The organism is Rhodanobacter sp. ANJX3 (assembly GCF_014200755.1).
Taxonomy (GTDB): Bacteria; Pseudomonadota; Gammaproteobacteria; order Xanthomonadales; family Rhodanobacteraceae; genus Rhodanobacter.
Genome location: NZ_JACHCM010000004.1, coordinates 344456 through 459798, shown reverse-complemented (window position 1 = coordinate 459798; position 115343 = coordinate 344456). Strand labels below are relative to the sequence as shown.

General features: G+C 63.7%; 99 protein-coding genes, 3 tRNA genes and 3 rRNA genes (3 of these 105 only partly in view). 54 read left to right on the top strand and 51 right to left on the bottom strand.

Features of this window, described 5'->3' with window-relative positions:
* A protein-coding gene (gene pgi / locus HDE76_RS13750; RefSeq protein WP_184508359.1) for a glucose-6-phosphate isomerase crosses the window boundary here: on the bottom strand, positions 1-2 show a 2-nt sliver of it. 1711 nt of this gene lie to the left of the window's left edge; just 2 of its 1713 coding nucleotides fall inside the window; the start codon is cut by the window's left edge — 2 of its three bases fall inside, at positions 1-2; its stop codon lies beyond the left edge, outside the window.
* Positions 1-1102, bottom strand: partial view of a transaldolase gene (gene tal, locus HDE76_RS13745; protein ID WP_184508358.1) — the 5' portion only. Its footprint begins 2 nt before the window's first position; 1102 of the gene's 1104 nt are visible here — the first part of the coding sequence; the start codon lies at positions 1100-1102; only part of the stop codon is in view: it crosses the left edge, with 1 base visible at position 1. The genes pgi and tal overlap by 4 nt, the downstream gene beginning before the upstream one ends.
* Before the next feature lie 88 nt (positions 1103-1190).
* Positions 1191-1910: an HAD family hydrolase gene (locus HDE76_RS13740; RefSeq protein ID WP_184508355.1), complete on the bottom strand. Its 720-nt coding sequence runs from the start codon at positions 1908-1910 to the stop codon at positions 1191-1193.
* A complete protein-coding gene (zwf, locus tag HDE76_RS13735) occupies positions 1904-3310 on the bottom strand; it encodes a glucose-6-phosphate dehydrogenase (RefSeq protein ID WP_179482031.1) in 1407 nt (468 codons plus the stop codon). The genes HDE76_RS13740 and zwf overlap by 7 nt, the downstream gene beginning before the upstream one ends.
* 226 nt (positions 3311-3536) lie before the next feature.
* The gene (locus HDE76_RS13730) at positions 3537-12209 is read right to left on the bottom strand and encodes a glucoamylase family protein (protein ID WP_184508351.1); all 8673 of its coding nucleotides are present in this window, start codon (positions 12207-12209) and stop codon (positions 3537-3539) included.
* A gap of 196 nt (positions 12210-12405) precedes the next feature.
* On the opposite strand from HDE76_RS13730, the gene HDE76_RS13725 reads away from it, so the two are divergent.
* Positions 12406-12867 carry a GNAT family N-acetyltransferase gene (locus HDE76_RS13725; protein WP_184508514.1) on the top strand — a complete coding sequence of 154 codons (462 nt, stop codon included), beginning with the start codon at positions 12406-12408 and terminating at the stop codon, positions 12865-12867.
* Here HDE76_RS13725 and HDE76_RS13720 read toward each other — a convergent pair.
* Positions 12864-15332: an EAL domain-containing protein gene (locus HDE76_RS13720; protein ID WP_184508348.1), complete on the bottom strand. Its 2469-nt coding sequence runs from the start codon at positions 15330-15332 to the stop codon at positions 12864-12866. The two genes, HDE76_RS13725 and HDE76_RS13720, sit on opposite strands and share 4 nt — an antisense overlap.
* 69 nt (positions 15333-15401) lie before the next feature.
* Positions 15402-16556, bottom strand: coding sequence for a hypothetical protein (locus HDE76_RS13715; RefSeq protein WP_184508345.1), 1155 nt, complete (start codon positions 16554-16556; stop codon positions 15402-15404).
* A gap of 118 nt (positions 16557-16674) precedes the next feature.
* Between HDE76_RS13715 and HDE76_RS13710 the strand changes: the two genes are divergently transcribed.
* Positions 16675-17961: an acetyl-CoA C-acetyltransferase gene (locus HDE76_RS13710; protein WP_184508342.1), complete on the top strand. Its 1287-nt coding sequence runs from the start codon at positions 16675-16677 to the stop codon at positions 17959-17961.
* 12 nt (positions 17962-17973) lie between these two features.
* The gene (locus tag HDE76_RS13705) at positions 17974-18528 is read left to right on the top strand and encodes an energy transducer TonB (RefSeq protein WP_184508338.1); all 555 of its coding nucleotides are present in this window, start codon (positions 17974-17976) and stop codon (positions 18526-18528) included.
* A 41-nt stretch (positions 18529-18569) separates the two neighbouring features.
* On the opposite strand, the gene HDE76_RS13700 is transcribed toward HDE76_RS13705, so the two are convergent.
* The 5 genes from HDE76_RS13700 to HDE76_RS13680 all read right to left on the bottom strand — a co-directional run bounded on the left by HDE76_RS13700 (position 18570) and on the right by HDE76_RS13680 (position 23457).
* Entirely contained in the window at positions 18570-20543 is a 1974-nt protein-coding gene (locus HDE76_RS13700) for a phospholipase D family protein (protein ID WP_179482020.1), read from the bottom strand.
* Between the two features lie 27 nt (positions 20544-20570).
* Positions 20571-21155 (bottom strand): YceI family protein, encoded by a 585-nt coding sequence (locus HDE76_RS13695; RefSeq protein ID WP_179482018.1) that lies wholly within the window; start codon positions 21153-21155, stop codon positions 20571-20573.
* Entirely contained in the window at positions 21152-21625 is a 474-nt protein-coding gene (locus HDE76_RS13690; protein WP_179482016.1) for a histidine phosphatase family protein, read from the bottom strand. Before HDE76_RS13690 ends, HDE76_RS13695 begins: the two co-directional genes overlap by 4 nt.
* A gap of 82 nt (positions 21626-21707) precedes the next feature.
* Positions 21708-22340 (bottom strand): ParA family protein, encoded by a 633-nt coding sequence (locus HDE76_RS13685; protein ID WP_179482014.1) that lies wholly within the window; start codon positions 22338-22340, stop codon positions 21708-21710.
* A gap of 76 nt (positions 22341-22416) precedes the next feature.
* Positions 22417-23457 (bottom strand): hypothetical protein, encoded by a 1041-nt coding sequence (locus tag HDE76_RS13680; protein WP_343205711.1) that lies wholly within the window; start codon positions 23455-23457, stop codon positions 22417-22419.
* A gap of 193 nt (positions 23458-23650) precedes the next feature.
* On the opposite strand from HDE76_RS13680, the gene HDE76_RS13675 reads away from it, so the two are divergent.
* Positions 23651-23845: an antitermination protein NusB gene (locus HDE76_RS13675; protein WP_179482010.1), complete on the top strand. Its 195-nt coding sequence runs from the start codon at positions 23651-23653 to the stop codon at positions 23843-23845.
* Between the two features lie 62 nt (positions 23846-23907).
* On the opposite strand, the gene speE is transcribed toward HDE76_RS13675, so the two are convergent.
* Positions 23908-24777, bottom strand: coding sequence for a polyamine aminopropyltransferase (gene speE, locus HDE76_RS13670; protein WP_179482008.1), 870 nt, complete (start codon positions 24775-24777; stop codon positions 23908-23910).
* Between the two features lie 365 nt (positions 24778-25142).
* Here speE and speA point away from each other — a divergent pair, with 365 nt between their 5' ends.
* The 3 genes from speA to HDE76_RS13655 all read left to right on the top strand — a co-directional run bounded on the left by speA (position 25143) and on the right by HDE76_RS13655 (position 28867).
* The gene (speA, locus tag HDE76_RS13665) at positions 25143-27062 is read left to right on the top strand and encodes an arginine decarboxylase (protein ID WP_179482006.1); all 1920 of its coding nucleotides are present in this window, start codon (positions 25143-25145) and stop codon (positions 27060-27062) included.
* A 49-nt stretch (positions 27063-27111) separates the two neighbouring features.
* A complete protein-coding gene (locus HDE76_RS13660) occupies positions 27112-27912 on the top strand; it encodes a 3-hydroxybutyrate dehydrogenase (protein ID WP_184508332.1) in 801 nt (266 codons plus the stop codon).
* 91 nt (positions 27913-28003) lie between these two features.
* Positions 28004-28867 (top strand): NAD(P)-dependent oxidoreductase, encoded by an 864-nt coding sequence (locus HDE76_RS13655; RefSeq protein WP_179482002.1) that lies wholly within the window; start codon positions 28004-28006, stop codon positions 28865-28867.
* Positions 28868-28913: 46 nt separating this feature from the next.
* On the opposite strand, the gene HDE76_RS13650 is transcribed toward HDE76_RS13655, so the two are convergent.
* The 4 genes from HDE76_RS13650 to radC all read right to left on the bottom strand — a co-directional run bounded on the left by HDE76_RS13650 (position 28914) and on the right by radC (position 33103).
* Complete coding sequence (locus HDE76_RS13650; RefSeq protein ID WP_179482000.1) at positions 28914-29381, bottom strand: thioredoxin family protein; 468 nt, start codon at positions 29379-29381, stop codon at positions 28914-28916.
* A 129-nt stretch (positions 29382-29510) separates the two neighbouring features.
* Positions 29511-30218, bottom strand: a complete 708-nt coding sequence (locus HDE76_RS13645; protein ID WP_179481998.1) for an SPOR domain-containing protein — start codon at positions 30216-30218, stop codon at positions 29511-29513.
* A complete protein-coding gene (argS, locus tag HDE76_RS13640) occupies positions 30218-31906 on the bottom strand; it encodes an arginine--tRNA ligase (RefSeq protein WP_179481997.1) in 1689 nt (562 codons plus the stop codon). Before argS ends, HDE76_RS13645 begins: the two co-directional genes overlap by 1 nt.
* 525 nt (positions 31907-32431) lie before the next feature.
* A complete protein-coding gene (radC, locus tag HDE76_RS13635; protein ID WP_179481995.1) occupies positions 32432-33103 on the bottom strand; it encodes a DNA repair protein RadC in 672 nt (223 codons plus the stop codon).
* Between the two features lie 96 nt (positions 33104-33199).
* Here radC and coaBC point away from each other — a divergent pair, with 96 nt between their 5' ends.
* Genes coaBC through HDE76_RS13620 form a run of 3 tightly spaced genes read left to right on the top strand, consistent with a single transcriptional unit; the run spans position 33200 to position 37251 of the window.
* Positions 33200-34408: a bifunctional phosphopantothenoylcysteine decarboxylase/phosphopantothenate--cysteine ligase CoaBC gene (gene coaBC, locus HDE76_RS13630; RefSeq protein ID WP_179481993.1), complete on the top strand. Its 1209-nt coding sequence runs from the start codon at positions 33200-33202 to the stop codon at positions 34406-34408.
* 8 nt (positions 34409-34416) lie between these two features.
* Positions 34417-34872, top strand: coding sequence for a dUTP diphosphatase (gene dut / locus HDE76_RS13625; protein WP_179482144.1), 456 nt, complete (start codon positions 34417-34419; stop codon positions 34870-34872).
* A gap of 57 nt (positions 34873-34929) precedes the next feature.
* Complete coding sequence (locus tag HDE76_RS13620; protein WP_184508329.1) at positions 34930-37251, top strand: phosphomannomutase/phosphoglucomutase; 2322 nt, start codon at positions 34930-34932, stop codon at positions 37249-37251.
* Between the two features lie 101 nt (positions 37252-37352).
* Here HDE76_RS13620 and HDE76_RS13615 read toward each other — a convergent pair whose 3' ends face one another.
* Together HDE76_RS13615 and pyrE are read right to left on the bottom strand one after the other, a co-directional pair.
* Complete coding sequence (locus HDE76_RS13615; RefSeq protein WP_179481989.1) at positions 37353-38003, bottom strand: DUF4124 domain-containing protein; 651 nt, start codon at positions 38001-38003, stop codon at positions 37353-37355.
* A gap of 88 nt (positions 38004-38091) precedes the next feature.
* On the bottom strand, positions 38092-38739 hold the full coding sequence (gene pyrE, locus HDE76_RS13610; protein WP_179481988.1) for an orotate phosphoribosyltransferase: 648 nt from the start codon (positions 38737-38739) through the stop codon (positions 38092-38094).
* A gap of 158 nt (positions 38740-38897) precedes the next feature.
* Here pyrE and HDE76_RS13605 point away from each other — a divergent pair, with 158 nt between their 5' ends.
* The gene (locus HDE76_RS13605) at positions 38898-39668 is read left to right on the top strand and encodes an exodeoxyribonuclease III (RefSeq protein ID WP_179482142.1); all 771 of its coding nucleotides are present in this window, start codon (positions 38898-38900) and stop codon (positions 39666-39668) included.
* A gap of 88 nt (positions 39669-39756) precedes the next feature.
* Positions 39757-40986 carry an MFS transporter gene (locus HDE76_RS13600; RefSeq protein ID WP_184508326.1) on the top strand — a complete coding sequence of 410 codons (1230 nt, stop codon included), beginning with the start codon at positions 39757-39759 and terminating at the stop codon, positions 40984-40986.
* Here HDE76_RS13600 and HDE76_RS13595 read toward each other — a convergent pair.
* Both HDE76_RS13595 and HDE76_RS13590 read right to left on the bottom strand, forming a co-directional pair.
* Complete coding sequence (locus tag HDE76_RS13595) at positions 40953-42086, bottom strand: anhydro-N-acetylmuramic acid kinase (RefSeq protein WP_184508323.1); 1134 nt, start codon at positions 42084-42086, stop codon at positions 40953-40955. The genes HDE76_RS13600 and HDE76_RS13595 overlap by 34 nt on opposite strands.
* A gap of 13 nt (positions 42087-42099) precedes the next feature.
* Positions 42100-43542, bottom strand: a complete 1443-nt coding sequence (locus HDE76_RS13590; RefSeq protein WP_184508511.1) for a M23 family metallopeptidase — start codon at positions 43540-43542, stop codon at positions 42100-42102.
* Between the two features lie 184 nt (positions 43543-43726).
* On the opposite strand from HDE76_RS13590, the gene tyrS reads away from it, so the two are divergent.
* From tyrS to HDE76_RS13555, 7 genes are all read left to right on the top strand, one after another.
* Positions 43727-44938: a tyrosine--tRNA ligase gene (gene tyrS, locus HDE76_RS13585; RefSeq protein ID WP_179481982.1), complete on the top strand. Its 1212-nt coding sequence runs from the start codon at positions 43727-43729 to the stop codon at positions 44936-44938.
* A gap of 401 nt (positions 44939-45339) precedes the next feature.
* Positions 45340-46884: ribosomal RNA gene (locus HDE76_RS13580) — 16S ribosomal RNA — on the top strand.
* Positions 46885-46995: 111 nt separating this feature from the next.
* A tRNA-Ile gene (locus HDE76_RS13575) sits at positions 46996-47072 on the top strand.
* Positions 47073-47089: 17 nt separating this feature from the next.
* A tRNA-Ala gene (locus tag HDE76_RS13570) sits at positions 47090-47165 on the top strand.
* Positions 47166-47374: 209 nt separating this feature from the next.
* A 23S ribosomal RNA gene (locus HDE76_RS13565) occupies positions 47375-50256 on the top strand.
* A gap of 252 nt (positions 50257-50508) precedes the next feature.
* Positions 50509-50622: ribosomal RNA gene (gene rrf / locus HDE76_RS13560) — 5S ribosomal RNA — on the top strand.
* Together the 16S, 23S and 5S rRNA genes with 2 tRNA genes alongside form the textbook arrangement of a ribosomal RNA operon.
* A gap of 367 nt (positions 50623-50989) precedes the next feature.
* Entirely contained in the window at positions 50990-51673 is a 684-nt protein-coding gene (locus HDE76_RS13555) for a rhomboid family intramembrane serine protease (RefSeq protein WP_179480779.1), read from the top strand.
* Positions 51674-51687: 14 nt separating this feature from the next.
* On the opposite strand, the gene HDE76_RS13550 is transcribed toward HDE76_RS13555, so the two are convergent.
* Both HDE76_RS13550 and HDE76_RS13545 read right to left on the bottom strand, forming a co-directional pair.
* Entirely contained in the window at positions 51688-52416 is a 729-nt protein-coding gene (locus HDE76_RS13550) for a glutamine amidotransferase (RefSeq protein ID WP_179480781.1), read from the bottom strand.
* A gap of 33 nt (positions 52417-52449) precedes the next feature.
* Positions 52450-54285 carry a GspE/PulE family protein gene (locus HDE76_RS13545; RefSeq protein WP_179480783.1) on the bottom strand — a complete coding sequence of 612 codons (1836 nt, stop codon included), beginning with the start codon at positions 54283-54285 and terminating at the stop codon, positions 52450-52452.
* Between the two features lie 109 nt (positions 54286-54394).
* Between HDE76_RS13545 and glyQ the strand changes: the two genes are divergently transcribed.
* Together glyQ and glyS are read left to right on the top strand one after the other, a co-directional pair.
* Complete coding sequence (gene glyQ / locus HDE76_RS13540; RefSeq protein ID WP_179480784.1) at positions 54395-55303, top strand: glycine--tRNA ligase subunit alpha; 909 nt, start codon at positions 54395-54397, stop codon at positions 55301-55303.
* Positions 55300-57447: a glycine--tRNA ligase subunit beta gene (gene glyS, locus HDE76_RS13535; RefSeq protein WP_184508321.1), complete on the top strand. Its 2148-nt coding sequence runs from the start codon at positions 55300-55302 to the stop codon at positions 57445-57447. The genes glyQ and glyS overlap by 4 nt, the downstream gene beginning before the upstream one ends.
* An 83-nt stretch (positions 57448-57530) precedes the next feature.
* Here glyS and HDE76_RS13530 read toward each other — a convergent pair whose 3' ends face one another.
* Positions 57531-58115, bottom strand: a complete 585-nt coding sequence (locus tag HDE76_RS13530) for a helix-turn-helix transcriptional regulator (protein ID WP_255457835.1) — start codon at positions 58113-58115, stop codon at positions 57531-57533.
* A 340-nt stretch (positions 58116-58455) separates the two neighbouring features.
* Between HDE76_RS13530 and HDE76_RS13525 the strand changes: the two genes are divergently transcribed.
* Entirely contained in the window at positions 58456-60330 is a 1875-nt protein-coding gene (locus tag HDE76_RS13525) for an MFS transporter (protein ID WP_179480788.1), read from the top strand.
* Positions 60331-60351: 21 nt separating this feature from the next.
* Here the strand turns inward: HDE76_RS13525 and ampE are convergent, their stop codons facing one another.
* From ampE to HDE76_RS13485, 8 genes are all read right to left on the bottom strand, one after another.
* Entirely contained in the window at positions 60352-61221 is an 870-nt protein-coding gene (ampE, locus tag HDE76_RS13520; protein ID WP_179480789.1) for a regulatory signaling modulator protein AmpE, read from the bottom strand.
* A gap of 97 nt (positions 61222-61318) precedes the next feature.
* On the bottom strand, positions 61319-62287 hold the full coding sequence (gene nudC, locus HDE76_RS13515) for an NAD(+) diphosphatase (protein WP_184508317.1): 969 nt from the start codon (positions 62285-62287) through the stop codon (positions 61319-61321).
* A gap of 13 nt (positions 62288-62300) precedes the next feature.
* Positions 62301-62669: an iron-sulfur cluster insertion protein ErpA gene (gene erpA, locus HDE76_RS13510; RefSeq protein ID WP_179480793.1), complete on the bottom strand. Its 369-nt coding sequence runs from the start codon at positions 62667-62669 to the stop codon at positions 62301-62303.
* Between the two features lie 44 nt (positions 62670-62713).
* Positions 62714-63133: a polymer-forming cytoskeletal protein gene (locus tag HDE76_RS13505; protein ID WP_179480794.1), complete on the bottom strand. Its 420-nt coding sequence runs from the start codon at positions 63131-63133 to the stop codon at positions 62714-62716.
* Positions 63120-63872: a DUF6776 family protein gene (locus HDE76_RS13500; RefSeq protein WP_179480796.1), complete on the bottom strand. Its 753-nt coding sequence runs from the start codon at positions 63870-63872 to the stop codon at positions 63120-63122. Before HDE76_RS13500 ends, HDE76_RS13505 begins: the two co-directional genes overlap by 14 nt.
* Positions 63873-63990: 118 nt before the next feature.
* Positions 63991-64461, bottom strand: coding sequence for a bacterioferritin (gene bfr, locus HDE76_RS13495; protein WP_179480798.1), 471 nt, complete (start codon positions 64459-64461; stop codon positions 63991-63993).
* 166 nt (positions 64462-64627) lie between these two features.
* On the bottom strand, positions 64628-64828 hold the full coding sequence (locus tag HDE76_RS13490) for a (2Fe-2S)-binding protein (protein WP_179481087.1): 201 nt from the start codon (positions 64826-64828) through the stop codon (positions 64628-64630).
* 58 nt (positions 64829-64886) lie between these two features.
* Positions 64887-65447: an RNA pyrophosphohydrolase gene (locus HDE76_RS13485; protein ID WP_179480800.1), complete on the bottom strand. Its 561-nt coding sequence runs from the start codon at positions 65445-65447 to the stop codon at positions 64887-64889.
* A 179-nt stretch (positions 65448-65626) separates the two neighbouring features.
* On the opposite strand from HDE76_RS13485, the gene HDE76_RS13480 reads away from it, so the two are divergent.
* Positions 65627-65703: transfer RNA gene (locus HDE76_RS13480), tRNA-Met, on the top strand.
* 283 nt (positions 65704-65986) lie between these two features.
* On the opposite strand, the gene HDE76_RS13475 is transcribed toward HDE76_RS13480, so the two are convergent.
* Positions 65987-66487 carry a PepSY domain-containing protein gene (locus tag HDE76_RS13475; RefSeq protein ID WP_184508314.1) on the bottom strand — a complete coding sequence of 167 codons (501 nt, stop codon included), beginning with the start codon at positions 66485-66487 and terminating at the stop codon, positions 65987-65989.
* A 165-nt stretch (positions 66488-66652) separates the two neighbouring features.
* Here HDE76_RS13475 and queD point away from each other — a divergent pair, with 165 nt between their 5' ends.
* The 13 genes from queD to HDE76_RS13410 all read left to right on the top strand — a co-directional run bounded on the left by queD (position 66653) and on the right by HDE76_RS13410 (position 78297).
* Positions 66653-67009 carry a 6-carboxytetrahydropterin synthase QueD gene (queD, locus tag HDE76_RS13470; protein WP_184508311.1) on the top strand — a complete coding sequence of 119 codons (357 nt, stop codon included), beginning with the start codon at positions 66653-66655 and terminating at the stop codon, positions 67007-67009.
* 206 nt (positions 67010-67215) lie between these two features.
* A complete protein-coding gene (locus HDE76_RS13465) occupies positions 67216-67581 on the top strand; it encodes a hypothetical protein (RefSeq protein ID WP_179480940.1) in 366 nt (121 codons plus the stop codon).
* 5 nt (positions 67582-67586) lie between these two features.
* Positions 67587-68393 carry a F0F1 ATP synthase subunit A gene (gene atpB / locus HDE76_RS13460; protein ID WP_179480942.1) on the top strand — a complete coding sequence of 269 codons (807 nt, stop codon included), beginning with the start codon at positions 67587-67589 and terminating at the stop codon, positions 68391-68393.
* 64 nt (positions 68394-68457) lie between these two features.
* Entirely contained in the window at positions 68458-68736 is a 279-nt protein-coding gene (atpE, locus tag HDE76_RS13455) for a F0F1 ATP synthase subunit C (protein ID WP_179480944.1), read from the top strand.
* Positions 68737-68826: 90 nt separating this feature from the next.
* Complete coding sequence (locus HDE76_RS13450; RefSeq protein WP_184508308.1) at positions 68827-69297, top strand: F0F1 ATP synthase subunit B; 471 nt, start codon at positions 68827-68829, stop codon at positions 69295-69297.
* 3 nt (positions 69298-69300) lie between these two features.
* Positions 69301-69834, top strand: coding sequence for a F0F1 ATP synthase subunit delta (locus HDE76_RS13445; protein ID WP_184508305.1), 534 nt, complete (start codon positions 69301-69303; stop codon positions 69832-69834).
* A 158-nt stretch (positions 69835-69992) separates the two neighbouring features.
* Positions 69993-71543 carry a F0F1 ATP synthase subunit alpha gene (atpA, locus tag HDE76_RS13440; protein WP_184508302.1) on the top strand — a complete coding sequence of 517 codons (1551 nt, stop codon included), beginning with the start codon at positions 69993-69995 and terminating at the stop codon, positions 71541-71543.
* Positions 71544-71671: 128 nt separating this feature from the next.
* On the top strand, positions 71672-72565 hold the full coding sequence (gene atpG / locus HDE76_RS13435; protein WP_184508299.1) for a F0F1 ATP synthase subunit gamma: 894 nt from the start codon (positions 71672-71674) through the stop codon (positions 72563-72565).
* 181 nt (positions 72566-72746) lie between these two features.
* Positions 72747-74159 (top strand): F0F1 ATP synthase subunit beta, encoded by a 1413-nt coding sequence (gene atpD, locus HDE76_RS13430; protein ID WP_179480955.1) that lies wholly within the window; start codon positions 72747-72749, stop codon positions 74157-74159.
* Between the two features lie 151 nt (positions 74160-74310).
* Entirely contained in the window at positions 74311-74736 is a 426-nt protein-coding gene (locus HDE76_RS13425) for a F0F1 ATP synthase subunit epsilon (RefSeq protein WP_179480957.1), read from the top strand.
* Between the two features lie 220 nt (positions 74737-74956).
* The gene (locus HDE76_RS13420) at positions 74957-76030 is read left to right on the top strand and encodes a DUF748 domain-containing protein (protein WP_184508296.1); all 1074 of its coding nucleotides are present in this window, start codon (positions 74957-74959) and stop codon (positions 76028-76030) included.
* A 130-nt stretch (positions 76031-76160) separates the two neighbouring features.
* Positions 76161-77534, top strand: a complete 1374-nt coding sequence (gene glmU, locus HDE76_RS13415) for a bifunctional UDP-N-acetylglucosamine diphosphorylase/glucosamine-1-phosphate N-acetyltransferase GlmU (RefSeq protein ID WP_184508293.1) — start codon at positions 76161-76163, stop codon at positions 77532-77534.
* A 73-nt stretch (positions 77535-77607) separates the two neighbouring features.
* Positions 77608-78297: a hypothetical protein gene (locus HDE76_RS13410; RefSeq protein WP_184508290.1), complete on the top strand. Its 690-nt coding sequence runs from the start codon at positions 77608-77610 to the stop codon at positions 78295-78297.
* Positions 78298-78358: 61 nt separating this feature from the next.
* On the opposite strand, the gene HDE76_RS13405 is transcribed toward HDE76_RS13410, so the two are convergent.
* On the bottom strand, positions 78359-79351 hold the full coding sequence (locus tag HDE76_RS13405; RefSeq protein ID WP_184508287.1) for a pteridine-dependent deoxygenase: 993 nt from the start codon (positions 79349-79351) through the stop codon (positions 78359-78361).
* Between the two features lie 92 nt (positions 79352-79443).
* Here HDE76_RS13405 and HDE76_RS13400 point away from each other — a divergent pair, with 92 nt between their 5' ends.
* The 8 genes from HDE76_RS13400 to fabG all read left to right on the top strand — a co-directional run bounded on the left by HDE76_RS13400 (position 79444) and on the right by fabG (position 85880).
* Positions 79444-79716, top strand: coding sequence for a phosphopantetheine-binding protein (locus tag HDE76_RS13400; protein ID WP_179480965.1), 273 nt, complete (start codon positions 79444-79446; stop codon positions 79714-79716).
* A 50-nt stretch (positions 79717-79766) separates the two neighbouring features.
* Positions 79767-80501: a xanthomonadin biosynthesis protein gene (locus HDE76_RS13395; RefSeq protein WP_184508284.1), complete on the top strand. Its 735-nt coding sequence runs from the start codon at positions 79767-79769 to the stop codon at positions 80499-80501.
* A 71-nt stretch (positions 80502-80572) separates the two neighbouring features.
* A complete protein-coding gene (locus HDE76_RS13390; protein ID WP_179481101.1) occupies positions 80573-80842 on the top strand; it encodes a hydroxymyristoyl-ACP dehydratase in 270 nt (89 codons plus the stop codon).
* Positions 80839-81798, top strand: a complete 960-nt coding sequence (locus tag HDE76_RS13385) for an acyltransferase (protein ID WP_184508281.1) — start codon at positions 80839-80841, stop codon at positions 81796-81798. Before HDE76_RS13390 ends, HDE76_RS13385 begins: the two co-directional genes overlap by 4 nt.
* Positions 81761-82393 carry an outer membrane lipoprotein carrier protein LolA gene (locus HDE76_RS13380; RefSeq protein ID WP_255481591.1) on the top strand — a complete coding sequence of 211 codons (633 nt, stop codon included), beginning with the start codon at positions 81761-81763 and terminating at the stop codon, positions 82391-82393. Before HDE76_RS13385 ends, HDE76_RS13380 begins: the two co-directional genes overlap by 38 nt.
* A gap of 2 nt (positions 82394-82395) precedes the next feature.
* Positions 82396-84714: an MMPL family transporter gene (locus tag HDE76_RS13375; RefSeq protein ID WP_184508275.1), complete on the top strand. Its 2319-nt coding sequence runs from the start codon at positions 82396-82398 to the stop codon at positions 84712-84714.
* The gene (locus HDE76_RS13370) at positions 84698-85132 is read left to right on the top strand and encodes a phosphotransferase (protein WP_184508272.1); all 435 of its coding nucleotides are present in this window, start codon (positions 84698-84700) and stop codon (positions 85130-85132) included. The genes HDE76_RS13375 and HDE76_RS13370 overlap by 17 nt, the downstream gene beginning before the upstream one ends.
* Positions 85133-85142: 10 nt before the next feature.
* Positions 85143-85880: a 3-oxoacyl-ACP reductase FabG gene (fabG, locus tag HDE76_RS13365; RefSeq protein WP_184508269.1), complete on the top strand. Its 738-nt coding sequence runs from the start codon at positions 85143-85145 to the stop codon at positions 85878-85880.
* Between the two features lie 9 nt (positions 85881-85889).
* Here fabG and HDE76_RS13360 read toward each other — a convergent pair whose 3' ends face one another.
* The 4 genes from HDE76_RS13360 to HDE76_RS13345 form a co-directional block, all read right to left on the bottom strand.
* A complete protein-coding gene (locus HDE76_RS13360) occupies positions 85890-87482 on the bottom strand; it encodes a tryptophan 7-halogenase (RefSeq protein WP_184508266.1) in 1593 nt (530 codons plus the stop codon).
* Between the two features lie 130 nt (positions 87483-87612).
* Positions 87613-88401, bottom strand: a complete 789-nt coding sequence (locus HDE76_RS13355; RefSeq protein ID WP_184508263.1) for a glycosyltransferase family 2 protein — start codon at positions 88399-88401, stop codon at positions 87613-87615.
* Positions 88398-89240, bottom strand: coding sequence for a beta-ketoacyl synthase chain length factor (locus tag HDE76_RS13350; protein WP_184508260.1), 843 nt, complete (start codon positions 89238-89240; stop codon positions 88398-88400). Before HDE76_RS13350 ends, HDE76_RS13355 begins: the two co-directional genes overlap by 4 nt.
* Positions 89237-90442 (bottom strand): beta-ketoacyl-[acyl-carrier-protein] synthase family protein, encoded by a 1206-nt coding sequence (locus HDE76_RS13345; protein WP_184508258.1) that lies wholly within the window; start codon positions 90440-90442, stop codon positions 89237-89239. The genes HDE76_RS13350 and HDE76_RS13345 overlap by 4 nt, the downstream gene beginning before the upstream one ends.
* 161 nt (positions 90443-90603) lie before the next feature.
* Here HDE76_RS13345 and hemF point away from each other — a divergent pair, with 161 nt between their 5' ends.
* Positions 90604-91512: an oxygen-dependent coproporphyrinogen oxidase gene (gene hemF / locus HDE76_RS13340; RefSeq protein ID WP_184508255.1), complete on the top strand. Its 909-nt coding sequence runs from the start codon at positions 90604-90606 to the stop codon at positions 91510-91512.
* Positions 91513-91651: 139 nt separating this feature from the next.
* On the opposite strand, the gene HDE76_RS13335 is transcribed toward hemF, so the two are convergent.
* Positions 91652-92326, bottom strand: a complete 675-nt coding sequence (locus tag HDE76_RS13335) for a hypothetical protein (protein WP_184508252.1) — start codon at positions 92324-92326, stop codon at positions 91652-91654.
* A 139-nt stretch (positions 92327-92465) separates the two neighbouring features.
* Between HDE76_RS13335 and gpmA the strand changes: the two genes are divergently transcribed.
* The 3 genes from gpmA to HDE76_RS13320 all read left to right on the top strand — a co-directional run bounded on the left by gpmA (position 92466) and on the right by HDE76_RS13320 (position 94277).
* Positions 92466-93209, top strand: a complete 744-nt coding sequence (gene gpmA, locus HDE76_RS13330; protein WP_179480991.1) for a 2,3-diphosphoglycerate-dependent phosphoglycerate mutase — start codon at positions 92466-92468, stop codon at positions 93207-93209.
* A gap of 2 nt (positions 93210-93211) precedes the next feature.
* Entirely contained in the window at positions 93212-93586 is a 375-nt protein-coding gene (locus tag HDE76_RS13325; RefSeq protein WP_184508249.1) for a cupin domain-containing protein, read from the top strand.
* Positions 93587-93707: 121 nt separating this feature from the next.
* Positions 93708-94277 carry a DUF1453 domain-containing protein gene (locus tag HDE76_RS13320; protein WP_184508246.1) on the top strand — a complete coding sequence of 190 codons (570 nt, stop codon included), beginning with the start codon at positions 93708-93710 and terminating at the stop codon, positions 94275-94277.
* Positions 94278-94423: 146 nt separating this feature from the next.
* On the opposite strand, the gene HDE76_RS13315 is transcribed toward HDE76_RS13320, so the two are convergent.
* The 4 genes from HDE76_RS13315 to HDE76_RS13300 form a co-directional block, all read right to left on the bottom strand.
* A complete protein-coding gene (locus HDE76_RS13315; protein WP_184508243.1) occupies positions 94424-95290 on the bottom strand; it encodes a type 1 glutamine amidotransferase domain-containing protein in 867 nt (288 codons plus the stop codon).
* A 12-nt stretch (positions 95291-95302) separates the two neighbouring features.
* Entirely contained in the window at positions 95303-96613 is a 1311-nt protein-coding gene (locus HDE76_RS13310) for an amidohydrolase (RefSeq protein WP_179481003.1), read from the bottom strand.
* An 82-nt stretch (positions 96614-96695) separates the two neighbouring features.
* Complete coding sequence (locus tag HDE76_RS13305; protein ID WP_343205710.1) at positions 96696-98006, bottom strand: SGNH/GDSL hydrolase family protein; 1311 nt, start codon at positions 98004-98006, stop codon at positions 96696-96698.
* Positions 98007-98044: 38 nt separating this feature from the next.
* Positions 98045-99271 (bottom strand): MFS transporter, encoded by a 1227-nt coding sequence (locus tag HDE76_RS13300; protein WP_179481005.1) that lies wholly within the window; start codon positions 99269-99271, stop codon positions 98045-98047.
* 98 nt (positions 99272-99369) lie between these two features.
* On the opposite strand from HDE76_RS13300, the gene HDE76_RS13295 reads away from it, so the two are divergent.
* The 3 genes from HDE76_RS13295 (at position 99370) to HDE76_RS13285 (ending at position 102980) form a co-directional block, all read left to right on the top strand.
* Positions 99370-100305 (top strand): LysR family transcriptional regulator, encoded by a 936-nt coding sequence (locus HDE76_RS13295; RefSeq protein ID WP_184508240.1) that lies wholly within the window; start codon positions 99370-99372, stop codon positions 100303-100305.
* 145 nt (positions 100306-100450) lie between these two features.
* Positions 100451-101173 carry a sulfite exporter TauE/SafE family protein gene (locus HDE76_RS13290; protein WP_184508237.1) on the top strand — a complete coding sequence of 241 codons (723 nt, stop codon included), beginning with the start codon at positions 100451-100453 and terminating at the stop codon, positions 101171-101173.
* A 154-nt stretch (positions 101174-101327) separates the two neighbouring features.
* Complete coding sequence (locus HDE76_RS13285; RefSeq protein ID WP_184508234.1) at positions 101328-102980, top strand: methyl-accepting chemotaxis protein; 1653 nt, start codon at positions 101328-101330, stop codon at positions 102978-102980.
* Positions 102981-103175: 195 nt separating this feature from the next.
* Here the strand turns inward: HDE76_RS13285 and HDE76_RS13280 are convergent, their stop codons facing one another.
* Positions 103176-104297, bottom strand: a complete 1122-nt coding sequence (locus HDE76_RS13280; protein ID WP_343205709.1) for a hypothetical protein — start codon at positions 104295-104297, stop codon at positions 103176-103178.
* Positions 104298-104589: 292 nt separating this feature from the next.
* Between HDE76_RS13280 and HDE76_RS13275 the strand changes: the two genes are divergently transcribed.
* Positions 104590-106248, top strand: coding sequence for an FAD-binding dehydrogenase (locus HDE76_RS13275; RefSeq protein ID WP_184508231.1), 1659 nt, complete (start codon positions 104590-104592; stop codon positions 106246-106248).
* A complete protein-coding gene (locus HDE76_RS13270) occupies positions 106245-107252 on the top strand; it encodes a 2-dehydropantoate 2-reductase (protein ID WP_343205708.1) in 1008 nt (335 codons plus the stop codon). The genes HDE76_RS13275 and HDE76_RS13270 overlap by 4 nt, the downstream gene beginning before the upstream one ends.
* Before the next feature lie 97 nt (positions 107253-107349).
* On the opposite strand, the gene HDE76_RS13265 is transcribed toward HDE76_RS13270, so the two are convergent.
* From HDE76_RS13265 to HDE76_RS13240, 6 genes are all read right to left on the bottom strand, one after another.
* On the bottom strand, positions 107350-108144 hold the full coding sequence (locus HDE76_RS13265; protein WP_184508228.1) for a metallophosphoesterase family protein: 795 nt from the start codon (positions 108142-108144) through the stop codon (positions 107350-107352).
* Entirely contained in the window at positions 108141-109130 is a 990-nt protein-coding gene (locus HDE76_RS13260) for a diacylglycerol kinase family protein (protein ID WP_184508226.1), read from the bottom strand. Before HDE76_RS13260 ends, HDE76_RS13265 begins: the two co-directional genes overlap by 4 nt.
* 127 nt (positions 109131-109257) lie before the next feature.
* Positions 109258-110250, bottom strand: a complete 993-nt coding sequence (locus tag HDE76_RS13255) for a hypothetical protein (RefSeq protein WP_184508223.1) — start codon at positions 110248-110250, stop codon at positions 109258-109260.
* Positions 110251-110376: 126 nt separating this feature from the next.
* Complete coding sequence (locus HDE76_RS13250) at positions 110377-111666, bottom strand: MFS transporter (protein WP_184508220.1); 1290 nt, start codon at positions 111664-111666, stop codon at positions 110377-110379.
* Between the two features lie 132 nt (positions 111667-111798).
* A complete protein-coding gene (gene zapE / locus HDE76_RS13245; RefSeq protein WP_184508217.1) occupies positions 111799-112917 on the bottom strand; it encodes a cell division protein ZapE in 1119 nt (372 codons plus the stop codon).
* 61 nt (positions 112918-112978) lie between these two features.
* On the bottom strand, positions 112979-113662 hold the full coding sequence (locus tag HDE76_RS13240) for an alpha/beta family hydrolase (RefSeq protein ID WP_184508500.1): 684 nt from the start codon (positions 113660-113662) through the stop codon (positions 112979-112981).
* A 106-nt stretch (positions 113663-113768) separates the two neighbouring features.
* Here HDE76_RS13240 and HDE76_RS13235 point away from each other — a divergent pair, with 106 nt between their 5' ends.
* Entirely contained in the window at positions 113769-114359 is a 591-nt protein-coding gene (locus HDE76_RS13235; RefSeq protein WP_184508214.1) for a DNA-3-methyladenine glycosylase I, read from the top strand.
* Positions 114360-114405: 46 nt separating this feature from the next.
* Here the strand turns inward: HDE76_RS13235 and efeB are convergent, their stop codons facing one another.
* Positions 114406-115343 carry the 3' portion of an iron uptake transporter deferrochelatase/peroxidase subunit gene (gene efeB, locus HDE76_RS13230; RefSeq protein ID WP_184508211.1) on the bottom strand. 361 nt of this gene lie beyond the right edge of the window, so 938 of the gene's 1299 nt are visible here — the last part of the coding sequence; the start codon falls outside the window, past its right edge; the stop codon is at positions 114406-114408.

Genomic DNA, 115343 nt, shown 5'->3' with positions numbered 1-115343 from the left:
ATTTCTGGGCCGATCCTTTCGAGTCGTCCTCGAGCTTGCCGGTCTTGTCGACGATGCGCTTGAGCAGTTCTCCCCACGACTTGACGAACGACGCCGCGCCTTCGGTCTGCAACTGGGCCGCCAGCGCATCGATATCGACGCCGGCCTTGGTGATCTTCGCCAGCGTTTCTTCCGCCTCCTTGCCGTCGGTCGGCATCACGCCGTGCAGCTGGCCGTGTTCGGCAAAGGCCAGCAGGGTTTTTTCCGGCATCGTGTCGATGGTGTCCGGTGCGGCCAGCGCGCTGACGTACAACGTGTCGGAGGCAGCCGGATCCTTGGTGCCGGTGCTGGCCAGCAGCAGGCGCTGCGGTTTGGCGCCGGCGGCGGCGAGCTTCTTCCAGCGCGGCGATTCCAGCAGTTCGCGATAGGCGCAGTAGGTCTGCTGGCACACGGCGATGCCGAGCTTGTTGTGCAGTTCGTCGGGCAGCTGCTTGTTGCTGGCGACATCCCAGCGGCTGACGAATACCGACGCCACCGAGCCGACGTCCAGATGCTGACCGGCCGCATGACGACGCTCCAGGCCGCGGAGATACGCCTCGGCCGAGGCCAGGTAGTGCTCGCGCGAAAACAGCAGGGTCACGTTGATCGGAATGCCGAGGAAGATCGCTTCCTCGATCGCCGGAATACCCTCAGGCGTGCCGGGAATCTTCACGAACAGGTTCTCGCGCTGCGCCAGCGAGTGAATTTCCTTGGCTGCCGCGATGGTGCCTTCGGTATCCGCCGACAGCAGTGGCGACACTTCCATCGAGACCCAGCCGTCCACCTTGTGGGTGGACTTGAAGATCGGCGCGAACAGGTCGGCGGCGCGGCGCAGGTCTTCCAGCGCCAGCTCGTTGAACAGCTTTTCGCCGGACAGCCCGGCCTTGGCCTTTTCGCGGATGCCGGCATCGTAGGCATCGCCGCCGCCGATGGCCGCGTCGAAGATGCTGGGGTTGGAGGTGAGGCCGGTGACCGAATTCTCGGCGATATAGCGCGCCAGCGTGCCGTCGTCGAGCAGGGTACGGGTGATGTTGTCGAGCCAGAGGCTCTGGCCGAGATCATGCAGTTGCTGGGTCGCTTTCATGGTGGCTCCTGACTACGTATGGAAGATGGCGGTGTTGCGGATAGGTCGTGTTTTTGAAGATGGGGACGAAATAGCGGGGCGCTAGTGACTAATGCACGGCGCTATGACGGGCGGATGACGTGAGCGCAAAGTCCGCCAGCGTGTACCCGAGCAGATCGCCGATGCGATCGATCTTGATGTCCGGTGCGTTGCGCAGCTCGGCCGAGGCGTTGGCCGCGTATTGGCCCTGGCGCACGAACACCGTGGTGAGTCGATTGCCGAGCACGTTCTTCATGTCGGCGAGGATGTTCGGCTTGTCGTCGATCATCACGTAGTGTTTGGCCGGATAGCGCCGCTGCATCAGGTCGAGCTCGTGCTGCTTGTGCTCGTAGATCAGCACGTTGCCGCCGAAGGCGTCGAACACGCCAGAGTGCGCTACCTTACGCGGCTGGAACACCATGTCGCCGTCGGACAGTGCCGAGGCCGGCGCCAGCGTGCGCAGGTGCGCCACGACTTCCAGCGCGTGCGGATAGAGCAGATCGGCAAACGGAAAGTCGAGCAGGAACGGTGACATCTGCAGCAGCGCCGGATCGTTCTGCAGGCCGACGCGAAATTCCTGCATGGTGCCGAGATAATCCGATATGCCGTTCTCGGCCCAACGCTTTTTGTGCAGCGACCAGTAGCGCTCGCGCTCGGTCACGTTGAACGATGTTTCCAGGTGCGCGGACAGCTCGATTGCGAAACGGTCGTTGTCGAACAAGGTGTTGTCGACATCGACCAGGATGAACACCTCCGCCGGCGCGTCGCTGCTGGCAACCGCACTCAGCATGGAAAAGATTCCTCGGGCGTCGGGTCGTGCCAGCCTTCCTCGCCTTGGAATATTTTCGCGGCCTCGGTCGGGCCCCAGCTGCCGGGCTTGTACAGCACGACCGGCTTCTCGTGCGTCAGCACCTTATCGACCACGGCCCACGCCGCTTCCACGCTTTCATCGCTGGTGAACTGCGAATTGTCGCCGCGGATGGCATCGCCGAGCAGGCGCTCGTACGGCAATTTTTCCCGCTGCGGGTGGTGCCGTGCCACCAGCTCGACCGGCTCGCCACGCATCTTTTCGCCGGGCTTCTTGACCCGCGCGCCTTCGGCGATGATCACCTCGGGATTGAAGCGGAAGCGGAAGTAATTGGACTCTTTCTGGCCGATTTCGTCGAACAGCGACAGCGGCGGCGTCTTCATGTCGACGATCACCTCGGTGGCGGTGATCGGCAGGTTTTTGCCGGCGCGGATATAGAACGGCACGCCGTTCCAGCGCCAGTTGTCGATATGCAGACGCAGCGCCACGAAGGTTTCCACATTCGAGTCGGGCTTGACGCCTTCGACGTCGCGATAGCCCTTGTACTGGCCGCGCACTACGTCTTTAGGATCGACCGGTTTCATCGCGCGGAAGATGCGCAGCTTTTCGGCGCGCAGCGAGTCGGCGTCGCTGCCCACCGGCGCATCCATCGCCAGCATGGCGATCACCTGCAGCAAGTGGTTCTGCACCACGTCGCGGATCGCGCCGATGTCGTCGTAGAACGCGCCGCGGCCCTGTACGCCGAAGTCCTCGGCCATGGTGATCTGCACGCTTTCGACGTAGTTGCGGTTCCACACCGGCTCGAACAAGGTGTTGGCGAAGCGGAAATAGAGCAGGTTCTGAACCGGCTCCTTGCCCAGATAATGGTCAATGCGAAAGATCGACTGCTCGGGAAACACCTCGTGCAGCGTGGCGTTGAGCGCCTTGGCCGAGGCCAGGTCACGGCCGAACGGTTTCTCCACCACCACCCGGGCGTTTTCGGCGCAGCCCACCTTCTGAAGGCCCTGCGCCACGACGGCGAACAGGCTCGGTGGAATCGCCAGATAGTGCAGCGGCCGCTTGGCCTTGCCCAGCGCCTTCTTGATCGCGTCGAAGGTGGCCGGATCGTTGTAGTCGCCGTCGACGTAGTGCAGCAGCGCCGAGAGTTTGTCGAAACCCTCCTTGTCGAATTTGGCGCCCTTGTCCTTGGCTGCCTTGGTCAGGCTATCGCGAGCGCGAGCGCGCAGATCCTTGATGGTCCAATCGGAGTGGGCGACGCCGATGATGGGCAGGTCCAGCCCGTCATTGAGAATCATCGCTTGCAGTGCGGGGAAGATTTTCTTGTAAGCCAGGTCGCCAGTGGCGCCGAAAAAGACCAGGGCATCCGAACGAGGTGTCGGCATAGCGGTAACTCTCTCCATGTGGCTTGGATTGTACGGCGGCCATCGCGGCGACACCGGGGGAAACATTTTGCCGCGTCGGGGGCTTCGATGCCGGCGGCGCTTCGAATCGGCAGTGTAGCTTGCGCGCCGATGAGTGAAGTCTTCGCTAAGATCGCCCGCTTGGCGGTGACGACAGGAGCCGGATCGTAGCTTCCTGTCGTCACCGCCAAGCGGTTTCAAGGCATGTTCAGTGCGAGCGCGGATGCTGCAGTTGCACCCGATGCTCCTGGCCGTCGTTGATCAGCAGCACGCGGCCGTCTGCCATCGGCTCGCCGTCCAGCCGCAGCGTGCGCGGCGTATCCGCAGCAACTTGCGTCACCTCGATCTGATACCAGGTCTGGCGATAGCGATAGCGCATCGAAAAACCTTCCCAGTCGGCGGGCAGCACCGGCGCAAAGGTCAGATGGCCGGCGTCCATGTGCAGGCCGAGCAGCGATTCGACCACCAGTCGATACATCCAGCCGGCCGAGCCGGTGTACCAGCTCCAGCCGCCGCGGCCGACGTGCGGCTGTACCGCGTAGACGTCTGCACTGACCACATAGGGTTCGACCTTGTAGACGTCGATTTCGGCCGCGTCGCGCGTGTGGCTGAGTGGGTTGATCATGCGCAGCAGTTCCCACGCGCGGGCGCTGTCGCCGAGCTCGGCGAACGCCATCGTCGCCCAGATCGCCGCATGCGTGTACTGGCCGCCGTTCTCGCGTACGCCCGGCACGTAACCCTTGATGTAGCCCGGATCGAGCGGCGATTTGTCGAACGGTGGATCGAGCAGCTGCACCAGCCGAGCCTCGCGCTTGACCAGATGCTGATCGAGCGAATTCATCGCCTGCTGCTGGCGCGCCGGATCGGCGACGCCGGAGATTACCGACCAGCTCTGCGCGATCGAGTCGATGCGGCACTCATCGTTCGGCGCCGAGCCCAGCGGGGTGCCGTCGTCGTAGTAGGCGCGGCGATACCAGGCGCCGTCCCAGCCGTTCTGCTCCAGCGCGATCTTCAGCTTGGCCACTTCGCTTTCGCAGAGCAGGGCGAACGCTTCGTCGTCGTGCAGGCGCGCGACGTCGGCGAAGCGGTTCATCACTTCGCACGAGAACCAGCCAAGCCAGATGCTTTCGCCGCGGCCTGCTTCGCCGACCCGGTTCATGCCGTCGTTCCAGTCGCCGCAGCCGATCAGCGGCAGGCCGTGCACGCCGCGCACCAGACTATGTTCGATCGCCCGCACGCAGTGGCGGTAGAGCGTTTCGCGCAGGCTCGAGTGCTGCGGCAGGTCGTAATACGACTCTTCACCCGGATGCAGCGGCCGGCCCTCGATATAGCCGACGGTTTCGTCGAGCACCTGCCGATCGTCCGTGGCCAGCACGTAGCGCGCGGTGGCCAGCGGCAGCCACAGATAATCGTCGGAGCAGGCCGTGCGTACGCCGCGATCGAGCGGTGGATGCCACCAGTGCTGCACGTCGCCGTCGGGGAATTGGTGCGCGGCGCACAGCATGATCTGCCGCCGCGCGCTGTCCGGCGCGGCGTGAATCATCGCCATCGAATCCTGCAGCTGGTCGCGGAAACCGAACGCGCCGCCGGACTGGTAATAGCCGCTGCGCGCCCAGAACCGGCAGGCAATGGTCTGGTACAGCAGCCAGCCGTTGGCCAGCACATCGACGGCCGGATCAGGCGTTTTCACCTGCACCGCACCCAGCGTGCGCTGCCAGTGGCCGCGCACCTTGTTCAGGGCTTCGCCCGCGGCCGCAGCGCCGCGGAAGCGCTGTACCAGCGCACTCGCATCGGCGGTGTCGCGGCCCAGCCCCAGTCGGAACACCACGTCGCGTTTTTCGCTCTCGCCCAGCTCGATCGTCATCTGCAGTGCACCGCAGGGATCGAGGCCGGCGCCGAGGCGACCGGACAGATGCGTGCGGCCGAGCGCGGCCGGCGCGCGCGTGCTGCCGTTGCGGCCGAGGAACTCGCTGCGATCGCCGCCGATCGAGCGGCTCGGATCGTCGACGTCGAAGAACGCCACGCGGCCGGGGAACTCGGTGTTGTAGGCGTTGCGGGCGAACAGCGCACCACTGGCCGGATCCGATTCGGTGACCACGTGCATGGCGGTCTTTTCGCGCAAGTCGCCCAGCATCCACTCGACGTAGCCGGTGGCGCTGATCCGGCGCGCGCGGCCGGAATCGTTGCGCAATTTCAGCAGCGAGAACTTCACCGACGCATCCAGCGCCACATACACCCACAGCTCGGAATAAATGCCGTCTTCGGTGTGTTCGAACACGCTGTAGCCGAAGCCGTGACGGGTTACGTATTCGCCGGTACCGCGCGCGGGCAGCGGCGTCGGCGACCAGACCTGGCCGGTTTCCTCGTCGCGCAGATAGATCGCCTCGCCGCTGGTGTCGCCGACCGGGTCGTTGTGCCAGGGCGACAGGCGGAACTCGTGCGCGTTCTCGGCCCAGGTATAGGCGCCGCCGCTTTCGGAAATCACCGTGCCGAAATGCGGGTTGGCCAGCACGTTCGCCCATGGCGCCGGCGTGGCGTCGTTCGGGCCCAGCACGATGACGTACTCGCGCCCGTCGGCACTGAAGCCGCCGTACGGGTTGCTCAGCTGCAGGCCGCGTGCGACATGTCGGTCAACGTCCGCCACCGGCGGCGCCAGCAGCGCCGGCACGACGGCCGGCGCGCTGTGTCGCGGCTTGCTCGGCTCGAAGCGCGGCATGTGCGTTTCGACCCAGCGCCGGCTGACCTGTTCGGCCAGCGTGCCGCGGGTGTCGGCCAGGATGATGCGAGCGCTGGCCTGGACCAGGATGCGGTCTTCGCTGGACAGCTGCTGCGCCGGGCGCACGAAGATGCCGCCGGGACGATCGAGCAGGCTCGCTTCGCTGCCCGAGGCGATCAGGCCCATGATCTGGTCCTGCAGCTCCTGCCGGTAGCCGGCGCGATCCTCGTTCCAGATCACCAGATCCACCGCCAGACCCTTCAAACGCCAATACGCATGCGCCTGCACCAGCTGACGGACCAGTTCGATCCGCGCCGGGTCGGCGATCTGCAGCAACACGATGGGTAGATCGCCGGAAATCGACTGTCCCCACAGGCCCGACTGGCCGCGGTGGTTGGCCGCGATCATGCCCGGTTCGGCGCGCATATTGGAGCTGGGGTAGATGATCGAGGTGGCCATGTGCTCGTACAGCTGCGCATCGGCCAGCGACGCGTTGAGCTGGCGCAGCAGCACCTGGCTGTGCGTCCAGGCCAGGTCGAACACGCGGTCGGCCAGATGGCGGTCGCGGTATTTGCCGATCAGCTGCACGCAGGCGTCGCGGGTGTCGCCCATGCCGGTGACAAAATCCACCGTGACCGATTGCTCCGGCTCCAGCGTGATGCGGCAGCGAATCGATACGATCGGATCGAGCACCGAGCCCTCGCTGTTGGAGAGCCTTGGATGCGGGTCGCTCGGCGTGCCCATCGCCAGCGGCGCGGCGGCGCTGCGGCCGCGACCGATAAAGCGAGCACGGTCGGTCTCGTAGGAGATTTCGTCGATGTGCCCGTTGTGCACGGCCAGCAGGTGGCACATCCACGGCACGGCTTCGTCGTGCGCGCGCGGGCGGCGGGTGCAGACGATGGCCTGCAGCTCGGGCATCAGCTCGGTCTGCACGAACAGCTTGCTGAAAGCCGGGTGCATCGCGTCGGCGATCGGCGGCGCCAGCACCACTTCGGCGAAGCTGGTCAGCTCGATCGTGCGACGCGTACGGCTGCGGTTGGTGATGCGCGTGCGGCGCAGTTCGATGTCGTCTTCGGGCGACACCACGATTTCGGTATGCGCGTCGAACTCGCGCTCGCGCACGCGGAACTCGGCGCGGGCATCGGAGAAGATCGCTTCGAACAGTTCGGCCTTTTTCAGCGTCGGCTGGTGCGCGGTCGACCAGTACGCGCCGCTGGCCACATCGCGCAGGTAGCAGAACATGCCCCAGTTGTCGCTGGTGATGTCCTCGCGCCAGCGCGTCAGGGCCATATCGCGGCAGCGGCTGTAGCCGCCGCCGGCGCTGCTGACCATCACGTGATAGCGGCCGTTGGACAGCAGCTGCACGGCGGGGCGGGCGCGATCGGGCTCGGTGAAAACGCGCAGGCGCGCTTCGGCGGCGCGCGACTGGCCGTCCATTTCGGGGAAACCCGAGGCGTGCAGATATTCCGCGGCGGTCTTCGGTACGCGCTCCTGCAGCAGCAGGCTGGTGGCCTGGAACTGCGGATCGGATTCGAAGCGGCGCTGCATCGGCTTGTCCAGCAGCGCATAGTCCAGCGCCAGCAGGCTCATGCCCTGGTGGTGGACCATGTACGACTGCACCAGCGCCGAGGACTGGCCCAGCGGCAGGCGCGCGGGCGTGTAATCGATCGCTTCATAGAAACCCAGCCGCCCTTCCGCGCCTGCATCGACCAGGCGCTGCATGTTGCGGGTGGAGGCCGTGGGCGCCACCATCATCGCCATCACGGTGGCATACGGTGCGATCACCACGTCGTCGCCGAGCCCGCGTTTCAGGCCCAGGCCGGGCACGCCGAATGCGCGGTATTGATAGGTGAAGTGCGCATCGAGCGTGTTGTAGCCCGATTCGGAAACGCCCCACGGAATGTTGAGCTGGGTGCCGTATTCGATCTGGCGCGCCACCGCGGCACGGCAGGTCTGGTCGAGCAGGGTGCCTTCGTAGCTGGGCATCACCAGCATCGGCATCAGGTATTCGAACATCGAGCCGGTCCAGGACAGCAGCACCGGCTGGCCGCCGCTGGTGGTCAGCAATCGCCCCAGCGAGAACCAGTTGTCCTGCGGCAGCTGGCCCTGCGCGATGGCGACGAAGCTGGCCAGGCGCGCTTCGGAGGCCAGCAGATCGTAGAAGCCGGCGTCGAGGCGGCGCTCGTCGACGTTGTAGCCGATCGCCAGCAGATCGCGCGCGCTGTCGTACAGAAACCGGTAATCCATCAGCGCCAGTTCGCCGGTTTCCAGCGCCACCTGTTCGAGCGTGGCGATGCGTTCGCGCGCCCGTTCGCGCAGGGTTTCCGCATCGGCCTCGTCGGGCCAGATCAGCGGCTCGATGCGCGACAGCTGGCGCAAGGTCGGAATGCCCTTGAAGTTGGCGTCGTCATCGGGCGGCGGGTTGAGATGGAAGTGGCTGGTTTCATCGAGCAGGTCGCTGCACTGCTGCAACAGGGCGTCGAGCCAGAACTCGGCGTCGCTGTCGGGCTCGACCGGCAGCGAACGCGCCAGGGCATGCGCTTGATCCAGCAAGGTCTGCAGCAGTGCCACGGCCGCGCCGGTGGTCGCCGGCGGCGACACCAGCGCGGCCTCCAACGGACGCTGCAGCGGGCTCAGCGAAGTGGCGCTGGCGCCGGGCAGCGAGTTCTGCAGCACGGCCAGCGTATCGAGCAGCCCCTGCAGCGCGCGCGGCTGGAATACCGGTTCGTCAGCCAGCGCCAACAGGCCCGGGCGCAGGGTCAGCAGGTGCCCAGCGAGGTTGCCGCTGTCCACCGCCGAGATGTACAGCGGCGCCAGTGGCTGCAAGGTCAGCGTGTCGTACCAGTTGTAGAAATGCCCGCGATGGCGCGGCAGCAGGCGCATCGTCGCCAGCGTCTGTACGGTGCGGTCGAGCAGGCGGCCGGCGCTGAGAAAGCCGAAATCGTAGGCGGCCAGATTGGCCAGCAGGGCCAGTCCGATATTCGTCGGCGAGGTGCGGTGCGCGATTGCCGGGGCGGGCTGGATCTGCACATTGTCTGGCGGCAGCCAGTGATCGGCCGGGCCCACATGCGTGTCGAAAAACGCCCAGGTCTTGCGCGCCAGGGTGCGTAGAAACTGCATCTGCGCGGCGGTCGGCGAAAAAACCGGCGGCAGGTTCGGCTTGCTGATCCACCAGGCGATCGATGGCGAACACAGCCACAACAGGAGCAGCGGTGCGGCGACCAGCAGGGCCGAAGGTCGATGCCAGGCCAGTACGGCGGCCAGCACCACGGCCAGTGCCGGGCCGATCCACATAAGCCGCCACAGTGCGGCCGGCGCGTTGCTGCTGCGCTTCTCGACATCGCTGGAGGTTTGCCACTGCAGCAGCAGCCGACGACTGACCGTCATGCGCCACAGCGTGCGCAGGATCGCATCGACGCTGTACAGCACCTCATGCGGCAGCCACGCGAGGCCAAGCGCCATTCGCGCCAGGTGCTGGCCGGTGGAATGCATGGCCGCGCGCAGGTGCTGATCCATCTGCACTTCGGCCTGCTTCTGCACCAGATCGAGCATCGCCGACAGCACCGGCGGAATCAGCACCATCGCCAGTACGGCGAGCATCCAGGAAAACGCCGGCGACAGCAGCAACCAGCCGGTCAACAGCAGGGCCAGCAGCGATACCGGCACCAGGCTGCGGCGCAGGTTGTCGAGAATCTTCCAGCGCGACAGCGCGGTCAGCGCATTCTTGCGCCAGCCGTCGTGCGCGGTCGGCGCCCACGGCAGCAGCCACGGCAGCAGCTGCCAGTCGCCGCGGATCCAGCGATGCCGGCGCTTGACGTCGGCGCTGTAGCGCGCCGGGTATTCCTCGTACAGCTGCACGTCGCTGAGCAGGCCCGAGCGGGCGTGGCAGCCCTCGACCAGATCGTGGCTGAGGATGGCGTTGTCGGGGAAGCGGCCCTCGAGGCTGAGTTCGAATGCATCGATGGCGTAGATGCCCTTGCCGATGAACGAGCCTTCGTGGAACACGTCCTGATAGACGTCCGAGACCATCTGCGTATAGGGATCGATACCCGCGTCGCTGGCGTACAGCTGCGCATAGCGCGAGCGCGCCGTGCTGGGCAGGCTGATGCCCACGCGCGGTTGCAGCACGCCGTAACCGGACACCACGCGACGCAGTGCGGGGTCGTACACCGCGCGGTTGAGCGGATGGTCGATCGCGCCGACGAACTCGTATGCCGATTCGCGCGGCAGCTGCGTGTCGGTGTCCAGCGTGATGATGTATTGCACCGGCGGCAGCGTATCGATGTCGCCGACGATCAGCAGGTAGCGATCGCGCGCGCCGCCACGAAGCAGCGCATTCAGATCGCCCAGCTTGCCGCGCTTGCGTTCCTGCCCCATCCAGCTCTGCTCGGCGGCATTCCACTTTCGCGGCCGGTGGAACAGGAAAAACCGGTCCATTTCAGCGGTGGCGTATTTGTCGTTGAGCGCCTCGACGCGGCGTCGGGCCAGCCGCAGCAGCGCGTCGTCGCCGGGCAGCGTTTCGCTGGCTGCGTCGGGAAAGTCGGTAAGCAGGGCGAAATGCAGCTGCGGATCGCGGTTGCCGAGGAAGCGAACCTCCAGCGCTTCGACCAGTTCCTCGATGTCCTGCGCGCTGCCGAACAGGCTGGGCACCACGACCATGGTTCGCGCGCTTTCGGGGATGCCGGCCGAGTAGTCCATGCGCGGCAGCTGCCGCGGCGCCACGGTCAGCGTGGCGATCCAGTTGAGCAGGCTCATCGCCAGCTGGCTGGCCAGGATGACCGACGGAATGGCGATGGCGATCAGGCCCCACGTCGGCAGGTCGTTGTGCGAGGCGGATACCACCAGCGCGCGCGCCAGCGCGAAAGTCAGCAGCGCCAGCAGCCCTAGATAGATCGGCAGCGGCGCGCGGTCGAGCACCCGGCGCAGCGTCTCGGCCACGGTCAGCTTCACGCCGAGCCGCTGTTCCAGCGTGTTTCGCCCCTTGTCGATCAGATAGAAGCCGACGTGTCGCGCGACCGCGCTGGCGTCCGCGCCGGCACCCTCTCGACTGAGCGTCAGCGCGGCCTCGGCCACGTCCGGTTCGTTCAACTTGTGCCTGCGCGAGATCGACTCGATCACGTGGCGATAGTCGTCGCGCGTGGTGAAATCCATCGAGCTATAGATTCCGGCCGGGTCCTGACGCAGGAACTGGTCGACGATGCTGGTGTGTTCGACGAAGTCGCGCCAGTCGATCGCCGACAACGCACGCAGGCTGCCGATGCTGTTGCCGATCGACACCTGATCCGCGGCCTGCTGCTGCGCCTCGAGCTGTACCAGATGCTCGATGGTCTGGCCCGATTCCGACAGGCGCTGCTCGATCCAACTCAGCGGCAGCGCCAGCGCGGGGCTCTGACCTTGCAGGCGGCGTGCCATTTCGGCGACGAATGGGCCGGTCATCGGCGGCTTGGAGCGCGCCATGTCGGCGACCACCAGCACCACGCTTTTCGGATCGCTCTCGGCGGTGGCGGTGAGGTTGTCGGCCCAGCGTGCGGCCTTGCCGCGGTACTGCCAGTCGGCGATCACGCGCGCGGCGACGCGGCGCAGGTTTTCGATCAGCGCCAGCCGCAGCATGATCGGAATGGCCCACAGTTCGCCGAGCTTGAGCGGCGTCACCGTCTGATAGGCGTTGACGAAACGCGACAGGCTGGCCGTATCGACGCGGCCGTCGCCGTGCGAAATAATTTCCAGCGCGATGTCGTACACGCGCGGCAGTTCGGCCGAGGGGCCGCTCTCCAGTCGCGGCAGCTCCTTGCTGTAGCCCTTGGGCAAATGCCGCCGGGCGATGCGGATCTGCTCTTCTATCAAATAAAAATTGTCGAGCAGCCATTCGCCGGCCGGCGTGATGCGCCGGCGGTGGCGAGTGGCCGCCGTGAGACGTTCGCAGGTATGTGCGAGCACCGCTTCGTTGTCATCCAGGCGGGCCAGCAGCAGGTTGCTGGTTTCGTCCGGGCTCAGGCGATGTTGGCCGGCGAGTACCTGGCCGTGCCGTTCCATCTGGTCAGCGCTGAACAGCTCCGAGCGTAGCGCCGGCTCCTGCTCGGGCTTGGTGCGGGCGGCTGCGCGTTGACGACGGAAAGCGCGCAGTCGGCGCAGTTTGAGCAGATCGAGTGTGCGGACGATGTCCAATTCCAGCTTTCCTTCCGGGGGTTCAGGGTGACACAGCCGGCGTTGTGCCTCCACGCATCCTCACCACCCCGTGGCGAGTGATGACTGATGAAAGCATCCCCGGCACTCGGTCGGGGAAGGTACGCGCCACCGCGTGAAGATCACGCACGCTACGATAGTCCAACTAGCACCTTGCCGGAGTTGTCTTGTGCCTTCGTTGCTGATTCGCGCCGCCACGCCGGACGACACGTCTTCGCTGCTCGCCTGGAATGCGGCGATGGCGTGGGAAACCGAACACAAGCGGCTCGACCCGGCCGTGCTCGAACGCGGGATCGCCGGCATCTTCGAACGACCTCAGCGCGGTTTCTATCTGGTCGCCGAACGCGATGGCGTGGCGGTCGGCAGCCTGATGGTCACCTACGAATGGAGCGACTGGCGCTGCGGCGACTTCTGGTGGATTCAGAGCGTCTACGTCGCCCCCGAAGCGCGCCGCGGCGGCGTATTCCGCGCGTTGTACGCGGCCGTGGAGCAGCGTGCGGCGGCGGCCGGCGCGGTCGGTCTGCGGCTGTATGTGGAGACCGAGAACGCCAACGCGCAGGCGACCTATGTCGGCCTCGGCATGCAGCGCTGTCGTTACTTCATGTATGAAAGCGCGCTAGCCAGCGCCGACGAAAGCTAAACCAGCAGCGCCTCCAGCGCCGATGCCGGCATCGGCACCCCGTAAAGAAAGCCCTGCAGCTGCGAGCAGCCCGCGCGGCGCAGCAGGTCGCCCTGCTCCAGCGTTTCCACGCCTTCGGCGATCACGTCCTTATGCAGACTGCGCGCCATTGCGATGATGGCCTGCGTGATGGTGGCGGTATCGGCATCGGTAGTGATGTCGCGTACGAAAGTGCGATCGATCTTCAGCGCGTCGATCGGGAAATGCCTCAGATACGACAGGCTGCAATAGCCGGTGCCGAAATCATCCAGCGACAGCCGCACGCCGCGCTGCTTGATCCGCTGCAGCAGTTCGGTGGTGGCGTCGCCGCCGGACATCACCATGCGCTCGGTCAGCTCGAGCTCGAGCTGACCGGGCTCCAGCCCGCTTTCGTCCAGTACGGCGTCCAGCCAGGCGTAAAAATCGGCGTGCTGAAACTGCAGCGGCGAGACGTTGACGGACACCGGCAGATCGATCCCGATGTCGCGCCAGCGCTTGGCCTGCTGGCAGGCTTCGCGCAGTACCCAGGCGCCGATCGGCATGATCAGGCCGGTGTCCTCGGCGACCGGAATGAACTGGTCCGGCGCGTACAGCTGGCGGCCGTCGACCAGCAGCCGCAGCAGCGCTTCGGCACCGACGATGCGCCCGCTTTGGGCATCGACCTTGGGCTGGTAGTGCAGCGCCAGTTCCTGTCGCGCCAGCATGTGGCGCAGCGCGGTTTCGATCTTGCGCCTTGCCTGGGTGCGCTCGCTCATCGACGCGGTGAAAAAACGGTAGCCGTGCTGGCCCTGCGCCTTGGCCGCATACATCGCGGTTTCCGCCTGCTGCACCAGGGTTTCGGCCTCGGTCGCGTCGTCCGGAAAAAGGCTGATGCCCATGCTCACGCGCAGCGCCAGTTCGGGGATGTCCGGCACGCGGGTTTCCTGGCAGTAGGCAATCAAAATCTGGCAGCGGCTGGCCACCTCGCCCGCGCTGCCAAGATGCGGCAGCATCACCACGAATTCGTCGTCGCCGAAGCGGCTGATCAGCTCGCCGTTGGGCAGGCCCTTGCGCAGTTGGGCGCTGAGCGCGCGCAGCGCGCGATCGCCGTCGGCGTGGCCATACAGCTCGTTGATCTGCTTGAAGCGATCGACATCCAGATACAGCACCGCGGCGCGCTGCTGGCGCCGCGTCGCCGTGACCAGCGCGTGCGCGATATGCGCATGCAGCTGGCTGCGATTGGGTAGGCCGGTGAGCGTGTCGTGCTGGGTCAAATGGATCATCTTCAGCGCCAGCGCGCGGTTCTCGCTGACGTCGTGGAACACCAGCACGCCGCCGATCACGTTGCCGGCATGATCGTGGATGGGCGCGGAGGAATCTTCGACCGGGGTGTCGAAACCGTGTCGGTGGCGCAGCAGGATCCTGCCGACCAGATCGGCGATGATGTTGCGTTCCATGGCAGCGCGCAGCGGATTGGCCACGGCCTGGCCGGTCTGCGCGTCGAACAGCTGGAAAATTTCCTCGATCGGACGGCCCTGCGCCTCGGCACTGGTCCAGCCGGTCATCGCTTCGGCGATCGGGTTGAGCGAGGTCACGCGCAGTTCGGTATCGGTGGTGATCACCGCATCGCCGATCGAGCGCAGCGTCACTTCGGCCAGCTCGCGCTCGCGGTGGAGCGCCTCCTCGAACGCCTTGCGCTGGCTGATGTCCTGCGCCTGCGACACGAAATAGCGCGGCTGCCGATGCTCGTCGCGTACTACCGACACGCTCAGCTGCAGGTGCACTGCGTGGCCGTCCTTGTGGAAGTTGCGCTTCTCCAGTTGATAGGAGTCGCGCTGGCCGGACAGCAGCTGGCCGAGCAGTTCCACGTCGGTGTCGAGATCGTCCGGATGGGTGATGGCGGTGATGTCCAGCGCCAGCAGCTCGTCCTCGCGATAGCCGAGCATCTGGCACACCGCGGTATTGACGCGCAGGAAGCGGCCGTCCGGATGGATCAGGGCCATGCCGATCGCGGCGTGCTGAAACGCGCCGAAGAAACGCTGCTCGCTCTCTTGCAGCTTGAGCTCCAGCGTGCGCCGCTCGGTGATGTCGACGAACGCCGTGAACACGCCACGCACGGCGCCGCTCTCATCGACGTCCGGCTGAAAATTGCCGTGCACATAGCGACTCTGGTTGCCGCCGAACGCCTCGCCCTCGTAGCTGGCCATCTGCCCGGCAAACGCACGCTCCAGGGGCGGACCCATATTCAGATAATTGCGCCGGCCACCGACCTCGATCAGGGTGCGGCCGATCAGCTGTGCGGGGTCGACGCCCAGCCAGGTGCGATGGGTTTCGTTGGCGTAGACAAAGCACCGCGACGTGTCGATGTAAGAGAGCAGTGCGGGCGCGCCACGCAGCATCCGCGCGGACCATTCCTGCGCCTGGGTTTCAAGTGATGGCGACACCTCGGCAGGCTCTTTCGGCTGCATGGTCGTTCCGTCCCCCGGTTTGCCGCCATCATGCGCCGGCCAGCTGCCGTTTCACAGCGGCCTGTCGCCTCAGTGGAGGGTCGTGGCCGGCGCGCTCAGGGCGCCCCGCGGATCGAGCGTGATCGGCCCGTGGGCGCGCTGCTCCGCCGTGGTGCCGTAGCGCTCGGCCAGCAGGTTCAACAACGGGTTCAGCGCCTGCGGCTGCAGCGGATAAGCGTGCGCCAGCGCGCGGGCGCGGCCGCCCTCACCGCGCTGCACCACGGTGAGGGCGACCACGCCCAGGCCGGGCGCCTCGTGCGCGAACAATGTCGGCGGTTCGCTTGTATCGTCCACCGCCGCCAGCGTTTCGAGCAGATAACCGGCACTGGCTTCGACAGTGCGGTCGGCGCTTGGGCGCAGCCGCAGCGGCAGCCGATGGGCGTCGAGCAGCGCGGCGTATTGGCGCAACTCGAAGACGATGCCGGCGAGCGCGTGGCGGCGCGCAGCGTGGTCGTCGTTGTCCTTGGTCGGCTGCTCGATCAGCCACTGCGACGGCGACTGAGCGAACACCTTGCCTTCGGCATACTGCAGCGCCAGGCCACGCGCGGTTATCGCGGACTCTTCGCGGTACGGCGTCAGCAGCGCGGCTTCCAGCAAGGACCACAGCGCCGCAAGGTTGACGTGCTCGTACTGCACGCAGGTCAGCGCCAGGAGGTCGTTGCGGCTGAGATAGCGCACGTGCTCCAGCCGGATGCCGAGCGTACGCATCAACCAGTCGGCGGTCAGCGTTCCGGCTTCGCCGCGGCCGACCAGCTGCACTTCCAGCTGTTCCGACAGCTCCTCGGCCAGCGTCTCGGGCGCCAGCAGGCTCAGTGGCAGCAGGCGCATCGGGCCGTCGGCAAACGTCGGTGACGGTTCCAGCGGCTGTGCCGGCATATGGCCATCGTGGCTGCCGAAGGCGACCACATTCTCGATATGTCCGCGCGGCACGCGCCGGGCCAGTTCGTCCAGCGTCGACCACACCGGAAAGCCCGGCCGCAGCAGTTCGACCTGATCGAATAGCGCGCCGGCCAGTGCCAGCCGCGCCCGGTTAACCGGCGGCACCAGCGCGTGCAGATCGGCCGCCACGAACTGCGCCAGCTCCGCCGCTTCGTCGCGGTTGAAGGTCAGGCGCGGCACCGGCTGGCCTTCGGCCAACTCCAGTGCCAGTACCACCGGCAGGGCGAGCAGCGTTTGCGCTTCCACGAAAGCAGCTCCAAAACGTACGAACAAGAGGCGAATCGTACCATTCAGCGTTTTGGGCTTTCGCCGCACGGCATCGCGGGTTAGCCTTGGAGGCCTTGAGTTCCGGACTGTTCTGACCATGGAAAAAACGCAAAAACGCGTGGGGGTGATCGGCGGTGTCCGCATCCCGTTCTGCCGCAACAACACCGCCTACGCCGACGTCGGCAACTTCGGCATGTCGGTGAAGGTGCTCGGAGCCCTGGTTGAACGGTTCGGGCTGCACGGTGTGGAACTCGGCGAAGTGGCGATGGGCGCGGTGATCAAGCATTCGTCCGAATGGAACCTGGCGCGCGAGGCGCTGCTGAGCTCCGGCCTGGCGCCGACTACGCCTGGCATTACCACGGCGCGGGCCTGCGGCACCTCGTTGGACAATGCCATCATCATCGCCAACAAGATCGCCGCCGGCCAGATCGAAGCCGGCATCGCCGGCGGTTCGGATACCACCAGCGACGTTCCCATCGTGTATGGCGCGCGGCTGCGCAAGCGGCTGCTGGCCGTCAATCGCGCCAAGACGCCGATGGACAAGTTCAAGGCGGCGACCCGTGGATTCTCGCTGAGCGAATTGAAGCCTTCCTTCCCCGGCGTGGCCGAGCCGCGGACCGGTAAATCGATGGGCGATCACTGCGAGCTGATGGCCAAGGAATGGCATATCGGCCGGGTCGAGCAGGATCAGCTGGCGCTGGACAGCCACCGCAAGCTGGCCGCCGCGTACGAGTCGGGCTTCTTCGACGATCTGCTGGTGCCGTTCCGCGGGCTCAAGCGCGACGGTTTCCTGCGCCCCGACTCGACCATGGAGAAGCTGGCGTCGCTCAAGCCGGCGTTCGACAAGACCTCGGGCCAGGGCACACTGACCGCGGCCAATTCCACCGGCCTCTCCGACGGCGCCGCGGTCGTGCTGTTGGGCAGCGACGAGTGGGCGGCCAAACGCGGCCTCAGCATTCAGGCCTATTTACTGGACGCGGAAGTTTCCGCGGTGGATTTCGTCCACGGCGAAGGCCTGCTGATGGCGCCGACCGTCGCGGTACCGCGCATGCTGGCGCGCCACGGCCTGACCCTGCAGGATTTCGATTACTACGAAATCCACGAGGCCTTCGCCGCGCAGGTGCTGTGCACGCTGCGCGCGTGGGAAAGCGCCGACTACTGCAAGAATCGGCTCGGGCTCGACGCGCCGTTGGGCAGCATCGATCCGGCCAAGCTCAATGTGCACGGTTCCAGCCTCGCCGTCGGTCATCCATTCGCCGCGACGGGCGCGCGCGTGGTGGCGACGTTGGCCAAGTTGCTCGAACGCAAAGGCCGCGGCCGCGGTTTGATTTCGATCTGCACCGCCGGCGGCATGGGCGTCACGGCGATACTCGAACGGCCGTAAGCGGCTCACCCCATGTTGCGCCTGCGCACCACTGTCGTCCTTAGCCTGCTGGCACTGGCGGTCGGTGTGGCCGGCACGCACTGGCTCAGTCAGCGCAGCGCCGACGAACCGCTGGCCATGCCGCTGAAGCGGCATGGCTCCTCCAATCATTTCGCCGCTGCACGGCCAGCGACCTCACACCCGCCGGCACCGCTATCGATACGAAGCCATCGGCCGCGGCAGCCGCCCATCGATAGCCATATCGCCGGCCAAAGCACCGAAGCGCCTGCCGCGCTGCCGCCGGAGCTGGTGCCGCTGGACATGCCGGTGAATCGCGATGTGGCCTACGACAGGCTGCGTGGTCATCTGGACGGCCGTGTGATCATGCACATCAGCATCGATGGCAGCGGCCGCGTCACGGCGGCCAGCGTGCTCGAGTCGAGCGGGGATACAGTGCTTGATGCGCACGCCCTGCGCAGCGTCCGCGGCTGGCGTTTTGCCGTGCCGCCGGATCATCCCGATGGCCTGAGTGCAGACTTGCCGATGCGCTTTTCCTCGCACGACGATCCAGTCGCCAGCCTGCGCTGAACCGCGCGGACGCGAGGCAAGGGCAGAGCGTGAACAGGCGCCTAGAGGATGCCCGACACGCCGGCGCCGAACGCGGTAATGATCAGGGTGAAGAACATTTTCGGCGAGACCGCCACGTCGGGGAAATCGCCCACCGGCTCGTAGCAGGCGAAGAAGCCCGGGTCGCTGACGCGCATCGGCTGGCAGCCAGGCTTGAGCTGATAGCTGGTCGCGTAGCGGAACGGCCACAGGTCGAACAGCGGCAGCTGTTCGGAGACGCTGCCGATGGCGTTGTTGATATCCGTCAGTACCGGTACGCCCGTGCGCCGCGGCCCGATGACCCATGCGTTCTCCGGCTGCGTGTCGCGCAGAATGCTCTGGCGCAGCTGCGTGGCGAAACGCTGGTCGTAGATGATCACGCCGGCCTCGGTATTGTAGTGATCCGAGCGCGGGTCGAAATTGTGCGAGCCGACCATGGCGATGCCGTCGTCGATCACGATCGACTTGGCATGCAGGCCAAAGCGGCGGCCGCCGCTGATCAGCGGGGCCGGACGCCGACTGCTGCCATGGCTGCCCAGCAGTCCGCGGTTCTCAGTGTCCACAAAATGGCGCGAGGCTTCGTTGCTTTTGCTTTTGCCGCCGCCGTCTCTGGGAGCGCCTTCGCTGCCGGTCTGGCCATCGGCATTGGCGGTGCCGGTGCCGCCGGTCGTTTCGCCGCTGTCCATCGGCGGCGCACTTTCACTGGTCGATTCCATGCTGGCATAGGCATTGGCTTCGGCCGGCCCCGGCGCGTGCGGCTTCAGCTCGTAGATCTCGAAACCGTAGTCTTTCAGATAGCGTTTGCGGTGTTTGTAGGAGAGCGCATACACCGCGAAGGCGTCGGTCGAGGCCAGTGAGTTGGTCGCGACAATAATGCGTGGAGGCGGCGTCTGCTGGTGCAGTTTGTCGAAAATCTTGCGCGCGCGGCGGCTCATCACCAAGTACGGCGTCTGCAGAACCACTTCGCTTTTGGCGCTGGCCACCATCTGCATCACGTGGCGGGTGAACTCGCGCGCGCTCTTCTTGTTCGGCTTGTCGGTCTTGGCCGGCATATCGCTGAAGAATTCCACGTTGCCGGTGCGGATGCTGTCGGCCAGCACGTGCGCACGCAGCCAGTCGGGATCACTGGCTTCCTGCTGGGCTCGATAGGCGCGTTGCGGATGCGCGAAGGTCGGCGCGGGCCACTCCGGCGCAGCCGGATGCGCCACGATATAGCGATTGACGTCGCGCAGATGGGTCAACGGCACCGAGCGGCGATGGTTCCAGAACAGCAAGAAACTGTCGGCCATGGCCTTGGCAGCCGGTCCACCGACCAGTACGTCGCGGTCGACGTAGTCGAAGTCGTCGTCCCAGTCGAAGTAGCGATTTTCGTAATTGCGCCCGCCGGTAATGCCGGCGCTGTCGTCGACCAGCAGCACCTTGTTGTGCATGCGCTGGTTGAACTTGAAGAAGCAGCAGGCGATACCCGCAGCCCATTGCAGCGGCGAGGTATGCGCGTCGTGGAATGTCGGGTTGTACAGCCGCACCTGCAAATGGGGGCTGACCCGCGCCAGCCGGTTGAGCACGGCCATGTCGTCGAACGAGGAAAGCTGATCGGCCAGTATGCGCACCTGCACGCCGCGCCGCGCCGCCTGTACCAGCTCGTCGAGCACCAGCTGGCCGACATCGTCCTGCTCCCAGATATACGTCTGCACGTCGATCGAGTGGCGGGCGCCGCGGATCAGGCTGAGCCGCGCCACCATGGCGGCCTCGCTGTCGTTGAGCAGGCTGACGATATGCACGGGCCGCTGCAGTGTGGATGCGGCGACGGCATCGGTCGCGGCGTCCAGCAGCGGCGACGCCGCGGCGCAATGGTCCGGACGATCGCAGCTCGTGCGCGTGTCGACGGTGGCGGCGACGACCGCATCGGCACGGCGGATCTGCGTTTTCGACGCGACACAGCCCTGCAGCAGGGCTGCAGCGAACAGAGCCGGGAGAAAGATCGAGCGCGGAGACATGTGCCCGCATGATACGGGTTGTCGGTGTCAGTTCGGCGTATGTTCCAGCGCGATCAGCAGGCCCAACTGCACCTGGTCAGAGAGCGCGGTTCGATGCGAGGCCATGCCGAAGGCGGTGCGCGACAGCGAACCACGCGCTTCGATCAGGCAGGTCTGCCGTACGCTTGGCGTGCAATGGGCGGGCAGCAGTTCAAAGCGCATCGGCTGGGTGACGCCGCGCAGGGTCAGCTGGCCCTGCAGCACGCCGCCAGTGGTAAGCATGCTGAAGGTGATCGGCTGCGACAGAAAACGGATCGTGGGGTACTGCAGGGCGTCGAAAAAATCCGGCGCCATCACCCAGCGGCGCAGCCGGTCGGAGGCCATCTGGATGCTGCTGGCGGTGATGCGGGCATCGACCGTGGCCAGGCCGTGATCGTCGAGCTTTACCTCACCGGCGATCTGGGTGAAGCGTCCGGTGATGGTTTTCAGCCACAGCAGTCGGACGCCGAACTCAGCGTCCGAGCGGGCTGAGTTGATGCGGTAATCCATCGCGCGCGCCGTCGGCGCTGCCAGCACCAGCGCGGCGAAAAGCAGCGACGCCAGCAGCGACGCGGTGGCAACAGGCTGAGTCACGGCGACCAGAAAGCATCCAGCCTGGCGTTGCCCGGCTCCAGCGCGCCATTCAGATGCAGCACGGCCAGAGCGCCCGGCGGCATGCCGCGGTATTCGTCGGAGCGGCCCTCGACCAGCAGCGCCACCAGCCGTTCGATGCCTGGGTTGTGGCCCACCAGCATCACGGTGTCGGCGTCGCCGTGCTGGTCCAGCAGGGCCAGCAGTTCGCCGGGAGAGGCGTCATAGATTTCGCTGGCCAGCTGCGGTGCGGGCGCGTTATTGATGGCGGCCAGTGCAAGCCGGGCGGTTTCGTCGGTGCGGCGGCTGGGCGAACACAGCACGCGGTCGGGGTGGGCGCCGTGTCCAGCCAGCCAGCGCCCGGCGGCCTGGGCTTCCTGTTCGCCGCGCGCGCTGAGCGAGCGTTGCTGGTCGTCACCGGCCTTGTCTATGGGTACGGCCTCGGCATGTCGCAGCAGAATGAGTTCTTGCATGGTGGACTCCGTCAGGTGATAGCGCGCGAGCTGCCCCGAGTATCGATGCAGGCAGCGGAAGGCGAGATTGCTGGATGGACTTTCACTGCTGGCGCTTGATCCAGCGCAGCAGGGCTTTCCAATCCTGCTGGTGGTTGCGCACCTGCTCGGACTGGTAATCGAAGATGCCCTTGCCCAGCGCGCTCAGCAGCACATAGGCCTGACTGTCGCGCAGCTGTGCGGCGATCGGAAAGGGAGATTGCTCGGCGAGCTGGGCGACCGCGTCTTGGCTGGCATGGGTCCATGGCTTGAGCCGGTTGGCGACCAGCGCGACTGGCAGTTTGCCGCGGCGAATGCGGTTGATCTTCTGCAGCTCTTCGATGAAACCGAGCGTGGCGTGCAGATCGAACGAGGACGGCAGTACCGGCACCAGCAGCACGTCGGCCGATTCGATGTAGGGCTCAAGCTCGCGTTCACCCACGCCGGCCGGTGTGTCGATCAACAGCTGCTGCGTGTCGGCAGGCACCTTCTGCAGGGCTTTCTTGCCGCCTTCGAGCGCCAGTACGCCGGGTACATTGTCCGGCCGCAGGGCCGCCCAACGAAAGCTGGAGCCCTGGCGGTCGGCATCGATGATGGCGGTATGCTGACCCGCCTGCGCCCAGTGCGAGGCCAGCTGGGTTACCAGCGTGCTCTTGCCGCATCCACCTTTGCTGCTTGCCACCAGCGTCGTAAGCATCGACTCACCCCTGCCGCGGAAGGTGGCCCAAGCCTACACGGCTGCGGATGCGGCGCAAAGCTGCGCTGCGACGAGATCAGCCCTGCGGCTGTGACGCGGACGGCGGCTTCCAGTCGGCCGGCGCTTCGGTCGGGATGTTGTTGTCGCGCAGGGCGGTCAGCAGCAAGCTCATTTCGGTGCCGCCGCGGCGGGCGATGGTCACCAGATGCTGCGCGACAGCGGCGTCATTCTGCGCGCGACCGAGCAGACGGCTGAAGCTCTGCACCTGCCAGATCAGGCTCAGGCGCGCGTGCTTGGCATCTTCCTGCTGCGCCGGATCGTCGGCCAGCACTTCGCGCAGATGCAGCCCGAGCGAACGACCCAGCGGGCTGGAACCCCACTCGAGCACCTTGCCCAGTTTCAGACAGTCGGCCTTGATGGATGCATCGCCGGCGGCGCTCTCGCACAGCTTGGCGGTCACCTGCAGCACGGGCTGCGGCTGCGCGTTGGCCAGGCCGTAGACGAGCACGACCTGCACCCCGGCCGCACCGCTGGCGTTGGCGCTGTCGTACGTATCGGCCGGCGGCGGCAGTATGCCCACCGAGTTGGCCAGCGCCTTCAGGCTGGTGCCGGCGTAATCCTCATACAGCTTGGCGTTGGCCGCCTTGGCCAGATCGGCGCGCGCCGCGTCCTGCTTCATATTGCGGGTGTCTTCGCCGATCTTGAGCAGCCACACGGCGGCGTTGTCCGGCGCCTGCGTGGTGAGCTGTTCGAGCGCCGATGCATTGGGGCAGGCATCTGCCTTGCTGTCGCAATCGGCCAGCCGCGTCCAGCTGATGGCCGCCGCGATATCGGCGGCGCCATCGGCCTGCGCCGCGCGGTCGATCAGCCCGTGGAAATTGTTGAACTTGGGCAGGTCGGTCAAGGGCCGCGACAGGATGGCGGCGGCCAGCAGCGGCATGGCGTCGGCGCGTGGCGCCAGTACGCTGACCAGATCATGCTGGTAGGCCAGCAACGCCTTGTCGCGCGAGGGTGCGGCGACCGCGGGATCCGCGGGCTTGGCGGCGTCGGCGGCAAATGCAGGCGCGAAGGCGAGCGACAGGGCGCAGGTCAGGGCAAGGCGGTGCAGTCCACGCATCATCGGTTTCCGTCTACAGATTAAAGCGGTCAGCATACCCTGCGCCGATTAAGCCGGGCTGATCCAATCACCCCGGCGGACGGGCAGCCGCCGCGATGCTTGTTAGGATAGGACTCTCCATATGCATGGCTTGTGGAACTCATGGGCAGCTGGCGCGCCACCGCGACGGGCCCGAACTGGTTGGGAGAACGCATTGGATCATTATTTAACCTTCGCTACAGGCGCACCGTGGTTTGCGGGCTGGGGCACGCTGGCGCTGGTCAACGCGGCGCTGGCGCAGGGCAAGAACCGCAGCGGCCTGCTGTGGTTCTTGCTGTCGCTGTTGTTCGGGCCGATCGCTACGCTGCTGCTGGTGCTGCTGCCCAAGGTACGCAGCAAGCTGTTCTAGCCGACGCTCGGGCCACCCCCCGACGCGCGGCGTGCTCCGCCGCAGACAGGGCTCCGGCCGGATTACTCGCCCAGCGCCTCGCGCATGAATTCCGGCTGCGCCAGCGCGGCCTTGTGAATGTCGGCGTTGTAGTAGCGGGTGGGGAAATTTTTGCTCAGCGCGCCGCGTTCGCGGAAACCGGACAGGTCGCCGCCCTTGCGCACCATCGTGCAGCTCCACCAACCGGTGGGGTAGCACGGCTGCGGAAACGGCAGCGTGCGCACGGCAGAGAAACCCGAGGCGCGCATGGCCGAGCGCATCGATTTGATCAGGTCCAGATGGACCAGCGGCGATTCGCTCTGCTGTACCAGGATGCCGCCGTGGCGCAGCGCCTTGTAGCAGCTGGTGTAGAAAGCGGCATTGAACAGGCCTTCGGCCGGTCCGACCGGATCGGTCGAATCGACGATGATCAGGTCCAGCGATTCCGGCTCGGCGTCGGCCATATACTTGATGCCGTCGATAAACAGCAGCTCGGCGCGCGGATCGTGGTTGCTGTCGCACAGCTCAGGGAAATATTCCTCGGCCAGCCGCGTCACGCGCTCGTCGATTTCCACCTGCGTGGCTTTTTCCACTTCCTCGTGCTTGAGCACCTCGCGTAGCGTGCCGCAGTCGCCGCCCCCGATGATCACCACGCGCTTGGCGCGCGCATGGGTGAACAGCGCCGGGTGGGTCATCATCTCGTGGTAGAGAAAATTGTCGCGCGTGGTCAGCATGACGCAGCCGTCGATCACCATCAGGTTGCCCCAGTCGGTGGTCTTGTAGATCTCGATGGTCTGGAACGGCGTTTTCTCGGCGTGCAGCTGCTGCTCGGTGCGAAAACCGATGGAGGAGCCGGAGGCCTGGTGGGCTTCGGTGAACCAGCGGACTTCATTCGGCGTGTGCTGCTGCGACATGGCGGGAGTTCCTGACGTGCAAGGGAGAATGGGGCCGGCCATTGTAACTGCTGAAACGGCATCCTAAAGAAGCGCGGCGCAAAGGCGCAGTTCAACGGCCATACGCATATCGTCACAGGCGACCATTACAATAGCGGTTCGGTCGGCGGCGCAGCGCGTCGCGCGGCCGGCAAGTTCGACCGGCCCCGCGGCGTGCGAGGCTTCCGGCCGGTCGAACTTCGTGCCCGCTGACGTGCCGCCGCGAGCCGGCGGCCGGCCAACGGGCGATACCGTCAAGGCTCGCCGCTGCGACGCATTCGTGGGCTACATGCCGTTGATGCAGGGCCTGCGGCCGTCCAGATCTGGTCACTTGAGGAGATTCGCCGATGGCGAAGCAGTGGAACACATCCGATTGGAATACACCCGATTGGAGCACCGACGTCGCCCGCGACACCTACGCGATGGCGCACTGGGGTGATGGCTATGTCGATGCGGATGCCGGCGGCGACATCGTCATTCGCCCGCGAGGCCCGACGGGTCCCGCCCTGTCCTTGCCCGGCATCGTGGCGCGTGCGCGCGACGAAGGTCTGCGCCTGCCGCTGCTGGTGCGTTTTCCCGACATTCTCGCCGATCGCCTGTCCAAGTTGCAGGACGCCTTCGCCAAGGCGATCGGCGAATGGAATTATTCGGGCGGCTATACGGCTATCTACCCGATCAAGGTCAACCAGCAGCGCGGTGTGGCCGGCGAGCTGGTGGCCGCGGGCACGCATGGTTTCGGCCTGGAGGCCGGTTCCAAGCCCGAGCTGATGGCCGTGCTGGCGATGGCGCGCCCCGGTTCCATCGTGATCTGCAACGGCTACAAGGACCGCGAATATGTGCGTCTGGCGTTGATCGGGCTGAAGCTGGGGCTGCGCGTGCACATCGTGATCGAGAAGCTGTCCGAGCTCGAGCACGTGTTTGCCGAAGCCAGCGCGCTAGACGTCGAGCCCCTGCTCGGCGTGCGCGTGCGGCTGGCCTCCATCGGCGCCGGTAAATGGCAGAACACCGGTGGCGACAAGGGCAAGTTCGGCCTGTCGCCCGATCAGGTGCTCACGCTGACCCGGCGGCTCGATGCCGCCGGCCTTAAGCACACGCTGAAGCTGCAGCACTTTCACATGGGTTCGCAGATTTCCAATGTGCGCGACATCGCCAACGGCATGCGCGAGGCGACGCGTTACTTCGTCGAGCTGACCCGCATGGGTGTGCCGCTGGAGATCGTCGACGTCGGCGGCGGCCTCGGTGTGGACTACGAAGGCACGCGCTCGCGCAGCCACAACTCGATCAACTATTCGATCGAGCAGTACGCGTCGACGATCGTGCAGTCGCTGGCCGAGGCGGTGGAAGCCGAAGGGCTGAGCGCGCCGCACATCCTCACCGAAGCGGGCCGCGCCATGACTGCGCACCATGCCGTGATGGTGGTCAATGTCACCGAAGTGGAAGAAGTGCCGACCGGCGCGATTCCGCCACCGGACGCGGCCGAGGCGGCGGTGCTGCGGCGCTTGCGCGAAACCCACGAGGAGATCGACCGCCGTCCGCCGCTGGAGCTGTTCCACGAGGCCCAGCATCACCTCGCCGAGGGCCAGACCTTGTATGCGCTGGGCCAGCTCACGCTGACCGATCGCGCGCGGCTGGACGAGATGTACTACGCCATCGCCAATGCTGTGCGCACGCGGCTGCTGCCCGCCGAGCGATCGCACCGGCAGGCGCTGGACGAGCTGGACGAGAAGCTGGTCGACAAGTACTTCGTCAATTTCTCGGTGTTCGAATCGGTGCCGGACATCTGGGCGATCGGACAAATCTTTCCGATCGCACCGATCGCCCGGCTCGACGAACGGCCCACGCGCCGCGGCGTGATCGTCGACCTGACTTGCGATTCGGACGGCCGCATCGATCATTACGTCGATGCCGAGGGCGTCGACGTGAGTCTGCCGCTGCATGCGCTGAACGAAGGCGAGAGCTACCGGCTCGGCATTTTCATGGTGGGTGCCTATCAGGAAACGTTGGGCGACATCCACAACTTGTTCGGCGACACCGATGCCGTCAACGTGCGCGTCGATGGCGACGGCTACGTGTTTGCGCACAAGCGCAGCGGTGATACGACTGATCTGATGCTCGACTACGTCGGCTACGACCTGGCCGCGCTGCGGCAGAGCTATCGTGATCGCATCGCTGCCGCTGGCGTCACCGGCACACTGGCCGACCAGCTTTACACCACGCTCGACGGCGGTCTTACGGCGTATACCTATCTGGCCGAAGAAGGGCGCTGAAGCCTTTCCGCCCGATCATGGCTTTACGACATCAATCGAGGAATCACTGATGGCACGTCTGGATGGCAAGGTCGCGTTGATCACCGGTGCCGCCAGCGGTATCGGCAAGGCCATCGCCGAGCTGTACGCCCAGCACGGCGCCAGCGTGGCGATCGCCGATATCGATCGGTGCGCCGCCGACGCGGTCGCCGCGGCGATCAATGCGAGCGGCGGCCGGGCTGTCGGCATCGCGATGGACGTCACCGACGAAGCAGCGGTCGACGCGGGCACCGACACCGTGATCAAGGCGTTCGGACGTCTGGACGTCCTGATCTCGAACGCCGGCGTGCAGATCGTCAATCCGATCGACCAGTTCGCGTTTGCTGACTGGAAGAAGATGCTGGCCATTCATCTCGACGGCGCCTTTCTCACCACCAAGGCCGCGTTGCAGTACATGTATCGGGAAAATGCCGAAGGGCGTAGCCATGGCGGGATCGTCATCTACATGGGATCGGTCCATTCGCACGAGGCGTCGAAGCTGAAGTCGGCTTACGTCACCGCCAAGCACGGCCTGCTCGGCCTGGCACGCACGTTGGCCAAGGAAGGTGCCGCGCATGGCGTGCGCTCGCACGTCATCTGCCCGGGCTTTGTGCGCACGCCGCTGGTGGAGCGGCAGATTCCGGAGCAGTCCCGTGCGCTGGGCATCAGCGAGGACGCCGTGGTCAAGGACGTGATGCTGAAGGATACGGTGGACGGCGAATTCACCACCGTTGAAGACATCGCGCAGACGGCGCTCTATTTGGCGACGTTTCCGTCGGCGGCGTTGACCGGACAATCCATCGTGGTGACCCACGGCTGGCATATGCAATAGCCGCTGCGCTCGACTCGGTGCACTCTTGCGAGTGCGCCAGTGCTGTACCGGTGGTGCCGCGGCAAGAATCGACTATCCGCAAGGAATACATATGAGTATCAAGACAGGTTTCATCGGTTTGGGCGCAATGGGTGCGCCAATGGCGACCCACCTTCACGAACGCGGCCTGCTGGTCGCGGTAGCCAATCGCACGCAAGCGAAGGCAGCGGCACTGGCGGAAAAACTCGGCGTGAGCGCACCGGAGACACTGGCTGAACTGGCGGCGCAGTGTGACGTGATCGCGCTGTGCGTCACGGCGGATGCCGACGTGCTTTCCACGGTCGAGGCGTTGGCGCCGCACCTGAAGCCCGGTGCCATCGTCATTGATCATTCCACCGTGGCGCCGGACACGGCGCGCCGCGCCGCGCTGCGGCTCGGCGAGGTAGGCGCGCACTTTCTCGATGCGCCGGTGTCTGGCGGGGTGGAAGGTGCGAAGAACGGCAAGCTGTCGGTGATGGTGGGCGGCGAAGCGGACGTGCTGGAGCGCGCGCGCGCCGTGCTGGAGGCCTATGCCTTGAAGGTGACCCATCTCGGCGCGGTCGGCGCGGGTCAGGCGACCAAGGCGGTCAATCAGGTACTGGTGGCCGGCATCGCGCAGGCCGTGTGTTCCGGACTTGCCTTGGGCGAGGCGCTGGGCCTCGATCCGGAGCGCCTGATCCCCACGCTCGGCGCGGGTGCGGCGGGCAACTGGTTTCTGGAAAAGCGCGGCGCGACCATGTTGCGCGACGAATTCAGCGTGGGCTTCAAGTTGGCGTTGCTGCACAAGGACTTGGTCATCGTGCGCGGTATCGCCGAGCAGGCCGGTACCGACACGCGGGTCATCAAGCAATCGCTTGCCGATTACGCGGAGCTGATGAGCCAGGGTTATGGCGATGACGACATTTCAGCCTTGATCCGCCTGAAGCGCAAAAGCTGAGCGGTTCGCGCCGCCCGGCTTTTGCGTTGGCCGATCTTCGGCGGCTTTATTTCGCCTTGGATTGCGACGAGGCGATCGCCTGCTTGAAGAAACCGTAGACGCCATCGTCATTCATGCGGCGGGCGTTGGACAGCTCGCCGGCCTTGGTCGAGTAAAGAATCTTGTCGTCCGGCGACACGATCACCGCCGCCGGAATGCCGTTCTTGGTCGGATCGTCGTAGCGCTTGGTGATATCGAGGTTGTGGTCGAAGTTGCCCACGTCGATCTTCACGACCTGGAACTGCTGATGGATCAGCGCCGCATTTTTTTCGGTATTGAGCGCACGGTTCAGCGAGCGGCAGTCTTCACACCAGTTGGCGCCGAAGATCAACAGCACCGGCGTGCGCTTGGCTTTGGCTTGCGCCAGCGCATGGGCGATATCCGCGTTGGCATCGGCCGAGGTGTTGTAAGGAAGTTCGGCGGCAGCGACCTGGGCACCGACCAGCAGGGTAAGCAGCAATAGCAGACGTTTCATGGACGCGATCCGTGACGGGTACGAACGCCGAGCATAACCGTTTGCGTGCTTTGTGTGCTTTTGGCCGTCCAAATAAAAAAGGCGTGGCTTATGCCGTTTGGGCATAAGCCACGCCTAGTTCGAAGCGCCTTACTTGCCTTCTTTCAAGGCAATCGCATTGATGCCGGCGCTGGCCAGCCGCTGCTTGGTCGACTCCAGGTCGGTCGCCGAGCGGAACGGCCCCAGGCGCACGCGGTGATAGGCCTGCCCACCCACGTTGACGGATTGCACCGAGGCTATGAATCCTTGCATCGCCAGTTTCGCCTTCAGCGTTTCCGCATCGGACGGATTCGGGAACGCGCCGACCTGCAGCAGATAGCCGCTACCAGCGGCAGGACTCGCGGGTGCCGCAGCCGGCGCCGCGGTAATGCTCTCCTTGACTGCCGGCGGTGCAGTGTTGGTCGGCGTCGACGGCGTGGAAGCGGTTGGCGGCGCTGCCACCGGCTGGGCGGCCGCCTGCTTCTGCTGTTCGGCGCGCGCCTGTGCGCTGATCACCGCATCGGGAATGCGCACTTCTTTTTCCGACAGTACGGAATAGAAATCGAACTGCGGTTTCTTCGGCGCCGATTCGGCCGGCGGTGGCTGCGCTACGCCCGGATCGCTGCCGCTTTCGGCGGTGGCCTGCGGGTTGGCCTGCGGGCCGTCGGGTTTATGCAGACTGTCGAACAGCGAGCCGCGCATGACCACCGCCATCATGATCGCGCCGACCAGAATGCCGATGACGGCGTAACCCCAGCCGGGAAAACCGCCGCTGTTGTTACGCACGGCCTGCCGGCCTTTGCCCTTGCGTGGTGCCATTACATGCTCTCCGGGGCGCTCAGGCCCAACAAACCCAGACCATTCTTCAGGACTTGCCGGGTGGCTACCACCAGCGCAAGTCGCGCATTACGCAGCGCGTCGTCGTCGACCAGGAACTGGTGCGAGTTGTAGTAAGTATGAAACGCGTTGGCCAGCTCGCGCAGCCACGCGGCGAGAATATGCGGTTCCAGATTCGCCGCCGCGGCCTCGACCAGCTCCGGATACTTCGACAGCTCGGTCAGCAGGATCTGCTCGTGCTCGGTGTCGAGCCGTTTCAGATGGGCGAGGCCCTGCTGCAGATCGACAGTGAAACCCTTTTCAGGCGCCTGGCGCAGCACGCTGCACACGCGGGCGTGCGCGTACTGGATGTAATAGACCGGGTTGTCGTTGCTCTGCGAACGCGCCAGATCGATATCGAAAATCAGCTGCGAGTCGGTCTTGCGTGCGATCAGAAAATAGCGAGTGGCGTCCCGCCCGGCTTCGTCGATCAAGTCGCGCAGGGTGAGATAGCTGCCGGCACGTTTGGAAATTTTCACTTCTTCGCCGCCGCGCATCACGGTGATCATCTGGTACAGCACGTAATGCGGCCAATCCTTGGGGATACCGACATCGAGTGCCTGCAAGCCGGCTTTCACCCGTGCCAGCGTGCCGTGATGATCCGAGCCGAGCACGGTGACGGCGTTCTCGTAGCCTCGCTGCCATTTGCTCAGGTGGTAAGCCACGTCCGGCACGAAATAGGTGTAGGTGCCGTCGGACTTGCGCATCACGCGGTCCTTGTCGTCACCGTAGTCGGTCGTACGCAGCCACAGCGCGCCCTCGCTCTCGTAGGTGTGGCCGTGGTCGACCAGCCCCTTCACGGTTTCCTCGACCTTGCCGTCGCTGTAGAGCGACGACTCCAGGAAATACACGTCGAAGCCGACGCCGAACGCCTTCAGGTCGAGATCCTGCTCGCGGCGCAGGCTGGCCACGGCGAAACGACGGATCGCATCGAGATTGTCGACATCGCCCTCGCCCACCACGGTTTCGCCATCGGCAACGACCGACTCGCGATCCAGATAGGCGCGCGCCACGTCGGCGATGTAGTCGCCGCGGTAGCCGTTCTCCGGCCAGCCGCTGTCGTCCGGCAGGATGCCGCGCGCGCGCGCCTGCACCGAAATAGCCAGGTTGGCGATCTGCACGCCGGCGTCGTTGTAGTAAAACTCGCGCTTCACGTTCCAGCCGGTGGCATCGAACAGCCGGCTCAGGCAGTCGCCGATAACGGCATTGCGGCCGTGACCCACGTGCAGCGGGCCGGTCGGGTTGGCCGACACGAATTCCACGCCGACCGTCTTGCCGACGCCGCTTTCGCTGCGGCCGTAGGCATCGCCGCGGTCGAAGATCTGCCGTACCTCGGCGTGATAAGCGCCGGGCGACAGGTAAAAATTGATGAAGCCGGGACCGGCGATCTCGACTTTCTCTACCAGCGCGCTGGGGGGCAGTGCGGCGACCAGCTTTTCGGCCAGCTCACGCGGCTTGGCCCGCGCCGGCTTGGCCAGCAGCATGGCGATATTGCAGGCGAAATCGCCGTGCTCGCGGCTGCGCGCACGCTCGATCACAAAACCGGGCAAGGCCAAGTCCGCGGGCAGGATGGTGTCGTTTTGCAAAGACTTGATCGCCTGCAGAACCAGTTCGCGCAGCTGTGCTTTCACGGGTGAGATCGAATGCGGATGGAACCGCCGATCTTAACAGACCGGTTTGCGCCGGAGGCAGTAAATACCGCTGAGTCAGGGCGGCGCCTGGGGTTGGACCAAGCAAGCCGCGTGATGCGCCGCCGCGATAGGGCCTGTGGATAAGTCTGTGGGGAAAACCTGGAGCCTGCTGGGTATGTTGGGAGTTCGGCAGCCATTGGCGCCATATTTGGATAAAAAAAACAATAAATTCAAATATTTAAATTATCTATCTCGATGATGCGGCATGACCCGTCTCGCAAGCACTGTTCTCACCGTTTTGTGTATAAGTTTCGGCGACATGCGGCACTCCTTTCGAAACGCGCAAGTCATTCGGTTGTCATGCAGCATAGCCAAGATGCAACGGTGCCTGGCATGACTCCCCTCCATGACATGGCATCGGAGACGCCGCTCTCTCCCACAGTCAAATCGGCGCCGCGGCGTGGTTGATCCACGCCGCTTTTTTGTGGGCTGAAAGACGGTCGCAGCAGCCGGGTCGGCAGGCTCTTAGAGTAGGCCGCGCGCCGCCATGGATATCGGATCACCGCTGCCGATCACCAGATGATCGAGCACGCGCACGCCCACCAGTCGCAGGGCGTCACGCAATTCGTGTGTAATCGCATGATCGGCCGCGCTGGGCTCAGCCTCGCCCGACGGGTGGTTGTGCGCAAAAATCACCGCGCAGGCGTTGTGCTGCAGGCAGGCGCGTACCACCTCACGCGGATGCACGCTGGCGCTATCGACTGTGCCGCGGAACAGCTCCTCGAAGGCCAGCACGCGATGGCGGTTGTCCAGATATAGGCAGCCGAATACCTCGTAAGGCAGATGGCGCAGCTTGGCCCGCAGGTAGTCTCCGCTGTCGCGCGGATTGCCCAGACTCCGACGCTGCAGCAATTCCTCGGCCAGACTGCGCCGCGCCAGTTCGAGAGCCGCGACGATCCGCGCCCGCTTGACTGGCCCCAGTCCTCCCGCGCGGATCTGCCGCTCGGGGCGGCTCAGCAGTGCGCCGAGACTGCCGGCGTTGTCGAGCAGTTCGCGACCCAGCGCGATAGCGTCCTTGCCGCGGCTGCCGCTGCCCAAAAGCACGGCCAACAGCTCGGCATCGGACAGCGCCGCGCTGCCGCGGGCCAGTAGTTTTTCGCGGGGACGTTCGCCTTCGGGCCAGTCTCGTATGCTCATGCGAAGACAATGCCGGCTGGTGACTGGCGGATACAGCAGCTGAAACAAACGAATCCGGTAAGCTACGCGTCTGCCCGATTGTCAGGCCCGCCTTACATGAGTCTTGCCCAACGCCGCATCTTGCTGGGAGTGTCAGGCGGCATCGCCGCTTACAAGTCCTGCGAACTGGTCCGCCGCCTGCGCGACCTGGACGCCGACGTGCGCGTCGTGATGACCGAAAGCGCCACGCATTTCGTCAGCGCCACCACCTTCCAGGCGCTGTCGGGTCAAAGCGTGCGCGTGAGCCTGTGGGATGCGCAGGCCGAAGCGGCGATGGGCCATATCGAGCTGGCGCGCTGGGCGGAGCGCATTCTGATTGCACCGGCCAGCGCCGATATCCTCGCGCGGCTGGCGCACGGTCTGGCCGACGATTTGCTCACGACCCTGTGCCTGGCCAGCGCCGCGCCGCTGTATGTCGCGCCGGCGATGAATCAGCAGATGTGGGCGCATGCTTCGGTGCAGGTGAATGTCGACACATTGCGCCAGCGCGGCGTACACGTGCTCGGCCCCGCCTCGGGCGACCAGGCCTGCGGCGACGTCGGCAACGGGCGGATGCTCGAAGCGCACGAATTGCGGGACGCCCTGGCTGCGTCGTTTGGCGACGGCTCGCTGGCCGGTTTGCATGTCGTTGTCAGTGCCGGCCCCACGTACGAAGATATCGATCCGGTGCGTTTCATCGGCAACCGTAGCTCCGGCCGCATGGGCTTTGCGGTGGCGCAGGCGGCCGCGCTGGCCGGTGCGCAGGTGACCCTGGTCGCCGGTCCGGTGAGCCTGGCGACACCGGCCGGCGTGGCGCGCCGCATCGACGTGCGCAGCGCGACGCAGATGCATGCCGCAGTGCTTTCGGCGGCGGAGCAGTCGGATATCTACATCGGTGCAGCAGCCGTTGGCGACTTTCGTCCGAACGAGGTTTCCGTGCACAAATTGAAGAAATGCGATGGCACTGGCCTGTCGCTGCAGCTCAGCGAAAACCCGGACATTCTTGCGACCCTGTCGGCGCAACCGACGCATCCGTTTCTGGTCGGCTTTGCCGCCGAAACCCACGATGTGGCGAGCTACGCGCAGCAGAAGCTCAGCCGCAAGGGGCTGGACATGATTGCCGCCAATCAGGTCGGTGAAGGCCTGGGTTTCGAGGCGGCCGACAATGCGTTGAGCGTGTATTGGGCCGACGGATCGATCGATCTGCCGCGGGTCGCCAAGCCGGAACTGGCCCGTCAGCTGATTGCCCAGGTGGCGCAGCGTTATCGCGCGAGCCGCGCCGGATGAGTCGCCCGGTGATCGACGTCGCGATGAAGATTCTGGACGCGCGTCTTGGCAAAAGTATTCCCTTGCCGGAGACGGCCACCATCGGCAGTGCCGGTATGGATTTGCGCGCGGCGCTTGATCAACCGCAGACCCTGGCGCCCGGCGACAGCGTGCTGGTGCCCAGCGGCATCGCGATCCATATCGGCGATCCGGGCTGGTGTGCGCTGATCGTTCCGCGCTCGGGACTGGGTCACAAGCACGGGCTGGTGATGGGCAATCTGGTCGGCGTGATCGATGCGGACTATCAGGGCCCGCTGATGATTTCCTGCTGGAACCGCGGCACGCAGCCGTACACCATTGAGGTCGGCGACCGCATCGCGCAGCTGCTGCTGGTGCCGGTAGCGCAGGCGCGCTTGAACGTCGTGACGGAATTTGTCGCCAGCGAGCGCGGCGCCGGTGGCTTCGGCTCGACCGGTATCCGTTAGGATGGGGCTGGACGCGGTGCCGGTAGGCCGCGCATCCAGAACTCCCGGGGATGGACTATGGCGTTAAGCATGGCAAAGGTTCGCGCGCGACAGTCGCCGGTCGACTGGCGGCGCCAGCTGCCGCTGGCCGGCGGTACGTTGCTGCTTTTGCTGGGCCTGTTTTGCGCGTGGCAGACCTATCTGATTGCCGACGAATCCACTTCGATCGACCATGTCCACGCGGCGCAGGATCGGGCGCTGCGGGTGCTGGCCGCCGAGATAGCCGCGCAGCGTGGCAAGGTGCAAAGGGCCGTCCATTCCGTCGATCCCGCTACCGCAGTGGCCGATCCGGCAAAGACTCTGGATGCGCTGAAATTGCAGTTGCCACAGGCGAAGAAGGTCGAGCTTTACCGCGGCGATCTCAGCGAGGTGCTGCACGCGAATTACCACGACTTCGGCTATGCCAAGGCGGCGCAGCTGATGGCCGCGAAAGGCGCCGATGGCACTGTGCCGGTGCAAAGCGTGGCTGCCGGCAACGGCGACCGGCATCTCACCCTGATCACGCCGCTGGGAGCGCCGCAGGATCCGCTCGCCTGGGTGTGGGTCGAGCTGCCGTTTGCGCCGCTGCAGCAGCTGTTCGATTCGGTATCGCCGGCCGGCGGTAGGCTCGAGCTGCGCCAGGACGACGAGCACGGCGAGATGAGCCTTTCTTCACACGGTGCGGCTTCGGCAGTGGCGGAAGTGTCGGCCAAGCCGGTGCCCGGCAGCGCGTTCAGCGTCAACGCGGCGTTGCCGGACGCCTTTATTGTTCTTCCGCACGTCTGGCCATTGGCCGCGCTACTCACCCTGCTCGGCGTCGGCGGTGCGTTTTTCCTGTTGCGCCTGCGCCTGCGGCCAACGGCACCATTGATCGTTGATGAACCCGAGGATGTCCCTGTGCCTGAAAGAATCCGGCGAATCAGTCCGCCGAGCGACGCAGCAGCGGCTTCTTCTCCTGCATTGCCCAGCGTGCCGACGGTCAAGCTCGACTCGAGTATTTTTCGCGCTTACGACGTACGCGGCGTGGTGGGAAAAACCTTGAACGCGGAAGTCGCCCATGCGCTCGGCCAGTCGATCGGCACGCTGATGAGCGAGCAAGGCCTGCGCGAAATCGTGGTTGGCCGCGACGGTCGCTTGTCGGGGCCGGAGCTGGCAGGTGCGCTGTGCGACGGTCTGCGCGCGGCCGGCATCGATGTGATCGACCTCGGGGCGGTGCCGACGCCGGTGGTCTATTTCGCGGCCTTCCGCTACAACACCGGCTGCGGCGTTGCGGTGACCGGTAGTCACAATCCGCCAGACTACAACGGTTTCAAGATCGTGGTCGGTGGCGAAACCCTGGCGGAGGACGCTATCCAGAATCTTTACCAGCGCATCGCCACCGGCGCGCTGAAAAGCGATGGCCAGGGCGCGCTGCGCCAGGTCGACGTCGCCTCCGATTACATCGAGAAAATCGTCGGCGACGTGCAGGCCGAGCGTCTGCTCAAGATCGTAGTCGACTGCGGCAACGGGATTCCCGGAGCGCTGGCGCCGCAGGTGCTGGAGGGCGTCGGCTGCGAGGTGATTCCGCTGTACTGCGAGGTCGACGGCACCTTCCCCAACCATCATCCCGACCCGTCCGATCCGCACAATCTGGAAGACCTGATCGTCTCGGTCAAAAGCACCGGTGCGGATCTGGGTATCGCCTTCGACGGCGATGGCGATCGCCTGGGTGTAGTCACGCGCTCGGGCGAAATCATCTTTCCCGACCGCCTGCTGATGCTGTTCGCGCGCGATGTGCTGTCGCGTCAGCCCGGCGCCACCGTCATCTACGACGTCAAATGCACGGGCCATCTGAAAGGTCAGATTCTCGACGCCGGCGGCAGCCCGCTGATGTGGCGCACCGGTCACTCGCTGATCAAGTCGAAGATGCGCGAAACCGGGGCGGAGCTGGCCGGTGAGATGAGCGGCCACTTTTTCTTCAAAGAGCGCTGGTACGGTTTCGACGACGGCATATACGCCGCCGCGCGGCTGATGGAAATTCTTGGTGGCGACATGCAGGGGCGCTCGCCGGAAGAGATTTTCGCCACGCTGCCCAAGAGCGTCTCCACGCCCGAGTTGAAGATCGAGCTGGCCGAGGGCGAGCACTACACCTTCATGGATAAGTTTCGTCAGCAGGCCAGCTTTGGCGACGCCACGCTGATCACCATCGACGGTCTGCGGGCGGACTGGCCCGATGGGTGGGGGCTGGTACGCGCGTCCAACACCACGCCGGTGCTGGTATTGCGCTTCGAAGCCGACGATGCGCTGGCGCTAAAGCGCATCCAGCAGGTTTTCCGCAAGCAACTGCTGGCGGTCGACTTCACGCTGAAGATGCCGTTCTGAGCGAGGAGCCTTTGCTACGCCGAACCAAGAAAAAAGGCCAGCATCGCTGGCCTTTTTTATGTATGAGGTGATCGATCCGGCGAGTTGTCCGGGGCACCAGCTCACTGCGCCGGCTTTGCCTGCGCCGCCTTGATCTCGCGGTAGTGAGCCAGTTGCGCGGCTTGGTTCTGCAGCATCTGTGCACGCGCAGCCTGCTGGCGCTGCAGGGTGTTCTGCTGACCGGTAACCACCGCCCGCTGGCTGGCGATGCTGTCATTCATGAACTTCGGCACCGTCTTCTGCGTGCGTTCGATTTCCGCCGCGCGGCCGAGCAGATCGGTCAGCGCTTTTTCCTGCGTCTTCAGGTTGAGCTGGGTGGTGTGGATCTGCTGGTCCAGCGTATCGAGCGCCTGCTGTTGCGAGATCTTGTACATGTTCTCGTCCGGGTACGCCTCCAGCATCTGCGCATCGGCGTTAATGCGGTCCTGCTCGATACGCTGCTTTTTCGCCTGCTCGATGGCCAGTTGGCTGGCGGCGGCACGCTCTTCCGGCGTGAGCTGGCGGGTGACGTGCTGAATCACCAGGCCCTGATCGTTCACCGCGTCGTAGCCATATTTCATCGCTTCAGCATTGAGGCTGTCGCTGAAGTGGACCTTACCCTGGGCATCGTGCCACTTGTAGCGCAGGCCGCTGCCGGTCGAGGGCGTCTGAGCGACGATCGCCGTGCTGGTAAACAGCGTGACGGCGGTGAAGATCAATAAGCGCTTGTGCATGGACTCTCCCCTGTTGGCGTCAGTATAACCGTCGCTATCGCGATACCAGCTCTCCACGTCGGCAAAATCGTCGGTTGCCTCAGGGTGTTCAGCGCTGAACGCCGTAGCGTTCGCGGTAGGCCAGCAGGCGACGGTGGTCGTCGGCGAGCTGTGGTCGCTCGCCGGCATAGGCCAGCACGTCGTCGAGGCTGGTGATGGCGATGACGGGTATGCCGTAATCCGCCGCCACTTCCTGCGCGGCGGAACGTTCGCCCTGCCCGCGCTCCTGCCGATCCAGTGCGATCAGCACACCCGCCGCGGTGGCGCCTTGCGCCTGAATCAAGGCCAGCGATTCGCGCACGGCGGTGCCCGCGGTCATGACATCGTCGACAATCAGTACGCGGCCTTTCAGCGGCGCGCCAACCAGCGTGCCGCCTTCACCGTGATCCTTTGCCTCTTTGCGGTTGTAGGCCCAGGGCAGGTCGCGCTGATGCTGGTCGGCCAGCGCGATGGCCGTGGACGCCGCCAGCGCGATGCCCTTGTATGCAGGGCCGAACAGCATGTCGACCTGGATGCCGGAATCCACCACGGCGGCGGCATAGGCGCGACCGAGCTGCGCCAGCGCGGCACCGGAATCGATCCGGCCCATGTTGAAAAAGTAGGGGCTCAGACGCCCCGATTTCAGGGTGAACTCGCCGAAGCGCAGCACGTCGCGGCCGAGGGTGAGTTCGATGAAGTCGCGCTGGTAATCGTGCACAGATCGCCTCGCTTGCAATGACGTGAAAGAGAAAAGATTCGGCCGTATCGGCGGTTACTCGACGCTACGCGGCGCGACGTCGACCATGGTAACGCCGCTCACAGTCCGTGACGCCCGCTGAGGTTGTTATGATCGCGCATCACTTGCTGGAAAACTTCATGCGCATCATCAGCCTCAATGCCAATGGCATCCGTTCGGCCGCGACCAAGGGCGTATTCGACTGGCTGCGTACGCAGGATGCGGACGTGGTCTGCCTACAGGAGACCAAGGCGCAGGAGGATCAGCTCGGCGACCCGATGTTTCGTCCCGATGGACACCACTGTTTTTATCGCGATGCGACGAGCAAAAAGGGCTATAGCGGCGTCGCCATCTATGCCAAGCGCGAGCCCGATCAGGTGCTCACCGAGCTCGGCTGGGACGAATTCGACAATGAAGGCCGCTACATCGAGGCGCGCTTCGGCAACCTCTCGGTGGTGTCGTTGTACTTCCCTTCTGGATCGTCCGGCGATGAGCGCCAGCAGTTCAAGTTCAAGGCCATGGACTGGTTTACGCCGATTCTCGACGGCTGGCTGAAGAGTGGCCGCGACTACGTGATCTGTGGCGACTGGAACATCGTGCACACGAAAAACGATATCAAAAACTGGAGTTCGAATCAGAAGAACTCAGGCTGCCTGCCGGAAGAGCGCGCATGGCTGGATCTGCTCTTCCAGCAGCGCGGCTGGGTCGACAGCTTCCGCGCGCTCAAGCCCGATGCGGTGGAGTACACCTGGTGGTCCAACCGCGGTCAGGCGCGCGCCAACAACGTGGGTTGGCGCATCGACTATCAAGTAATCACGCCCTCGTTAAAGGATCGACTGAGGGACTGTTCGGTCTATCGCGATCAGCGCTTCTCCGATCACGCGCCTTATATCGTCGACTATGCCGACTGAGGCGGTCGGCCCAAATCGGTCGGTACAGGCCGCAAGGAGCGCCAGGCCATCGGTCTGGAAATCCTTTGCGCAGCCGGCGGCATGGACCATGCTGTTGTTCGGGTTTTCGTCGGGCTTGCCATTTCTGCTCGTGGCCGGAACCTTGGCGTACTGGCTGAAAGAAAACGGCATTTTGCTGAAAGACATCACGATGATCGCGAGCGCAGGCATGACCTATGCGCTGAAATTTCTGTGGGCGCCGCTGCTCGACCACTGGCGCATCCCCGGTTTTTCGCGCCTCGGTCGGCGGCGCGGTTGGCTGCTGTTTGCGCAGCTCGGCGTGGTGGCCGGTTTGCTGGCGATGGCCGTGCTGACACCCGTGCAGTTGGTGCCCTTTGTCGCGGCGACGTTGATCGTGGCGTTCTTTGGCGCCACGCAGGACATTGCGGTCGACGCCTATCGTATCGAGATTGCACCGGTCGATGCACAGGGTGCGCTGGTCGCCACGTATTCGCTGGGCTATCGCATTGCGTTGATCTTGGCCGGGGCGCTCGCATTGATTCTTGCCGACCATATAGAGTGGAGCTGGGTATATCTGGTGATGGCTATTGCCATGGGCGTGCCGATCGCTGCCACTCTGGCGGCACGGGAGCCCGACGTGCACTTCATCGCTCCACGTGGTTGGCGCGTTGCGATGCGCGAGAGCGTGGTCGATCCCTTTGCGGATTTCTTTCGTCGTTATGGCTGGCATATAGCCGGCGTGACGCTGCTGTTTATCCTGCTGTTCAAGATTCCCGAGCAGGCCACGATCGGCGGCGTGATGAGCCCTTTCTATCGTGACATGGGATTCTCCAAGACCGAGATCGGCAGCATCACCAAGATTTACGGTATCTGGATTGGCATCGTCGGCGTCTTTCTTGGCGGTGCCGCGGTAGCGCGCTGGGGCGCTTGGCGATCGCTGGGCGTCACCGTTGTGCTGTGTGGCTGCAGCAATCTGCTTTATCTGGCGCTGATCGCGCACCCGGGCAACCTGCTCGTGCTGACGATGGTGATTTCCGGCGAGAACCTCACGCTCGGCATGCTGGGGCCGCCGACGGTGGCGTTTCTTTCGTCACTGGTCAATCGCGAACACACAGCTACCCAGTACGCGCTGCTCAGTTCGATGGTGAATCTGCCGGGCAAGGTTCTCGGCTTCTTTGCCGGCGGGATCGCGGCGGCGACCGGCTACGGCGAATATTTCGTGATCACCGTGCTGTCGATCATTCCGGCCACGCTGTTGTTCTTCTATCTATGGCCGCGGTTTCGTCATGCCGACGCATCGGCGGCAGGGGCCGAGTAAATCGCGCCGAGTACGCGAGGTCCACGCGCACCGGTGACGGCCGGCAGATTGCCTGGCCGCCTCAGCAACCGCTGACGCGCCAGCCACGCAAAAGCGGTGGCTTCCAGAAAATCCGGGTCGATGCCGTGTGTTGCCGTGCTGCTGACCATGCGCGGCGCGAGCCGTTCGGCCAGCCTCTGCATCAGCCGTTGATTGTGCGTGCCGCCACCGCAGACTAGGACATCTGCCATCGGTGGTGTTTGCTGCGCGATGGCTTCGGAGACGCTGCGCGCCGTCAGCTCCAGCAAGGTGGCCTGCACGTCGGCAGGGCTGAGGTTGGCGAGGTGTGGATGCGCCGCCAGCCAGCCGAGATGGAAATGTTCGCGCCCCGTGCTCTTGGGCGGCGCCAGCGCGAAATAAGGGTCGGCCAGTAGTGCATCGAGCAGCGAGTTATCGACGGTGCCGCTGGCAGCGAACGCACCGTCGCGGTCAAAGGATTCGCCGCGATGACGTAGGCACCATGCGTCGAGCAGTCCGTTCGCCGGCCCGGTATCGAAACCCAGTACGGTGCCGTCGGCGTTCAGTACGGTGATGTTGGCAATCCCGCCCAGATTCAGTACCACGCGGCTGTGACCGTCGTGCGCCAGCAGCATGGCGTGCAGCGCCGGCAACAGCGGTGCGCCCTGCCCGCCGGCCGCAACATCGGCACGGCGAAAATCCGCAACCACATCGATGCGGCAACGCTCCGCAATCACGCTGGCATCGCCCAGTTGCAGAGTGAATGGATGGTCGCCGGTCGGCCGATGGCGTACGGTCTGGCCGTGAGAGCCGATGGCGCGCACCGATGTTGCCGGCGTGCCGCTTTGTTCCAACAGCCGCAGTGCGGCTTCGGCAAAGCAGCGCCCGATTTCGACGTCCAGACGTCCAAATGCATCGAGATCGAGCGCGACCTCGTCCTGCATGAGGGCGAGCATTCGTTCCCGAAGCACGGGTGGCCAGGGGTAAGCGTACGTGGCCTTAACTTGCGGCGCGCCGTCTGCAAAGCTGACCAGCGCCGCATCGATGCTGTCCGCGCTGGTGCCGGAAATCATTCCGAGATAGAGCGCCGAATCGTCAGTCACGCCGCCGCCGCAATCAGTTGTCGTTGTTGGCAGGAGCGTTGGTCTTGGCAAGCTTGATGCGTGCGTCAAGCTCGGTCAGACGCGCCAACTGCGGCTGCACCACCTGCGATTTGAATTTTGCCAATTGCGCGGCCGGCAAAAGCTCCGGCTTCGGCAAGGTCACGGTCTGCGGATTGCGTTGCGTGCCATTGACCCGGAACTCGTAATGCAGGTGCGGCCCGGTAGCCAGACCGGTCATGCCGACAAAGCCGATGACCTGCCCCTGGGTGACGTGCTGGCCGAGGCGCTCGCTGCCGAAGCGCGACATGTGGCCATAGGCGGTGCTGATGGTGCCGCTGTGCTGGATGATGACGAAATTGCCGTAGCCGTTCATCCATCCTTTGAACTTGATCACGCCATCGCCGGCGGCGTGGATCGGCGTACCGGTCGGTGCCGCGTAATCCACGCCCTTGTGCGCGCGCATCAGGCCGAGCACGGGATGCAGCCGCGCCGAGCTGAACGTCGACGAGATGCGGGTGAAATCCACCGGGATACGCAGAAACGATTTCTGGATCGGCCGGCCGTCTTCGCTGAACCAGCCATAGTCGCCACCAGCCTTCTTGAAGCGGTAGGCGGTATAGCGCTGGCCCTGATTGATGAATTCCGCCGCGACGATATTGCCTTCGCCATAACGGACACCGTCGCGATAGACGTCATCGTAAATCACCGTGAAGCTGTCGCCCTCGCGCAGGTCCTGTACGAAATCGACGTCGTACTTGAACAGGTCGGCCAGCTTGCCGACCATGGCGGCGTCGAGGCCGGCCTGATCGCCGGCGGCGTAAAGACTGCTGTGAATGACGCCATGGGCCACCTGTTCGCGCATGTCCATGTCGCGAGGCTGGATACTGACCGTCGGCTGGTCGCCGTCGAGACGGATCGTGGCGCGGTTGGCGTCGTCCTGATCGAAGCGCAGGCCTTTGAGGACGTGATTGCTACCCAATAGAAAATCGAATTCTTCGCCCGGATGGATGTGGTGCAGTGCCGTCTTGGCCGGGCCGGACGCATCCACGACCTTCTGTAGATCGGTCATGCTCAGGCCGCGGCCGGTAAAGATGTCCGAAAGGGTCTGCCCCGGCTGCACGCGCACAACCTGCCAGTCGTCCACGGCAGGCGCCGGTGCGCTGACCTCGGCGACTTTGGGCAAAGCCAGCTTCAGAACCGTATGCGCTTCGGGCACCGCCGCGGGTCGCATCGCGCTCGCCCATGCCGGCATGATGAAACCGGACAGCAGCGTGATCAGCATCGCCATACCGGCAAGCACCCAGCGCTCGCGATGCCAGTGGATAGGTTCAACGACATCCGACTGGTGAAACGACCAGTGGGCGAAACGCTCGTAAAAATGCGAGTGTTGCTGCTGCGCTTTGCGGCAAATGGCCTGTTTGCGCGCTTTGCGCGCTCCCTGCTTCTCTTCCGCCATTTCGACACGCCCCGCAAATACGTTCACAAACAGGTCGTACCATAGCGGCCGCGTCTAAACAGCGTCAACGTCCTTTTGCATCAAGGGTTTGCGCGATATTTTCGATTAACGCACAATTAACGTTTTGGCGCAGTCGGTTTACGTCGACCGTCAGTCCTCCACTTGCGATCTGAGGGAAACACGAATGAACGAGCTTGAGCAGGCGTTGGCCACGATCACCCGAGGCGCCGACGAAATCATCAAGCGCGAGGAGCTGATCGAGCGCCTGAAAAGCGGCCGGCCGCTGCGTATCAAGGCGGGCTTCGACCCGACCGCGCCCGATCTGCACTTGGGTCACACTGTATTGCTCAACAAGATGCGCCAGTTTCAGGATCTGGGGCATCAGGTGATTTTCCTGATCGGCGACTTCACCGGCATGATCGGTGATCCCACCGGCAAGAACGTTACCCGCAAGCCGCTCACCCGCGAGGATGTGCTGGCCAACGCCGAGACCTATGCCAGCCAGGTCTATAAGGTATTGGACAAGGAGCGCACCGAACTGCGCTTCAATTCTGAGTGGTTCGGTCAGATGTCGGCGGCCGATCTGATCAAGCTTGCGGCGCAGCACACGGTGGCGCGCATGCTGGAGCGCGACGACTTCGCCAAGCGCTATGCGGCGCAGCAGCCGATAGCTATTCACGAGTTCCTCTATCCGCTGGTACAGGGTTACGACTCGGTGGCATTGAAGTGCGACGTCGAACTCGGTGGTACGGATCAGAAATTCAATCTGCTGATGGGGCGTGCGCTGCAGGAGCATCACGGCCAGCCGCCGCAGATCGTGCTGACTATGCCGCTGCTGGAGGGGCTGGACGGCGTCAACAAGATGTCCAAGTCGCTCGGCAATTACATTGGCATCAACGAGCCGGCGATCGATATGGTCACCAAGACCATGAAGATCGGCGACGAACTGATGTGGCGCTGGTTCGAGCTGCTGAGCTTTGACGTATCCATGGACGAACTGGCGCAGATGAAACGCGCGATCGCGGACGGTTCGCTCAATCCTCGCGATACCAAGCTGCGCCTGGCACGCGAACTGGTCACGCGCTTCCACGATGCGGCCGCCGCCGACCAGGCCATTGCCGGCTGGCATGCCGTGGTGCGCGGTGAAGGAGATACGTCCTTGCTTCCGTTGAGCGACATCGCCGTTCCCGCCGAAGGCATCCGGCTCGCCGCCTTGCTTACCGCCGCGGGCATCACTGCCAGCAATTCAGAGGCAAGCCGCAAGTTGAAGGAGCGGGCCGTCCGCATCGATACCGAAGTTGTCGAGGATGCGCAGCGCGTTTTCAGCGCGGGGTTCGAAGGCGTGCTGCAGGTCGGCAAGCGCAACTTCGCCCGCGTGCGGCTCATCGTAGCTTGAAAATCGGCCGGCGAATGACGATGGCGCGCCGATTTTCAAATTAGTGCTTGTGCTTTTTTCTGTAGCTCGTATGATGCGCGGCCCGGAGTCGTCCACGCAGTTTTTGACGAGTCGCGGCATCTTCGAAAAAGTGAAATGAAGGTGTTGACGGCCACAAAAAACGATATAGAATGGGCGGCTCACCTAGGACGAAACGTCTTAGACGCAACACGAGAAATCGGTTGCAAGTGGTTGATCTTTGACAGTGTGCGCAGGTGAATTGTGTGGACGTCTTGCGATGGAGGGTTACGACCTGTCCAAGAAATGCAAGCGTCCAATGAAAGAAAAAGTCAGTAATGAGTTTTGATTTTGTTGGGACTAACGCTTCAGAAAGATAGATTGTCTTCGGACAGTCGAAAACTTAAGTGAAGAGTTTGATCCTGGCTCAGATTGAACGCTGGCGGCATGCCTAACACATGCAAGTCGAACGGCAGCACAGCAGAGCTTGCTCTGTGGGTGGCGAGTGGCGGACGGGTGAGTAATGCATCGGGATCTACCTCAACGTGGGGGATAACGTAGGGAAACTTACGCTAATACCGCATACGTCCTACGGGAGAAAGCAGGGGACCTTCGGGCCTTGCGCGGTGAGACGAACCGATGTTCGATTAGCTAGTTGGTGAGGTAATGGCTCACCAAGGCGACGATCGATAGCTGGTCTGAGAGGATGATCAGCCACACTGGAACTGAGACACGGTCCAGACTCCTACGGGAGGCAGCAGTGGGGAATATTGGACAATGGGCGCAAGCCTGATCCAGCAATGCCGCGTGTGTGAAGAAGGCCTTCGGGTTGTAAAGCACTTTTATCAGGAACGAAATACCACGGGTTAATACCCTATGGGGCTGACGGTACCTGAGGAATAAGCACCGGCTAACTTCGTGCCAGCAGCCGCGGTAATACGAAGGGTGCAAGCGTTAATCGGAATTACTGGGCGTAAAGGGTGCGTAGGCGGTTAGTTAAGTCTGTCGTGAAATCCCCGGGCTCAACCTGGGAATGGCGATGGATACTGGCTGGCTAGAGTGTGTCAGAGGATGGTGGAATTTCCGGTGTAGCGGTGAAATGCGTAGAGATCGGAAGGAACATCAGTGGCGAAGGCGGCCATCTGGGACAACACTGACGCTGAAGCACGAAAGCGTGGGGAGCAAACAGGATTAGATACCCTGGTAGTCCACGCCCTAAACGATGCGAACTGGATGTTGGTCTCAACTCGGAGATCAGTGTCGAAGCTAACGCGTTAAGTTCGCCGCCTGGGGAGTACGGTCGCAAGACTGAAACTCAAAGGAATTGACGGGGGCCCGCACAAGCGGTGGAGTATGTGGTTTAATTCGATGCAACGCGAAGAACCTTACCTGGCCTTGACATGTCTGGAATCCTGCAGAGATGCGGGAGTGCCTTCGGGAATCAGAACACAGGTGCTGCATGGCTGTCGTCAGCTCGTGTCGTGAGATGTTGGGTTAAGTCCCGCAACGAGCGCAACCCTTGTCCTTAGTTGCCAGCACGTAATGGTGGGAACTCTAAGGAGACTGCCGGTGACAAACCGGAGGAAGGTGGGGATGACGTCAAGTCATCATGGCCCTTACGGCCAGGGCTACACACGTACTACAATGGTCGGTACAGAGGGTTGCGATACCGCGAGGTGGAGCCAATCCCAGAAAGCCGATCCCAGTCCGGATCGAAGTCTGCAACTCGACTTCGTGAAGTCGGAATCGCTAGTAATCGCGGATCAGCTATGCCGCGGTGAATACGTTCCCGGGCCTTGTACACACCGCCCGTCACACCATGGGAGTGAGTTGCTCCAGAAGCCGTTAGTCTAACCGCAAGGGGGACGACGACCACGGAGTGGTTCATGACTGGGGTGAAGTCGTAACAAGGTAGCCGTATCGGAAGGTGCGGCTGGATCACCTCCTTTCAAGAAATGACGGTCGCGAGCTCTCTCGCGCAAGACGTCCACACAAGGCACCTGTATTTTACGAAGTTGTTCCAGGTCGCCTGGTCTAGGTTCTGGGGTTCAGTCATCACTGGGTCTGTAGCTCAGGTGGTTAGAGCGCACCCCTGATAAGGGTGAGGCCGGTGGTTCGAGTCCACCCAGACCCACCATATTCCAAGGGTTCCTTGGGGCCTTAGCTCAGCTGGGAGAGCACCTGCTTTGCAAGCAGGGGGTCATCGGTTCGATCCCGATAGGCTCCACCATGGAATGACCGGTTCGTAAAATATAAGCACACCTCAAGATTTTGAAGTCATCCGGCGTTGAGGCCGGCGTGACGTTCTTTGAAAAACTGTAAACGAGTGACAAGCGTCTTGGTTCGAAACCGAACCGAGATAAGTGTTAAGGCAACGAAACGAAGTAACTTGGCTGCACCTGATGAGGGTGCATGCCCCGAGGCGACTTGGGGTTATATGGTCAAGCGACTAAGCGTATACGGTGGATGCCTTGGCAGTCAGAGGCGATGAAGGACGTGGCAGCCTGCGAAAAGTGTCGGGGAGCTGGCAACAAGCTTTGATCCGGCAATGTCCGAATGGGGAAACCCACTGCGCAAGCAGTACTGCATAGTGAATACATAGCTATGCAGGGCGAACCCGGGGAACTGAAATATCTAAGTACCCGGAGGAAAAGAAATCAACCGAGATTCCCTGAGTAGCGACGAGCGAACGGGGACTAGCCCAAAAGCACATTATGTTTTAGTCAAACGGTTTGGAAAAGCCGGCCATAGATGGTGATAGCCCAGTCGACGAAAAGACATTTTGTGTGAAATTGAGTAAGGCGGGGCACGTGAAACCTTGTCTGAACATGGGGGGACCATCCTCCAAGGCTAAATACTACTGACTGACCGATAGCGAACTAGTACCGTGAGGGAAAGGCGAAAAGAACCCCGGAGAGGGGAGTGAAATAGACCCTGAAACCGTATACGTACAAGCAGTGGAAGCCCGCAAGGGTGACTGCGTACCTTTTGTATAATGGGTCAGCGACTTACTGTCTGTGGCAAGCTTAACCGTATAGGGGAGGCGAAGAGAAATCGAGTCTGAATAGGGCGCATAGTCTCAGGCAGTAGACCCGAAACCGAGTGATCTATCCTTGGCCAGGTTGAAGGTGCGGTAACACGCACTGGAGGACCGAACCCACATCTGTTGCAATAGATGGGGATGAGCTGAGGATAGGAGTGAAAGGCTAAACAAACTCGGAGATAGCTGGTTCTCCTCGAAAGCTATTTAGGTAGCGCCTCGTGCGAATACTGTTGGGGGTAGAGCACTGTTATGGCTAGGGGGTCATCGCGACTTACCAAACCATGGCAAACTCCGAATACCAACACGTACTACACGGGAGACACACGGCGGGTGCTAACGTCCGTCGTGAAAAGGGAAACAACCCAGACCCGCAGCTAAGGTCCCAAAGTCATGGCTAAGTGGAAAACGATGTGGAAAGGCATAGACAGCCAGGAGGTTGGCTTAGAAGCAGCCATCCTTTAAAGAAAGCGTAATAGCTCACTGGTCGAGTCGGTCTGCGCGGAAGATTTAACGGGGCTAAGCCATGCACCGAAGCTCGGGGTGTGCACATTTATGTGTACGCGGTAGAGGAGCGTTCTGTAAGCCTGTGAAGGTGGATTGTAAAGTCTGCTGGAGGTATCAGAAGTGCGAATGCTGACATGAGTAACGATAATGGGGGTGAAAAGCCCCCACGCCGAAAGCCCAAGGTTTCCTCGCGCAACGTTCATCGGCGCAGGGTGAGTCGGCCCCTAAGGCGAGGCAGAAATGCGTAGTCGATGGGAAGCAGGTTAATATTCCTGCACTTTTCTATAGTGCGATGTGGGGACGGAGAAGGTTAGGTCTACCGGGCGTTGGTTGTCCCGGGGAAAGGCGGTAGGCATGGGTCTTAGGCAAATCCGGGACCCTTTATGCCGAGCACCGAGACGAGCCCTATTGGGCGAAGTGACTGACACCACGCTTCCAGGAAAAGCCACTAAGCTTCAGCTATAGAAGAACCGTACCGCAAACCGACACTGGTAGGCAGGGTGAGAATCCCAAGGCGCTTGAGAGAACTCGGGTGAAGGAACTAGGCAAAATGGCACCGTAACTTCGGGAGAAGGTGCGCCCTTTAGCGTGGTCACATGCGTGACTGAGCGTTGAAGGGTCGCAGTAACCTGGCCGCTGCGACTGTTTATCAAAAACACAGCACTCTGCAAACACGAAAGTGGACGTATAGGGTGTGACGCCTGCCCGGTGCTGGAAGGTTAATTGATGGGGTCAGCCGCAAGGCGAAGCTCTTGATCGAAGCCCCAGTAAACGGCGGCCGTAACTATAACGGTCCTAAGGTAGCGAAATTCCTTGTCGGGTAAGTTCCGACCTGCACGAATGGCGTAACGACAGCGGCGCTGTCTCCACCCGAGACTCAGTGAAATTGAATTCGCTGTGAAGATGCAGCGTTCCCGCGGCAAGACGGAAAGACCCCGTGAACCTTTACTATAGCTTTACACTGAACGTTGAGTTCTTCTGTGTAGGATAGGTGGGAGGCTTTGAAGCGCAGACGCCAGTTTGCGTGGAGCCAACCTTGAAATACCACCCTGAAGTGCTTGACGTTCTAACCTAGGCCCGTAATCCGGGTCAGGGACCGTGTATGGTGGGTAGTTTGACTGGGGCGGTCTCCTCCCAAAGAGTAACGGAGGAGCACGAAGGTACGCTCAGCGCGGTCGGACATCGCGCACTGTGTGCAATGGCATAAGCGTGCTTGACTGCGAGATCGACGGATCAAGCAGGTACGAAAGTAGGTCATAGTGATCCGGTGGTTCTGTATGGAAGGGCCATCGCTCAACGGATAAAAGGTACTCCGGGGATAACAGGCTGATACCGCCCAAGAGTTCATATCGACGGCGGTGTTTGGCACCTCGATGTCGGCTCATCACATCCTGGGGCTGTAGCCGGTCCCAAGGGTATGGCTGTTCGCCATTTAAAGTGGTACGCGAGCTGGGTTCAGAACGTCGTGAGACAGTTCGGTCCCTATCTGTCGTGGGCGTTGGAGATTTGAGGGGGGCTGCTCCTAGTACGAGAGGACCGGAGTGGACGTTCCGCTGGTGTTCGGGTTGTCATGCCAATGGCATTGCCCGGTAGCTATGAACGGAAGTGATAACCGCTGAAAGCATCTAAGCGGGAAGCACGCCCCAAGATGAGATCTCCCGAGAGCTTGACTCTCCTTAAGGCACCATCAAGACTAGGTGGTTGATAGGTCAGGTGTGGAAGTGCAGCAATGCATGGAGCTAACTGATACTAATGAGCCGTGAGGCTTGGCCATATAACCCCAAGTGGCTTTAGTTCGTGTGCTTTCCCTGCACGAGAAAGCGGCCATACCATGGCCGCACTCTTCAGAAGAGCATGCCTTGAAGCTTGTCCCGTCCGATTTCACCTCGACGCTTGTCACTCGTTTACACCTCTATTTGACGCGAGTCCTTTTCGCGAAGAGCCAAGCCCGCCATCCGTGGCGGACTCTTCAAAAGGGCTCGACCCAGATTGAAGCCGGCGCGTCATGCGCTGCTTCAACCCCTTCCCTGGCGGCCATAGCGGCGTGGTACCACCTGATCCCATCCCGAACTCAGAAGTGAAACGCGCATGCGCCGATGGTAGTGTGGCTTTGCCATGCAAGAGTAGGTCACCGCCAGGGGCCTTATACTGATCAACCCTCACCGGACACGGTGGGGGTTTTTCTTTTTAGCGATGTCGGCGCGCGCAGCGCCCGGGCCTGTAACCGCTCTACGCCAGCGCCCTTATACCCAAACCCTCGCCGGTGACGGTGGGGGGTTTTGCTTGGGCGACTCCTCGGTACTCGCACAGTCCAAACCGCAACGGCATGCGCGGCGCTGCATACCTCGGACCGCCTTGATCAGAATGATCGGAAGGGTGCTTTACGGCATTAGAGAACTGCGTAACTGGTGGCATGCAGCAGCGCGATCGATCGCGCTGACGTGAGTGTCTGAGGGACTTATGATGGTCGGGCCAACCTATTTCGGATTGGTGCCGAAGGACTGAATGTGTTTATCCACGTCGAAACACGCCGCCGCCCCCGCTGGCACTGGGCGACCTTGCTGATGGTGAGCCTGTGCGTCGTGTGCTTTCTGGCTCTGGCGCTGACACCAGAGCCCCAGCGCGGGCTGTTGCTGCTGGAGTGGGGCACGGTGCCGGCGAATATCTTCAACTCGCATGAGCCTCTCCTGCCGCAGCTGGCTGATCCGGCGCTGTTGCGCCTGTTTACCGCACTGTTTATCCACGTCACCTGGCTGCACTTGCTAAGCAATGTTCTCTTCTTGGCGATTTTTGGATTACCGGGCGAACGTGCGCTGGGGTCGTTTAGGTTTCTGCTGCTGTTTGTGTTGGGCGGCATGGTGGCTAATCTCATAGGCGCGCTGTCACTTGCCGGTGTGCGATTGCCAATTATCGGATGCAGTGGCGCGGTGTCGGCCGTCGTCGGAACCTACGTAGCGTTATTTCCCCGTGCAAAGCTTGGGCTCGTCTTGCCTCTGGGACTCTATCTCGAGTTCGTCAAGGTGCCGGCGTTTCTACTGATCGGGTTATGGGCGCTGCTGCAGCTGCTCTTCAGCTACATAGGACCGAGCTATGGTGCCTATGTCTGGTGGGCGCACATCGGAGGGTTCATGTTTGGGGTCGTGTTCGCGCTTTTTTCGCGCGACTCGATCGCTCGACGGTTACGCGGTTGAGCCATTACAAGGCATCAGTCCAGCACATCGACCCAGCCATGGATGCGCGAAAAGTGGCGAAGTAACCCCCGCGCTATCGGTGTCGCCGCCACCGCCTTATAGATGCTGCGAGGGTCGGCTCCTTCGCGACGGATATCGGCATGTTTGCGCCGGACATAGTCGCGCATGACCTCCGCGTTGAACTCGGGGTGGAATTGTGTGCTGATCGCTTTGACGCCGTACCGCAGCAGTTGGTGCGGATCGCGCTGCGATCTTGCGAGTACGATTGCGCTCTTCGGCGGTTCGATGACGCTCTGTTCGTGAGTCGTATGAACGCGAAAACTCGCTGGAAGGCTCGAGGTCAGTTCGTCGCGCCGCGCTTCATGAAGAAGTTCGATCGGCTGTGTGCCGATCTCGCGCCCGCCGGGAAGATAGTCCACCCTACCACCCAGGGCATGCGCCATCAGCTGGTGGCCATAGCAGACGCCGAAGAGCGGTACCTCCGTTTCCATGGCATGACGGATCCAGCCGGCAGTGCGCTCGCTCCACTCGGCTCGCTCGGTCACCATGGCGGCCGAGCCCGTAATAATCGCTCCGGCCACCTCCCGCGGTGCCGGCAAGGATTCACCGGCGCTCACATTCACCGTTCTCAGCCGATGGAACGCTAGCCTTGTGCTGATCCGAAACCAATGCGGAAAATCGCCGTGGCGGCCACGTATGGGGTCTGGCGCGCGGCCAGTTTGAATAATCAGTACAGGCTTCATGCAGTGTCGGGTCGATGGTGATTTCGGACGTCTTTACGGCTGAAGTTCTTCGGTAATCGTGTCATCGAAATTTTCCACCGGAGGCAGTACGGACAAAATTTCCTGCACGGTAGTAAGGCCAGCCGCGACCTGATCGGCTGCGGATATCCGCAGCGGCCGCATGCCCTCCAATAGCGCCGCCTTGCCGAAATTGCCCAAATCCAACTCGGAGGAAATAAGGCTGCGCAGCCGTGGCGATAGCCTCATCATTTCGTAGATGCCGGTACGTCCGAGAAAGCCGGTGTTGCGGCATTCCAGACAGCCTAGCGGTTCGAAGACCCGTTCCGGAACCGGAATGTCCCAACCGTGGGTGAGTACATTCCAGGCCTGCGGGTCCTGCGTCGTGGGCTGCTTGCAGTGCGGGCACAGCGTGCGGACCAGGCGCTGGGCCACCACGCCGGTCAAGGTGGACTGGATCAGGTAGTGCGGTACACCCAGATCCAGCAGTCGCGTCACAGCACTTGGCGAATCGTTGGTATGCAGGGTCGACAACACCAGGTGACCGGTCAGAGACGCCTGCACCGCCATCTGCGCCGTCTCCAGGTCGCGGATTTCGCCGACCATGATGATGTCCGGATCCTGCCGCAGCAGGGTGCGCACGCCGGCCGCAAAATCCAGATCGATCGCGGCATGCACCTGCATCTGGTTGAATTCCGGCGAGACCATTTCGATCGGATCTTCCACCGTGCAGACGTTGAGCTCGGGTGTCGCCAGATGCCGCAGGGTCGAATACAGCGTGGTGGTCTTGCCCGAACCGGTGGGGCCGGTGACCAGCACAATGCCGTGTGGCCGCTCGACCATGCTGCGCCAGAGCACGCCCTCGCCCGGAGAGAAGCCGAGTTGGGCGAAATCCTTGACGACAAGATCCGGATCAAAGATACGCATCACGACTTTCTCGCCGAAAGCCGTCGGCATATTGGAAATGCGTAGCTCGACCTCGCGACCGGACGCCGAGCGAGTCTTGATGCGGCCATCCTGCGGACGGCGCTTCTCGGCCACATCCATGCGCGCGAGGATCTTGATGCGCGCCGTTACGGCTGTCATCACCGGCGAGGGCAACTCGAAGACTTTGTGCATGCGCCCGTCGATGCGGAAACGGATCATGCCCACTTCGCGCCGTGGCTCCAGATGGATGTCCGAGGCGCGCTGTTCAAAGGCGTACTGCAGCAGCCAGTCGACGATATGCACGACGTGACGATCGTCGGCACCGACTTCGCCCGTTTTGCCCAGCTCGACCAACTGCTCGAAGTTGAGTATGGCCGACGAGGTCTGGCTGGTGCCTTTGGCATCGTGCGCCAGCTGGATCGAGCGCTGGACGCCATAGAATTCCTGCAGATAGCGGTTGATGTCGATCGGGCTGGACACCACCCGCTTCACATCACGGCGCAGCATTTGCGCCAGATCGGTAGACCATGCGGAATCGAACGGCTCACTGGTGGCAAACGTGACTTCGCCGGGAGACACCGCGACCGGCAAAATACGATGTCGCTGCGCGTAGGCGTGGCTGACCACCTGTGTCACCGAGCTGGCGTTGATCTTCATCGGATCGATTTTCAGATAGGGCAGCCCAGCGTGTCCGGCCAGCCATTCGGTCAGCGTCTCCAGGCGCAGCGGTCGGCCGGGATCGCGCTGGTTGACCATTTTGGCGTTGGCGATCAATACCAGCGGATGCAGTTCCACCGTGGCGCGCCCGGCGCGTGCGCCCATGCGCACCTGCTTGGCGTCATCGGCGAGCAGGTAGCCGTCGACCACCAGCGCGGCCAGCATCTCATCCAATTCGAGGCGGCCGCGACGGCCGAGCAGGGATGCGATTTGCGGTGATACGGCCATCGCGCGTGACTCCGATAGTGTCCCGGTTGACGCGCATTCCAGTGAAAGCGCCCGGTGAAAAAGCAGCTGCAGCTATACTAATACGCTTTATCCACGGTCACGGAAAACCATGTCCGCGCGCACTTTTCAGGACGTCATTCAGACGCTCAACCGCTACTGGGCGGCGCAGGGTTGCGTGCTGCTGCAGCCGCTCGATCTCGAAGTCGGCGCCGGCACATTTCACCCGGCCACGTTTTTGCGCTCGCTCGGCCCCGAGCCCTGGGCGGCGGCCTATGTGCAGCCGTGCCGTCGGCCGACCGACGGACGCTATGGCGACAACCCCAATCGTCTGCAGCACTACTACCAGTACCAGGTCATGCTCAAGCCGAATCCGGAAAATATTCTGGAGCTGTATATCGGCTCGCTGAAGGAACTGGGCATCGACCCGCTGGTGCACGACCTGCGTTTTGTCGAAGACAACTGGGAGTCGCCGACGCTGGGCGCCTGGGGGCTGGGCTGGGAAGTCTGGCTCAACGGCATGGAAGTCACCCAGTTCACCTATTTCCAGCAGGCCGGTGGACTCGAGTGCCGGCCGGTGACGGGCGAAATCACCTACGGCCTCGAACGCCTGGTGATGTATCTGCAGAATGTGGACAGCATCTACGACATCGTCTGGACGCACGCGCCCCATGGCGTCGTGACCTATGGCGATGTGTTCCATCAGAACGAAGTCGAGCAGAGCACTTACAACTTCGAACAGGCCGATGTGGCCGAGCTGCTGCACTGGTTCGACGTCTGCGAAGCCAGCGCCAATCAGCTGATCGCCGCCAATCTGCCGCTGCCGGCCTACGAGCAGGTAATGAAAGCCAGCCATACCTTCAATCTGCTCGACGCGCGCCGCGCGATCAGCGTCACCGAACGCCAGCGTTATATCCTGCGGGTGCGTACGCTGTCGCGTAGCGTGGCAGAAACCTACGTGGCGCAGCGCGAAAAGCTCGGCTTTCCCGGCCTGAAACACTCGAAGGAGCAGGCCGCATGAGCGCCACGAAATCGCTTCTGATCGAACTGGGGACCGAAGAGCTGCCGCCGAAGGCGCTGGATGAGCTGTCGGCGGCGTTCTTGCGCGGTATCAGCGACGGTCTGGCCAAGCGCGGTATCGCCGGCGATCTCGATCAGGCCGCGGCGTATGCGTCGCCGCGCCGTCTGGCTGTCCATATTCCCAACGTCGCTGGGGGGCAGCCGGAGCAATCCGTCGAGCGCCGAGGTCCTGCGCTCGGCGCCGCGCTCGATAAGGACGGTCAGCCGTCAAAGGCGCTGCTGGGTTTTGCGCAGTCCTGCGGCGTCGATGTGGCGCAGCTCGAAAAACTCGAAACTGACAAGGGCGGTTGGTATGTCTGGCGCACGCTCAAGCCGGCCCAGCCACTGTCGGCGCTGCTGCCGGAGATTGTCGACGAGGCGCTGAAAGGCCTGCCGATTCCGCGGCCGATGCGCTGGGCCAGCCACGACTACAGCTTCGTGCGTCCGGCGCACTGGCTGGTGATGCTGCACGGTGCCGACGTTATCAACGGCGACATTCTGGGCCTGACGAGCGGGCGTGCATCGCGTGGTCACCGCTTCATGCATCCGAGCGCGGTCCAAGTGGCGGATGCCGATAGCTGGCTCGATGCCATGCGTGCGGCCAAGGTGCTGGCTGATCCTGCAGAACGTCGTCAACGCATTCGCGACGAAATTGCGGCGGTGACGGCGCAGACTGGCGGCGTGCCGCGCGTGACGGATGAGCTCTTGAACGAGATCGCCAACCTCACCGAATGGCCGGTCGCTATTGCCTGCACCTTCGAGCGCGAATTTCTCGCGGTACCGCCCGAGGCGCTGGTGACGACGATGGAGACGAACCAGAAGTTCGTTCCGGTGTTCAATGCTGCGGGTAAGCTGACCGAGCATTTCATCGGCATCGCCAACATCCAGAGCAGCGATCCGGCGGAGATTCGTAAAGGCTACGAGAGGGTGATCCGTCCGCGCTTCGCCGACGCCAAGTTTTTCTGGGACGAGGATCTGAAAACGCCGCTCGCTTCGCAGATGGAGCCGCTGAAGACGGTCACCTATCAGCAGTCGCTCGGGAGCGTGTGGGACAAATCCGTCCGCGTGGCCGAGCTGGCGCGGATCATTGCCAATCGCGTCGGCGTCGACGCCGGTCTGGCGACGCGCGCAGCGGCGCTGAGCAAATGCGACCTGCTGACGCGCATGGTCGGTGAGTTTCCCGAATTGCAGGGCATCATGGGTCGCTACTACGCCCGCCACGATGGTGAAACGCCCGAGGTCGCCGAAGCGCTGGACAGTTTTTACCAGCCGCGCTTTGGCGGCGACGCGATCGCGGCTGACGCGGTGGGCCGGGTGTTGGCCGTGGCGGAAAGGCTGGACACGCTGGCCGGCATTTTTGCCGTCGGCATGAAGCCCAGCGGCAACAAGGATCCGTTTGCGCTGCGCCGCGCCGCGCTCGGCATGGCACGTACGCTGATCGAAGGCGGGCTCGAGATCGACCTGCGCAGCAGCTTTGTCGAAGCGCTGGAATTGCTGCCCGATGCTGCACTCGCCGCCGGCATCAAGCCGGGTAAAGACGGCGCCGCGCCCACGTTGAATGCCGGCCAGCGTCGGGCGGCGCTGGCCGGAGAGCTCTACGACTTCGTGATGGACCGTTTACGCGGCTACTACGCGGACCAGGGCTTCCTCAGTGCGCCCTTCGAAGCGGTGCTGGTCGTGCAGCCGGGTAGCCTGCCGGATTTCGATCGGCGCCTGCGTGCCGTGGCCGAGTTTGGTTTGCGGCCGGAAGCCGCCAGTCTGGCGGCGGCCAACAAGCGCGTGGGTAATATTCTGCGCAAGCAGGCCGAAGAGCCCGGTGCAATAGCCATCTCTCGCACGGTCGATTCGGCGTATTTCGAATCCGCGGCGGAACGCGACCTGGCCGAGGCGCTTGCCTCAGCGCAACGCGATACGGCGCCGTTTCTTCAAACCGGCAACTACACCGCTGTTCTGGACCGACTGTCCCGGCTGCAGGGTCCGGTGGACCTGTTTTTCGAGAGCGTCCTCGTGAACGCGGAAGACCCGGCCGTGCGAGCCAATCGGCTGGCCCTGCTAGGCCAGTTGAAAGCGCAGTTCGGTGCCATCGCGGATATATCGCTGCTCTGAGTACCTCGGCAACAGCCCATAAAAAAAGCAGCCGTGAAGCTGCTTTTTTTATGGGCTGCAGGTGTGAGCGATTGAACGATGTCTCAAGCCACCGTATTGCTTCGACCTTGACGGATCCGCTTGGCTAAGCGGTGATTGAACGTCACCATCGCCGTGGTATCGACGTTGATGCCGCCCGGGCCGAGGATTTCATAAAGATCGGCCAGCATGTCCGTATTGTCGGCCAGCGTCAGCGGGCTGTCCGCCAGCTCCAGCTCGGACTGCAGAATCTTCATGGCCGTGTTGAGTCGCTGCGAGTCCACGCCGTTGTCGTGCGCCGGCAGCATGCTGACCGAAGCGCCTCCCAGCCGAAGCTTCGGTCGCTGCGTCGATACCACCTCGGAGCTGTATTGATCGTCCGGCGTCGTGGTCGATGGGTCGGTCTGAATGGCGCCCTCGCCGGCCACCAGCCACACCAGCGATATGCCCAGCGTGCGCGCTAGCGTCACACAGCGTGCTCGGGACGGATCGGTGTTGCCGTCGCGCCAGCTGCGCACCACGCCTTCGGAAAAGCCGCACATGCGGGCTATTTCGGTAGCGCTGCCGACCCTTTGGATCAGCAGCTTGATGCGGTCCGAAAAGGTGCCTCCTGGGGAGGGTGTAGGCGTATACGAAGGCTGCATATTCATGATGATGGTGGCCGTGGCAGATGGTGCAAAAAATTACGACGCTGGGGCCGGACAATCCGGCTCGAAACATTGAACCGTGGCGTTACGTAGATTTTGTGCCGTTTTTAACGGGAGATGTGCGCACATTATGCCTTTATCGCAAATATTTACACATCTTTACTTCATTGACTGTGCTGGCAATTATCGACGATCACAGCTTCAAACCTTGACCTATTGGCGTTTCCTGAACTGTCGATTCAACCTACGCGCAGTTTCTTTCTTGGGCGTTTCGTAAGCTAACCTTCGGCAACGCGCCAGCGTGAGCGCGGTTGACAGCCTTCGGGCTATCCCAAGGAAAGAGATGAGCCAATTCACCCTGCTGGGCAATCGCCGGTTTGCGCCCTTCTTCTGGACCCAGGCACTGGGTGCGTTCAACGACAACGTGTTTCGCAACGCCCTGGTGATGCTGGTGGCCTTCCAGATGGGGCTGGACGATCACACCGTGTCGCTCTACACCAACCTGGCGCCGGCGCTGTTCATCATTCCGTTTTTCCTTTTTTCGGCTACGGCGGGGCAGTTGGCCGAGAAGTTCGAGAAGACCCGAATCGTCCGCTACGTCAAACTGTTTGAAATCGCTGCGATGGTGTTGGCGGCCGTAGGTTTCTACACGCACAACACGATGCTGCTGCTGGTTGTGCTTTTTCTGATGGGCATGCACTCGACCACCTTCGGGCCGATCAAGTACGCCATTCTCCCGCAGGCGCTGAAGCCCGGCGAACTGGTGGGCGGCAATGGCCTGATCGAGATGGGCACGCAGCTGGCCGTATTGATCGGACTTATTGTCGGCAGCTCGCTGATGCAGATCCCGCATCTAGGGCCGGTGCTTGCCGGTGCAGCCACGATTGCGGTGGCAATCGTCGGCTACCTGGCCAGTCGCCGCATTCCCGCCGCTCCGGCCACAGCCCCGGAACTGAAATTCAACTGGAATCCGTTCACCGAGACGGCGCGCGTGTTGCGCATCACCAAACAGGATCGCGGCGTGTTCAACGCCGTGCTGGGTATTTCCTGGTTCTGGTTTTTCGGCACCGTGCTGGTCGCTCAGCTGCCGAATTACACCAAGCTCAATCTTGGCGGTGACGGGTCGGTCAATATTCTGGGCCTTACGCTATTTTCGATCGGTACCGGCATCGGTTCGTTACTGTGCGAAAGAATGTCTGGTCGCCGCGTCGAAGTAGGTTTGGTGCCGCTGGGCGCGTTCGGACTCACGGCGTTCGGTATCGACCTGTTTTTCGCCCGCTCGGGTCTGGCGCCGACGCAAGGGCTGAACTGGCTGGCTTTTTTGCGTGCCGCCGGCAGCTGGCGCATCGCGATGGATTTGACTTTGATCGGCGTTTTCGCGGGCTTTTACGTGGTTCCGCTATTTGCCTTCATCCAGAGCCGCACGCCGCGCGACCGGCTGTCGCGGGTGATCGCCGGCAACAACATCCTCAACGCGCTGTTTATCGTTTGCGCTGCCGGTTTCGGTCTGGGCCTGGGCGCGCTGGGCTTCGGCATACCGCACATCTTTCTCGCCATCGCGATTTTGAACGCGCTGGTGGCACTGTACATTTTCACCCTGGTGCCCGAGTTCGTGATGCGCTTTATCACCTGGGTATTGGTGAACACCTTGTATCGGGTGCGCGTGGATGGTACGCAGAACATTCCTGAAGAAGGCGCCGTTCTGCTGGTGTGCAACCACGTCAGTTTTATGGATCCGCTGTTGCTCATGGCCAACCTGCGACGGCCGGCGCGCTTCGTCATGTACTACAAGATTTTCAATATTCCATTGCTGCGCTTTGTGTTCCGCACGGCAAAAGCCATTCCGATTGCCGGCCATAAGGAAGACCCTGCGCTGTTGCAGAAAGCTTACGACGCGATCGACGAAGCGCTGGCCGACGGCGAAGTGGTCTGCATTTTCCCGGAAGGCGCGCTGACGCGCGACGGCCAGATCGCCACATTCCGCACCGGCGTGGAAAAAATCCTGGCGCGTCGCCCGGTGCCGGTAGTGCCGATGGCCTTGCGCGGACTGTGGGGCAGCGTCTGGAGCAAGCGCGATTCGATGCTGCACCGTTCGCGTTTGCCGCGGCGATTCCGTGCGCGCGTGGAGCTGGTCATCGATCAGGCTATCGCGCCGGCCAATGTGACGGCGGCTTCGCTGGAACAGCGTGTGGGTGAACTGCGAGGAACGATGGCCTGACGCGCCGTGGTTCCATGTCCGTCAGCTGAGCCAGCCACCAATGACGATCAAGGCCACCGCGCTCAGCCATGCCAGCAGCGCGCGCAGCAAGGCGCCGCGCAATCGCAGCAGCTCGATCAGCGGTTCGCTGCGCTCTTCGAAATAGCCGTCGCCGGCTTCGATATCGCTGAGGATATCGGCCTGTGCCGCGGCGCCGAGAAAGCCAGGCTCTGCGCTGTACCAGCTGGTGGGTGCGGCCTGGCTGTGCCAGCGACGCCACGCACCGATCACCGCTTCCCAATGCCCGACTACGGCAAGCGTGAACGTCAGCAGCTGCGCAGGCAGCCAGTCCAGCGCGTTGGCGAGATAACGCGCTGCCGTGCAGCTGCTCGCATCGAGCGCAAGCGACTCCTCACGCGCCAGCGTCTGCGTCAAGCGATAAAGCAGTGCGCCAAACGGACCGAGCAGAAAAAACCAAAGCAGCACGGCAAACCGGCGACGAAGCGCAGCGTAAGCCACTGCTTCGCCCAGCGCGGGCGCGGTCCAGATCACCGCGCCACCGTTGTCGACCAGCTGCTGTGCGGCAGCCTGCCGACTGGCGCCGTCAGGGGCTTTCAGAATCGCCTCAATGTCTACTTCGAACTCGCGCGGCCCAAAGCAGAACAACAGCACGACCAGAGAAAACAGCAGGCCCAGCAGCTCGCCCAGCGGCGGATGATCGAACAGCCACGACAGCAGCAGACAAATCGCCAGCGGTGGCAGCAGCGCCAACGCCACGCGGCCGCTGCCGCTGGTGTCAGCCAGCTGTGCGACCCAGCGTCGAAACAGCCCATCGCGACGCCAGCGCGCCAGTTGCGGCATAACGTGCAGCAGGCCAAGAGCAATAAGAGCGGTAAGCAGTCGGATAGCCATGAAGACAGACTCGCGAAGCGAGTGCGCATTGTATGCGAGTGGTCAGGCGTCAGCGATCAGCTGCGGCGGAATAACCGTTGGTACCTCATCGAGGCAATCAGCGGGCGTTAGCGACAAGCACGTCCAGATCGAGCCCCGCACGCTGCTTCAGCCAATACGCCAGCAGCTGGTAGGACACCGACAGCGCCATCGAGGGGAGAAAGCTGCCGTCGGCCAGGCCGTCGACGATTTGCTGCGGCGTGAACCAGCGCGCGTCTTCCAGCTCGCGGTCGCGCAAAGTGATGTGTGGCGACGAGGCGGTGGCGATAAATCCCACCATCAGCGAGGCCGGCATCGGCCACGGTTGCGACGAGTGGTAGTGAATGTCGTTGACGATGACGCCGGATTCCTCCGCCACTTCGCGGCGCACCGCATCTTCCAACGATTCGCCGGGTTCTACAAAACCGGCCAGCGTCGAATAGCGCCCCGGCGGCCAGCCCACTTGGCGGCCGAGCAAACATGCGCCCTCGTACTCCACCAGCATGATGACGGCGGCATCGGTGCGCGGGAAATGCATGTGGGCGCCGTCCGGGTTGGTACAGCGCGCGCGGTGTCCGGCGGCGACCAGCTCTAGCGGTGCGGCGCAGCGATGGCAGTAGCGCATCTCGCGCTGCCAGTGCGCCAGACCTTTGGCATAGGCGAACAAACCGGCTTCGTCGGCTGCCAGCTGCAGGCCGACCGAGCGCAGGCTCATGCGACGCGCGTCGAGCACCTCTTCGAGCTGATCGACCGACGCGGTCTCCTCAAGCACCAGCAGAAAATGCGGCGTTATTTCGATCAGGCCGAGAAAGCTGGCCGGTATGCCGAGGCCCAGGCTTTCGTACTCGCGCTGGTCGAGCCAGCGCAGCGCTTCTCGATGGCGATGCATGAACGCTTCGCCCGCGGCATCCAGCAATAGGTACCGAGCATCCGGCGCGCCGGCCTGTGCCGCGATCCATTCGCCATCGTCGCGCCGCTCGGCCGCCCGGTTGAGTACCAGGCTCAGTCCAGCAAACGTGTTCTGGTGCGGCGGTGTGTCCCGGTCCATCAAGACAATCCGTTCAAGTGGAGAACGATGAGCCGCAGCCGCAGGTGGTCTTGGCGTTCGGGTTGCTGATGACGAACTGCGAGCCGCTGAGGTTTTCGGCGTAGTCGATCTGCGCGCCGGTCAGGTATTGCAGCGAGAGCGGATCGCACAACAGCGTGACGCCTTCGCGCTCCAGCGCAAAATCGTCTTCGGCCTGCGCTTCGTCGAAAGTGAAGCCGTACTGGAAACCCGAGCATCCACCACCGGTGATGTAGACGCGCAGTTTCAACGCCGGATTGCCTTCTTCGGCGATCAGTTCGTGCACCTTGTGCGCGGCGGCGGCGGTGAACAGCAGCGGTTCGCCGCTGCTGCGATAGTCGGGGATGGTGAGCAAGGTTTCCATGGTCTTTCAATGGGGGCCGTGGCGGACGGGTGCAAGCATACGCCCTATGCCGTTACACCTTCATTCAATGCGCTGGGCGAGGGCAGCTCGCGCGGCGCCTCGTCGGCCTGGCGCGCGATGCGCCCGTTGACCTGGGCGCCGGCGGCCATTTCCATCGTGTGGTAACGCAGATCGCCATCGATGCGCGCCTGCGCCGCCAGTTCCAGCCGCGCGCTGACGTAAACGTCGCCGGTGACATGGCCGTTGATCACCGCATGCGGCACCCGGATTTCGCCCTGCACGTGGCCATGCTCGCTGAGGGTGAAAACGGCATCGTCGCCTTCGCCGAGCACGGCGCCCTCGATGCGGCCGTCCAGATGCAGCGCGCCGCTGAAGCGCAGGTCGCCGCGGATGACCGTGCCGTGCGCGATCAGGCTGGTGTCCTGGCTGGTCGGGCTGCGTTCGTTGCGTTTACGGTTGAGCATCGTGATCCCCCTGAGCCGTGATGATATTGCCACTGAGCGCGTCTTCCCAGGACACGGTTTGCATTACGGACGCTTCGCCTGCCGACTGAATGCCGATGTGCAGACGCATCGGACGAAAATTCGCCGGCAGCACGATCGTGCCGTGCAGCTGCTCAAAGTACATCAGGCGGAACGGCAGGCCATCCTTTTCCGCCACATTGCCAAGCGCGGCCCAGTCCAGCTGCACCACCTTATTGTCGCGCAGGCCTTCCACGCTCACCGTGACAGTGCCGGTGATTTCGTCGTTACGCTTGGCCGCTTGCATAAGGCTCAGCATCAGATTCCAGCCGTGCGAGCCGGAGATCGGCTCCAGCTTGGCTTCCTGCAGCTTCAGGCCCTGGTGCTGCGTATCGCCGCCGACCAGCCGCGAGTAGAAGCCGAGATTGGCGCGCAGGCCGCTGATTTCCTCTTCGCGCTGGGTCAGCGTGACGCGCAGCGACTTGGTGGCCACATCGTTGACCTGCGCATCGCGCTGCGCGTTTGCCAGCTGCTGCTTGAGATTCTCGATTTGCGCATTCAGCGCGCGCTGCTGGCGGTGATCCACGGCAACCGGGTCGGCGTGGTGGCTCAGCAGTCCCACCAAAAGGCCCGTCACCAGCAGGCTGCCGATCCAGGCGGCGGCCAACCAGAGCTGGAGCCGCTTCGCACTGACGTCGTCGTGCCGGCGCACCACGAAACGCGGCGGGGGTCGTGACACCATGCGGGTCGTTCCGAGGAAAACCCAAGGTATAGCCCCGGCGCGAGGAGGGCGTCAAGAAACGCGCGCCCTCTGGCAGCGATCGCGGGGCGCGCGTTACTGATGCTCCCCGCGGCGAGCCTCAGCTCTTGGCTTTGTTCTGCAGGTAGCGCTCGGCGCCGATGTCCTTGATCAGGCTGAACTGGGTTTCAAGCCAGTCGATGTGCTCTTCCTCGTCGTGCAGGATGGCCTTGAACATGTCGCGGCTGACGTAATCGGCCACGCCTTCGCTGTAGCCGATGGCCTCGCGCAGATCCTTCACCGCGTCGATCTCCAGGTCCAAGTCGCCCTGGATGCACTCCAGCACGTTCTCGCCGATGCGCAGCTTGCCCAGATGCTGCAGATTGGGCAGGCCGTCGAGGAAAAGAATGCGCTCGATCATGCGATCGGCATGCCTCATTTCCTCGATCGATTCCTTGTACTCGTGGTCGGCAAGCTCGGTATAGCCCCAGTCCTTGAACATGCGGTAATGCAGAAAATACTGGTTGATCGCGGTCAACTCGTTGTAGAGCACCTTGTTGAGGTACTCGATAACCTTGGCATCACCTTTCATTGGGAGTCTCCGACTGGCCTTTCAAAACGTGCCGACACTATACAAACGCCAACGGCCGGGCGGTTGAATGGGAATGGCTATGGTTTGCTTGCGCGATAGCCGACTCTGCGTGGGGCGTCGGCGAGTGCATCGATCGGCAGCACGCTGACGTGCCGCAAGCTTGGAATCAGGCGGCGACGCCCGGCCACTGCACCAGCGTGTGCTGCTCGATAGCCTTGGCCAGCGTGGCCCGGGCCATCGACTCGCAGCATCCGCAGCAGTCCGAACAGCCCGTGCGCGCCTGCAGTTCGCTGAAAGACTGCACGCCATCGGCCGCCTCGCGGCGGATGTCATGGTCGGTCACGGCGTTGCACAGGCAGATATACATGCTGCGCATGAGAACGCGAATGCGAACGATTGTCAACAATCCTCGAGAAGGCGAGGCTTTATGCGGCTTCGCAGCCCTTGCGCGGACCGCCGCTCGACGGGTCGTCGTTATTCCGGGGCGGGAGCGTGCCCAGCTGCAGGCTGCACAGCCCCTCGACGTGCGGCGCAAAGTGGCGCAGCGCGCGCTCGTACACTTCCCGCTTGAAATTCACCACGTGCGCGGCCGGATACCAGAAATCCACCCAGCGCCACAGATCGAATTCCGGCTTGTCGCAGGCGTCGAGCTTCAACGCCTCTTCGCCGCCGACCAGCTTCAGCAGAAACCACACCTGCTTCTGTCCGATGCACGTCGGGCGCTGGTGATGCCGCACATAGCGATTGGGCAGCCGGTAACGCAGCCAGCCGTGGGTGGCCGCAACTACTTCGACGTGCTGCGGCGCCAGGCCGGTTTCTTCTTCCAGCTCGCGGTACATCGCTTCCAGCGGGGTTTCATCGGTGCGCATGCCGCCCTGCGGAAACTGCCAACCGTCGCGGTTGACCCGGCGCGCCCAAAACAGCTGCCCCTGGGCATTCAAAATCACAATGCCTACGTTCGGACGGTATCCATCAATGTCGATCATCGGGCCTCCTGGTGCCATGCCGCGCAGTGCCTGCGCGCATCGCCTAGCCGCTTCCATGCCCGATTCAACCACAGCCCATCGACCAGCAGCAAGCGCCGCACTTGTACCGCCAGGCGGCCGCCATTACACTTTCGCGCCCCGCCGAGGTCGCCCGGATCCGGTATAGTGGGCAATCCCATGGCTATGTAGCTCAGCCGGTTAGAGCACAGCACTCATAATGCTGGGGTCGGTGGTTCGAGTCCACCCATAGCCACCACGTCCTTGGCGGATCAAGCCGCTGGATGATGTGAGATAACCCCGCTTAATGGCGGGGTTTTTTGTGCCTTCAGCCTCGCCGGGCCTTGGTTGTTGCTCAGGGAGACGAGGTTGGCCAACCTCGGTTCGATGCTCTTGAGCCGAATAAACCGCGTAATCGGCTCACACAATGAGCTCATCATGAAGGTTATCGCTTTATATTCTGGGACAGAGCATCGTCGGCAGCACTGACTCAGAGAGGCGGCCAATATAGCCGCGTGTCTTACGTCAGTCGGTTGGAACCATCAATCGCGCGACTGCGCCACGACGCTGCCGTCGGTCGGATCGACCAGCAGGTGAATGTCGCTGCCTTGCGGCGATTTGGCGGCGACGCTCCACAGGCCGGCATCGAATTTGACGTCGGTGGGGTTTTGGTACCCGGCCGTTGTGAGTTTGGCTTTGACTTCGTCCGCATTGAGGGCGGACGGCGCATCGGCTGGATAGACTCGGCCGGTGACCGGGCCGACCGCCAGCTTCGACCATTGTTTGTTGCCGCCGCGGGCTTTGGTGCGCCACACGCCGTCTTTGAACGCGAGGCCTTCCACTTCTTTATAACCGGCGTTGGCGATCGATGTTTCGATGGCGTCCTGGCTGAGTGCGCCGCTGATCGGTGTTGCCCAGGTCACAGTGGTGGTCGTCATCTGGGTAGCGGCGGCTGGCGCGGGTGCGTTCGTCGGTGCGTTCTGTGCCATGGCGGCACTGCAAACTGACAAACCCAGCAAGAGGGGAAGCATGCGCTTGTTCATGGTGAAGTCCTTCTGTGTCGACGAAGTGTGGAGGGCCAGCTTGCGCAGGTGCCCCGCAAACCGGCGTGAACGGGCGAATGCCGTTTAGTCGCGACTCAGGCCGCCGTAGCGAGGCGTCGTTGGGCCTGAGCGGTCTCAACGGCGGGCGGGCGCTACAATGCGCGCATGGATATCTTTAAGATCTTTACCCTCGAGGCGGCGCATCGCCTGCCCAACGTGCCTCCGGGCCACAAGTGCGCGCGCCTGCACGGCCATTCGTTCCGGGTGGAGATTCATCTTCGGGGCGAGTTAGGCGACGAAACCGGCTGGGTCATGGATTTTTCCGACGTAAAGACGGCTTTTCAGCCACTTTACGACCAGCTGGACCACCACTACCTCAACGACATCGAGGGTCTGGAGAATCCGACCAGCGAGCGGCTGTCGATCTGGATATGGGATCGCCTCAAGCCTGTGCTTCCTCTGCTTTCCGAGGTTGTGGTCCATGAGACCTGCACCTCCGGCTGTCGTTACCGGGGCATGTAAGTTCGGCGGCGATTTCGATGCAAGAGCGGATCGCATCAGTGGCTAACATATTGCGTCGCGACATGTTTTTCTTTGCGAAATCCATTGCTATCCGCCAGTAACTCGGTTGTCGTGCCGCTGGGCCGGCTGGTATACTTTTCGGGATTGGGATCGTGGCCCGTGGCTGTAGCGGTGCCGCCTGGTGTAAACCGTGCGGGGACCTTTACATGCTCAATAGTCTTGCCTCCGGTCGACGTCTAGCCTTGCGCACCGTGTTGCTGCAGCTTGCTGTAGCCGTGCTGGCCGGCCTCGTTTTTTTGACGCTGGGGCGTCGTGAAGCGGTGTCTGCTGCCATGAGTGCGTCATTAGTGGCGCTGGGCACCATGCTGTTCTCTATGCGATTTTTTAGCGGATTGAACGGCGCGGGTATGGCTTTTAGCCGTTTGATTGCGGGCGTGATTCTGAAGTGGTTCGTGATCGTCGGGGGGCTGCTATTGATCCTGGCTAAATTTAAGTTGCCGCCGCTAGCTGCCATAACGGGGCTGGTGGCTGCTCTCGCGGTTTATCTGTTGGCGTTCCGATTCAAGGGTTGAGACACATGGCAAGCGAGCCGCAGGGCGGACTAACCGAATACATTCAGCATCACCTTACCCATCTCACCCCGCATGCGAACAGCGGTGGCTTTTGGGCAGTGCATCTTGATTCTGTTTCCGTGTCGCTGGCGCTCGGCGTGATCTTTTGCCTGCTGTTCTGGCTTAAGGCGCGCAAGGCGACTTCGGGCGTGCCCGGTCGTGGCCAGGCATTTGTCGAGCTTGTACTCGAATTTGTCGACGGTCAGGTGAAAGATGTTTTTCACGGTGACCGGCGTGTACTCGGTCCAATGGCGCTGACCGTGTTTGTCTGGGTTTTCCTGATGAACGCAATGGATCTGCTGCCGGTGGATTTGTTGCCCTGGATCACTGAAAAATTCGGCCTTGGTCACTTCCGTGCTGTGCCTACAGCCGATATCAATATGACCTTTGCGATGTCGCTGACCGTATTCGTGTTAATCATTTTTTACAGCTTCAAAGCCAAAGGCTTTGGTGGCTACATGCATGAGCTGTTCACAGCGCCCTTTGGAGCGAACCCGCTGCTGTGGATTCCGAATTTCTTGCTGAATGTGGTCGAGCTGCTATCCAAGCCGGTTAGCCTGGCGATGCGACTATTCGGCAATATGTATGCTGGCGAGCTGGTTTTCATGTTGATCGCCGGATTGTTCAGCGCCGGTAGCTGGCTGCTTTACGGCATGGGCATCATCGGTTACACGGTGTGGGGCATTTTCCACATCCTGATCATCGGCATTCAGGCGTTTATTTTCATGGTGCTGACCATCGTTTACATTTCGATGGCGCACGATCACCACTGATTCTTTTGAATCATCCCTTTTCAACTGCTCAAATTTTTTAGTTTCAATTTCTCAGGAGACCGTCGTGGAATTAGTCGCTCACATTGCTCAAGTCCAGTCCTTCACCGCTATCGCGCTGGGTCTGATCATCGGCCTCGGTGCACTCGGTGCTTGTATCGGTATCGGCGTCATGGGTTCGAAGTTTCTTGAAGCCGCCGCCCGCCAGCCGGAGCTGGTGCCGCTGCTTCAGGGTCGCATGTTCCTGCTGGCCGGCCTGATCGATGCAGCGTTCCTGATCGGCGTGGCGCTGGCGATGTACTTCGCCGTGGCTAACCCGCTGCTCTCGAAGCTCGCCGCGGGCTAAGTTGTTCGACGGCGCTAAGGCGCCGTTTAGCTCGGCATGGATAAGTAATGCCCATGCTGGTTTTATTCCGTATCTACAGGTAACGCAGCGATGGATTTCAACGCGACCTTGATTGGCGAAATGCTTTCGTTCGCCATCTTGATCTGGTTCTGCGTCCAGTTCATCTGGCCGCACATCAATAAGGCTATCGAAGATCGTCAGATCAAGATCGCCGAAGGCCTCAATGCGGCCGAGCGCGCGCACGCAGAATTGCGTGAGGCTGACACGAAGGTCGCAGCCGAGATCAAGGTGGCTCGTCAGCAGGCTGGCGAAATCATCGACAAGGCTCAGCAGCAGGCCAATCAGATCATCGAAAAGGCGCGTGCCGAAGCGGTGGTCGAGATCAACCGGCTGAAGGCTTCGGCGCAGGAAGACATCGCCTCGATGGCGCAGCGCGCCCGTGACCAGCTGCGAGAGCAGGTGGGTGCGTTGGCCGTGCAGGGCGCCAGCAAGATCGTGCAGCGCGAAGTGGATGCGTCGACGCACAAGGCGTTGCTCGACCAGCTAGCGGCCGAGATCTGATCGATGGCTCAGGCAATCACTCTCGCTCGCCCGTACGCACGCGCTGCTTTCGAAGTGGCGCATGCCACCGGGTCGCTGGATAGCTGGTCGCAGTCGCTGGCGTTTGCCGCGGGGGTGTCGGCGGATGCGCGCGTGGTCGATCTCGACAACGATCCGCGGGTCAAGCCCGAGCAGATCGTGGCGCTGCATTTGCCCGAGGGCGTGGCCAGCGACGCGCCGTTTGCGCAGTTTCTGGCCGAGCTGGTGGAAAACCGCCGGGTGACCCTGCTGCCGGAAGTGGCCGAGCTGTTCGAAGGCTACAAGCGCGAATCCGAGTCGCAGCTGCTGGTGAAGGTCACCAGTGCAATGGCGCTCGATGCCGCGCAGTCCGAGCAGCTGAAGGCGTCGCTGAAGCGCCGTTTCAAGCGCGAGATCGAGCTGGAGACCGAGGTCGATGCGTCGCTGCTGGCTGGCGTGGTGATCGATACCGGTAGCGAAGTGATCGACGGTTCGGCCCGCGGACGCCTTGAACGAATGGCGAGCGCGCTGACAGTCTAGTTTTACGCGAAGTCCGTTTCGCGAAGAGCAAAAACCGGCCATCAACGGCTGGACTCCGGAAAACAGTTTTACGCGAAGTCCCAACGCGAATAGTAAAAAACCCGGCCATCCATGGCCGGACTCTTGAAAAAGAGATCTAAAAATTCAGGATAACCACCATGTCCAGCACCACCTTGAATCCGTCGGAAATCAGTGAGCTGATCAAGACCCGCATCGAGCAGTTCAAGCTCGGCGCCGAAGCACGCAACGAAGGCACGCTGATCAGCGTGTCCGACGGCATCGTGCGCATCCACGGCCTGGCCGACGTGATGCAGGGCGAAATGATCGAGCTGCCGGGTAACTCGTTTGCCCTGGCGCTCAACCTGGAGCGCGACTCCGTCGGCGCCGTGGTGCTGGGCGAATACCAGCATCTGCGCGAAGGCGACACTGCCAAGACCACCGGCCGCATCCTGGAAGTACCGGTGGGTCCGGAGCTGCTCGGTCGCGTCGTCGACGCGCTGGGCAATCCGATCGACGGCAAGGGTCCGCTCAATGCCAAGATCAACGCCGCCATCGAGACCGTGGCGCCGGGCGTGATCTGGCGCAAGTCGGTCGACCAGCCGCTGCAGACCGGTTACAAGTCGGTCGATGCGATGATTCCCGTCGGCCGCGGCCAGCGTGAGCTGATCATCGGCGATCGCCAGACCGGCAAGACCGCGCTGGCCATCGACGCGATCATCGCCCAGAAGGGTTCGGGCATTAAGTGCATCTACGTGGCCATCGGCCAGAAGCGCTCGTCGATCGCCAACGTGGTGCGCAAGCTCGAGGCCAACGGCGCTCTGGCTTACACCATCGTGGTGGTCGCCTCGGCATCCGAGTCGGCCGCGCTGCAGTACGTGGCGCCGTATTCGGGTTGCGCGATGGGCGAATACTTCCGCGATCGCGGCGAAGACGCGCTGATCGTGTACGACGATTTGTCCAAGCAGGCCGTGGCCTACCGCCAGATCTCGCTGCTGCTGAAGCGCCCGCCGGGTCGTGAAGCCTACCCGGGCGACGTGTTCTATCTGCACTCCCGTCTGCTCGAGCGCGCAGCGCGCGTGTCCGAGGAGTATGTCGAGAAGTTCACCAATGGCGAAGTGAAGGGCAAGACCGGTTCGCTGACCGCGCTGCCGATCATCGAAACCCAGGGTGGCGACGTGTCGGCCTTCGTGCCGACCAACGTGATCTCGATCACCGACGGTCAGATCTTCCTGGAAACCGACCTGTTCAACGCCGGTATCCGTCCGGCCGTGAACGCCGGTATCTCGGTGTCCCGCGTCGGCGGTGCCGCGCAGACCAAGATCGTCAAGAAGTTGTCCGGCGGTGTGAAGCTGGCGCTGGCGCAGTACCGTGAGCTGGCCGCGTTCGCGCAGTTCGCCTCGGATCTGGACCCGGCCACGCGCGCGCAGTTGGACCGCGGTCAGCGTGTGACCGAGCTGATGAAGCAGGGCCAGTATTCGCCGCTGTCGATCGCCGAACTGGCGCTGTCGGTGTACGCGGCCGAGAAGGGCTACCTCGATGACCTCGCAGTCAACCAGGTGCTGCCGTTCGAGAAGGGTCTGCATGCCTTCATGCACCAGAACCACGAAGAGCTGATGACCAAAATCGTGGCCACCGGCGACTGGAACAACGACATCGAAGCCACCTTCAAGGCCTCGCTGGACGAGTACAAGAAAACCGGTAGCTGGTGAGTAAAAGCGGGAACAGGGAACAGGGAATGGGAAAGTGGCGTTTGACGCAGTACTCCATTCCAGAGGGAGCTTCAGTTCCCCATTCCCCGTTCCCTGTTCCCCCGAAGCGAGCATAGCGAGCGAGACAGATGGCAAGCGGACGCGAAATCAAAACCAAGATCAAGAGCACGCAGAACATGCGCAAGGTCACGCGCGCGCTCGAAATGGTCTCGGCGGCGAAGATCCGCCGCGCGCAGGACATGATGCGCGCCTCGCGCCCGTATGCCCGTGCGATGCGCAAGGTGATCGCGCACGTGGCCCAGGCCAGCACCGATTTCAGCCATCCGTTCCTGACCCAGCGCGAGAACGTGGCGCGCGTCGGCTATATCGTCGTGTCGACCGATCGCGGCCTGTGCGGCGGCCTCAACTCCAACCTGTTCCGCCGGCTGCTGCCGTCGATCGCCGAATGGCAGAAGCAGGGCGTCGAAGTGGACGTGGTCGCGATCGGCCAGAAAGCCATCTCGTTCTTCCGTCGCATCAAGGGTGTCAACCTGATCGGCAGCGTGAGCCATCTCGGCGAAAAGCCCAAGCTTGAGCAGCTGGTCGGCGTGATCAAGGTGATGATGGACGTCTATACGTCCAACGGCCTGGATCGCGTGTTCCTGGCCTATAACGACTTCGTCAACACCATGACGCAGAAGCCGACCATCGACGCCCTGCTGCCGCTGCCGGCGGTTGCGGCGGAGATGGAAAAAACCGACGGAGCCAAGCTCGAACAGAAGAACGACTGGGATTACATCTATGAGCCCGATGCGCAGAGCGTGCTGGAGCACGTGCTGGCCCGCTATGTCGAGTCGCTGGTGTACCAGGCGACGCTGGAGAATCTGGCCAGCGAGCACGCCGCGCGCATGGTCGCCATGAAGGCGGCGTCGGACAACGCCAGCAAGGTGATCGGTGATTTGACGTTGGTCTACAACAAAGCGCGTCAGGCGGCGATTACCCAGGAAATTTCGGAAATCGTGGGTGGCGCTTCGGCGGTTTAGTTTTAGCGATCATCCGTGATCGCAGTGGTAATAAAAGCGATCATCCGTGATCGCAGTACAAGATCAAAAGGCGGCCATCCGTGGCCGCACTCGGTGTAAGAGCAACGTTTCATTACAGAATTTTGGCGACGCGCAGGAGCGGCGCCGCAACAAACCTTAAAAATTACATCCGGAGCATTTCATGAGCCAGGGCAAAGTAGTTCAGATCATCGGCGCAGTCGTCGACGTGGAGTTCGCGCGTCATGAAGTGCCGCAGGTGTATGACGCACTGAAAATCGACGGCACGGCGATCACGCTGGAAGTGCAGCAGCAGCTGGGCGACGGCATCGTGCGCTGCATCGCGCTGGGCTCGACCGACGGCCTGCGCCGCAACCTGGTAGCCCGCAACACCGGCGAAGGCATCAAGGTGCCGGTCGGCAAGGCCACGCTCGGCCGCATCATGGACGTGCTGGGCAACCCCATCGACGAAGCCGGTCCGATCGGCGAGCAGGATCAGTGGGTGATCCATCGCGAGGCGCCGAGCTACGACGAACAGGCGGCCGGCAACGATCTGCTGGAAACCGGCATCAAGGTGATCGACCTGATCTGCCCGTTCGCCAAGGGCGGCAAGGTCGGCCTGTTCGGCGGCGCCGGCGTGGGCAAGACGGTCAACATGATGGAGCTGATCAACAACATCGCCAAGGCGCACGAAGGCCTGTCGGTGTTCGCCGGCGTCGGTGAGCGTACCCGTGAGGGCAACGACTTCTACCACGAGATGAAAGACTCCAACGTGCTCGACAAGGTCGCGATGGTCTACGGTCAGATGAACGAGCCGCCGGGCAACCGCCTGCGCGTGGCGCTGACCGGCCTGACCATGGCCGAGTACTTCCGCGACGAGAAGGACGCCAGCGGCAAGGGCCGCGACGTGCTGTTCTTCGTCGACAACATCTATCGCTACACGCTGGCCGGTACCGAAGTGTCCGCGCTGCTCGGCCGTATGCCGTCGGCCGTGGGCTACCAGCCGACCCTGGCCGAGGAAATGGGCGTGCTGCAGGAGCGCATCACCTCGACCAAGACCGGCTCGATCACCTCGATTCAGGCCGTGTACGTGCCCGCGGATGACTACACCGATCCGTCGCCGGCCACCACCTTCGTGCATCTGGACTCCACCGTGGCGCTGTCGCGCGAAATCGCCAGCCTGGGTATCTACCCGGCGGTCGATCCGCTGGCCTCGACCAGTCGCCAGCTCGATCCGCTGGTGATCGGCGTGGAGCACTACGAAGTCGCGCGCAAGGTGCAGGGCACGCTGCAGCGCTACAAGGAACTGAAGGACATCATCGCGATTCTCGGCATGGACGAGCTGAGCGAAGAAGATAAGCAGTCGGTGACGCGCGCACGCAAGATCGAGCGCTTCTTCTCGCAGCCGTTCCACGTTGCCGAAGTGTTCACCGGCTCGCCGGGCAAGTACGTGCCGCTGAAGGAAACCATCCGCGGCTTCAAGATGATCGTCGACGGCGACGTAGATCACCTGCCGGAGCAGGCGTTCTACATGGTCGGCGGCATCGACGAGGCGATCAAGAAAGCCGAAGACATGGGCGCCAAGAAGGCGGCCTAATCTTGTAGAAGCGGGAACAAGGAACAGGGAACCACCCGAGGTGGCCCGGCGGGGAACAAAAGCAAAGAAGCCTCGGCATCCACGCTTTTGATCTGACCGTTCCCTGCTTCCCCATTCCCCGTTCCCGTCGAGCACAGCGAGACCACCCACCATGACCAACACCATTCGCGTCGACATCGTCAGTGCCGAAGCCGAGATTTTCTCCGGCGACGCGACGATGGTCATTGCCACCGGCGAGCTGGGTGAGCTGGGCATTACGCCCCGCCACGCGCCGCTGATCACCCGCCTCAAGCCCGGCCACGTCGATGTGGTGCTGGACGGTGGCGAGCGTCAGCAGTTCTACGTTTCCGGCGGCATTCTGGAAGTGCAGCCGCAGGTCATCACCGTGCTGGCCGATACCGCCGCCCGCGCCTCCGATCTGGACGAGGCCGCGGCACAGCGCGCCAAGAAGGAAGCCGAGGACGCGCTGGCTCATCGCACCGAGGCTCTGGATATCGCCGAGGCGCAGGCGAAACTGGCCGAAGCGATGGCCCAGCTGCAGGCGCTTGAGCGCCTGCGCAAGAACCTCAAGCACTGAGTTTTGTGCGCTCGTCCCTGAGCGCAGAGCACGATCGAGAGGCGGCCATCCATGGCCGCACTATCAGTAAAAGCGTCGTCGCCTGAACTGCGGGCGGTTGACCTGACGCCGGCCTTGCGCCGGCGTTTTGCCATCCGCGCGTCGCTTTGTCGCCAGCATTTGCCGCCACGCAGACACGGGCGCGACTAGAATGCCCCGACCGCACCGGGAAACGATCGCCATGAAGTTTCGCTACCGCCGACATCTGGGCGTGCTGATCATTGTCATCGTGATGCTGCTGATCATTCGCGCCGCCATGCCGTATGCGGTGCGGCACTACCTCAACAGTCGCATGGACAAGATGGGCGACTACCACGGCCAGATCGCCGATATCGATCTGCACCTGTGGCGCGGCGGCTACACCATCAACCAGCTGAGCATCGTCAAAGTCAGCGGCAAACTGCCGGCGCCCTTGCTGGAAACCCCGCGCACCGACATTTCATTGAGCTGGGTAGCGCTCACGCACGGCGTCTTTCGCGGCAAGGTGACCTTCACCCAGCCGACGATCAATTTCATCGAAGGCAGCAACCAGGGCGCCAGCCAGACCGGCAAGGGCGTGAACTGGCGCGACCAGCTGAAGCTGCTGGCGCCGATGCGGCTGGACGAGATCAACGTCATCAATGGCACGGTGACGTTCCAGAGCTTCGTCTCCAACCCGCGCGTCGACCTGAAGATGACCGACGTCAACGGCACCGTGACCAACCTGACCAATATCCAGCGCCGCAACGGCAACCGTGTGGCCGAGCTGCACGCCACGGCCAAGATCTTCGGCAATGCGCCGTTCGAGACGCAGGCAACGTTCGACCCGATCAATCAACTCGGCGATTTTTCCTATGCGCTGCGCGCGACCGATATCCCGCTGGTGAACGCCAACGGTCTAGCGCGCGCGTATGCGGGCCTCGATTTCGCCGGCGGCACCGGCGATTTCACGATGGAGCTGCAGGCCCAGAACGGACAGCTGGACGGTTACGCCAAACCACTCTTCCACAATCTGCAAATCTTCAGCTGGAAGAAGGACGTCGAGCAGGAAAAGAAAAGTCCGCTGAAAGTCGCCTATGAGGCTGTCGCGCAGGGCGTCGTTTCGGTGTTCAAGAACCAGGAGAAAGACCAGTTCGGCACACGCGTGCCGATCTCCGGACGCATCGGTGACAAGGTGGCTGATCCGTCGCAGGCCATTCTCGGCATTCTGCACAACGCCTTTGTGCAGGCGTATTCGCCCCAGCTGGAAAAACTGAAGCCCGCGCCGAAAAAATGATCGGTCGTCGGTAGAGCATTTTTTCTTGAAGGCGTTCGACCGGATCTCTTGGAGATAAGCGCGCAGCACGCGCGATCACTTGTATCCTGCGTCGCTGACTACCTCTTGTTTCGATCACGTTGGTGCTGTCATGCCTAATTCCTCGCTGCACGTCATCATTCTTGCTGCCGGCGAAGGCAAGCGGATGAAATCCCGCCACGCCAAGGTGCTGATGCCGCTGGCCGGTCGCTCGCTGCTGGCCCATGTACTGAGTACCTCGCGCGCCTTGCAGCCGGCGGCGATCCACGTTGTCTACGGCCATGCGGGTGACGAAGTGCGCGCGGCCTTCGCCGGCCAGTCCGATCTGCACTGGGTGCTGCAGGCCGAGCGGTTGGGCACGGGCCACGCCGTCGAGCAGGCGCTCGCGACCATCGCCGACGGCGCGCAGGTACTCGTTCTATACGGCGACGTGCCGTTGATCCGTGCCGACACGTTGCAGCCGCTTGTGCAGGCCGGCGGCGCTCTGCGCCTGCTCACCACGCGGCTGGACGACCCGCACGGCTACGGGCGCGTGTTTTGCGATGCGGCCGGGCAGATCGCCGAAGTCGTCGAAGAGAAGGACGCCACTGCGGAACAGCGCGCCGTCACGCTGATCAACACCGGCATCCTCGCCGCCGACGCGGCCGCGCTGCGCGGCTGGATCGCACGACTGGATCGCAACAACGCACAGGGCGAGTACTACCTCACCGATATCTTTGCCATGGCGGCGCGGGAAAATCGCGCCGCGCTGAGCGTCGAATGCGCCGACCCGGTCGAGGCGGCCGGTGCCAACGACCCGTGGCAGCTGACCGAGCTGGAGGCGCATTTTCGCCGTCGCGCCACGCGCGTGTTGGCGCTCGACGGCGTGCGCATGGCCGACCCGACGCGCATCGATGTACGCGGCACGATCCGCGTGGGGCAGGATGTCGAACTCGATATCGATGTGATCCTCGAAGGCGAGGTAGTGCTTGGCGACGACGTGCGCGTCGGCGCCTTCACCCGGCTCAAGGACGTGCAACTCGCGGCCGGTACCGTCGTGCACGCACATTGCGACGTCGAGGGTGTGATTACCCACGGTCCGTGCGTGATCGGCCCGTTCGCGCGCCTGCGCCCCGGCACCGAACTGGCCAGCGGCGTGCACGTCGGCAATTTTGTCGAGGTCAAGAAAACCACCGTCGGCGAAAACAGCAAGGCCAATCACCTCAGCTACCTCGGCGACAGCATCATCGGCCGAGGCGTCAACATCGGTGCCGGCACCATCACCTGCAACTACGATGGCATCAACAAGTCGATCACCCGCATCGAGGACGGCGCCTTCATCGGCTCCAACAGCGCACTCGTCGCGCCGGTGACCGTCGGTGCCCAAGCCACGATCGGTGCCGGCTCCGTCATCACCCGTGACGCGCCCGAGGGCGAACTGACGCTGACCCGCGCGAAGCAGGCCACGCTTCGCGGATGGGCACGGCCCACCAAGCGCGATACCTAAGCGTCCCGACCGAAGGCCTGTTGTGAATCCAAGGGCGGGTGTCTAAAAAACAGGGAAGGGGGAGCCGGAGGCCATGACGATTGAAATTAGGATCAGGGTGGTGGCGGAGATTTATCGGGGCATCGATTTTCCCGATGACTGGGTTTCGCGCTCGACCGCTATCACGGCGGCCATGGGTAAGGAGTTGCTCGTATCCGTGATCGCCTTCCTCGACCAAGAAAAACAACCTGTAGCCGTCTGCTGGCAAACGGCGGAAGGCGTCGAAAAGTTCGCGCGTCAGCGCTTCGATAACAGCGCCGACGCAAGCGTTCTGGATGGACTCGAAAGCGATCTCGCGCGGCTGGATCAACAGCTTGGCCTGCCGGACGGACTGCTCGACACCTTTCTGTGGGATCCGCCCTTAGTGCCACGCAACCAGGCGGAGCCTATTTTCAAGCAGGTCTTTTCCAGCGGTAGGTATTCGTCCACCTTCGAATGGAACAAGGCGCCGCGTGAGATCTTCGAGCATGCCAACGACCTGATTGTGATGGTTCGAAGTGTTGAGAGTGGTTCCCTGTCGACGCTTCCGGCAAACGCCGATGACATGCGCAACGCGCCGGAGGCAACGAATGCTGAAACGTTTCTTATCCTGCCCATCAGGCCGGGCAAGATCGATAAAGATGCCGGGAAGCCTGTGGGCTCACCGCATATCGCGTTTTTCTTCGGCGGCGCCATGCTCATCGCTATTGCACTGGTCAGTGCGTACCTTGCCGGTGACCTCTGACGGCGCGGACCAATGGCTGGCGCGAGCTTACTGAGGCGAAGTTCGAACCCGCGAGTACGCGCTACGCATACCGCCACCCATCGATCTCCACCAGCAGTTCGCGGCGGCAGATATCGCCGTGCAGCAGCAGCACCGGTACGCCGGGCAGGCGGCGACGGAAAAAGTCGCGCACGCGTGGGGCGTCGACAGCGTGTCGCACGTAGGCTTTGAGCGGCGAGTGCGTGTCGAAGCCCGCAGGCATGTCGGCGCTGGCGAGCAGCGTTTCCAGGTTGATCAGGGTCTCGTCGAGCTGGGCATCCAGGTCGTCGTCATGGGCGGAGGCATGGCCGACGACCGCCGCTGTACCGGAGATCGCGAGCACGTCGTTGCCAGGAAGGTTCATGGCGCGGGCAAAGCTCGGTGGCGTGCGGCCATATTGGCGCGGATAGCGCCAGGCGCTGACCTGGCGCGGGTTTTCCACGCGCTCGCCGGGCTGGTCGCAGGCCAGCAGGTAAATCTGCAGCCGGTGCGCCGGGCCGTGATGACCGATGGCGCTGGCAGCGGGAAAGCCGTCGGCGAAGAAACTGCTCATACCCGCGGCGCGACCGTCGCAGAACTGTTTGTAGCGCTCGGCATCGCCGACGCCTTCATTGATGGCGCCGAGGTAATTCCACAGGCGCAGCACATGTCGCTCCGCGCGCTGTTCGAGGAACTGGCGCACCTGCGTGTAGGCCGTGTTCGCCGCGCCTTCCGGACCGCCGTGCTCACGTTCGTCCAGCTCGATGGCGGCAAAAAGCCAGCCGCCGCCAGCCGACCAACGCAGGGCGTCGACGCGACCATGGGTCACCGGTGCATCGACCTGCCAGATCTCCAACGGCGCTGGGGCGTCGAAGCTTTCCAGCGCGATTTGCAGCGCACGGGGGTCACCCGTTTTCTGGCTGCCGGCGCCGAAGCCGAGCAGGGCCAGCGTGCCGGATTCGTTCAGCGCGGCGGCGGTATCGCCAACGCGATACGACACGCGCGGGGCGCGGCGCAAAAGGGGGTCAAACTGCGGTTTTTCACTTCCCTGAACCATGCGGTGCAACCAAGAACGTTAAGATCGCTATGTTACACTGCATGGCCGTCGCCACCGGGTGTAGGCGAAGTAAACCCCAGTCGGAATCGAGCATGGCAGAGCAAACAGCGTCGGAACACGAATTGGCCACGTTGATCGTGGAATGCCTGAACCTCGATACCGTGACGCCCGACCAGATCGACCCCGACGCGCCGCTGTTCGGCGGCGATCTCGGGCTGGATTCGATCGACGCGCTGGAGATCGCCCTGGCCGTGTCCAAACGCTACGGCTTTCAGCTGCGTTCGGACAACCCTGACAACCGGCAGATCTTCACCAGCCTGCGCACGCTGTCGGCGCATGTCGAGCAGCATCGCCTCGCCGCCTAACCACGCGTGTGGCAAACCTGCCCGTGTGTTCGGTCATCACGGTATCCGGTATGACGCTTCCGCCTCTTTCAGCTGAGCCGCCGCGGCGTATCGTCGACACGCGCCGCTATGTGCTGCCATTGCTGCTTGCCTATCCGGTTTTGGCGATCGCCGGCGACGTGACGCATCGACAGATCTTTCCATTGATCGCGCTGCTCCTGCTGGCCACCGCGCTGATGCTGCCGCGGCTGCTGATGCTGCGCATGGGCGAGTGGCTGGTCTGGCTGGCGATTCTGGCGGCGCTGCTGCTGTCGTCGGTGTTCGGCTTCGCGGACCTGTTGCTGGAGAGCGTGCCGATTCTGGTCAGCGCACTGCTGGCCATCGGTTTTGGCAGGACGCTCGGCACGTCCGAACCGTTGGTCGCCCGTTTCATCGTGGCGCTGGAAGGTCTCGAGCGCCTGGCGCAACCGGGTGTGGCGCGCTACGCGCATGACATCACCTGGAGCTGGACGCTGCTGCTGGCGGCACAGGCCTTGCTGCTGGCGATGCTGCTGTTGTGCGCCGAGCACACGGGCGTGCTGGCGCGTCTGGGATTCACCTCACCGCTGCCGGTATCGGATCGCTGGGCCGCGATGTGGTTGCATGTCGGCGGCTATCTGGTGCTGGCGGTGGCCTTTGCGCTGGAATACGGCTACCGCCGCTGGCGCCTGCGCCATCTCAGTCATCTCGGTCTTCACGACATGCTGCTCAAGCTCATGCTTCAGTGGCCGCAGCTGATGCATGGCAAAGGGGCGTCGCCGCGATGAGTGCCGATGTGATCAAGACGGACGCAGACGAGACGGCGACACTCCATGAAACCTTTGAGCACCCATTCTGCATTGGGCTCGATCATCCTTCCTTGCCCGGTCACTTTCCCGGTCATCCGCTGGTGCCGGGCGTGATCCTGCTGGAGCAGGTCGCGATGGCGTTGCGCACATGGCGCGGGCAGCGACTGGCCCGTGTGATGGACGCGAAATTCGTGGCGCCGCTGCTGCCGGCCGAAACCGCCGTTGTACGCCTCACGCAGGCCGCTGCCGAGCGCCTTCGCTTCGAGATTTTTCGCGGCGACACGCTGTTGGCGCGCGGCACGATCGAGGCGGCAGCATGACCACCAAGGAGCACTGGCAGGACCGCCCCGAGGGCGGCGGCTTTTTCGCGATGTGGATCATCCGCACCATCGCGCTGTACGGCGGCCGCGGGCTGGCCCGCGCGTGTCTGTATCCGATCACGCTGTATTTCTATCTGCGGCGCAAGCCCGAGCGCCTCGCCTCGCGGCAATACCTGCAGCGTGTGTTTGGCAAGCCGGCCACGATGCGCCAGGTGTTCCATCACATGCACAGTTACGCGGCGACCAGCCTGGACCGGATCTTTCTGCTGGCGCGTGGCGAGTCTCTGTTCGAGATCGAAACCGAAGGGCTCGAATTGCTCGATGCCTGTATCGACCGCGGCCACGGCGTGCTGCTGTTCGGTTCGCATCAGGGCAGTTTCGAAGCCCTGCGCGCGGTGGGCGCGCGGCGGCCGGACATGTCGATCCGCGTGGTACTGGACAAGCAGAAAACGCCGGCGATGACGCGCCTGCTGGAAGACCTCGCGCCCGACATCGGGGCCAACGTGATCGATGCCTCGAAGGACGGCACCAGCATCGCGCTGGCGATGGCCGAGGCCTGTCGGAGCGGGGCGATGGTGGCGATGCTGGCCGATCGCGGCCGCGGTCACGAGTCGCTGCGTCATGCGGAGTTTCTCGGCTCGCCGGCGCCGTTCCCGATCAGCCCGTGGCTGCTGGCGCATACGCTGCAGGTGCCGGTGATACTGTGCTTCGGCCTGTACCTGGGCGGCAACCGCTATCGCGTGGTGTTCGAGGCGATGGCCGACCGGGTGGAGATTCCGCGCAAGCAGCGTGGCCCGGCCCTGGACGCACTGATCACCCGCTATGCCCAACGCCTGGAACACTACGTCCATGTCGCACCCTACAACTGGTTCAACTTCTATGATTTCTGGCAGCAAGATGTTCGCGGTACTGCTGTGCATGACGTTGCTACCCTGGGCGAGCGCGTCGAGGTCTGAAACCACCGCAGCTGCGGCATCCTCATCGGCCACATCGCAAACCTTGATTGCGGCATTGGGCCAGCCCGCACCGGCGCGCACGCCGTTTGCCGAAGCACGCTTTCTGAAAGTTTTGGACAAGCCGCTGGTCGTCTCCGGCGAGCTGGCCTGGCTCGGCGGCGATCAGCTGCAGCGCCGCGTCGATCATCCGAATCAGGAAACGGCCAGCATCGCCAACGGCGAAGTGACGCTGCAGCGCGCGGGCAAAAGTGCGCGCACGTTTTCGCTGTCGCACGCGCCGCAGCTGCAGGTGCTGTTGGACAGTTTCGTAGCCTTGCTCAGCGGCGACGGCAGCCGCTTGCAGCAGGCGTTCAACATCAGCCAGACCGGGCAGGCCAGCGGCGCGTGGACGCTGACGCTGACCCCGCGCGATGCGAAAGTCGCCAAGACCGTCGCCAGCATCGTGATCGACGGTGAAGGCAAGCAGCCGCGCTGCATGCAGATGCAGGAAGCCGATGGCGATCTGGCCATCGACCTGCTCGGCCCGCTGGCCGACCAGATGCCGTCGCAGCCGACGCGCGCCTCGCTGCAGGCGCTGTGCAAGGGCGCGCACTGAGCATGAGCCAGCGCGGGCGTGTCACGCTGCTGGTCCTGTGGCTGCTGGTACTGGCCGGGCTGGGCTGGATGGTCAGCCAGCGGCTGAAGGTCAGCACCGATCTGCGCAGCTTCATGCCGGCACCGACCACGCCGGATCAGCGCCTGCTGATGGCACAGGTCGGCGACGGCGCCGGCTCGCGCCTGCTGCTGCTGGCCATATCGGGCCAGCCCGACGCGAAGCTCGCCGCGCTCAGCCAGGGCCTGGTCGCGGCGCTGAAAAAAGATCCGCGCTACAGCCAGGTGCTCAACGGTGGCTTCGATCTCGGCGCACTCGACCCCAAGCTTTTGCCTTATCGCTACCTGCTGTCGCCGACGCTGGATACCCAGCCGCTCGATGAGGCCTATCTTGCCGACCAGCTGCAGCAGCGGCTGGACGATCTGTCCTCGCCCGGCGCCAGCCTGCTCAAGGACCTGCTGCCGCGCGACCCCACGCTGGAAGTGCTGAAGCTGGCCGAACGCTGGGCGCCGCCGAGATCCCCCGAGCTGCGCGAGGGCGTATGGTTCTCGCCGCAGCACGAGGCGCTTCTGGTGGTGCAGACCGCCGCCGCCGGTTTCGATCCCGACGCGCAGGCCAAGGCCATCGGCGGCATCGAGCAGGTGTTCCGTGCTTTGCCCGGCAGCGCCGGCGCGCATCTGGATCTGAGCGGGCCGGGTTACTTCAGCATGGTGATCGGCGCGCAGACGCAGCATCAGGCCGAATGGATCGGGCGTATTTCCACCCTGGGTTTTATCGCGCTGTTGCTGCTGGCCTATCGCAGCGTGAGCTCGCTGCTGCTGGGCGCGCTGCCGATCGCCAGCGCGGCCCTGGCCGGCATCGCGGCGCTGACGCTGGCGTTTCCCGAGGTGCACGGCATTACGCTCGCTTTCGGTTTTACCCTGCTCGGCGTGGCGCAGGAATACCCGATCCGCGTGCTCAGCCATCGGCGCGCGGGCGAGGACGCCGTGCAAAGCGTGCGGGCGCTGTGGCCGCTGCTGCTCACCGCCATCGCGTCGGCCTGCATCGCCTACCTGGCGTTCTATGCGTCGGGCGTGAGCGGCCTCAAGCAGCTGGCGGTGTTCACCATCGTCGGCCTGCTGGTCGCCGGCTTCAGCACGCGCTACCTGCTGCCGCATCTGCTGCCGCGCAAGGCGCGCGACGTGGCCGATCTGCCCTGGCTGGTGAAGGCGCGCGAGCGGGTCGATCGCCTGCCGCGGCCGCGGTGGATTCCGCTGGTCGTGGCGCTGGCGATCGTGCTGATGCTGGCGTTCGCGCCCGGACCGTTCTGGCAGAACAACCTGGCGGCGCTAACCCCGCTGCCGCAGGACATGCTGATGCACGACGCGCGCCTGCGCGAAGCGCTGGGCGCGCCGGACGTGCGCTACCTGCTTGTCCTGCAGGCGCCGACCGAGCAGGGCGTGCTGGCGCTGTCCGAGGCGCTGCAGCCGAAGGTCGATGCGCTGGTGGCGGCGCACGCGGTCGACGCTCTGGAGCTGCCGTCGCGCTATCTGCCCAGCGTCGCCTTGCAGCGATCGCGTCAGCAAAAGTTGCCGGATGCCGAGGCGCTGAAACATTCGCTCGGCGATGCCCTGCAGGGCCTGCCGTTCCAGCCGAATCTGTTCCAGCCGTTTCTCGACGACGTGGCCACGGCGAGCCAGCTGCCGCCGCTGACTCCGGCCTTGTACGCGGCCTCGCCGCTGGGACAGCGTCTGGCCTCGATGCTGACTAAGCGCGACGGCCACTGGCTCGGGCTCGGCTCGATCAGCGGCCTGCACGATGTCGCGGCAGTGCAGGCGCTCGGTGACAACAGCGGCGGCACGGTGCGCCTGCTCGATCTGAAAGCGGCGTCCGAATCGCTGGTGGTCGACTACCGTACGCGCATCCTGCAGGCGCTGCTGGCCGCGACCGTGCTGCTGATCGTCACCATCAGCTTTGCGCTGCGCAGCCTGCGTCGCGCCTGGCACGTGCTGGCGCCGATGACGCTGGCCACCTTTCTGGTGCTGGCGGTGGAGCGCGTGGCCGGCATCGAGATTTCGCTATTCCATCTGGTCGCGCTGATCCTGGCCGGCGGCCTGGGCCTGCACTACGCGCTGTTCTTCGAGCGCGATACCGGCGACCCGGCCGAACAGCGGCGCACCCTGCATGCGACCGGAGTCTGCGTGCTGTCCGCGCTGCTGGTGTTCGGCATGCTGGCCTGGGCGACCATTCCGGTGCTGCGCGCGATCGGGCTCACGGTGAGCCTGGGCGTGGCGTTCCACTTCTGTCTTTCCATCCTGATGGCGCCGCATGCTTCCGAAGACTGACTGGGCGGCACTGATTCCGCACGCCGGCGCGATGTGCCTGCTCGACGCCGTGGTGGCGTGGGACGAGCACACCATCCACGCCGTCACCGAGGGCCACGCGCGCGCGGACAATCCGCTGCGCGGTACGCAGGGGCTGCACGCGGTGCATCTGGCCGAATACGGCGCGCAGGCGATGGCCGTGCATGGCGCCCTGCTGGCGCGCGCCGCGGGCGCGAAAACGGCCAAACCCGGCCGGCTGGTCAGCCTGCGGGATGTGCAGCTGCTGGCCGAGTATGTCGACACCTGCGATGGCCGTCTGGACGTCCATGCGCAATGTCTGCAGGCCGGCGAAGCCAGCGCGCAATATCTGTTTCGCGTCGAGCACCGCGGCCGCCTGCTGGCCAGCGGCCGCGCGGCCGTCATCCACCCCGACTCCTGAGATCTACGCCATGACCGCGATTCCTTCCTTGCGTCGTGCTTTGGTCACCGGTGGCAGTGGCGAGCTGGGCAGCGCGATCTGCCACGCGCTGGCCGCTGGCGGCTATCACGTGATCGTGCACGGCAATCAAAGCCTGCATCGCGCCGACGACGTCGCCGCGGCCATTCGTGAGCAGGGCGGCAGCGCCGAGTCGTGCGCCTTCGACGTCACCGACGCGGGCGTGACGCGCGCCGCGCTGGACGCGCTGCTGGCCGAAGGCACCATCCATGCCGTGGTCAACAACGCCGGCATCCATGACGACGCGCCGATGGCGGGCATGTCCGACGAGCAGTGGCATCGGGTGATCGACGTGTCGCTGCACGGATTTTTCCACGTCACCCAGCCGCTGCTGTTGCCGATGGCGCGCGCGCGCTTCGGTCGCATCGTGTCGGTCAGTTCGGTCGCCGCGCAGGTCGGCAACCGCGGCCAGACCAATTACGCGGCGGCCAAGGCCGCGCTGCACGGCGCGACGAAGTCTCTGGCGCGCGAGATGGCTTCGCGCGGCATCACCGCCAACGTGGTGGCGCCGGGCATCATCGAGGGCCGCATGATCGGCGACGACTTTCCGCCCGAGCGTATCCGCGAGATGGTCCCCGCGCAGCGCGCCGGCAAGCCGGCCGAAGTCGCGGCGCTGGTTGCCTTTCTGTGCAGCGACGCGGCCGCCTACATCAACGCCCAGGTCATCGGCATCAACGGCGGCATGGCCTAAGAGAAATTCTCAAGCGGCGAACAGCATCGGCCGCAGCCGCGCGCGGGCCAGGTCGCGCATGTCGCCGCGCAGCGCGTCGCCACCGTCGGCCACCGCGCGCTCGACGATACTGGCAGCCAGCCCTTCGAGCAGGTCGAGGTTTTCACGCAGGCGCATACGCAAGGCGGCATCGCTGAGCTGATCGTGCAGGGTGGCATTCATTTCGGCGAACCACGGCAGCATGCCCTGGTCGAGCATGCCGCGCGGATTGCGCCCCTGCGACAGCGCATGCCAGCGGCCGAAGAAATGCTGCATGCGTTCGTTGAGCGCCTGCGCCGCCTCGAGTTCGCGCGCCATGTCGGCGAACAGCGCGGCATCGCCCAGGCGCTGCTGGAACACCAGCTGGCACAGCACGCCCCAGTAGTAGGCGTAGTCCCAGATCACCTTGATCGGCAGCACTTCGGCGTTGCCGAACAGCGGGTACTGATGCCGATAGAGCTTGAGCGTGCTCTCGTAGAACGACAGGAACAGCCGCTCGTACAACCGCGCGTACGGCGCGATCGGCTGGCCGGCGCGATCGATCGCCACCAGCCGGCAGATATAGGTGTTGGCGATCGCGATGAAGTCGGTGCCGGGCGAATAGAACGGATCGAGAAACGGCCCGGCCTCGCCGGTGAGCGCCCAACGGTCGGCGCTGAACATGCGCGCACAGCCGTAGGAGTAGTGGCGGAAAAACGCGAAGTCGAGCAGCTTGTCCTGCCGCTTGCCCACTTCGCGCGCGATCGCCGGCTGGTGCACGCCGAGCCAGTCCTGCGCGCGCGCAAAAGTGTTCATCGTGTCGATCGGATGCATCGCCGCGTCGGCCACGATACCGACCGAGTGCGCGCCCGAAGCCAGCGGAATCAGCCAGGTCCAGTAACCCGAACCGCACAGGTGGTTGGTCGAGCGCCAGCGCTCGGCGGGGTTGCAGCGGCTCTGCCAGTCGCTGTCGTCGCACCAGCCGTCGATCGCCAGACGGTCGTCGAGGCGAAACCACACCGCGTTGGCGTGGTGGCCGTTGTCGCGGGTCAGCTCGAGCCGGCGCCGTATCATGCCGGCGCGGCCGGAGGCGTCGAGCAGCCAGCGCGCGCTGAGCGCATGCGTATCGCCGCCGGCGTCGCTGTAGCGCACGCTGTGCGCGCCGTCGTGGCTGCCCAGTTCGAACGTCTGCACGGTCACGCCGTCGCGAAAATCGATGCCGCGCCGGCGCGCTTCGTCGCCGAGAAAATTCTCGAAGATGCCGCGATCGATCTGGTAGCTCGGCGTCGGCAGCACCCGACGAACGCCCAGCTCCGTGACGTTCTCCAGATCGCTGCGGCCATCGGAGAAAAAAAAGCGGAAGCCGAATTTGCGGATGTGCTCGGTTTCCAGATGCTCGCGCAGGCCCAGCGTCTCGGCCAGATAATGCGCGGCAATCTCCACCGTCGACTCGCCGATCTTGTGCGCGGCGGCGGGCAGCGGATGCGCGCGGCGCTCCAGTACCACGATGTCCATGTCCGGAAATTCGCCGCGCAGCTGCAGTGCCAGGCACAGCCCGGCGAGGCCGCCGCCGAGTATTACCGCATCGTGGGACGTGTTGGTCATGCAGACTCCGCGCCGCCGTTTCGGCCTTGATTATGCACCGTTTGATCGTCGCACGGCGCCGGTGTTTTGGGCGTCAGCGGCGCGGCGTATCGACGCGTAATTTCGCCGCATGCGCGCGGCGATCGATCGATTACGGCACCGGCGCCAGGGTGGTCAGCGGCGCGCTCGCGCCGATTTGATCGACCACCAACGGCTGCGCGCGCGAGCGCCGGTAGCTTTTCACGATGTTGCCGTAATGAATCACCCGGCCGATGGTGTAAGTGGTGATGCGGGTGACGTCGCGCACGGGGGCGAAGTGGCTGCGCCGAAACGTGCCGTGATAGCGCGAGGCGATGGGCACCGCGACGACGCCGAGCTTTTTTTCACGCGAGGCGGCAATCAGGATCGCCGCTTCGAACACGAAATGTTCGGCCGGCAGGTCGACCAGTTCCATCGCACGGCGCGGATACCAGCGCTGGCCGCTCTGGGTATCCGCCACCGGCTGCGCGCAGGCCCAGGAAATGCCCCAGTCGGCCACTGCGTTGGCGCGGCGTCGACCCTTGGGCTGCTGGTCGCGATCGAGCAGGCGCGCGCCGATCACGATGTGCTCGGGATGGCCCGCGGCGGCCGCGACGATACGCGGAATATCGGCCGCCAGATGCTGGCCGTCGCCGTCCATGGTCAGCACCGCGTCGAAGCCTTGCCGCAGCGCTTCGCGAAACCCGCAGCGCAGCGCCTCGCCCTTGCCGCGCCGCTGCGCGTGACGCAGCAGGGTCACCGGCATGGCCGCGACGATCTCGGGGGTGCGGTCGTTCGAGCCGTCATCCACCACGATCACTTTCGCGCCCAGCGCCAGCACCGACTGCACCACCGACTGGATTGCCTCTTCCTCGTTGAGGCAGGGAATCAGCACGCACCAGCGGGCGGTGGAGGCGATCACGCGACCTGCTCCGCGGCGCGGCTTGGCGCGTGATCTTGCCGAGCTGCGGCGGCCCGCAGCTCGATCCGCAGCGCCAGGCTCGCCGCCGCCTTCAGCTCGCAATGGCCGTGGCCGCGCGCCAGTACGGCCAGCAGCGGCAGCGCTTCGGCGGAGGCGTTGGCGGTGCGCCAGCCGGCCAGTGGTTCGGGCAGCGCGTCGTCGGCCAAGTCCTGAATCGGCGCCAGCGTGATGTCCAGCGAGGCCAGCGTGCTGTCGCTGAGGTCGGGAGTGATCACCAGCGCACAGCCGAACGACTGCGTGCAGCCGGTTTCTTCGACCAGCGGAAACACGCCGGCGATGTCGCTGCACACCAGCAACACCGGGCAGCGGTCGGCCAGCGCATGGCTGATCGCTTCGAGCAGCCCGGCGCCAAAACTCATCCGCTGTGCGCACACGGCGGTGGACGGTTCGTGGCAGCCGGTGGCGATGGTCCAGTAGCCGGCCGGTGCGTTGTGCACCGAGTTGTGGAAGCGGATAGGCGAGAGCTCCTTGGGCGCGCTCGCCAGCGTGGCGCACATGTAATCGGTGATCGCCTGATCGCCGTGCGAGGAGGAAAACACGCAGGTCAGCGAGTCTGCCGTGCGGCCGCTCATCGCCACCGCCTGGCCGGCTACCTCGGCTGCCAGCAGCACGCTTTCCGGTGCGCGGCGGCGTTCGTTCGGCGGCAGCGTGGTGGCGGCCGGTTTCGGTGACGGCGGCTCGGGTGCGTGGCCGCCCAGCAGCGCCTGCAGCGCAGCGAAGTCGCCCAGTTGCTTCGACCAGAGGCCGATGCCTTCGACGTGAATGCGCAGCGGCCTCATGCGGCAAACTCCGCGCGGGCGAAGGCGAGGCAGGCGTTGTTGCCGCCGAAGCCGAACGAGTTGCTTAGCGCCACGTCGACCCGCCGTTGTTCGTTCGTCCAGGCAAACTGTGGACCGCAGCCGGCGTCGGGCGTCGCGCCGCCGAGGTTGCCCGGGATCAGGCCGTGTTCGATCGCCTGCAGCGCGATGGTCGCCTCGATGATGCCGGCGGCGCCCAGCGTGTGGCCGGTAAACCCCTTGGTCGAGCTGCCGCGGGTGCGCGCTGGAAACGCGCGGCTGACCAGTGCGGCTTCCACTTCATCGTTTTTCTGGCTCGCCGTGCCGTGCAGATTGATGTAATCGACCCGATCGGCGTCGATGCCGGCGCGCGCCAGCGTGTCGCGCAGCGCCAGCTCGGCGCCGAGGCCGTCCGGGTGCGGCGTGGACATGTGGTGCGCGTCGCTGGCTTCGCCGTAACCGAGCAGGCGCGGTGCCGCCGGGGCGATGTCGACCCGCTCGAGCAGGGCGAAGCCGGCGGCCTCGCCGATCGAGATGCCGTTGCGCGCGGCGTCGAACGGCCTGCACGGCTGCGGCGAGACCAGCTCCAGCGCGTTGAAGCCGAACAGCACGCTGTCGCACAGGGTATCCACCCCGCCGACCACGGCGGCATCGACAAGGCCGAGCCGGATCAGCCGTTCGGCATTGGCGAACGCCTTCGCGCTGGACGAACACGCGGTGGAAATGGTCAGGCACGGACCTTCCAGTTCCAGCGCCGCGGTGACAAAGGCCGCCAGCGAATGCGGCGCGTGTATGGCCGGGCGACGCATGTCCGCGGGAAAGCCGCCGTCGGCGTCGAGCCGGCGGTAGGCGGCTTCCGTCTCGCCGATGCTGGCGGTGGAGGTGCCCAGCATCAGCGCGATGCGGTGCGTGCCGTAGCGTTGGCGCGCGGCGCGCACGCGGTCGAGAAAACCGTCCTGGTTCAGGCCGAGCCAGGCCAGCCGGTTGTTGCGGCACTCCCACACGGCCAGCGACGCCGGCAGCGGTGCGTCCTCTACGCCAGCCACGCGGCCGATCCAGCAATCCAGCGGGGCGCTGCTGAAGTCGTTCGGGCGCAGGCCGCTGCGGGCCGCTTGCAGGGCATCGAACTGCGCCGCCAGGCCGTGGCCGATGGCCGAGGTGGCGGTGTACGCGGTAACCGCAAGCGGTGTCATGGGATCGGGCATCGCAAAAGCCTACCGGTCGATTCGGGGATTGCCTAGCCTTCCGATGGATCGGCGGCAGACGGCGCCGATACTGAAGTTTCGGGCATGAAGGCCGCGGGAACGCCGACGCCTGCCGTGACGCCTTGTTAAGCTCGCCGCTGTCGAATGGATCGGGACAAATGATGAGCGAGCAGGCCGAACGTGCCGAAACCTTCCTGAGAGGACTGCAGGACCGCATTTGCGCCGCCGTGGAGCAGGTCGACGGCCGCGCCCGCTTTGTCGAGGATGCCTGGACGCGCGAGGGCGGCGGCGGTGGACGCACGCGCGTGCTGAGCGAAGGCGATGTGTTCGAGCAGGCCGGCGTCAATTTTTCCTATACCCGGGGCAAGTCGTTGCCGCCTGCCGCAACGGCACGCAAGCCCGAACTCACCGGTGCTTCGTACGTGGCGGCCAGCGTCTCGCTGGTGCTGCATCCGCGCAATCCGCACGTACCGACCACACACGCCAACGTGCGGTATTTCGAGGCCGGCAAGCCGGGCATGGACCCGGTGTGGTGGTTCGGCGGCGGCTTCGACCTCACGCCGTTCTATCCGTATGAAGAAGACGTACGGCACTGGCACGGCGTGGCGAACGCGCTGTGTACGCCGTTCGGTCTGGATGTCTATTCGCGCTACAAGAAATGGTGCGACGAATATTTCTATCTCAAGCACCGCGACGAGACGCGCGGCGTCGGTGGCCTGTTCTACGACGACCTCAACGAGGGCGGTTTCGAGCGCTGCTTCGATTTCATGCAGGCGGTAGGCAACGGCTTTCTCGACGCCTACCTGCCGATCGTCGAACGCCGCAAGGACACGGCATACGGCGAGCGCGAACGCGAATTCCAGCTCTACCGCCGCGGCCGCTACGTCGAGTTCAACCTGGTCTACGACCGCGGCACGCTGTTCGGCCTGCAGTCTGGCGGGCGCACCGAATCGATCCTGATGAGCCTGCCGCCGCGCGTGCGCTTTGAGTACGCCTACGCGCCGGAAGCCGGCTCGGCCGAGGCGAAGCTGGCGGATTATTTGAAGCCTAGGGATTGGATTGAGAGTTGAGAGATGAGGGGCGAGGGGCGAGGGGCGAGGGGTGAGCGAAAGGCGGAGAGCCGACTCGCGCCGACTGCCGGCTTCCCGCAGCGCCTTCGTCTGACGCCCTCGCTACTCGCCCCTCGTCCCTAGCTCTCGCTCCCGCTCATCAAGGAGTCGCGCCACTAAACTTCACCACGGTGGCGCCTTTGACCGGGCCGATCTGCGCGCTGTCGCTGACTTTCAGGATCACCTCGCGACGAAACTCCAGCGTGCCCTGTACCACGGCGTGCGGGCCGATCACGATCACCGGCGTGTGGGTATTTTTGTGGATCCAGCCGTGCGACTCGTCGACCAGGATGCCGCCCTCGACGTGCGAATTGGCGCCCACGGTGACGTCACCGGTGACCGTGTCGATGCCGCCGGCCACGTGCGCGGCCTCCAGCGCGATCACACCGTTGACGTTGCTGACCTTGCCCAGCACCTCGGCGCCTTGGGCCAAATGCAGGCCACCGTTGACGGCGGTGACGTCACCGCTGACGCGACTGGCACCTCCCAGCGTCACGGCGCCATTGACCGTTTCCAGCGACTTGGCCTGCCCCTTGTCGCCCAGATCGATCGAACCATTCACCGTATTGGCTTTCTCCACCGTGGCGCCGTCGCCGATATGGACCGAACCGTTGACCGTGCTCACGTCGCCGGCCGGCTGGTTGGCCTCGACAGTGACCGAGCCGTTGATCTTGCTGATGTCGTCGCCGCTGGCCCAGGCCGCCGAGGGCAGGCTCGCCAGCGGCAGGACCACGGCAAACGCCGCGCTGATGAAAATCGTCGGGAATCGACGCATGGCAGTCTCCGTAGATGATGTGTGCAGTTAGGATGCGCCGGCGCGCCTCAGGGTTTACCGTGACCTGTGGCAGGGGTCGGATTTGACGCTGCCGGCTCGCGGCCGCACCATGCCGGCCTGTCCACACCTGATGATCGCCATGCACAAGCTCGTACTGATTCGCCACGGCCAGTCGCAGTGGAACCTGGATAACCGCTTCAGCGGCTGGGCCGATATCGACCTCACGCCGCAGGGCAACGCCGAAGCGACCGCCGCGGGCGAGCTGCTGAAGTCGTCCGGCTATACCTTCGATGTCGCGCATACGTCGGTACTCAAGCGTGCGGTGCGCACCCTGTGGGGCGTGCAGGACGCGCTGCAGCAGATGTGGATACCGGTGCTGACCGACTGGCGCCTCAACGAACGCCACTACGGCGGCCTCACCGGCCTCAACAAGGCCGAAACGGCAGCCAAGTACGGCGACGAGCAGGTCAAGATCTGGCGCCGCAGCTACGACATCCCGCCGCCGCCGCTGGAGCGCAGTGCCAACGAGTCGGTACACGATCCGCGCTATGCCACGCTCGATCCCAAGGAAATTCCCGACACCGAATGCCTGAAGGACACCGTGGCCCGCGTGCTGCCGTACTGGCACGAGACACTGGCGCCGGCGATCCGCGCCGGTCAGCGCGTGCTGGTGGTGGCCCACGGCAATTCGCTGCGCGCGCTGGTGAAGTACCTGGACGATATTTCCGACGAAGCCATCGTCGAGATGAACATTCCCAACGGCATTCCGCTGGTTTACGAGTTCGACGAACACCTCAAGCCGCTGCGCCACTACTACCTCGGCGACGCCGCCGAGATCGAAGCGAAGATGGCGGCCGTCGCCAACCAAGGTAAAGCGAAATAGCCATGGCCAAGGCCACCTCACCGCAGGCCGTAGCCGCCGCGCTGACCGAGTACTGGTCGCCACGCGTGGTGGGCGAGCTCGAGGAAAACTACATCAAGGTCGCCAAAGTGCACGGCAGCCTGTGCTGGCATAGCCACGACGACGAGGACGAGCTGTTCCTCGTGCTCAAGGGACATCTGCGCATCGAGCTGGAAAACGCCGAGGCGATCGAGCTGGACCAGGGCGAGATGTTCGTGGTGCCCAAGGGCGTGCGGCACAATCCTGTTGCGTCGGACGAGTGCCACATCCTGCTGATCGAGCGCAAATCGACCCTGCATACCGGCGATGTGGTGATGGACAAAACGCGCTCGCTGGCCGAGCAGCTCGGCGACGCCTAGCAACGGTTTAGGGTGATGCCCGGCGCATGACAGTCGTCATGCGCGACGGCGGTATCCCGTCAGTCGTCACTGCCTCGGCGCTGGATTAAGCTGTGCCGGTATCCACTCACCGGCGATGCCCATGCCTGCCCACCTGTCCCAATATCTCATCATGCTGCCGATCATGGCGTGGGTGGTTTGGCGCCGCGTCAGTCGCTCGTTCGGCCGCCAGCCGATCAAGCGCAAGACCATGATCGCGCGCATCGCGATTTTTACCGTGATCGGCGTGCTGCTCGCGCTGGCCGGCCTGCATAAAATCGAACTGGCCGAAGGTTTGTTCGGCGGCGTGATACTTGGCGCGGCGCTCGGCATCCTCGGCGTGCGCCTGACCCGCTTCGAAGTCGATCCGGTACGCGGTGACTGCTACGTCCCCAATCCCTGGATCGGTGCGTTTCTCACCGTGCTGCTGCTCGGCCGGCTCGCTTATCGTTTTGTCGTGGTGATGCCGCAGGTACATCAAGCCCATGTCGCCTTGCAGGGGCAGGGCGTGCCCGACGCCGGCGCACAAGCCTGGTCGTCCGCCTACACCTCCAGCCCTCTCACCATGCTGGTGATCGGCCTGCTGATCGGCTACTACATCCTCTACTTCACCGGCCTGCTCATCCACCATCGCCGCTTCCAGCGCGCGCAGTTGGGCGCCACAGCGGTGTAGGTTGGCTGTGAGCGGAGCGCGAACCCCAACGGTCCTCAGCGTTCGATGTTGGGGTTACAGCTCGCTCCTGCGGCCCTTCGGGCCATTCGCTGCGCGAATGTTCGTTTCGGCATCCAGCCTCCACTGTCGCTTCGCTCACCGCCAACCTACGTCTTTGCTTCGGCCAGCATCGCCGAAAACTCCCGGGCGAATCGGTGCACGTCGCCGGGCCAGCGGGCTGACAGGTAATTGCCGTCGCGGACCACGAATGCCGGGGAGTCGTCGGTGGCGCTGTCGCGTGCGATGCCGTTGGTTTTGCGCGCGTAGTCTTTCACATCGGGGGGCACGTCGCGGAAATCGGCGGGGTCGGCCAGCGCGCGCGTCACTTCCTGCTGCACCGACATATAGCCGTCCGTTTGATCGGTCGCCTCGTTGTAGGTTCGGTAATAGTGAGGATCCCAGAAGCGAGTGATGCGCGTCGTCATCCACGCCTTCTTCTCGAAGGCCCAGGTCAGTGCGGTGGTGCGGCGGCCGAACAGCACGGATTTGCCTGTCTTGGGCGAGCGGCTGCGCGCGGCGAGCAGCACGCCATGGCAGATCGCCGCCACCGGCTTGCCGGCATCGAAGAATGCCACCGCGAGCTGCTGCAAAACAGGGCTTTCCAGATACTCGCGCATGCCACGCGCGCGATGTCCGCCAGGCAGCAGCAGTCCATCGAAGTCGTTGGCATGGAGCTCGTCCCAGCGCCGTGGCGAACCAAACGCAATATCGTTCTGCATCGCGGCGTAAGCTTTGCGCGCATCGCCATTGGCGCGCAGCACCAGCCCGACCACGCGCAGCCTGCGTAGACCCGGCAACCAGCCCCACGGGTCCAGCCCTATGCCGCTGAGCATCAGCTCATCCGAGTGCGCGGGCTGTCCATCGGACGTGGCGAACACGACGACATGCCCATCGCTGCGCAAGGTCTGCCAGCTCACCGCGACTTCCGACGGATCGGAATCGCGGCTGGGTAAAGGGATAAGCACGTTGGCCATGGGGAGGGGCGCTCAGGCCGCCGGCCCATTCAAATAATCCAGGCTCGCCTGCAGCATCGACTCCATGCCGATGGTCAGCGCGCCTTCGTCGAGAAAGAACTTCGGCGAATGGTTGGACGGCGCCTTCGAGGCGTCCTGGCCCTTTGGCGTGGCGCCGACGAAGAAATACACGCTAGGTACCGCTTGCGCGAAGTAGGCGAAGTCTTCCGAGGCCATCCACGGCTTCGCTTCGATCGCGTGGTCGCTGCCGATCGCCTTGCCGATGCTGGCGCGCACGCGCGCGGCGAGCGCGGGGTCGTTGACCAGCACGGGATTGCTGTCGCCGACCGGAATCTGTTCGTCGACCGTGGCGCCATTGGCGGCGGCGATGTGCTCGGCCGTCATCTTCAAGTCGTCCACCGCCTGCTGGCGCATGCCGGCGTCGAAGGTGCGCAGCGTGCCCTGCAGTTCCACCTGGTCGGGCACGATGTTGTAGCGTGAGCCGCCTTCGACGATGCCGAAGCTCAGCACGGCGGGCAGCGTGCTGATATCCAGCCGGCGACTGACGATGGTCTGCGCGGCGGTGATGATTTCCGCCGATGTCACGATCGGGTCAATGCCGTTCCAGGGCATGGCACCGTGCGTCTGCTTGCCGTGCACCACCATGCGGAACCAGTCCGAGCCGGCCATCGTCGGCCCCGGCCGTACCGACACCGTGCCCACGTTGAGCGAGCTGACCACGTGCATGCCGAACATCGCGTCCGGTTTGAAATCGCGAAACAGGCCTTGCTTCAGCATCAGCGAGGCGCCGCCTTCCTCGCCGGCCGGCGCACCTTCTTCGGCCGGCTGGAACACGAACAGCACCGAGCCGTGCAGGGTCTTCTTCATGCCGCTGAGCGCCTGCGCCATGCCCAGCAGCATCGCCGTATGCGCGTCGTGGCCGCAGGCGTGCATCACGCCGGTCGGCTTGCCGCGGTATTCGCCGGTCGCCGTCGAGGCAAACGGCAGTCCGGCCGGCTCGGTCACCGGCAGCGCATCCATGTCGGCGCGAATGGCCAGCCGCGGACCGGGCAGATCCCCCTTAAGCAGCGCGACCACGCCGGTATGCGCGATGCCGGTATGCACCTCCAGCCCGAACTTTTTCAGCTGCGCCGCCACCAGCGCCGACGTGCGCACCTCGCGGTTGCTGAGCTCGGGATGCTGGTGAATATCGCGCCGCCACGCGGTGACTTGCGGCAACTCTTTCTGCGCCATTGCCTGCACGCTGGGCGCGGGCGTATCGGCGGCGTGCAGCGACGAGATTACGACGGTGGCGAGCGCAAAAGCGAGAGCGGTGCGGCGCATGGGCATCTCCGAGCCAGGGACGACCGATGCTAGCGCGTGCGGCTTGCTTCGTGCGGCTTTCCCATATCTGCGCTTGCGATCGTTACGAGCGCAGTAGTGCCTCTAGGTCGACAGTCTCCGCCATGGCCTTGTTACCCGCGTCGCCGGGATGCAGGTGGTCGCCGGAATCGTAGGCGTGCAGCAGGCGCGTGGGGTGGGCGGGATCGCGCAGCAACGCGTCGAAGTCGACAACGGCATCGAATTCGCCGCTATGGCGTATCCAGTCATTCACCGATTGCCGCATGCGTTCCTTGTCAGCGGAGTAGTAGCCCATCAGGGGAGTGTCTTTCAGTGCACCCTCGAATGGCGTCAATGTTGCGCCGACAATGCGTACGTTACGCGCATGGGCTCGGGCGATGATCTGTCGATAACCGGCGATCAGCTGTTCGGCATCGGCAGCGCCGTCGTCGGGCGCAAACGCCATATGGTTCCAGCTGATGTCATTGATGCCGATCAGCACGATCACCGAGGCGATGCCCGGTTGGCTCAATACGTCGCGATCGAGCCGGGCGAGCGCGTTGTCGCCCATTTTGTCCTGCAGCAGTCGCGCGCCGGAGATGCCTGCATTGAGCACGGCCACATGTTTGTCTGCCAGCCGCGCCGCCAGGAAATCGGGCCAGCGGGTGTCGCGATCCATCGTCGCTCCGGCGCCGTCGGTGATCGAGTCGCCCAGGGCCACGACGGTGCGCGTTGTCGATGGTGCATTGACCAGGATCGCGCTTAAAAACAGGCGGCTGGTCAACGTCGACTCTGGCGCGATCGATGCCTCGGCCGTCTGATCGCCGGTCACCACGTAAGCGGTCTGTCGCCCGTCCCAGTGAAAGGTGGACGGTGCGGTCGGGTGCGGAAAATACAGGCTCACCGATACGCGCTGAAGTGCGGTCACGGGAAGATCGATGGGGTCGCTCAGAGCCGGTGCGCCGGGCGGGATGGTGACGGAACGCCGGCCCGAGAACGTGATCGGTCGATCCGTGCCGTTGACGATATCGGCACCGTCGCCTGCCAATGCCAGGTGGGCCGAACCGACGACCAGCGGTGCGGTGCCGTAGGCGTTCGACAATTGAATACGAACGCTTCGCCCACCGACGCTGATGCGTGCCGTTTGCCGCAGGGTCTGGTTCCAGACATTGAACGGGACATGGGTCGGCAGGGGAAAGTCGCCGGCCCAAAGCGGCTGCGGGCTGGCCGTCCATGTCGTGATCCAGTGCGCGTCGCTCGTCGTCGGCAGTGGAGCTGCCGCTGCCATAGTGGCGAGGCAACCGGCGATGGAAAACAGAATCAGATGCATGAGTCGGCGGCCGGCGTTAGGCATGAGGAATGGATACGTCGTAGAGCGACGCGTGTGGGAATGCATGACGATCTCCTGATCGGGATGTGCGCTTTGCTTTGAGCTTAGGCGTGACCGGTGGCGCAAGCGCCGCGATCCAGCGAGACGTAAGGTTGAGCGCGGTCCAACCGCACGCTTACCAGCGCCACCAACAGGCCGGACACCGTCACCAGTGCAGCGACCCACGTCACGGCCCCAATGCCAGGACCGTGCGAGATCACCACACCGCCCAGCCACGCACCGATCGCGTTGCCCAGGTTGAATGCGGCGATATTGAAGCTCGATGCCAGGCTCTGCCCGCCGCCGGCGGCTTTCTGCAGCACGCGCAGCTGCAGCGGTGCGACGGTGGCGAAAGCGGCGATGCCGAGCAGGCCGGTGAACGCGATCATCGCCGCCTTGCTGTGCAGCGCGAAGGTCATCGTGCCCAGCACGACGGCGAGCAGGATCAGCGAGCCCAGCAGGGTCGGCGTGAGTCGGCGATCGGCCAATCGACCGCCGAGCAGATTGCCGACCACCAGGCCGCCGCCGAACACCAGCAGGATCGGCGAGACCGCGCTGTCGGCAAACCCCGTCACCGTGGTGAGAATCGCCTGGATATAGGTAAACACGGTAAACACGCCGGCAAAGCCCAGCACGGTCATCAGCAGGCCGAGCAGCACCTGCAGTTTGGCGATGCCGCGCAGTTCTTCGAAGAATTTCACCGGCGCCGCATCGCCGCGATCGGCCGGCACCCACAGCGCAATGATCGCCGTGGCGACAACGCCAATCACGGTCACCGCCCAGAACGCCGCGCGCCAGCCGTAGGCGTGTCCGAGCCAGGCGCCGGCCGGTACGCCCAGCAACGTAGCGACGGTGAGGCCGGTGAACATGATCGAGATGGCCGAGGCCTTGCGGTCTTCTGCCACCAGTCCGGTGGCAACCACGGCGCCCACACCAAAGAAGGTGCCGTGCGCCAGCGAGGTAATGATGCGCGCGATCATCAGCACCGCATAGTTCGGCGCCAGCGCGCTCGTCAGGTTGCCGACGGTGAAGATCACCATCAGCGCAACGAGCGCGGTCTTGCGATGCAGTCTGCTGGTCGCCGCGGTAAGCAGCGGCGCACCGACGAACACGCCCAGCGCGTAACCGGTGATCAGCAAGCCGGCGGCGGCGAGCGTGACGCGCAGATCCGCGGCCACTTGCAGCAGCAGACCCATGATCACGAATTCGGTGGTGCCGATGCCGAACGCGCCGGCCGTCAGCGCGTAGAGCGCGATCGGCATGCGAGGTTTGGCCAAAGAGGTGGCTGACATGATGACGCTCCAACAAAAGATGGCGTCAGCGTAGGTCGTTGCGTTTTACAAATAAATGGACAGAATGCGTAATCATTTTCAATAAATAGTTGATAGTTATGGATCGCGTCGGCGACCTGAGCCTGTTCCTGCGCGTACTTGATCTGGGCACGATCAGCGCGGCGGCGCGCAGCCTCGGTGTTTCCGTAGCCGTGGCCAGCCAGCGTCTGAAGCGACTCGAGCGCGAACTCGGCGTGGTGCTGTTGCATCGAACGACGCGCCAGCTGCACGCTACGCCCGAAGGCGCAGCGTTGGCCGCGCAGGGCCGCGTGCTGGTGGAAGACCTCGAGGCGCTGACCAGCGGCCTGCGCCAGGCGGCGACTGAAGTTTCCGGGACATTGCGCGTCACCATGCCGGCATCGTTCGGCCGCCAGTACGTCTCGCCGCTGCTGCCGGCGTTTCTCACGCGGCATCCGCGCATCAAGCTCAACGTCAATCTCAGCGACGAACTGCTCGACCTGGTTGGCGCGGGTTTCGATCTGGGCATCCGCGTGGGCGTGCTGGGGGACTCGAGTCTGGTCGCGCGTCAGCTGGCGACCAATCGACGGGTGCTCTGCGCGTCGCCGGCGTATCTGAAGCAGCACGGGCACCCTCGTCACCCGAAGGATCTGGCCAAGCACGAATGCCTGTTGCTGGTCGGTACGTCCGGCCCGCAGGATATCTGGCGCTTCGCCGACGGCAACGGCGGCGAGATCGTGCAACGCATGCGAAGCCGCTTCGAAAGCAATACCGGTGAATTGCTGCGCGACGCAGCCGTCGCCGGCGTGGGCATCGCCATTCATTCGCTCTGGCACGTTCACGAGGAGCTGCGACGCGGGCAGTTGCAGGTGGTATTGCCGAAGTATCCGATCGCGACCACCGGTATCCACGCCGTGATGCCGCAACGACGCATGGTGCCGCCCCGCGTGCGCGCCTTCGTGGATTTTCTGGCCGAACACTTTGGCGAAAACCCGCCGTGGGAACGTCATCTGAAGGTTCGACGCAGCAAGGTCTGAAGCCCGCAACCGACGTTCGTTACCAACGCATCGCTTCGATTGGCCGCCTACCGATCGCAAAAGCGTCAGCGGCGCGCACGGCTTGAAGAACTGCTGCCACCACTGGACTAGAATGATCGGCTGTCGAAAGTGAAGAGAGCTTTTGTTGGCCTATATTTTTGTATTGGCTGTAGCGCTGGTTGCGGGCTGTCTGAGTGGCGTTATCGGGACGGGATCGTCGATCATGTTGCTACCAGTGCTCGTGTTTGTTTATGGGCCCAAGGAGGCTGTGCCGATCATGGCCGTGGCGGCGGTCATGTCCAACGTGTCGCGTGTCGTGCTGTGGTGGCGTGACCTGAATTGGCGCGCTTTTCTCGCCTACTCGATTCCGGGAGTGCCGGCGGCGGCGCTGGGTGCGCGTACGCTGTTGGCCTTGCCAACCCATGTCGTCGAAGGTGCGCTGGGCATTTTCTTTCTGCTGATGGTCCCGGCACGCTATCAGCTTGTCCGACTGAACATTCGTCTACGGCTGTGGCAACTGGCCGTGGCGGGCGCTTTCATCGGTTTTCTCACCGGCCTGGTGCTGTCGACGGGTCCGCTCAGCGTGCCGGCCTTCGCCGCGTATGGATTACTGAAAGGGCCATTCCTCGCCACCGAGGCGGCCAGTTCTCTTGCGCTGTATACCAGCAAGGTTTTCGCCTTTCGTGAGTTGGGTGCGTTGCCCGTGACTTCCATCGTCAAGGGGCTGATTGTCGGCTCTTCACTGATGGCGGGAGCCATTGCCGGAAAAGCGGTCGTTTTGCGGATGAGTCCTGGCCGTTTTCATCTCATTCTCGACGCGGTGATGATCGTTTCGGGCGTGTCGATGCTGTGGGGCGCTTTGCGTTGATTCTCGTCGGGACGCCAGCGAATATGACGCCGTCATCGATCTGACGAATAAGATTCAAGTAAATGAAATATATGGAAAATTTTCTATTTTTCGTTCAAGTTTCCGCACCTTCCGGTCGACAAGGGATTGCCCCTTATCCCCGCAAGGTTTTTCCATGCTTTTTCGTACCGATGTTCTTTCGACGCTGACGCTCAGCTCTCGCCTCCTCATCCGGCTCGTGGGGTCGGCACTGCTGTTGATCCTGGTCTGCGGCGCGGGCGCACTGCAGTTAACACGTGCGGACGAGCGGATTCGGGCGGTCGTGGGCGACACGCTCAAGCCGGTAGCCGAGCTCGGTCGCGTACAAAACGATTACGACGACATCATGCAGGCATTGGTGCACGCGACGCTGACGGAGCTGCCTTCGTCGGTCGACGATGCGGTCACGTCGATAAAGAGCAACCGGCTGGATATCCAGCGCCACTGGCAGCGGCTCAGTGGCAGCGGCCTGACGCACGATCAGCGCCAGTTGCTCGATCTGACGGTAAAACATCGCGCGGATATGGATGCCGCCGTGGACGATACGATGCAGTTATTGAACGCGGGGCAATTCGATATCGCCAAGCTCAAGCTTTCCAACGATGTGCAGTCTTCCCTGGTGCCGTTAAAGAGCGATTTCTCCAATCTCTTCAGCCTGTCGCTTGCCCAGGGACAGGCGCAGGCGGACCAGCAGCATACGAACAACCGCCACGGCCTGCTGCAGCTGCTGGTGCTGCTCGTCGCGGCGCTGGCGGTAGCGGCACTGGTGGACATATCGATCATCCGTTCGCTGGGCCGGCGCCTCGGCCTGGCTTGTGCGGTCGCAACGCGCATCGCCACCGGTGTGCTGGGCGAGCCGATGGCGCGCGGACGCATGGACGAAATAGGTGCGCTGCTCGATGCCCTGGCACGCATGGACGAACAGCTCGCCAGCGTGGTGGAGCAAGTGCGTACGAGAGCGTCGTTCGTCGAGCAGTCCGCTGCAGGTATCGCACAAGGGAATGAGGCTTTGAACCAGCGCACGCTGGCACAGGCGCAGCGTCTGGAGCAGGCGGCCATGTCGGTGGCACGCATGAACCACGCGGTCAATCAGGGAGTAGGGCATGCCGATAAGGCCGACACTGCCGCTACCGATGCCCTCTCTCACGCTACCGAGGGTAAAGCCGTGGCAAGCAAAGCGATCGGATCGATGCGGGAAATCGATCGCACAAGCCGGCGCATGTCCGATGTGCTCGATCTTGTCGATCAGATCGCCTTCCAGACGCAGCTGCTGGCGCTCAACGCCGCCATCGAGGCCGCCCGCGCCGGAGAATACGGCCGCGGTTTTGGCGTCGTCGCCGCCGAGGTGCGTCAGCTCGCGCATCGCTGCAGCCAGGCCGCCAAGGATATTCGTGCGTTGATTACCGAAAGCGACGACGCCGTACAAACAGGTATGGCGTTGGTCGATCAAACCGGCGCGAAGCTCGCTGGGATTGTCGCCAGCATCGAGCAGCTTTCCCTGTCGGTTGCCAAGATGGGCGCCGCCGGCCGCGGACACGCCAGCGACATCGGCGTGATCGGCCGCGCGATGGTCGACATCGAAACGATGACTCGGGAAAACGCCGCCTTGGTCGATCAAGCGGCGGCGGCCAGTCGCGCCATGCGGGAAAGTGCCGGCGCACTGCTGGAACAGGTCGACTTTTTCACGCTGGTTGACGACGAACCCGAACCCGATGCGGTGCCCGTCGTGCCGGATGCGCTCGTCATGCAGCGCGACGAACGCGAGCTAGCCGATGCCCTTGCCGACTGAGCGTATGCCGGAACGATCCGGCTCGCTATCGCGCTTTGCTTGAATAGCGCGATAGCGCCATCCATCCGTAGCCTTATGAAGCGAGTGGTTCCAGCCGGCGGTGTGCGTGGAGACTTTCGTATCGTCGTACTGAAGGCTCGACGCGGCGGCTGTTCGCGCAGGGGAAGTACGGCGATCGATAGCGCGAGCCGGCCATCAACGGCGCAGTAACATCAGCACGATCTCAAGCATGATGAGCACGACCACCGATACCTCGAGCAGTTCGGCGCGACGGCTCGAGGCTTCACCGTACAGCGCTGCGTAGGTGTCTCGGATAATGGCGAGCTTTCGATCCACCGATTCGCCCAGCGCCGGCACGCGGAACAGGCCCAGAGCCGTGCTGTAGACCCGCGCTAAATAAACATCCTCGGTGACCTGCAAGGCGTTGTCCACGCGCTCGGTCAGTTCGGTGACTTCGGCGACCAGGGTGTACAGGCGCCTCGCCAGGTGCGCGAATCGCCGCGAGGCGAATAGCGACATCGCACCGCGCGCGCTTTCCACGCGATCGTACATGCGGGGAAGTTCGTCATCGAGCAAGGTATCGTAATAGCGGAATTCGACCAGCTGGGCGTTCGCCACTTCGATGACGTCCGCCACGTCGGAATCGCTTCGCGGCTCGTAGATAAAGGCCCGATCCCAGGTCAGCACCACCAGGTCGTCGGCGTAGTAGGAAAAGCTGCGCGACAGCAGCTCTCGCCGGGATGCGGCCGATAGCGCGCGTTTTTCACCCGACAGCAGCGCAACGAGGTCGACACGGTCACGAAGTTCCGATGCATCGATCGGCGTGCTGAAGGCGTGTACCGTGCCGATGAGGTAGTCCTCTTCCAGCGACGCATCGGCGGCGGGGCGATCGAGCGCCGGCCTTATGACTTCACGCACTCGATCGAGCCATTGCGTCCAGAAGGTGAGCGAGGCCGGACCGACGGCGCGGTCCAGCGCGTCGAAGTTGGCGACGTATTCGTCCCAGCCGAGGTCGGCGACGGCAATGCGCGCGGCCAGCGCCGCCACGCCGAAATCGTACAGCCGCACGGAGAGCTCGGCCGTCACCTCGCGCTCGCCCAGGCTGAGCGTGGTCGATCCCAGAGAAAACAGCAAAGGCGCGACGCCGAAAGTGACGGCTTTCGGTGGCGTACTGGTCAGCTGGGAACGGCTGGCTTTGCCGCCCTCGCGGGCCGCCCATAGCGATTCGGCCTGCGCCAGATCGATGGTGTATGCAATGTCGAAAAGGCGCAGCGCCGTCAGCTCACCCGACTTTACCGCCAGTCCCGCTGAGTTCACTTCGCGCCGCCTGATGAGAAATAGACACCCCAAGTGTAGTCTGGCTGCAAGACATGCCCATGAAAGGCGCAGTCCGCTCTCTTGGCTGTCGCGTCAGGCGACGCGGTCGTTTCGACCGGCGGCGTCATCGCGCCGCACGCCAGCGGCGGACAGATACCGTTCCGACGCTGCCAGGGGCAGGGAAAAGGGCGCGCGACAGCCGTGGTAGCGGCTCCGCCCTTTGCGACAGCTCGCCTAGCCAACGTGGGCATGGCGCGTTAAGTTGATCGTTCGCTACAACACCGGAGCGCTTATGAGCCGCAGTACGGATGTGATCGTGATTGGCGCGGGGCTGGCCGGACTCGTCGCGGCGACCGAGCTGACGGATGCAGGCAAGCGCGTGCTGGTACTGGAGCAGGAGCCTGAGCAGAATCTGGGCGGGCAGGCGTTCTGGTCGTTTGGCGGGCTGTTCTTTGTCGATTCGCCGGAGCAGCGCCGCATGGGCGTACGCGATTCACCCGCGCTGGCGCTGAGCGACTGGATGGGTACGGCAGGCTTCGATCGTGACGAAGACCTCTGGCCCCGCCGCTGGGCCGAGGCGTACGTGGATTTTGCCGCAGGGGAAAAACGCACGTGGCTGCATGCCATGGGCATGCGCTGGTTTCCGGTGGTTGGCTGGGCCGAGCGCGGGGGCTACGGGGCGATCGGTCACGGCAATTCGGTACCGCGTTTTCATGTGACCTGGGGCACCGGTCCGGGCGTGATCGAGCCGTTTGTGCGCCGTGCGCGTGCCGCCGAAGCCAAGGGCTTGCTGCGTTTTGCGTTTCGCCACCGTGTCGATGAACTGATCGTGGAAAACGGCGCCGTCGTCGGCGCGCGTGGCACGGTATTGATGGCCGATCTTGCCGAGCGCGGCAAACCGACATCGCGCGAAGCGATCGGCGCATTCGAGCGGCGCGCGCAGGCGGTGATCGTCTGCTCCGGCGGCATCGGCGGCAATCACGAGCTGGTGCGCCGCTACTGGCCGTCGCGCATGGGCGAGCCGCCGAAGCACATGCTGTGCGGGGTGCCGGCACACGTCGACGGTCGCATGCTCGATATCGGCGTTATAGCGGGCGCGAATCTGATCAACCGTGACCGCATGTGGCATTACGTGGAAGGCATTGAGAACTGGAATCCGATCTGGCCGCGGCACGCGATCCGCATTCTTCCCGGCCCGTCGTCGCTGTGGTTCGACGCTACCGGTCAGCGGCTGCCCGGTCCGCTCTGGCCCGGTTTCGATACGCTCGGTACGCTCGAGCACCTGCGCCGCACCGGTTATGACTACAGCTGGTTCATCCTCGATCAGCAGATCATCCGGCGCGAGTTCGCGCTCTCCGGCTCGGAGCAGAACCCCGATCTCACCGGAAAAAACTGGCGCCTCGTGGCCAAGCGCGCGCTCGCCAAGGGGGCGCCGCCGCCGGTGGAGGCGTTCAAACAGCACGGCCGCGATTTCATCGTACGCGACACGCTGGAGGAGCTGGTCGAGGGCATGAATGCGCTGGCCGGCAGCGCGCTGATCGACATCGCACACATACGGCGCGAGATCGAGGCACGCGATCGGCAGTTCGACAACCCGTATGCCAAGGACGGTCAGGTCATGGCGATCCACAATGCGCGACGTTATCGCGGCGACAAGCTGGTGCGCGTGGCCAAGCCGCATCGCCTGCTCGACCCGAGCAAAGGGCCGCTGATTGCGGTGCGGCTCCATATCTTGACGCGTAAGAGTCTCGGCGGTTTTCAAACGGACCTCGACGCCCGCGTGCTGGCGCCGGACGGCCAGCCGCTGCCCGGCCTCTACGCGGCGGGCGAGGCGGCCGGTTTCGGCGGCGGCGGCCTGCATGGCTATCGCGCGCTGGAAGGCAGCTTTCTCGGCGGCTGCCTGTTTTCCGGCCGCGTTGCCGGTCGCGCCGCGGCCAAGGCCTGCGCGTGATCGCGTCGACAGGACGGATCGTGGTCTATGGTGCCGGCAGTATCGGCAGCTATATCGGTGGACGTCTGGAAGGCCAAACGCCGATTCGCTATATCGGTCGGGACAAGGCGCTGCAGAGCCTGCGCGAACACGGACTCACCGTCACGGACTATCGGGGCCATCAACAGCGGACAGCGCCGGCCGCTTTGGATCTGTGCTCCGAGCCTCGGGCGGCAGCGGATGCGGCGCTGGTGCTGGTGTGCGTGAAGTCGGCGGCGACAGTGGATGCCGCGCAGCAGCTCGCGTCCGTACTCAAGCCCGGCACGGTGGTTATCAGCCTGCAGAACGGGCTCTACAACGCCGACGTGCTGCGCGATGCGCTGCCGCAGTGCACAGCGCTGGCCGGCATGGTGCCGTTCAACGTGGTGCAGCGCGTGCCGGGTGTGTTTCATCAGGCATCGTCCGGTGAACTGATGGTGGCGTCGGACGTCAGGCTCGCCGCGTGGTTGGCCGCCTTCGCCAATGCCGGGCTGCCGTTGGAGCTGCGTCACGACATGGCCGCCGTGCAGCGCGCCAAGCTGCTGCTCAATCTCAACAACGCGATCAACGCCCTGTCCGATCTGCCGCTGCGCGACGAGCTGTCGCAACGCGGCTGGCGCCGCTGCCTGGCTTTGGCCCAACGCGAGGCGCTCGACGTCTTCCGCCAAACCAGGCTGCCGGTGGCGAAGCTGACGCCTGTGCCACCCTCGTGGCTGCCGCATGTATTGCAGCTGCCGGACGCGCTCTTCCGTCGTGTCGCCTCGCGCATGCTGGCCATCGATCCGATCGCCCGCTCCTCTACCTGGGACGACCTCAAAGCCGACCGCCTGACCGAAGTCGACTACATCAATGGCGAGGTGGTGAAGCTGGCGCAAGCACAAGGTCGCCTGGCGCCGGTCAACGCCAAGCTGTGCGAATTGATCCACGCGGCCGAACGCAATCACAGGCGCTGGACATCGGAGGAGCTGTTGGAAGAGCTGTCGTAGCTAGGGTTGAGCCTGCGAAACCCAACTTCGTCGACGCGTGCTGTTGGGTTTCGCAGGCTCAACCCAACCTACGAGAGCGCATGTAGCTGACTGGGGGCTAGGTTGTGCCCAAGGCCAACGTATGTCGCATTACCGGAGCGAAGGCATCGCCCGCGGCGAGATAGTCCCAGCGTTCGACGAGGACTTGTGGCGACGAGCCGTCATGGCGAATCAGGTTGACCGAGTTCGGTATGCCGTCGCGCACGCGTGTCGAAACCGCAGTGCCTGCCTGCACCGCGTAGACGCGGCGCGGCAGGTCTTGCAGCGGCATGACATAGGGCAGGTGAATATGGCCGCCGAGGATCAGGTCCACGCCTGCGCGCGCCCACGCGGCGATGGCCTGCTCGCGTCCGTGCAGCAGGTTCTTGTGATCCGAAGCCACCGCAGCGGCAACAGGCTGATGTGTCACCACCACACGCAGCTGTCGCGGCGTGGCACGTTCGAGCTGGCTTGCCACGCGCTGGATCTGTGCGTTGGAGACTTCGCCGTCTTTGTGCCGGTAGCGCCGCGTGGTTTTCAGGCACAGGACCAGTGCGTCGTGCGATTCGTGCACGGGTTCCAGTGCGTTTCCGAACGCGCGTCGATAATTGGCGTAAGGGTTGAAGGCGCGCGCTGGCAAGTTGAATAGCGGTATGTCGTGGTTGCCCGGAATCACCAACGCCGGCACGGGTGCGAGGCGATCGACGAATTGCCGCGCAGCCGCAAATTCGCCGCGCCGCGCCCGCTGGGTGAGATCGCCGGACATGACGATCAGCGTCGGTTGCTGCTGCTTTACCAACCGCAGCAGCGCCTCGACGACCGGGGGCTGCTCGGTGCCGAAATGCGGATCGGAAATCTGCAGCAGCACGGTCATGCACGATGCTCGTCGGCAACGTCGGGCTCGTACTTCAGCAGATACAGCGGCTCGTCGCCAACGCGAAATACCAGCGGCGTTTTCAAACGATGCACTTCGCCGTCGGTCGCTATCTTGACGCGCCGCGATGATGACCTCACCGTGATCTGCCGAAAGGCAAGGCGGTTGACGTCGTCGGCGTCTCCCAGCGCGCCCGCGGCGCCGTGCAGGGACAGCACCAGCTGCCTCAGTCGACCCACGGCGCGAGGCGCGATCGCCACCAGCTTGCCCTGTTGCAACGAGTGTGCCTCCTTCATGCCGATCTGCTCAAGCTGCAGCCGGTTGTTGCCCACGAACAGCGTCGATGTCCGAACGTCATGTTGCTCGCCGTCGTGATCGATATGCAGGCGCAGATGCCGGTGTGGCCGCAGCAAGGTGACCAGCGCCGACCACAGCGCGACGAGCCGGCTGCGGCCGAACCGCTGCTTGTACGCCTCGCGATCCTCCAGCAGTTTCGGATACAGGCCGAGGCTGGCGTTGACCAGAAACATCTGCTCGTTGACGAAGCCGACCTGCACCGGAAAGGCGCGCGCATTCAACAGCAGCGTAATGGCTTCGGCCGGCTCGGCGGGAATGCCGTGATCGCGGCTGAAGTAGTTAAAGGTGCCGCGCGGCAACACCGCGAACGGGCAGCCGCTGCCGTAAACGGCTTGCGCCACAGCGCACAGCGTGCCATCGCCGCCCGCGCCGACGACAACGCCGCGGGCTGCTTTCGCGTCGGCTACCGCCCGTTGTGCCACATTGACAAGCTCGTCCGCGTTCTCCACCAGACGAAACTCAAACCGTCGCTTGGCTGCGCCGAGCTTTTCCTCAATCAAGGCCTTCGTTTCGTCGCCCTGCTTTTTGCCGGAGCCGGCGTTCATCACGATAAAGAACGGCGCGTTCCTGTCGACCGTTCGCGGCGATGCGCGGGTGGCAGATGGTGTGCTGGTATCGAGTGCCGTCATCGCTTCGACGCCGCCTTCGTAAATAGTTACGATCGACTATAGCCAGCGTCGTACATGCGATTCGTGATTGCGGGAAACCTCACACATGACGAATCGTCGGTGGGGGCTGAGCGCAGCGATGCCCAACCTACCGTGCGGCTGCGATCTTGCATTGCCGTGCACAGGTGAACCATGCCGCCCGGTCGGGATAGTCGATGGTCATGACGAAACGGGCAAAAATATTGCCACCCGCCGAACCTTCCACGCGCTGGTCAGTGTACTTAGACATGAAGTCGTGGAAATTTTTGTCCGGACGCTCGGTAAACCACACCGGGCCGGTGACCCACCCGGCTATCTCGACGCTTGGAACCTCGATCAGTCGGCTCGCGTGCCCACTGCCGAACAAGTCGTCGCCGTCGGCAACCACGCGCCAGTCCGGGTGCCTCTGATGCCAGCGTTCCAGCACGCTGGTGGTGATGTAGCTGGTGACGCCGATGCCGTGTTCCGTCGGTGTGCCGCTGGCTTCCTTACCGGCGGTCGTCGGTTTGGCGGTGGCGCCGGTATCGAGCAGCAGATCCAGCGGCTGGCCGTCGACCTTCAGGGTAATGCGGGCCATTCCGGAAGCGCCTTGGGCATTCGTTTGAAAGCCAAGCGCCGTTCGATGTGCGCCCGACGGCGCTTGCCATGTGGCCGGCTCCAGCCACAATTGCTTGGCGGGATAGTCGAACGTCCAGACATTTTCTGGAAGATAGCCCGCACCCAGCTGACCATCTTCAGTATCTGGCATGCCCTTTCCCGCCGGGATCACGAATGCGGCCGAATGGCACGGCGTATTCGACGACACGGGCAGACCTTTGCCGGGACGAAAAGCGGGCGCTTTGATCAGCTCGGCCGTCTCACCGCCAAGCGCGCACTTGATGGTGCCAAGCCCCAAACGCTGGGCCGCCGGTGCCTTGATAACGTACAGCCCCTTCGCACCGCCTCCGCCAGTGTCTACCACCAGGCGCATGGTCTTGCCATTCACCAGTTCCGGCGTCGCGTAAAAGTGGCCCGCCTCGTAGACCGTGGGCAACAGCATGCGTGATTGCGCAACGGCATGCATGCTGAAGAAGGTTGCGCCAATGCCGAGCCAGGCGGTCATTCGAAACATGTCCCTGTTCCCCGTGAAATGAAGTGCCTGCTGAGCGTAGCAAACGGGAGGGCTTGGATCTAACCAAAGTGATCTGCCAGCAACGTCGACGGCAATGCTCTCCAGCAAGACAACGGATCAAGTCCGATATTGCCGCCGCCGCTGCGGATCGCGATACACCAATACCGTGGCGATCAAGCCGCACAGCGCCGCAAACGACAGCCACAATCCCGGCGCCGCGTTGTTGCCGGTGAGGTGGATCAGCCACTGCGAAATCGCCAGGCTCGAACCGCCAAGCGTGGTGGCGAGACTGTAGGCCAGCGAGAAGCCGGCGGTGCGCACCTCGGTCGGCATGATTTCGGTGAGTGCCACCACCATCGCGCCGTTGTAGGCGGCGTAGATGAAGGACAACCACAGCTCCACACCGAGCAGGCGATCGAAGCCGGGCGATGCCACCAGCCAATGCAGCACCGGGTACGCCGTGAGCAGGGCGAGCACGGTGCAGGCAACCAGCAGCGGCCAGCGGCCAATGCGATCGGACAGCGCGCCCATCAGCGGCAGCCAGATCAGGTTCGACAGGCCGATGCACAGCGTCACGATAAATACGTCCGACGACGATAGCTTCAGCACTTCCTTGCCGAAAGTCGGCGTGTACGCGGTGATCAGATAGAACGACACGGTGGTCATCAGCACCATCGCCATGCCGAGCAGCACGATGCGCCAGTTGGCGATCATCGAGCGGTAGATTTCGCTGGCCGTCAGGTGATGCTTGCGTGCGAGAAAGGCCTCGGTCTCTTGCAGCGAGCGGCGGATCAGAAATACGAACGGCACGATCAGGCAGCCGACGACGAAGGGGATGCGCCAGCCCCAGTCGTTCATCGCCTGCGCAGGCATCCAGCGCTGCAGCAGCAGGCCCAGCAGCGCGGCGAACATCACCGCGACCTGCTGGCTGGCCGATTGCCATGCACAGTAGAAGCCGCGATGTCCGGGCGTGGCGATTTCCGACAGATAGACCGACACGCCGCCGAGCTCCACGCCGGCGGAAAAGCCCTGCAGCAGTCGGCCGGCGAGCACCAGTAGCGGCGCGAGGACGCCGATGGTCGCGTAGCCCGGCACGGCTGCGACCAGCAGCGTTCCCATGGCCATTAGCGCCAGCGTCACGATCAAACCCTTGCGGCGGCCGTGGTGATCGATATAGGCGCCCAGCACGATCGCGCCGATCGGCCGCATGACAAAGCCCGCCGCAAACGTCAGCAGGGTCAGCAGCAGCGAGGCGTACGCGTTGTTGCTGGGGAAATACGTACGTGCAATGGCCGAGGCGTAATAGCCATAGACCATGAAGTCGTACATTTCCAGAAAGTTGCCGCCGACCACGCGGAAGATGGATTTGACGCTGTCGCTGCGTGAGCGGGATTCGTTTTGGCTCACGGAAGTTTGCCTGTAGAGATTGGGCGCAGGTGGAATAATGCTAGCAGCGTGACATGTAGGTTGGTGGTGAGCGCAGCGAATGGCCCGTAGGGCAACTCGCAGGAGCGAGTTGTCACCCCAACATATCCAATTTCAATCCGCCCGATGCTCCAGCGCCAGATAATCCTTGCTCTGCATTTCGATCAGGCGCGACTCGGTGCGGCCGAATTCGGCGCGCAGGCGTTCGCCGTCGTACAGCTCGGTGATCGGCGCGGCGGCGGACAACACCAGCTTGACGTGGCGGTCATAGAATTCGTCGACCAATTGCACGAAGCGTTTGGCTGCATCGTCGCTGTAGCTGTTGAACTGCGGCACGTTGGCGACGATCACGGTGGGGCCGGCCTTGGCCAGCGCGATGTAATCGGCGACGGCGCGCGGCCCCTCGCACAAGGCCTCGAAGTCGAACCAAAGCACATTCTCGGCGCGCTTGCGAAACGGGATGTCGCGACCGTTGATGCTGAGAGTGCCGTTCTGCTCGACGGTGCCGCTGGCCTGGCTGCTGAAGATGCGCTCCAGCGCGCGGTGCGACTCGGCGCCCGGCGGCGTCAGATACACCGGTGCCTGCGCCAGCGCACGCAGCCGCCAGTCGTGCGACGAGGCCATTTCCACCACGTGGCAGTGTTTTTCGATCAGCGCGATGGCTGGCAGAAAGCGCGCGCGCTGCAGGCCGTTCTTGTACAGGTCGGCCGGCGCGGTGTTGGAGGTGGTGAGCAGGGTCACGCCGCGCGCAAACAGCGCATCGAGCAGGCCGGCCAGGATCATCGCATCGCCGATGTCGTTGACCAGAAACTCGTCCAGACACAGCACGCGGCAGCGTGCGGCCAGCCCGGCCGCTACCTCGACCAGCGGATTCTGCCGGTTGCCCAGCGCGCGCAGGCTCTCGTGCACCTCGCCCATGAAGCGGTGGTAGTGCCGACGCAGCGCGGTGCCCTGCGGCAGGCTGGAAACGAACAGGTCCATCAGAAACGTCTTGCCGCGACCCACGCTGCCCCACAGATACAGTCCTGGCACGGCGGCTGCCGGCTCGCTGCCGAGCAGCGACTTCAATCGTCCAAACAGTCCACTGCTGCCGTCGGCTGGCGCGCAGAGTGCCGCGTGCATGCGGTCGAACTCCGGCAGCAGCGCCAGCTGCGTGGGATCGGATTCCCAGCGGTGCGCGGCAACGCCTTCCTGATAGCGCGCGCTGGGCGCGAGTTGCGGTGATTCACTCATCGGGCGGAACGTCTTGGATGTGGGACGAGGGCCGAGCCAGAAACGCGGCTGGTGGAGAAGCTCAACGCGTCGGCGGCAACCAGCCGCGCACGGCGTGTTTGATCGCACCACGCAAATCCATCAGGCGGCGATGGAAGAAATGGCTGGTATCGGGCATGCGCACCAGCTCGGGCTTTTTCTCCAGCGCATCGATCCATGCGAACACCGCTTCGGGCTCGACCACTTCATCGGCTTCGCCCTGCACGACCAGCCATGGGCAGGTCGGCACGGTCAGCTCGCCGAAGGCCCAGCGGCCTACCGGTGGCGCGATGCTGATCAGCGCATCGGCGTGCAGTTCGGCGGCGCGGGAAATGGTCACGTAGCTGCCGAAGGAGAAGCCGGCCAGCCATAGCGCATCGTGCGGACGCGTCTTGCGCACCCAGGCCACCACGGCAGCCAGATCGTCGCCTTCGCCAGCGCCGTTGTCATATTCGCCGGGCGAGTTGCCGGTGCCGCGAAAATTGAAGCGCACGGTATCGAGGCCCGATTCGCGCAGCGCGCGTTCGGCCATCGTCACCACCTTGTTGTGCATGGTCCCGCCCTGCACTGGATTCGGGTGACAGATCACCGCCACGCCGCGGCGCGCGTCGGCGGGTTCGGCGATATCGGTGATGGTTTCCAGCTTGCCGGTGGGACCGTCCAGCATGAAACTGGCGGCCTGATCGGGAAACTGCGCGGGATCGGCGGGGAGCACGGTGGGATTCATGCCTGCCATGATAACCGGCCACGACAGAGCGCTGCCGATCGGGCCGATTTCACTGCTGTAACGCGATCGGCTCCCCATGCAACACGACACCGACCGAGAGCACGCCATGACGAAAGCCGCCGAACGCCCACGCTGTTCCTGGGGCGCGATCGATCCGCTGCTGCGCGACTACCACGACACCGAATGGGGTACGCCGCTGCACGACGATCGGCAGCTGTTCGAATTTCTGTGCCTGGAAGGCGCGCAGGCCGGCCTGTCGTGGCGCACGGTGCTGGCCAAGCGCGAGCGCTACCGCAAGGTGTTTCACGATTTCGATATCGCCCGCGTCGCGGCGATGAAGGATCGCGAACTGGAGAAACTATTGCTCGATCCCGGCATCATCCGCAATCGGCTGAAAGTGTTTGCCACCCGCGACAACGCCATCACCGCGCTGGGCGTAATCGAAGAGTTCGGTAGCCTGGATCGCTATCTATGGTCTTTCGTCGACGGCCAGCCGCTGGTCAATCGTTGGGCGGACAGCGGCAGCGTGCCGGCGAGCACGCCGCTGTCCGACGGCATGAGCAAGGCAATGAAAAAGCGTGGCTTTCGCTTCGTCGGCAGCACCATTCTCTACTCGTTGATGCAGGCCACCGGCATGATCAACGACCATGTGGTGACGTGTTTTCGGCACAAAGCCTGTTCGCCGAAAAAAGCATGATGATCGAGCGCGCGTCATTACGACCGCAAGCGATGGTCGCGTTTTCTCAGGCCAGTTCGAACAGCGGCTGCCCGATGTAGCCGCCCTCTTTCACACCGGGCGGGCAGGCAAACAGGCCACCGCCGACGTGGGTGACGAACTGGTTCATCATGTCGAACTTCGACATCTTGTCGAAGATTTTCACGAAGCCGGTGCGCGGATCGCGCTGGTAACAGATAAAAAGCAGGCCTGCGTCGAACTCCATGCCCTGGTGCCACGGCGGCCAACGCTCGGCGATATAGCTCAGTCCGTTGTCGTACGAATACGCACGGCGCAATATCTGCGCGCCGTCGTTGTTTTCCGGCGCGCCCAGACGCACGTGGGCATTTTCCGGAATGATCGGGTTGCCGCTCGCGTCGTTGGTATCGAGCGCAAGGCTATCGTTTTCGTTCTTCTGACCCAGCGGCGCGCCGGAGTGTTTTTGGCGGCCGACTACCTGCTCCTGGAAGCTCAGCTTCATCCGATCCCAATGCTCAAGCGCGATGCGTATCGGGCGCGCGACCATGTACGTGCCGTGCTGCATCCAGCCGCTTTCGTCGCCGGCCCACACATAGCGGTTCATCGAGGCCTCGTCACGGATCGGCACATTCATGCTGCCGTCCTTGAAGCCCATGAGATTGCGCGGCGTGCTCTTGTCTTTGGGTGCGGCCATAAAGCCGCTCTGTGCCCAACGGATATTCGCCGTGCCGTAGGCGAGGCGCGACAGCTGACGCACGGCATGAAAAGCCACCTGCGGATTGTCGGCGCAGGCCTGGATGCACAGGTCGCCGCCGGTGCGCGCAGGCGCCAGTTGATCGCCGTTGAAGCGCGGCAGGTCGGCGAGCGCCTCGGGTCGGTGTTTGGCTAGCCCGTAACGATCTTTACCATCCTTGGTGAACATGCCTGGGCCGAAGCCGAAGGTGAGCGTGAGCCGATCGGCATTCAGTCCAGCGGCGTCGTACGAAT

Coding starts and splice junctions, on each gene's coding strand:
- HDE76_RS13700 (WP_179482020.1), bottom strand. CDS start 20,543: ATGTCTCCGCGCTCGATCTTTCTCCCGGCTCTGTTCGCTGCAGCCCTG.
- HDE76_RS13655 (WP_179482002.1), top strand. CDS start 28,004: ATGAGTATCAAGACAGGTTTCATCGGTTTGGGCGCAATGGGTGCGCCA.
- hemF (WP_184508255.1), top strand. CDS start 90,604: ATGAGCGAGCAGGCCGAACGTGCCGAAACCTTCCTGAGAGGACTGCAG.
- HDE76_RS13620 (WP_184508329.1), top strand. CDS start 34,930: ATGGCGTTAAGCATGGCAAAGGTTCGCGCGCGACAGTCGCCGGTCGAC.
- HDE76_RS13320 (WP_184508246.1), top strand. CDS start 93,708: ATGCCTGCCCACCTGTCCCAATATCTCATCATGCTGCCGATCATGGCG.
- HDE76_RS13360 (WP_184508266.1), bottom strand. CDS start 87,482: ATGACCAACACGTCCCACGATGCGGTAATACTCGGCGGCGGCCTCGCC.
- HDE76_RS13420 (WP_184508296.1), top strand. CDS start 74,957: ATGAAGTTTCGCTACCGCCGACATCTGGGCGTGCTGATCATTGTCATC.
- HDE76_RS13505 (WP_179480794.1), bottom strand. CDS start 63,133: ATGCTCAACCGTAAACGCAACGAACGCAGCCCGACCAGCCAGGACACC.
- HDE76_RS13285 (WP_184508234.1), top strand. CDS start 101,328: ATGCTTTTTCGTACCGATGTTCTTTCGACGCTGACGCTCAGCTCTCGC.
- tyrS (WP_179481982.1), top strand. CDS start 43,727: ATGAACGAGCTTGAGCAGGCGTTGGCCACGATCACCCGAGGCGCCGAC.
- HDE76_RS13740 (WP_184508355.1), bottom strand. CDS start 1,910: ATGCTGAGTGCGGTTGCCAGCAGCGACGCGCCGGCGGAGGTGTTCATC.
- HDE76_RS13490 (WP_179481087.1), bottom strand. CDS start 64,828: ATGTATATCTGCCTGTGCAACGCCGTGACCGACCATGACATCCGCCGC.
- atpB (WP_179480942.1), top strand. CDS start 67,587: ATGGCAAGCGAGCCGCAGGGCGGACTAACCGAATACATTCAGCATCAC.
- HDE76_RS13410 (WP_184508290.1), top strand. CDS start 77,608: ATGACGATTGAAATTAGGATCAGGGTGGTGGCGGAGATTTATCGGGGC.
- HDE76_RS13260 (WP_184508226.1), bottom strand. CDS start 109,130: ATGACGGCACTCGATACCAGCACACCATCTGCCACCCGCGCATCGCCG.
- HDE76_RS13295 (WP_184508240.1), top strand. CDS start 99,370: ATGGATCGCGTCGGCGACCTGAGCCTGTTCCTGCGCGTACTTGATCTG.
- HDE76_RS13475 (WP_184508314.1), bottom strand. CDS start 66,487: ATGAACAAGCGCATGCTTCCCCTCTTGCTGGGTTTGTCAGTTTGCAGT.
- HDE76_RS13240 (WP_184508500.1), bottom strand. CDS start 113,662: ATGAATCCCACCGTGCTCCCCGCCGATCCCGCGCAGTTTCCCGATCAG.
- HDE76_RS13325 (WP_184508249.1), top strand. CDS start 93,212: ATGGCCAAGGCCACCTCACCGCAGGCCGTAGCCGCCGCGCTGACCGAG.
- atpG (WP_184508299.1), top strand. CDS start 71,672: ATGGCAAGCGGACGCGAAATCAAAACCAAGATCAAGAGCACGCAGAAC.
- HDE76_RS13400 (WP_179480965.1), top strand. CDS start 79,444: ATGGCAGAGCAAACAGCGTCGGAACACGAATTGGCCACGTTGATCGTG.
- HDE76_RS13645 (WP_179481998.1), bottom strand. CDS start 30,218: ATGGCACCACGCAAGGGCAAAGGCCGGCAGGCCGTGCGTAACAACAGC.
- HDE76_RS13380 (WP_255481591.1), top strand. CDS start 81,761: ATGACGTTGCTACCCTGGGCGAGCGCGTCGAGGTCTGAAACCACCGCA.
- zwf (WP_179482031.1), bottom strand. CDS start 3,310: ATGCCGACACCTCGTTCGGATGCCCTGGTCTTTTTCGGCGCCACTGGC.
- HDE76_RS13310 (WP_179481003.1), bottom strand. CDS start 96,613: ATGCGCCGCACCGCTCTCGCTTTTGCGCTCGCCACCGTCGTAATCTCG.
- fabG (WP_184508269.1), top strand. CDS start 85,143: ATGACCGCGATTCCTTCCTTGCGTCGTGCTTTGGTCACCGGTGGCAGT.
- erpA (WP_179480793.1), bottom strand. CDS start 62,669: ATGGAAACCTTGCTCACCATCCCCGACTATCGCAGCAGCGGCGAACCG.
- HDE76_RS13500 (WP_179480796.1), bottom strand. CDS start 63,872: ATGGTGTCACGACCCCCGCCGCGTTTCGTGGTGCGCCGGCACGACGAC.
- nudC (WP_184508317.1), bottom strand. CDS start 62,287: ATGGACCGGGACACACCGCCGCACCAGAACACGTTTGCTGGACTGAGC.
- HDE76_RS13465 (WP_179480940.1), top strand. CDS start 67,216: ATGCTCAATAGTCTTGCCTCCGGTCGACGTCTAGCCTTGCGCACCGTG.
- ampE (WP_179480789.1), bottom strand. CDS start 61,221: ATGGCTATCCGACTGCTTACCGCTCTTATTGCTCTTGGCCTGCTGCAC.
- HDE76_RS13710 (WP_184508342.1), top strand. CDS start 16,675: ATGGAAAAAACGCAAAAACGCGTGGGGGTGATCGGCGGTGTCCGCATC.
- HDE76_RS13705 (WP_184508338.1), top strand. CDS start 17,974: ATGTTGCGCCTGCGCACCACTGTCGTCCTTAGCCTGCTGGCACTGGCG.
- speA (WP_179482006.1), top strand. CDS start 25,143: ATGGCGAAGCAGTGGAACACATCCGATTGGAATACACCCGATTGGAGC.
- HDE76_RS13255 (WP_184508223.1), bottom strand. CDS start 110,250: ATGACCGCCTGGCTCGGCATTGGCGCAACCTTCTTCAGCATGCATGCC.
- coaBC (WP_179481993.1), top strand. CDS start 33,200: ATGAGTCTTGCCCAACGCCGCATCTTGCTGGGAGTGTCAGGCGGCATC.
- HDE76_RS13425 (WP_179480957.1), top strand. CDS start 74,311: ATGACCAACACCATTCGCGTCGACATCGTCAGTGCCGAAGCCGAGATT.
- HDE76_RS13450 (WP_184508308.1), top strand. CDS start 68,827: ATGGATTTCAACGCGACCTTGATTGGCGAAATGCTTTCGTTCGCCATC.
- HDE76_RS13590 (WP_184508511.1), bottom strand. CDS start 43,542: ATGGCGGAAGAGAAGCAGGGAGCGCGCAAAGCGCGCAAACAGGCCATT.
- HDE76_RS13345 (WP_184508258.1), bottom strand. CDS start 90,442: ATGCCCGATCCCATGACACCGCTTGCGGTTACCGCGTACACCGCCACC.
- HDE76_RS13370 (WP_184508272.1), top strand. CDS start 84,698: ATGCTTCCGAAGACTGACTGGGCGGCACTGATTCCGCACGCCGGCGCG.
- radC (WP_179481995.1), bottom strand. CDS start 33,103: ATGAGCATACGAGACTGGCCCGAAGGCGAACGTCCCCGCGAAAAACTA.
- HDE76_RS13685 (WP_179482014.1), bottom strand. CDS start 22,340: ATGCTTACGACGCTGGTGGCAAGCAGCAAAGGTGGATGCGGCAAGAGC.
- HDE76_RS13315 (WP_184508243.1), bottom strand. CDS start 95,290: ATGGCCAACGTGCTTATCCCTTTACCCAGCCGCGATTCCGATCCGTCG.
- HDE76_RS13545 (WP_179480783.1), bottom strand. CDS start 54,285: ATGGCCGTATCACCGCAAATCGCATCCCTGCTCGGCCGTCGCGGCCGC.
- speE (WP_179482008.1), bottom strand. CDS start 24,777: ATGTCGCAGCAGCACACGCCGAATGAAGTCCGCTGGTTCACCGAAGCC.
- HDE76_RS13690 (WP_179482016.1), bottom strand. CDS start 21,625: ATGCAAGAACTCATTCTGCTGCGACATGCCGAGGCCGTACCCATAGAC.
- glyS (WP_184508321.1), top strand. CDS start 55,300: ATGAGCGCCACGAAATCGCTTCTGATCGAACTGGGGACCGAAGAGCTG.
- HDE76_RS13395 (WP_184508284.1), top strand. CDS start 79,767: ATGACGCTTCCGCCTCTTTCAGCTGAGCCGCCGCGGCGTATCGTCGAC.
- HDE76_RS13275 (WP_184508231.1), top strand. CDS start 104,590: ATGAGCCGCAGTACGGATGTGATCGTGATTGGCGCGGGGCTGGCCGGA.
- HDE76_RS13385 (WP_184508281.1), top strand. CDS start 80,839: ATGACCACCAAGGAGCACTGGCAGGACCGCCCCGAGGGCGGCGGCTTT.
- queD (WP_184508311.1), top strand. CDS start 66,653: ATGGATATCTTTAAGATCTTTACCCTCGAGGCGGCGCATCGCCTGCCC.
- HDE76_RS13605 (WP_179482142.1), top strand. CDS start 38,898: ATGCGCATCATCAGCCTCAATGCCAATGGCATCCGTTCGGCCGCGACC.
- HDE76_RS13305 (WP_343205710.1), bottom strand. CDS start 98,006: ATGCATTCCCACACGCGTCGCTCTACGACGTATCCATTCCTCATGCCT.
- gpmA (WP_179480991.1), top strand. CDS start 92,466: ATGCACAAGCTCGTACTGATTCGCCACGGCCAGTCGCAGTGGAACCTG.
- HDE76_RS13265 (WP_184508228.1), bottom strand. CDS start 108,144: ATGACCGTGCTGCTGCAGATTTCCGATCCGCATTTCGGCACCGAGCAG.
- HDE76_RS13650 (WP_179482000.1), bottom strand. CDS start 29,381: ATGAAACGTCTGCTATTGCTGCTTACCCTGCTGGTCGGTGCCCAGGTC.
- HDE76_RS13350 (WP_184508260.1), bottom strand. CDS start 89,240: ATGAGGCCGCTGCGCATTCACGTCGAAGGCATCGGCCTCTGGTCGAAG.
- HDE76_RS13485 (WP_179480800.1), bottom strand. CDS start 65,447: ATGATCGACATTGATGGATACCGTCCGAACGTAGGCATTGTGATTTTG.
- HDE76_RS13600 (WP_184508326.1), top strand. CDS start 39,757: ATGCTGTTGTTCGGGTTTTCGTCGGGCTTGCCATTTCTGCTCGTGGCC.
- HDE76_RS13235 (WP_184508214.1), top strand. CDS start 113,769: ATGACGAAAGCCGCCGAACGCCCACGCTGTTCCTGGGGCGCGATCGAT.
- atpD (WP_179480955.1), top strand. CDS start 72,747: ATGAGCCAGGGCAAAGTAGTTCAGATCATCGGCGCAGTCGTCGACGTG.
- HDE76_RS13375 (WP_184508275.1), top strand. CDS start 82,396: ATGAGCCAGCGCGGGCGTGTCACGCTGCTGGTCCTGTGGCTGCTGGTA.
- HDE76_RS13680 (WP_343205711.1), bottom strand. CDS start 23,457: ATGCGTGGACTGCACCGCCTTGCCCTGACCTGCGCCCTGTCGCTCGCC.
- glmU (WP_184508293.1), top strand. CDS start 76,161: ATGCCTAATTCCTCGCTGCACGTCATCATTCTTGCTGCCGGCGAAGGC.
- bfr (WP_179480798.1), bottom strand. CDS start 64,461: ATGAAAGGTGATGCCAAGGTTATCGAGTACCTCAACAAGGTGCTCTAC.
- HDE76_RS13720 (WP_184508348.1), bottom strand. CDS start 15,332: ATGCAGCCGAAAGAGCCTGCCGAGGTGTCGCCATCACTTGAAACCCAG.
- HDE76_RS13550 (WP_179480781.1), bottom strand. CDS start 52,416: ATGAAGCCTGTACTGATTATTCAAACTGGCCGCGCGCCAGACCCCATA.
- HDE76_RS13300 (WP_179481005.1), bottom strand. CDS start 99,271: ATGTCAGCCACCTCTTTGGCCAAACCTCGCATGCCGATCGCGCTCTAC.
- HDE76_RS13530 (WP_255457835.1), bottom strand. CDS start 58,115: ATGAATATGCAGCCTTCGTATACGCCTACACCCTCCCCAGGAGGCACC.
- HDE76_RS13335 (WP_184508252.1), bottom strand. CDS start 92,326: ATGCGTCGATTCCCGACGATTTTCATCAGCGCGGCGTTTGCCGTGGTC.
- HDE76_RS13525 (WP_179480788.1), top strand. CDS start 58,456: ATGAGCCAATTCACCCTGCTGGGCAATCGCCGGTTTGCGCCCTTCTTC.
- glyQ (WP_179480784.1), top strand. CDS start 54,395: ATGTCCGCGCGCACTTTTCAGGACGTCATTCAGACGCTCAACCGCTAC.
- HDE76_RS13660 (WP_184508332.1), top strand. CDS start 27,112: ATGGCACGTCTGGATGGCAAGGTCGCGTTGATCACCGGTGCCGCCAGC.
- HDE76_RS13405 (WP_184508287.1), bottom strand. CDS start 79,351: ATGGTTCAGGGAAGTGAAAAACCGCAGTTTGACCCCCTTTTGCGCCGC.
- atpA (WP_184508302.1), top strand. CDS start 69,993: ATGTCCAGCACCACCTTGAATCCGTCGGAAATCAGTGAGCTGATCAAG.
- HDE76_RS13615 (WP_179481989.1), bottom strand. CDS start 38,003: ATGCACAAGCGCTTATTGATCTTCACCGCCGTCACGCTGTTTACCAGC.
- zapE (WP_184508217.1), bottom strand. CDS start 112,917: ATGAGTGAATCACCGCAACTCGCGCCCAGCGCGCGCTATCAGGAAGGC.
- HDE76_RS13445 (WP_184508305.1), top strand. CDS start 69,301: ATGGCTCAGGCAATCACTCTCGCTCGCCCGTACGCACGCGCTGCTTTC.